Source organism: Niveispirillum sp. (assembly GCF_052437035.1).
Lineage (GTDB): Bacteria > Pseudomonadota > Alphaproteobacteria > Azospirillales > Azospirillaceae > Niveispirillum.
The window spans coordinates 114,275-229,069 of record NZ_JBQVOH010000002.1 but is presented as its reverse complement, the minus strand read 5'-3'; the positions used below and the strand labels follow the sequence as shown (position 1 = coordinate 229,069).

The following is a 114,795-nucleotide window of genomic DNA, read 5'->3' as shown; positions in this document are numbered from 1 at the left end:
CAGCGGGGCAAGGCCGCCCGCGAAGCCCTGGCCGACAGCCTTCATCTTCCATTCGCCGTGGCGACGGTAGAGTTCACCGATGATCAGCGCCGTCTCCGACATGCCGGCGGTCGCCGCATCGTATCGGGCAACGCCCGCCACCTCCATGAAGGCTGCGGTTGCCTTTCCAAAATTATGGCCCGTCCCCTCCGCCTCGTTAATCGTGATAGCGAAGGCGACCCGCTCCACACCGGCGGGCATGCGGGCAAGGTCGATCATGAACCGGCCATCAACCAGCTTCACGCAGCCATCGCCGGAAGCGGGCTGGTTGTAGAAGATCATGTCGTCGTCGGACCGGACCCTGCCGCTCGGACCCAATAGGAAGGCCGAAGCGTCGACGTCCAGATTGCCGATGCGCGTCGGCGCCCAGCCAATGCTGACATACGCCTGCGGCGCCGGAATGGCGACATTGCCGCCTTGGGTCAGGGCCTTCATGTGCTGCTTGATCTCTCGCCGGATGCGGAATGACGATCAGACGTGACGGCGGATACCGTCCATCATGTCATCGAAAGTGCGGCCCTGCCCCGGCTCGCCGATGGCGATCATCGACCAGCCGGAACCGTCCCGATAGACCTTTGCCATGATGATCCCGGTGGCGTTCTGCCCACCGGACAGATTGTACCGGGCCAGTTCCTTGCCAGTCCTGCGGTCGACCATGCGGCAGAAGGCGTTGGCAACCTCGGCGAAGGTCTGGCCGCGAAACGAGTTCACGATGAAGACCAGCGTCTGCACGTTCGCGGGCAGTCTGGTGAGGTCGACGGCGATGACCTCGTCATCGCCATCGCCGTCACCGGTCAGATTGTCGCCGGAATGGACGACTGACCCGTCACGCGACTGAAGCTGCCGAAACCAGACCACGTCCAGCCTTGAGCCCGAAGCATCGAACAGCACACAGGACGCATCCAGGTCGATGGAATTGGCGCCGCCACCAAAGCCGAAGAAGCCCTTCTTCTTCACGGCATCCCATCCCAGCCCCATCGCCACAAGCGCCAGCGAGCCGCCGGCCTGCTTTTCAAGGGATACCTTATCACCCTTTGCTAACGAAACCATAACCTCTCCAGTCAACACCATCTCAAGGGTTCATATTAGTATAATTTATCTCTTTATATGGAGTTTATGATATCAAAACTCTCCCTTCAATCAGAATCACATTAAATTGACGATATTTAATTCTATGACATATAGTGATAACAAATTTACTAATACACTAATAAACAGAATAATTATTTGAAGCAGCTCTACAGCAAGGAAGCGCCATGGATGTGTACCGCCCCCTTCAATGAATGGTGATGAACATGATCCCGGAAACTCACCGCGTCTGGCTCAGTCGCGGCCTGTCGAATGTGACCGATGTCGCCCGCACCACAGACCGGGCTGGCCGCTTCGAGATTCTGGTCAGTCATACCGAGCCGGACTTTCCCGGTTTTTCCTTCGCCGACCGCCACTGGGTCGAACCGGAAGGGCTGTACGGGCGGGAGGACATGTTCGCCGACTACGCCCTGCTCAGGTGCCAGGAGATGGATGTGCGCCTGCTCTGGCCCGGAAAGGGTGCGCCGCAGGTAATGGCGAGACGGTCGGCATTCGAAGCCGCGGGCATCCGTACGCTGCTTGCCGGCGATGCGGACACCTGCAAGCTGCTGGACGACAAGGCGGCCATCTACCGCGACCTGGAGGGCACTGGTCTGCCAGTTCCGGAGTGGATGGAGTTTTCCACGCTGGCGGCGTTCGACGATGCATGGTCGGCGATGCGGCCCTGCGTTCCCTCCCTGTGCATCAAGCCGACCGTTTCCATCTTCGCGCTGGGCTTCCGCAGGATCGTGGAAGATGATGACGAATGGGGCCGCTTCGTCTCCAACGATCAATATAGGATCGGCCTCAATGAGTTCCGGCGCATCCTGTGTGGCGTGCAGAAGCCCCGCGCCTTCATACTCATGCGTACGCTGGAGGGCGAAGAGCGGAGTGTGGATTGCATCGCACATAACGGCCGCCTCGTCGCCGCGGTCTCCCGCGTGAAACGTGGCCGGACCCAACATATCGAGACGGACCACCCGGCCATCGCGATCGCACGTGCGCTCGTGGAGCGCTACGCACTCAATGGCGTCATCAATGTGCAAACCAAGGACCACGAGGGCCGGACATACATCCTGGAAGTGAATCCGCGCATGTCGGGTGGAATGATCTATAGTTGCCAGACTGGCCTCCATCTTCCCTATTGGGCCATGATGCTGGCGCTTGGCAATGCATCGCCAGAGGATGTGCCCCAACCCTCCAATGGCGTGGTCGCTCCCATCCAGGGCGTTGTCCGGATGGGCTGACGCAAGGGTGACCCAGGTATGGCCCGAAGCCCGTCCTCGCATCGCGGCAATCCGGCGACGATGCCGTAGAGGCTGGCGCGTTCCAGAATTGCCTGCGCGACCTTGCGATGCGTGGCCGGTTCGCACATCGCGCCATGCATCCTGAAAACCGCCGGCGCATCCGGCCGTAATATCCGGGCGGCCATTTCCACCTCCTCGGGTTCAACCGCATACTGGTCCTCGATGACGCCGACCTGGGATGGGTGGATCGCCGTCTTGCCGAACAGCCCATGATCCAGGTCCTGCCGGACCTCGCGCCTCAGCACCTCGGGATGGTCGATCACCTCGCAAACCGGGGCGGTCAGGTTGAAGCCGTGCGGTTTGAAGGTCGAAGCCAACATGGCTATGGTATGGCCGATCCCCGTCTCATAGATGGTCCGGCTTGGCGAGCGGCGAACACCCAGCAGGTTGAAAAGATCGTTGCCACCGATGCGCAGCGCCAGGATACGCGACCGCACGGCGCTGTCCGACATGCAGTCGCGCAGGCGGCGCATCTCTGTCGCGTCGAATGCCTCAGCCGTCTCCAGCGTCGGCATGATGACGAACGGGCCGTCATGGCCGGAGATCAGGGCAAGATAGCCGCCCAGATTGGTCGCCGTGATCTTGGGCAGGACAAAGCCGTCGATCCTGCTGATACCGCGCATCTGGAGTACGCGGCCCATGATATGCGGGTTACGCACCCGAACGAAGCGGAGCAGCCCGGGCGAGGTCTGCATTCCTGGCAGGGCATTTTCGAGGTTGGCCAGTGCCTGGCCCACATCGTCGGTCCGCACCGCATCCTCGGTGCAGAAGATGACCGAGCGCACGGTTTCCAGCTTCTCGCGATTGGCGATCTGGAGAAGATCGTCGCGGGTCGCGGGGACATACAGGGATGCGCCAAGGCGGAGGTGGCGATTGTCCTGGGCTTCCACTATTGGCTTGCTCCTGTTCCTGCGGCCTTCGGGGCCTGTCAATTGTCGCTCGGCGCGGGAACTAGCCCTCACCCATGGTCTTGATGACTGCGGCGGCCCGATAAGGGGGCGCCAATGTTGGGTCCACGACCACGGGCACACCGCGGCTGCACGCAAGCTGCATCAGGTGCGCCACGTCGTGATGACCGGGGTCCCGGACGATCAGGGCCTCCGGTACACGGCGCAGCAGTGACCGCGTGGCCTCGCCAATATCTGGTTTGACGCGATTACGGTCCGTCACACGGTGGCGTTCCATGCAAGAGGTCATGAACAAGGCGCAGCCGGCCCGTCGTTCAGCCAGCCCGGCGGGGTCAAGAGCGGCCGGAAGGCACGTGGCATCGGTAAGCGCGTCCAGCATCGGTACCGTCACCTCGTCCACGAACCGGCGGGAGATGTCGTGCGGTGCCAGTTCGCCATGGTAGACGCAGGCATGGAAGTCGCCGGGACCGACATGCGAGGCGTTCAGCACCGTGCGGCTGACAAGGCCCGAGACGATGGCGTTCAGCACGGAAGAGGGGATCAGGTAATCCTCGGAGGTGGCCGACAGGCCCGCGACCCCGGCCAGGTCGGCGACGACCGCCAGCGACGCGTCCACGTCCGACCCGCGCGCGGCGTTGTAATCCCCGACGCGGCGGTTCAATTCCGCAGTGATGGCCCCCTTCCCCGTCCAGCCATCCACGAACACCACGGATCGGTCGCCATGCGCGGCCACGATATGGTCCAGGGCGACCTCGTCGATGCCGCGATCACGGATAATGGAGACGGAATAATGGAAGACCTCGCGACCCAATGCCCGCAGGGCGCGCCGCAGCAACACACCCACGGGCGTCCCAGCACGGGCCAGGCTGGCCAAGGCGATGACGCCACCCCTACGGGCCGAAATCTCCTTGGCCAGTGCCGCGACATCGCGGGCGAAACGGTCCCGGTTGCGCCGGAACGCGGCCCAGAACAGCCCCATATAGGACGGGTCCGGGGCCTTCTCCACACCAAGCATCTCCGAATAATGGCGCCGGCCCGACTGGATCAGGCGTTCCCTGGCTTCGGTCTCCGTCGGTTGCATATCGACCGCCTTCAGCAGGAAGATCACGTCCGCGGGAAGGTAGCTGCCGGAGAAATTCATCGGGCGTGCCCCTTCACCGCATCGAAAACCTGCGAATGGGCGGTCGGCATGATCGCATAGTCGCACAACGCCATGAAGGGCAGGTCGGTGAAGCTGTCCCCGACGCCCAGCGTCAGGGTCGCATCCATGCCCACATTCTCTAGGTACCAGCGCACGGCATTGGCCTTACCCAGGAAACCCGGCATGACGGCAAGGTTGTTGCCGTTCAGGTGCAGGTACCAGCCGTCCGGCAGACCGCGCCCGAGTTCATCCGCCACGCCGGCGAGGCTGTCATGCTCATGGGCGTTATGCTTGACGGAAACATAGAGGCCAAGGCCCGCATCGGACACGACGGAATGACGGACGTCCGCTCCAAGAGCTGCCGCGATGCGGGCCACCTCGGCGACGATCCCCTCCAGCGAGGAACGCTCGCGCCGGACGCCGTCCGAAATGACGGAATGCCAGCGCGGTTCGGGCCGCCCGTCGGGGCCGATCAGCAGGCCGCCAAAGGAACAGATGGCATGCTTGTACGCCAAGCCGAGGCTGACCCGCCGGAAAGCGGCCTCGTTGCGGCCCGTGGTCGGCACAGTCACGGCGCCGCTGCCCAGCACCTGCGACATGAACCGCTCCTGCCGCGCGCTCTGAAAGGAGAGCGGCGCTCCCTGGCGGTCCACGGCCGCCACCCGTGAGCGGTCCGGTCCAGCCTTGCGGTCACTGTTGAACAGCGTGTCGTCGAGGTCGACGAAAACATAGACGGTCATCGCGCCCTCAGTAGCAGACGATGTCGGCACCAAGCGCCGCCACCAGTTCGGGATCGGCGGAATGGGCCGGGGTCTCCAGACACAGCACAACCCGCTCGTACCTGCGGTCACGTACGTTGTAGAGATAGTTCGGGATGCCATCGCCGTAATTGTCCCGGAAGGTCAGGACGCTGCCGATGGCGTGGCCGAGCATGATGGGGGACCGTGTGGTGGCCTGGCACCATGCATCCATGCCCCGTGCCTCCAATTCCTCGGCAAGCCGGAACGGTGCCCAGACGAACTCGCCGCTGCCGAGGATCAGCGCGTTCTGCCCGGCCCGCAGGCCAAGCCGGTCGGCCAGTTCCGCCGGAGCGCACGGGTCGCGGCGAACGCCGAGACGACCGTGATTGGGAAGCAACATATCGGAACGGGAACGCCCGTCGCCCTCCAGGTCCGGCATGGGGATGGCGGGAGCGTCGGGGTTGGGCTTGAAACGGTACTCCCCCTCCAGGATGGATACGAAATCGGTGCGCATGCCGGCCTCATCCTCCAAGATCGCCTTTGCCCGACCGCCGCTCCAGTCCGTCAGGACAACACAGACCAGACGCTCGACCCCGGTGCAGAATCCACGTGCGGCGCGGATGAAGTTGGCGAAGGTCCTGCCCGTGCTGGCCTCGTCATCCACCAGCACCAGCGTGCGGGCCGCGCGCATCAGGCTGGCATCGGTAGGATCGACCGGGACATGGACATTGTGACCCGTGGCATGGCTGTGCTCTTCCCGGAACATGAAGGCGGGGGCGGCATCGAGCGCATAGCGCGTGGTGTGCACGAACAGCGCATCCCCACGACCGCTCCGGCGCACCCATTCGTCGAAGACCCCCGTACCGATGCAGATGGCCGTTTCCGCCATGCCGATGAACAGCACCGGACCCGGCAGGTCGTCGGCGATCGCGGCAGCGAGATCGCGATAGGTCTGGCGCATCACCGACGGTTTCACCGGGATATGGCGACCGAGCACCTTGGAGACGAACAGGAAGCCACGCTTCGGGTTGCGGCGGGCGGCGAAGCCGCACACCATCTCTAACGGCTCCAGCGATCTGTGGACGGAAACCTCCAGATCACCTGCCGCCAGGGGGATGGCGTAAACTTCGGCGTTCATATCGGACATGGGCGCCTTCCCAAAACAATAGGCGCCCGAGGATTGCAAGAAGTAGCCAATTTGCGAACAATTTTATCTCTCCATTATGGAGAATTTTTCTTTGTTTATATCCGTAAATTGTGATTTGACTGCAAATAATTCATCTTTTGATTAATCTTTTAATCAACAAACACCTAATGGAAACATCACAATAACATTATGATGGATGCCAGCCGCAAAGCCGGGGTGAGCCTGTTTTGCGGTCATCCGGAAACAGGTCCTAGGGTCCAGACTCAATCAGAGAGCTGGTCCCGCCAGCATCGATAAGGCGAACCTGGACGATGCCGCCTGGTATGCGCGCCGTCGCAGCGGCTGTCGCGCAACGCTACGCCCAGACCGCACACGTGACCATCATGGTCGAGGGGCTGGGCGATTGGCGGTGCCTATGTCGCCGCAATAGATGACCTGCATACCCTGTTGGGCAACATCAACGATGAGGCCGTCGGCGACAGGCTGGAACGCAGGCTTAAATCCCCTATGCCGACGGTTGGATTGGCGCATCTGCACCGCACGCATTCCGACAGGCTGAAGGCGGCATGGGTCCGCTTCGAAACGCTGTCGCCACCATGGGCCGCGCCTGACACCGCCCGAGCTGGGTAGTTTCCGATCCTATGATGCTGCGGTCTGCCACGCTCAGAATGAAGGCGTGCGTGCTCACCATCAGCAATGGCTGAGGCGTCAGATTTGTCCTCTGGATGTCGAAAGGCGAAAACCTTGGACAAGCGCCTGCTGGCCGGCCTGTCAATGGCGGGGCTCCTGATCCTGGGGGGATGTGTGGCGCTGGTATGGCGACCGGGCATCGAGCCAGTCCCTCCACCAACTGCCGCCAGCTTCGCCCCCGCTGAGGTTGCGCGGGGGCAGGTCTTGGCCGCTGCCGGAAACTGCGCTGTCTGCCATACATCTGATCCGGGCCATCCCTATGCCGGTGGTGTCGGTTTCGCATCATCGTTCGGCACGATCTATTCCACCAACATCACGCCAGATGCGGCGACCGGTATTGGTCGCTGGTCGCAGGCTGCGTTCACGCGGGCCATGCATGAAGGCGTGGCCCGCGACGGCAGCCATCTGTTCCCCGCCTTTCCTTATGATCATTTCACCAAAGTCTCGAACGGTGATCTGGAAGCGCTCTATGCCTTCCTGATGACACAGACGCCGGTCGTCGCAACAGACAGGAAGAATGACCTTCCGTTTCCGCTCAATATCCGTGCGCTGCAGGCCGGCTGGAAGCTTTTGTACTTCAGGCCAGGCCGCTACGTGCCAGATTCCGCCAGGTCACCAAGCTGGAACCGCGGTGCCTATCTTGGTGAGGGTCTGGCACATTGCGCAGCCTGCCACAGCCCACGCAATGCGCTTGGAGCCGAAGACCCCCGGCAGGCGTATGGAGGCGCCGTTGTCGATGGCTGGATCGCGCCTGCCCTGACCGACGCCAACCCCTCTTCCCAGATATGGAGCGAACAGGAGCTGTTCGCTTATCTGCGCAGCGGGGTCACCGACGCGCATGGATCAGCGGTGGGACCCATGTCATCCGTCGTCCATGAGGGACTGTCCGCACTGCCCGACGGGGATATCCATGCTATTGCGGCCTACTATGCCGATCTGAGCCAGGGGACGGCACGCCACGTCGGCAACTCAGCGGGCATCGACCGCAGCATAAAGACATCTGACGTGGGCGTCGGTCAGGTCAACGATGTCGATGCACGGCTCTACGTCGCTGCCTGCGCCGCCTGCCATTACAGCAGCGGTCCAGACCCAACCGCTCAGCGTCCTGACCTGGCGTTGAATTCGGCTCTCCGCCTCGACCAGCCCACCAACCTTATACAGGTCGTCCTGCATGGCGTAGGCGCGGCCGAAGGCGACCCCCTTGTGATGATGCCCGGCTTCGCAGGCGCGCTCAGCGACGCGGATATCACACGGCTGATCGCCTATCTGCGTCGCACACGAACTGGCCTTCCGCCCTGGGCCGATGTTGAACCGCAGGTGGCAATGATCCGTAAGGCCCGCACGCAAGCCCCATGACCTGCCGACAGGAACCGCCAACATGGTGTCTTTCCAACTGAATGGCCGCCCGGTCAATGTGAGCGCGCAGCCGGACACGCCCCTGCTCTGGGTGATCCGCGATGAGATCGGCCTGACGGGGACGAAGTTCGGCTGCGGCATCGGCCTGTGTGGTGCCTGCACCGTGCATGTCCAGGGCCGGGCCGTGCGTTCCTGCATCGTCTCCGTCGGATCGGTGTCCGGCGCGGCCGTGATCACCATCGAGGGGCTTCATCCGGACGGAAAACACCCTTTGCAGACGGCCTGGATTGATCGCCAGGTCCCGCAATGCGGCTATTGCCAGTCAGGGCAGATCATGCAGGCGGCCACCCTGCTCCAGGATTTCCCCGATCCCACACCAGACGACATCACGGCCGTGATGAATGGCAACCTGTGCCGCTGCATGGCCTACATCCGCATCCGCGCAGCGATCCTGCTGGCAGCCGACATGTTGCGCCGGGGGGAACGCTGATGAAAAGATTTGGGCCGGAACGGTCGGAACGCAGCGCGGGTTCCTGATTGCCGCATCCGGCGTCGGGATCATGCTGGGATTCATCCCCGCGCGTTTGGCGGTCGGCGCGGAAAGTCCCCTTTCCGAACCCCAAGCCCTGTTCGAGCCGACCATCTGGTACGCCATCGATCGCCAGGGCCGGGTCGCCGTCAACATCATCCGTGCGGAAATGGGCCAGCATGTCGGTACCGCCCTGGCGCGGATAATCGCTGAGGAGTTGGAGGTCGACTGGGACCAAGTAACCATCAACCATGTGGACAGCGATCCGAAATGGGGGCTGATGGTCACCGGCGGCAGTTGGTCCGTCTGGCAAAGTTTCCCGGCGATGAGCAGGGCTGGGGCGGCGGGGCGTCTGGCCCTGGTGGCGGAAGGGGCCAAGCTTCTGGATGTCGATCCGGCGACCTGCATAGCGCGATCCGGGGCCGTCCATGCCGGTACAAGGGCGATAACCTATGGCGAGATCGTCACCCGTGGCGACCTGCGCCGGACCTTTTCGGTGGAACAGCTTCAGGCCATGCCCATCAAACCAGCAGCCGACCGCCGGCTGATCGGCCAGGATGTGGCGGCGTTAGATATCCCATCGAAGACCGATGGCACCGCCGTTTATGGCATCGACGCCACGGTCCCTGGCTTGGTCCATGCCCGCCCCAAGCTGCCGCCGACACGCAATGACAGCAAGGTCGTGTCCATCGACGATAATGCGGCCAGGGCAGTGCCCGGCTATATCCGCAGCGTGGCGCTGGAGGATCCCTCCGGCACCGTTCCCGGCTGGGTGATGGTTTTTGCCGACAGCGTCACCGCCGCCGAGCGCGCCACCGATCTGGTCAAGGTCGTGTGGACCGTCGGTCCGTCGGCCAAGGTGTCGGAAAAAGATATCCAGGACCATGCAGCCCGACTGATCGCCGATCCGAAAGGGGGCGCGCTGGTCGTCGATGATCCCGGCCTGGATGCCGCTTTCCAGGCCGCCGGATCGACGCTGGAGCGCACCTATACCACCAGCAGCGCGATGCATTTCCAGATGGAGCCGGTCAATGCGCTGGCGTTCGAGAAGGACGGGCTGTTCGAAATTCACACCGGCAACCAATGGCAATCCCTGATCCTGCCGACCCTGGCCAAGGCTCTGGGGCGGCCGGAGGCGACGATCATCCTGCGCACCTATCTGCTGGGCGGCGGGTTCGGGCGGCGGCTGAACGGCGATTATGCGGTACCGGCAGCCCTGGCGGCCCAAACCATTGGCCAGCCGGTGAAGATGGTGCTGACCCGCGCTGATGATATGCGCTTTGATTCATTCCGGTCGCCATCAGTCCAGACCCTGCGCATGGCGTTCGATGGGGGAGGTCTGGTGACGGCGATGGACCATCATGCGGCGGCAGGCTGGCCAACGGAGGTCATGGTTCCAGGTTTCATGCCCAAGGCCAGCAATGGCGTCGCCTACGATCCCTTCGCCATTTCCGGTGCCGACCATTGGTACAATGTGGGGGCGCAGCGGGTTCGGGCCTTGTCGAACGATTTGGCCAACCGCTCGTTCCGACCGGGCTGGCTGCGATCCGTCGGGCCTGGATGGACCAACTGGGCGGTTGAGAGCTTCATGGACGAGGCGGCGTTGGCCGTGGGTGTCGATCCCCTGGTTTTCCGTCTTCGCATGCTGGACGGGACCGGCCGGAACGCCGGGTCACCCCCAAATGCGGTTGGCGGCGCAAAGCGGCAGGCCGCAGTCCTGGCAGCCGTGGCCCAACGCGCCGGATGGGGGACGGCCTTACCAGCGGGGTCGGGCCTCGGCATCGCCACCACCTTCGGCCAGGAACGTGACATGCCGACATGGGTTGCCTGCGTAGCGCGGGTCAGAGTTAATCGCACCACCGGCGACGTGGTTGTGGAGCGGCTGACCCTGGTCGCCGATGCTGGCACGGTCGTCCACCCCGATGGGGCCCTGGCCCAAATGGAAGGAGCCGCTTTGTGGGGATTGAGTCTGGCCCTGCATGAGGGGAGCGAATTCAGCAACGGCCAGATCCGCGATACCAATCTCAACAGCTATACGCCGCTGCGCATGGGTGATGTCCCTGACCTGGACATCGCCTTCATTCCCAGTGAAGAGGTACCGACGGGCCTGGGCGAACCCGCCACCACCGTTGTCGGCCCCGCCATCGGCAATGCCATTTTCGCCGCCACCGGCGCGCGGGTCCGCCATCTGCCGATCCGACCAGCCGCCATACTGGCCGCCCTGGCATCGGCATCCCCGCGATGAGCAGGCTGCGGCTGCATCGGGAAAGACATAACAGCGATGGCACAGGATGGCTGCGGGCAGCGGTACTGGGTGCCAATGACGGGCTGATCTCCACCGCCAGTCTTGTCCTGGGCGTGGCGGAGGCGGCGGCAGACCATCAATCCGTCCTGATCGCCGCCGTCGCCGCCCTGGTCGCCGGGGCCCTGTCAATGGCGGCGGGTGAATATGTTTCCGTCAGTTCCCAGGCGGATGCCGAACAGGCCGATCTGGCGCGGGAGGAAAGAGAACTGCGCGAAGACCCGGTCGGCGAACATGCGGAGCTTGCCTCCATTTATGAATCATGGGGCCTGCGCCGTGAGACGGCAGCGGAGGTTGCCGAACAGCTGATGACAGAGGATGCGCTGGCAACGCATGCCCGCGACGAGCTTGGTCTGTCGCCAACAGTCCGGGCGCGACCGATCCAGGCGGCTCTGGCTTCCGCCGCCGCGTTCATTGCCGGTGCCGCCGCACCGATCATCGTGGTGGCGGTCACCCCGCATGCGGTCCTGGTTCCTGCCCTCTGGGGCGCTTGCCTGTCCGCCCTGCTAATGCTGGGCGTTCTGGCAGCGCGTGTGGGCGGTGCCAGCCCGTGGCGCGCGGGCATCCGTGTGGTGTTCTGGGGTGCGGTGGCGATGGGGATCACGGCCACTATTGGCGATGTCGTCGGTCATGCGGTTTGACGGTCCTGTGAGGGGGAGGACCCAACCGATCACCATGCGTAGATTCCGCCCCTGCCGGACGTTGTTATGACGACATAGCCTTAACTGCCCGTTCGCTTTTGAAAGTCGACATCATGTCCCACCATTCTCCAGCCCCCGCATCCCCGCCATTGACCAATGCCTATGCCGCCACCACGGGGCAGAACCGACGGACCCTCGAAGCCATTTTCCGGCATCCGGTTGCGCATAATCTGGCCTGGAGGGATGTTGTCGCCTTGTTGACCGGGATCGGTGACATTGATCACCGACACAGCGGCGAATATTCACTGCATGCCGGTGGAGAGCATATTCGGATCGACCGTCAACATGACAAGGACGTGACGACCGACAATCTCATCAAGTTGCGGCATCTGCTGACCCGAACGGGCTGGGCACCCGATGCGCCACCCCTTCATCCGGCACATCCTTCACCCGCCACGATCATCGTCATTGATCATGTCGATGCCAAGGTGCTGACGCTTGCCGGGTCAGAGGATGATCTGCCCTCAACATCGGCCCAGGGTGAAGAACTTCACCATTTCGTTCATCATATCAAACGTATCGGATCAGACCGCGACCGCGAGGAGACCTTTCCCGGCGACACGGAGTTCTTCTCGCGCGTGGCCGACGCCATCGGTCACCAGGGGCGTATCGTGCTGATCGGCCACGGCAAGGGTCAGAGCAACGAGGCGCACCATCTGTGCAATTACCTTCAAGCGCACAATAAGGACGCCTATGCGCGGATTGCCACCACGCTGGTAGCGGACCTTTCGCATATGACGACGGCGGAGCTGCTGCAACTCGGGCGGAAGGCACTGATGTGACCCGGCATCGCCGGCAGATGCAACAGCATCGTAAACCGTGTTGTTCGCTCGACCAGCGCACCAATGGCGGAACTGTTCACAGACCTTTGTTAGGTTTAACTGGCCTGGATCAGCGTAAACGCTCTGCTGCCGGCCCAGGGGTTAAGGGTCAGGGGCGGCATGGTCCGTTCTAACGGCGCGTATAGCGCACCACGAAAGGATTGGCCTCGGGTGATTGCCCCGCACACGCCCTTCGCGCGCAAGCTGGGAGCCTTTGTCGCCCTCTCTGACATGGAATTGCGGCTACTTGTACTTGACCAGTTGCACAGCCGTAGCCGGTCCTTCCAGGCGCGGCGGGACATGATCCATGAGGGCCAGGTCGAACGGTCAGCCTATATCATATCCTCGCCTCGGGCTGGGTGTGCTCCTACAAGCTCCTTCCGGGTGGCACGCGCCAGGTCGTCGACGTCCAGATTCCGGGCGATTTTCTGGGTTTGCGCTCAGTTCTTTTCCGCACAGCCGGCCACAATATCGAGCCGATCAGCCGGGTGCAGGCCTCAGAGGTTCAGGTTCGTGATCTGCTGGAGGCCTTCCAAACGGCACCCCGGCTGGCCGCGACGTTGCTATGGGCTGCCTCTCGCGATGAAGCGATGGTTGTGGAACACCTCGTTGGCATCGGGCGGCGCGATGCCAAGCAGCGGATGGCGCATTTCCTGCTGGAACTCGGCGCGCGGCTGAAACTTGTGAGGCTTGCGTCAAACGATGGCTACAATTGTCAATTGACGCAATACCTGCTGGCCGACGCCCTTGGCCTCAGCGCGGTTCACGTCAACCGAGTTCTACGCGAACTGCGCGAGGATGGGCTGGTCACATTTCAGCAAGGCAAGGTCACCTTCGGGGATTTTGACGGCATGGTGGCGTTTTCCGAGTTCGACCGGCAGTACCTTGATCATGACGGTCCGTTGATGACGGGACCCGGTGGCAGCCCCTCCGCTGTCCAGGTGCTCACCGCCATGACAGGCCCGTAAAGACGGAGGGGAAGCGGAGCCTCGGCGGGGCCATCATCGCGTTCCTCTGGTCGGTTTTGCCGGCGCAACGTCCAGCCTGAACAGGACAGTCGGCGTTGATGCAGGTCAGTGCGGGTCAGGCCCGGGACATGCGAGCATGATGAGCGCGGCAGACCACGCCAACCAGGTGAAGGTAAGCATGACACACTCTGCCACGTCCTTTCCCGTCGGCCTGACCAAAGAGGAGGCGACGGCCCGGATTACCGCCGAGGGACCCAACGAGCTGCCAAGGGCGAGACGGCGGTCGCCCTTGCGGATCGTTTTCGATGTGCTGCGCGAGCCGATGCTGGCGCTGCTGCTGGCCGGGGGTGTGGTCTATCTCTTGCTGGGCAGCCGGGAGGAGGCGCTGATCCTGCTGGCCTTTGCCTGCCTGTCGGTCAGCATCACCGTGGTGCAGGAGGCCCGGACCGAGCGTGTGCTGGAAGCCTTGCGGGACCTTACCAGTCCGCGCGCTTTGGTCATACGCGACGGCCAACGCCAGCGGATCGCGGGACGCGACGTGGCACGCGGTGATGTGATCGTGCTGGCGGAGGGCGACCGGGTGCCCGCCGATGCGGCGCTGATCGAGGCGCAGGACCTTTCGGCGGACGAATCCCTGCTGACGGGCGAGGCTGTGCCGGTGCGCAAACTGGCAGGCACAGCGACGGAGGCCAGACCAGGGGGCGAGGATCAGCCGATGGTCTATTCCGGTAGCCTGATCGTGCGGGGCACCGGGATCGCTTGCGTGACCGCAACGGGCGCCGCCAGCGAGATCGGCCGTATCGGCACCTCACTCGGCTTGCTGGGGACGGAGACGCCGCACCTGCAACTCCAGATGCGCAAGCTGGTCGTTGTCTTTGCCGCCGTGGGGACGGCTGTCAGCATGGCTGTTGTGGCGCTTTATGGTCTTTTGCGTGGTGGGTGGCTGGATGGGATACTCGCCGGGATTGCCGTCGGCATGTCGATGCTGCCCGAAGAGTTTCCGATGGTGCTGGCTGTCTTCATGGCGATGGGGGCTTGGCGGATTTCCAAGGTGCGGGTGCTGACACGGCGGGCATCAGCCATCGAGACGCTGGGCGCGGCCTCGGTCCTGTGTACCGACAAGACCGGCACCCTGACTGAGAACCGCATGACGATTGCCGAATTGCGCTTGCCCGATGGCACGGTGGCCAAGGTCGGCACGGCCTTGCCCGATGCGTTCCGCGAACTGGCGGCGGCGGGGGTGATGGCGTCCGCCCCCGAACCTTATGACCCGATGGAAAAAGCCTTTCACGCCTTGGCCAAGGCCGACCTTCACCCCGGCGAAGCCCTGCCCGGTGCGGCGCGGCAGCTCGTTCGCAGTTATCCCCTGTCGCCCGGGCTGCTGGCCATGTCGCAGGCATGGGCGGCGGGTACAGGCTGGCAGATCGCAGCCAAAGGCGCACCCGAAGCGATGGCGGTGCTGTGCCGGTCGGACGATGCGACCGTCGCAAGACTGACAGCGCAGGTTGATCAGATGGCCCGATCGGGCCTGCGCGTGCTGGGCGTCGCCTCGGCGACGCATCAAGGCACCCTGCCCGACGATCACCGCGATTTCCGCTTTCGGTTTCTTGGACTTGTGGGCCTGGCCGACCCCCTGCGCGCCTCGGTCCCCGACGCTGTCGCCCAGTGCCGCAGCGCGGGCATCCGGGTCATCATGATCACCGGCGACTACCCTGCCACCGCTCAGGCCATCGCAACCCAGGCGGGCTTGCAAGGCGATCGCGTGATCACAGGGCCGGACCTTGCCGCCATGACGGATGCTGAACTGGCAATCGCGGTGAAGGACATCATGATCTTCGCCCGCATCCTGCCGGAACAGAAGTTGCGCATCGTGACGGCACTGAAATCCGCCGGCTGCGTGGTGGCGATGACCGGCGACGGCGTGAACGACGCGCCGTCGCTCAAAGCTGCGCATATCGGCATCGCCATGGGTGGACGGGGGACGGACGTAGCGCGAGAAGCCGCCTCCATCGTGCTTCTAGACGACGATTTCGGGTCCATCGTCACCACCGTGCGCCTCGGTCGCCGCATCTACGACAACCTGCGCAAGGCGATGAGCTTCATTCTGGCCGTTCACGTCCCTATCGCGGGGTTGGCATTGATGCCGCTGCTGTTCGGCCTGCCGATCCTGTTCGGGCCCATGCACATCGCCTTCCTGGAGATGGTGATCGACCCCGTCTGCTCCCTCGTCTTCGAGGCCGAGACGGAGGAGAAGGGTATCATGGCTCGGCCCCCGCGTCCGCCCGCCGAACCGCTGTTCTCCGGCCCCACCATCGTCTGGAGCCTGGTGCAAGGTCTGCTGGCCCTGGCCGTGACAGCGACGATCTTTGTCCTCGCCCCGGACTATGGGCTGACGACCGATCAGGTGCGGGGAATGACCTTTGCTGCCCTTGTCTTCGCCATAGTGGCGCTGATCCTGGTGGATCGGTCGCAGTCCACCTCGATTCTGACGGCGATCACACGCCCGAACCGGGCCTTGGCTGTGGTGCTGCCCATTGTGGTCGGCTTGCTGACCGTCACCCTGTTCTGGCCGACCGCCCGCGAGCTGTTCGGCTTTGCCGCACTCGATCCGATGCATCTGGCTGTGCCGCCGCTGGCGGGCCTGACGGTTCTTGTCGTGCTGGAGTTGATCAAGCCCATCTGGCGCTGGGCGGTTCAGCGCGGCAAGGCGGCGGCTTTGGCTCTGCCGCCCGGAAAACAGGCGACCCACTGATCTGGGGTAGCACGGCTCGCCCGGCATCGCCGCATCCTGTCGCAGGTTCGCCAGGGTCTATTCCGTGCCGACCGTGAACCACGCCACCATTCCCTGGCTATCGCAATCCTTTTCACAAGGGAGCGTACCATGCCGATGACAGTCCTCCTGCTGTTGTCCACCCTCACCCTCGCCCTCACCCTCGCCCGCGGGATTCTGGCCGTGCCCGCGTTCGCGGATACCAGCAGCCTGACCATCGCGAGCGAGCGCTATCTGGCAGGAGATTCGGTCAGTTTGTTTGAACCGCGCCGAGTTTGGCGGTGGCTTGAATTCAATATTTACGCGGCCACGGCTTTAGTTTCCAGAGCTGCGTAGAAGTTGGCCTCGGCTTCCGCGGGCGGAATGTTGCCAGTTGGCTCGAGCAGTCGGCGGTTGTTGAACCTGTTGACCCATTCCAGCGTGGCGTATTCGGCGGCCTCGACGCCGCGCCAGGGACCGCGACGGTGGACGACCTCAGCCTTGAATAGCCCGTTGATCGTCTCTGCCAGGGCATTGTCGTAGCTGTCTCCGACGCTGCCAACCGAGGGTTCGATACCGGCTTCCGCCAGCCGCTCGGTGTAGCGGATGGACAGATATTGAGACCCGCGGTCGCTATGATGAACCAGTCCCATGGCCTTGGCCGGGCGGCGGGCATGGACGGCCTGTTCCAAGGCGTCGAGCACGAACCCCGCCTGCGCTGAGGCGCTGACGCGCCAGCCCACGATTTTGCGGGCATAGGCATCGATGACGAAAGCCACATAGACGAACCCTTTCCAGGTGGCGACATAGGTGAAATCCGACACCCACAGCCTGTGGGGCGCGGGTGCACGGAACTGCCGGTTCACCTTGTCCAACGGGCATGGGAACTTCTTGTCGGTGATCGTCGTTCTGTGCGGCTTGCCACGGATGAGGCCCTGGATACCCACGCCCTTCATCAGCCGGGCGACCGTGCAGCGGGCAACATCGAACCCCTCGCGCCCCAGCTGCCGCCAGATCTTCCGCACGCCATAGACCCGCCAGTTCTCCTCGAACACGCGGCGGATCTCCGGTCGCAACGCCGCATTCCGGCGCGCCCGGTCTGACAGCTTTTCTGGAACGGACCGGCCGGCAAGATGATTGTAGTATGTGGACAGGCGATCGGCAGAACCCTGCAGATCGGCTCGCCCCTGTGCGCATCGCGATGCGCATCGATGAACGACACCATCACTTCGACTGGCAGTCGACCTCCGACATCGCAAAATATGCTGACGCCTTGCGCAGGATTTCGTTCGCCTGGCGCAGCTCACGGTTCTCCCGTTTCAGCGCCTTCATCTGCTCGGCCATCTCGGTCGGGATGCCAGCACCGCGCCCGCTGTCCACCTCGGCCTTCCTGACCCAATCGTTCAGGGTCAGCGCCTAACAGCCGATCTTTGCCGCGATCAATAGGATGGCCTGCCAACGCGAGCCATGCTGGCCCTCGTTGTCTAATACCAGCCGCACCGCGCGTTCGCGAACCTCAGGCGAAAACTCGTTCGTCGCCTTGCTCATGAGGCTCCATCCTACTCAAGAGTGGGCGCCTCCGGCAAACTCGCCGCGGTTCAGTTATTGATGCGTGCGAATTCTCGGAAGGTGACGGCGATCTTGTCTTCGACAATCGTCACCTCACCCCGTGCCACCATGCGGCCAGAGACAACGATATCGGAAAGGTCGTCAATCTTGCGGTCCAGTTCCACGATAGCGCCACGGCCCAGCTTCAAGAGATCGCGCACGCGGATATTGGACGTACCCAGCACGACACTCATCTCCACCTCCGTGTCATAGACGGCGGAGATTTCCTGCTGTTCGGGAAGCGCGCGAACGGAACCGCCGCTGGCCATTTCGCCGAACATGGCATCGATATCGTCCTGATCGGGCATGTTCATCTTCCCTGAAAACAGCTTGTTGAAAGGATTCTAGCACGCGGAAAAGGGTTCAGCCAATGCCCGTAGCAGCCAAACCGCGACGCGCCTCCACAAAAGCCGCCGCCTCCCGCCATGGCCCAAGGTCAAAGCTGGCCCGCGCCTGCCCTGATGGCGAGGGCAGAACGAAAAGCGCAATGCCTTCCCAATCTTCTGGCTGCCGCCCCCATGGGATCACCGCCCTGGGTCCAAGGAACAGGCGCGCGCCATTCTTGCTGGTGAAGGCGATGGCAGCGGGGCGATGGGCTCGCATCTTGACCATGAAGCCCGGAATGTCGAAGCCGTCCGGTGTCAGGTCCACATCATTGCCGATCTCCACCTTGTTCAGATCGGTCAGGCCCAGGCCCAACTCGTTCATGCGGATGAAGTCAGCAGCCCGCCAGCCATCCGGCACCAGACCGATACGGACCAGTGTGGGCCAGAACGCGTTGCCGGGATTGGCATAGTAGGCGCCCTTGGCGGCGGACACGCGCGACGGGGCCGTTCCGCAAAAGACGAGGTGAAGGCCTGAGGCCAGGATATCGGGCAGGATCATGATCCCGGCATTATTTGCCGCCCCCTTCCCCGGCGCAACCGAAAAGGGCGGATTTCCGCCACTTACCCTGACTTGGCACGCTGTTTGCTTTTAATCCTGGCAAGCAACGGCCCCTGGCCAGCATGAGGAATTCGAGCGATGGAAAATTCACTCTACATCACCCTGTCCCGCCAGGAAGCCCTGCGCCGGCAGTTGGACGTGGTGTCGAATAACATCGCGAACATGAACACCACCGGCTTCAAGTCGCAGCGCATGCTGTTCCTGGAATATCTGGAGCGTCCCGACCGTCAGGGCGACCGGATGAGCTTCGTTCAGGATTTCGGTCTGCAGCGCAATGTCGACGCCGGCCCCATCACCGTGACCAACAACGAACTGGATGTCGCCTTGCGCGGTGACGGTTATTTCGCTGTCGAAACGCTGACCGGCACCCGCTACACCCGTGGCGGCGCCTTCCAGCTGAACACCAACCGCGAGATCGTGGACCGCTCCGGCCTGCCGGTGCTGGATACCAACAACCAGCGTATCGTCATCCCCGCCGACGCCACCCAGATCCATATCGCCGGCAACGGCGCCGTCACCACGGAGCAGGGTCAGCTGGGTCAGTTGAAGGTTGTGACCTTCGCCGATGAGCAGCGGATGATGGAACTGGGCGGTGGTCTGTATGAAGCCAACCAGGAAGAAATTGCCGTCGATCAGCCCCAGATCAGCCAGGGCGCCATCGAAGGCAGCAATGTTCAGAGCGTGGTGGAGATGACGCAGATGATCGATGTCCTGCGCACCTACCAGAGCGTCCAGAAGATGATCGACACCGAACATGAACGCATCCGCGGCGCCATCGGCAAGCTCGCCCGCGTTCAGTAATCCAGCCAGCAAGAAGGATTGAAACCATGCGCAGCCTCTCCATTGGTTCCACCGGCATGCTGGCCCAGCAGCTGAATGTCGAAACCATCTCCAACAACATCGCCAACATGACGACGACCGGTTACAAGCGTCAGCGGGCCGAATTCCAGGACCTGCTGTACCAGAACCAGCGCCGTGTGGGCTCCACCTCGTCTGATGCCGGCACGATCGTCCCGTCGGGCATCCAGGTGGGTCTGGGCGTCAAGGCCGCCGCCATCTACCGCATCAACGAACAGGGCAATATCAACCCGACCGGCAACACGCTGGACGTGGCCATCAACGGCCAGGGTTACTTCCAGGTGCAGCTGCCCAACGGCGAAACGGCCTATACCCGCGCCGGTTCGTTCCAGCTGAACGCCGAAGGTACCCTGGTCACCGCCGACGGTTATCAGGTGCAGCCCGGCATCGTGGTGCCGCAGAACACCGTGGACATCACCATCAACCCGAATGGCGAAGTCCTGGCCAAGATCGACGGTCAGACCGTGCCGCAGAATGTGGGCCAGATCCAGCTGGCAGCCTTCCCCAACACCGCGGGTCTGGAAGCGATCGGCGACAACCTGCTGCTGGAAACCCCGGCTTCCGGTCAGGCCATCACCGGTAATCCCGGCGGCCCAGGCTTTGGCCGCGTGATGCAGGGCGCGCTGGAGACCTCCAACGTCAATATCGTTGCCGAGATCACCCAGCTGATCACCGCACAGCGCGCCTATGAAATGAACTCCCGCGTCATCTCCACCACGGATCAGATGATGCAGTCGGTCAGCCAGCTGCGCTGATTTGAGTTTAGTCACCGCCGCCGGAGCCTGACGGCTCAACTAGGTCATTTCTGCCCACCCCGTTTTCGGAGCCTTCGTCATGACCCGCTTCGCCGCCCTGATGCTCGCCGCTGTCCTGCTGTCCGGCACCGCCGCGCAGGCCGCCACGCTGAAGCCGGCTGCCAGTGTGGCCGATGGGCAAATTCTGCTGGGTGACCTGTTCGACGGGCTGGAACCCGATGTCGCGACCCGCACGGTCATGGTTGCCCCCGTTCCGGGCCGCCGCGCCAGCCTGGATGCCCCCACCCTTTCGCGCATCGCGGCCAGCAATGGCATCGACTGGCGTGCGTCGGGCGGGGCGGACCGGATCGTGGTGGAACGAGCCTCGGTACAGGTAACGAACGATGCCATCGTCGATGGGCTGCGTCTGGCCCTGCGCGATGCCGGGGTCGGCGGTCAGGCCGATGTGCTGCTGGATAACCGCACGCTTAGCCTGTTCCTGCCCACCGGCCACGATGCCTCGGTGCGCGTGGAAAATCTTGCCTATGACGCGGTGCGGGGCCGCGTTACCGCAGAAATCATTGCCCCGGCCACCGGGCCGGAGGTGGTGCGTCAGACCATTGGTGCCCGCGTCATGGATATGGTGGAACTACCCGTCCTGGCCCGCCGCATGGCGACGGGAGAGGTGATCGGGGATGGCGACATCACCTATCTGCGGCAGCCGCGCGACCGGGTGCAAGCCGGTGCTGTTGTCGAAGCCTCTGAAATGATTGGTAAAACCTTGCGGCGGGCCGTTGCACCGAACCAGGCAGTGAATGTCCGCGACGTGCGGGAACCGGTGGTGGTGGGCAAGGGGCAGGCCGTCACCATCCTTCTGCAAAGCACGACAATGAGCCTGACGGCATCGGGAAAAGCACTTTCTGATGGCGGCATGGGCGAGTTGGTACGGATTGTGAATACGTCCTCCAACAGAGTGATCGAGGCCGTGGTGGCCGGTCCCAATCTGGTGACCGTCAACCCGTCCAACCCGGTCATCGCCCCTGTCAGCCAAGTGTCGGGCCCGTCGAAGAAGGCGGCCCGGTAAGGAGAACCGAAATGTCCGCCCGTCCCCTGACCGCCCGCCGTTCCATCCGCACTGCCCTGCTGCTGTCACTCACCGTCCTGCCGCTGACCGGCTGTGTGACGGACAAGCTGGCGGCGGTCGGACAGACCCCGGCCCTGTCGGGTATTGACGACCCCTCGCGCGATCCCAACTACCGCCCCGTGCGCCTGCCGATGCCGGAAGCGCCGGTGCAAGAGCGTCAGGCCAATTCCCTGTGGCGGGCCGGTGCCCGCGCCTTCTTCAAGGATCAGCGGGCGGCGCGCGTGGGTGACATCATGACGGTCACGATCCAGATCAATGACCGGGCCCAGATGCAGAACAACACCACCCGCACCCGCGACGGCAGTGACACGATGGGCATCCCCAACCTGTTCGGTCTGGAATCCTCCACCAACAATATCCTGCCCAACGCCGTCGACCCCGGCAGCCTGATCAGCGCGTCTGGCACCTCCAACAGCACGGGCACCGGCCAGATCCAGCGTCAGGAGCAGATCAACCTGCAGGTGGCCGCCCTGATCGTGCAGGTTCTGCCCAATGGCAACATGGTGGTGAATGGCAAGCAGGAGGTGCGCGTCAATAACGAGGTGCGCGAACTGACCCTGACCGGCATCATCCGGCCCGAGGACATCACGTCGGCCAACACCATCTCTTATGAAAAGATCGCTGAGGCCCGTATCTCTTACGGCGGTCGCGGCCACATCACCGATGTGCAGGCCCCGCGCTGGGGTCAGCAGGTGCTGGAAGCCATCAGCCCGTTCTGATACGGCGGCGGCACCGGGTTTGACAGGGAAAGCCCCCGGATGGGAAACCGTCCGGGGGCTTTGCCATTCTCAGACGCGAAAGGTCGCATTGGCGTCCCCGACGCCCCCGGCGCATAGTAGCGCCCGGATCGTTCGGGAGGATAATGGTGAAGGCGACGCAGATCGAAGCCGCCTGGAGGGGAACCGCCGCCTGTCAAAGCTGCGGCGTGCGCCATCTGGTGCTGTTCGCCGATTTTCAGGCAGAGGATTTTGCCCATATCCACACGCCCATTGAGGAGGTCCATGTCGAGGCTGGCACCCAGCTTTATGGCATGGGCGATGATGCCGGTGCCATCCTGACCATCCGGCGCGGGCTGGTGAAACTGGTCACCCTGCTGCCAGACGGAACCCAGCGCATCGTGCGGCTGGTACGCGTGGGGGGCGTCGCGGGGTTGGAGGCATTGGTGAAGTCCAGTTACGACCATATCGCCGTTGCCCTACAGCCGGTGGAATATTGCCGCATCCCCGTCACCACCGTGAACCAGCTTCAGGCCCGCACCCCGCGTTTGCATCAGCGCCTGATGGAAAAATGGCATGAGGCGTTGAGCACAGCCGACGGCTTCCTGGCCAATCTTTCCACCGGCAATGCCCGGCAGCGCGTGGCCCGTCTGCTGCTTTTGCTGGCCGACGAAACGCCCTACGGCCCTGTGCGGCTTTTCACGCGGGAGGATATGGGCGCCATCCTGGCCATCACGCTGGAAACCGCCAGCCGCACCATCTCCGACTTCAAACGCACGGGCGCCATCCGTGACGTGGGGCACGGTCAGGTCGTCTGCGACACAGACGCTCTGACCTTGATCGCAGATGAGGGCTGATGGTCAGTCGCGGACGAGCAGACGGCGCAATGCCTGTTCCGTCTCCGCCGGCACCTCCTCGAACCCGATATGAAGCCCTGCGCCGCTGACGGCGCGGACACTGGCCCGGACGGGCCCCACCCCCTCCAGATGAAGGCGGCCAGCAGTGCCGGGGGAACAACCCGCTGTCACGCCATGCAGCAAGCAGCCTTCAACCGACAGGTCCAGGGTCCGACCCGCCAGACGGCTGTCGCCAAACTCCGCCTCGAACCCGATGGACAGGGGCAGGCGCACGCTGCGCCGCCGGTCGCCGGCTGTGGAGGCACGCAGCACCTCCGTCACGCGGCGACGCAGGCCGGATAGCATGTCATTCACGCCGGCAGCCATGGACCGCACCTCTGCCGCGGTATCCCCCGTCATCCGGGCATGATCCAGCATGCCGCCAGCACGGTCGGCCAGCCGCCGCGCCTGATCTGCGGCAGACAGTGCGCCACGGGAGATTTCAGCCGTCGCCTGACGCTGCTGATCCGTGGCATCGCGCACCTGACCGGATATGGCATCGACACGCCGGATATCGCGGACCATGCCATCCACCGACTTGCCGGTGGCATCTGTTGCCGCGCGGATATCAACCGCCTGCACATTAACAGTTCCAATCGCCTCCTCCGTCTGACGGGCAAGGCTTTTCACCTCCCCCGCAACCACGGCGAAGCCACGCCCGGCATCACCGGCCCGTGCAGCCTCGATATTGGCGTTCAGCGCCAGCAGCTTGGTCTGCGCCGCGATTGCCTGGACCAGTTTTGCGACATTGCTGATGCGGGACGTGGCCTCTGACAGGCCGGTTACAATGGCCGCGGCATCGCCAGCCTGCCGGGCCACAGTGTCAGTGACGGTCGCGCTCTGCGCCACCTGTTCGGCGATGGCGCGGCTGGCAGCCTCCAGCTGCTCCGTTGCGGTCGCTACAGCCTGCACATCCGACAGGGCGTTGGCTGCCGCCTGGGCCATGGCGGCGGCGGCATCATGCAGGTCACCGGCAATGACGCCAAGCCGGTCGGCACTTTCCGCCATGTGCCCCGCCTGTTCGGCCACGCCCGACACCGTCTCTTCGATGTCGCGTTCGATCCGGTCGGTCAGTTGCAGCAGTTCCTGCTTGATACGCGACGCCTCCCCGCTCTGGGCATAGGCGGAAATGGCCAGTTCCATATCCAGCAGCGTCGCCCGCATGACCGCCGACAGGGCATCACGGGTCCGTTCCTTCGGCCAGCGGCGTTCCAGAAGGGCCGCAAAGATATCGTCCAGGAAATGCGCATAGGCCCCGACATACCAGCGCGGTTCCAATCCGATCCGGTCATGGGCCAGACCGATGCGGCGGGCACGGGCGAAATAGGCCTCATCGAAGCGCCCATCGAAAAGGGCAGCCCAATGATCCACCTGCGACGATGTCAGGCGGGGTACCTTTCCCTTGGCCGCGATCATTGGTGCCAACCGGGGAATCGTGGCCAGGCGTGCGTAGAAGCCGGCGGCCATGTCGGGCAGTGTCGGCATCAGAACCTGGCGAGCGTCGCGAAGGGCGGCCCGCGCTACACCATCCAAGCGAAAGAAATCCAGACGCTCTTCGGCATTGGTTGTGTCGGGCGCGCAATCCTTGGGCATGTTGGTCGGGCTCTGGCACGGGGTCGCAGGATGGCGCGCACCATAGCCCGGCCTGCGGCAACGGCATTGACCCACCTCAATTGAGGAAATGCTGATGAAAACATGACATCGTTATCTGATGCTTGCCAAGCGGCTGGTTTCCGTGAAATTTGGGGGCCGGGGCGCCGACCTCTGGCCGCCTTTATGCACAGGTGTTCAATCGTGTCAGATCGCAAGCCGACGATCATTGATGTGGCCCGCGCCGCCGGCGCGTCGATCAAGACCGTTTCCCGCGTCATGAACAATGAACGCTATGTCAGCGCGGAAACCCGTGAGCGTGTTCAGCGGGTGATGGCGGAATTGCAGTTCCAGCCGAACAAGTCGGCGCAGAGCCTGAAGGGCGACAAATCCTACCTGATCGCCCATGTTTATGGTGACCCCGGTGGTCCCTATACCGGCCAAATCCAGATGGGCCTGCTGACCCGGTTCCGCGACCAGGGCTACCACTTGCTGATCGAGGAAATCGATTATCGCGGCGATGATGTCGAAGACCGTGTCAGCAAGCTGGTCAATCAGTTGAACCTGGATGCCGTCGTCCTGACCGCTCCTGTGACTGACAATGACACCGTCATAAGCGTCATCGAACGGGCCAACATCCCCTATGTCCGCGTCACGCCGCAGCATGAACGCGATGGTGGCTCCTCGGTACGGATTGATGAACGGGCGGCGGCCAATGACCTGACCATGCATCTGCTGGCCTTCGGTCACAGGCGCATCGGCTTCATTAAGGGGCCGGAACATCATGCCGGCACGCGTCTGCGCTATTCCGGCTATTGCGACGCGCTGCGCGAATATGGGCTGGAACCTGACCCGGAGATCATTGAACAGGGCGGCTTCACCTACCGCTCAGCCCTGCCCTGCACGCGCCGTCTCCTGTCGCTGGCCGAGCCGCCGACAGCCATTGTCGCATCAAACGACGAAATGGCCGCCGCCGTCCTGTCCGTGGCCCATGACCGGGGCCTGTCCCTGCCGGGCGACCTGTCGGTGGTCGGTTTCGACGATATCGAACTAGCCGAAATGGTCTGGCCGCCCCTGACAACGGTAAAGCAGCCCATCCAGGAACTGGCCGATGCGGCGGCGGAAATCCTGGTGAATATCCTGACACGGAAAAAACAGCCGGGTGAGCCTGCACCCCAGGCCCACCGCGTGCTGCCCCACCATGTCGTCATACGCCGGTCCACCGCCCCGCCTGCGCGGCGGTAATCAGAAATCCCGTTCGGCGCGGCAATGGTCGCGTAGGAACTGCGCATGATGCGGCAGGCCCGCGACCTGGGCCTTTAGCAGCGGGGCGGACCGGTCCAGCGTTTCGGTGATCACACTCATCGGTACCTTGTCCACAAACGGCTGATACCGCGCCGGGCGCACGCCCATGCCTTCATAGACCGACTGCCAGCTGGCCGCCCCAAACAGTTCCTCCAGCCCCTGGCGCAGGATACCGGTCGCCTTGAACAGGTCCATACGGGCACGAAGGCTGGCCGGGATCGGCGTACGCTGGGCCGCACGCCAGAACGGCGTGTCGTCGCGCTGGGTGGTGCAGTAATGCAGCACGATGAAATCCCGCACTTCCTCATACTCTGCCGCGATACGGCGGTTAAATTCGGCCTGAAGTGACGGGTCGATATCGCCATCGGGGAAGAAGCGGAACAGGTAATCAACAGCACGATAGACCAGATGGATGGCCGTTGATTCCAGCGGTTCGATGAAGCCGGCGGCCAGCCCCAGCGCCACGCAGTTCTTTTCCCACATCTTGGCCCGCATGCCGGTCTTGAAGGGGATGATATTCGGCTCGATCAGGGGGCGGCCCTTCACCTGACGCATCAGGGTGGCCACCGCCTCATCATCCGACAGGAAGCGGCTGGAATAGACATAGCCATTGCCGGCCCGGTGCTGCAGCGGGATACGCCAGCGCCAGCCGCAATCCTGTGCCTGGCTCAGCGTATAGGGATGCACATCGGCATCATCGTCGGTGTTCTCCGTCTGCACTGCCACGGCCCGGTCGCACAGCAGCTCGTCCGCCCAGCTGACATAGCCCACGCCCAGCGTCTGACCGATCAGCAGGGCGCGGAAGCCCGTGCAGTCGATGAAGAAATCGCCGTCCACAACCTTGCCATTGGCAAGGTCCAGCCCGGCGATGGCCCCATCGGGACGGGTGCGGACGCGATTGATCCGCCCCTCCGTCCGGGTCACGCCGCGTTCTTCGGCATAACGGCGCAGATACTGCGCCACCCGCTTGGCATCGACATGCAGGGCATAGGACGCGGACGCGATCATGGTGCGTGGTGCCTTGAAGGGCAGCAGGAACTTCATCTGGTCGGCCATCACCGTGGCCGCCGCGAAATCCTGCAATTCCGACGGATGACCCGCCGCCTTGGCCCGCAGCCAGCATTGGTAGAATTCGTGATTGTCGATCAGGCCACCCAGCGTGCCGAACGGGTGATAGTAATGCTGGTTCTTCTTGAACCAATCCTCGAACCGGATGGCCAGCTTGAAGCTGGCATTGGTCGATTTGATGAAATCCTGCTCATCAATCCCCAGACTGCGCAGCAGTACCACGAAGGGCGGGATCGTGCTCTCGCCCACGCCGATGGTACCGATTTCATCGGATTCAACCAACTCGACGGTGGTGCCCGTTCCCTTCGTCATGAAGGACAGCATGGCGGCGGTGATCCAGCCGGCTGTACCACCCCCAGCGATGACGATCTTGTTCAACGGCTTCATAACGTTCCCTCTTGTCCGATTTCTTGTTGGTTAAGGCGCGACCTTGGCATACCGGTCGATAAATTCCTGATGTGTGGGGCAATCCGCCACCGTATCGGCAATGGCCTTGCGCATGCCGGCCAGCCCGCGTGACAGGCTGGGCACATCGAACCCGTCCAGGGCCGGGTCATAGCCATCGGGCAGGAAATCAAACCCGGCATAGATGGCAAGCCAGCTGGCCGGCTGGAACATCTCCCAGCGGTAGCGGACCATGTGCCCCCGCCGCTTCCACATCTCCACTTTGCGGGTCAGCGTATCGGGCAGGTCGATGGCGCGGCAATCGCGCCAGAATTCGGTGTCCTCGCGCCGGTTCAGCCAGTAATGCAGGATGATGAAGTCGCGCACGCGCTCCATCTCCCGCCGGCTCCAGTCATTATACTCATCAACCAGCAGCGGATCGATATCCCGACCCGGGAAAAGCTGTTTCAGCTTATCAATACCCGTTTCGATCAAGGCGATGGAGGTGCTTTCCAGCGGTTCCAGGAAGCCTGACGACAGGCCGATGGCAACGCAGTTTCCCTTCCAGGCCTGTTTGCGGCGGCCCGGCGTGAAGGTGATGCGGCGCGGCGCCATCTTCAGATCACCACCCACGGCGGCCAGCAGTTCCGCCTCCGCGTCGCTGTCGCTGATATGCCGGCTGGAATAGACATAACCGTGACCGGTCCGGTGCTGAAGCGGGATGGTCCAGCGCCAGCCGGCATTGTGCGCCGTGACACGGGTAAAGGGTGGCGGCGGCGTGATGGCATAGCCCTGGGCCGCCAGCGCCCGGTCGCACAGCAGCCACTGGCCCCAATCCTCATACCCAGCACTCATCGCCCCTTCGATCAGCAACCCTTGAAAGCCGGAGCAATCGACAAACAGGTCGCCCGTGACCGTGGCGCCGCTATCCAGCAGCAGGCCCGAGATATGGCCATTCGCCGGGTTCAGTTCCACCTTCTCGATCTTCGCATCGATGCGCTGCACACCCAGCTTTTCCGCTGTCTGACGCATAAGCTGCGCGAAAAGACCGGCATCGAAATGCAGGGCCCAGTCAAAGACCGACAGGGTGGAGGGCGGGTTGGGCGACGGGGTCGTAAACCGCCCGCCGCGCGCCAGCGCGACCGCCAGCGAATAATCGCCCAGGTCCACCTTCTCACCAGCAGCGCGCAGACGCAGCCAATATTGGTGGAACGGAATATCGCGCAGATCCTGGCCATAAACGCCGAACGGATGAATGAAGCTGCTGTCCTTGTTCAGCCAGCCATCAAACCGGATGCCCAGCTTCACCGTACCATGCGTGGCCTTCAGCACATCCAGATCGCGCAAGCCCAAAGACTGGTAGAAGCGGCGGATGGTGGGGATCGTCGCCTCGCCCACCCCGATGGTGCCGATGGCGGAGCTTTCGATCAGGGTGATCTTCAACCCCGATCCCTGGAAATGGTTGGCCAGCGACGCCGCCGTCATCCAGCCAGCGGTCCCGCCGCCGACAATGACCAGTTCACGGATGCGGTTATCGCTGGGCATCTTCATTCTTCCAGGCAAATCTGTTGGGATTGTACAGGTGAATGGCAAAGAAAAAAGGGCGCTGCCTTGACGTGGATCACGTCCCGGCAGCGCCCCCTGCTCAGCCTACAGCGTGATTACCACTTGAAGCGGACACCGACGGTGTAGCGGCTTTCATACTCGTTCTGCCAGGCGTACTGGGTTGTGCCGGGCGCGAACTCAACGAAGTAATCCTCGATCTCGCCGGTGATGTTGGAACCGTTGGCGTAAACCGTGATCTTTTCGTTGACGTTGTAGCTCAGGTTCACGTCAACGAATTGCGTGGTGTCCTGATAGACGGGGAAGTCCTTGAAGGTATTTTCCAGACGCTTGCTGCGGAAGTTGTACGCAACGCGGGCTTGGAAGTTATCGTCCTGGTACCAGCCGATCAGGTTGTACTGATGCTTGGAATTGTCGGCGAAGGCCAGCTTCTTGCCCGACGACAGGGTCTGTTCGGAGGGCGAGTAGGTGTAGTTGGTATCGACACCGAAGTTGGAGATGAAGCTGTCATTATCCAGGAAGTCCTTGAAGGACAGCTTGGCACCGACTTCGACACCCTCAACGCGGCCGCCTTCACCCTGCTGCGGACGGGTCACGTTGACCGTGCGGCGGATGACGCCGTCCTGGTCAGGGTAGCGACCGTCGGCGGTGGTGCGGGTGACGACGTAGCTTTCGATATTCATACGGAACACAGCCAGATTCAGCATGCTGGCGTCGCCGATATAATATTCGATGGCCGCGTCCCAGTTATCCGCACGCCACGGATCCAGTTCAGGATTACCGTTGGCCTCGGCGCTGGTCACCACGCGGATGCCCAGACCCGGATCATCAGCGGTGTTGATCTTCAAGGCGCCGCCATACTTCAGCAGGTCCAGCGGCTGCATGGTCTTGCTGTAGCTAAAGCGCAGACGCAGATCGTCAGTGACGTCATACGAGGCGTTCACGGCCGGCAGATAGTCGTAGTAGCTGCGCTTGGAAACAACGTCACCGGCATCGATGTTCGTGTCGCCATAGTTCAGGGTGTCGCCGGTGATGTTCTGGCGGACCTGCAGCTCGGTACGGATGATCTTCAGGCCGGCGGTGCCGGACAGGCGACCATACTCGAACGTGGTGTTCAGGTAGCCGCTATCTTCCGTCAGGTCGACAGCATAGGACTGGCCGGGGATGATGGCGCGGTCGGCACCACCGAACACCTTCTTGTGGAAGGCCTCCGGATCATCGAAGTCGCGCGGATCAATGGCCCAGAAGCCGGGGATACCCTTGGTGATGGAGCCCATATTGTCCACCCAGATCACGTTGTTATACGTGTCGAGGCGGGTCGGGGCGTTCACCGTATAGCCCTGGAACACCTGTTGGCCCGTGACCGGGTCGCGAACGAATTCGCCGGCCTGGCACTGGTTCTGGTTCATGACGACGTCGATGGCCTTCCACTGGGCCGAGCAGCCCGAGGTGTTGGGCTGGCCGGCGGCGTTCACGCCCTTGCCCTGGTAGAAGGTGGAGAACAGGTGGAACTGTTCAATCGACACGGAACGATCGGCGCGGCGGATACCCACATCGATCTTGTTGAGGAAACCACCCAGCGGCTCCTCGAAATCATAATGCGTGTCGATGCGATAGACGTTCAGGTCCGACTTCGCCTCGTTATTGCCTTCCGACGAGAAGGCGCCGATGGCGTAGCTGTCCTTGTTGGCCATGTAGTCGGTCAGCGTCTTGCCAGCGCCCAGGCCACCGGAAATCACGCGATCAAAACCCGACCAAACCGGGCTGCTACCCGAGATGTCGTAATGTAGCTGCGGGTTCTGGCCGTAGCCCAGCGGGTTCGGATCGACATAGCGACCACCCAGGCTACCAACGACATTGTTGGTATAGCGCGAGGCGGGGAAGGTCGAGGCGATGGAGGCCGGATAGAAGGTGCCGCGGGTACGATCATTGGCGTCACGGAACAGCGTGAAGCGGCCCGGCGCGTATTTCCAGTTCGACAGATCGCCCTGGGCCTGACCATTCATCGACAGACGGTCAGCGTCCGAGCGCATGGCCCGGGCTTCCATCTTGAACGGCCCGCCATTGTCGTACTTCAGTTCGGCGTTGTAGTTCTTGGACTCGGACTTGTTGACGCGGTTGACCGAGAAGGAGTTCACCCACCAGGCGTCAATGTCATACTCATCCACGGCCAGCCAGTTGCTGCCGCTGACCGGCGTACTGTCGGTCGGCTTGGTCCAGACGCCGAAAGCGTCGCCCGACCAGCGGTTGGAGATGTTCAAACCGGCAGCGCGGTTATACTCGTCCATCTTGGTGTAGAAGCCTTCGGCCAGGAAGGTGAAGCCTTCCCCCAGATCGGCTTCAAACGCACCGGACACGGAAAGACGATCGCGCTCCGTTTCCTTCTTGAAGCTTTCAAAGCCGTGCGGCGAGATGAACTGGTTCGGCGCCGTACCACCCCAGTCATTGTTGCCGGACAGACCGCCGGTGCCGGGGCCAGGTGCCACACCGGAATAGTTGTTGCCCAGATTGGACTGGCTGCCAGCGGCAGAGACCAGCACGCCGATGCGGTCGCCACGATAGGCCAGCAGGCCGTTAGCCAGGTAATCCTTTTCCTTCGTGTCCTTGCCCGTCTGGCCTTCCACAGCGCCAGAGGCGGAGAAGCCGTAGGGCATGTCGGAGGGACGGCGGGTACGCAGATCGATGGTGCCGGAAATGCCGGACAGGGCGTTCTTGGTCTCGGTGCTCTTATAGACCACGACCGCGTTCATCAGCTGGGCCGGAACGTCGGTCAGGTTCGGCTTGGCTTCACCCTGGTTACCGGCGGACAGGTACTGTTCGCCGTTCAGCATGGTGATGACCTGCGGCAGACCGCGAACATTCACCGTGGAGCCTTCACCGGCGTCGCGACGGATCTGAATGCCGGGAACGCGCTGCAAGCTGTCCGCGATGGTCACGTCCGGCAGCTTGCCGATATCTTCGGACGAGATGGCATCGACGATGGCCGTCTGGTTGCGCTTGACATCGACCGAGCGCTGCTGCGAAGCGCGCACGCCGGTAACAATGATTTCATCAAGCGTATCGGTGGCTGCCGGTGCGGCCTGGGCCATGGCGGTCGACGCCAGCGCGAACGGCGACGCGCTTGCCAGCAGGGCCACGGCCACGCCGCGACCAAGCATTGAATGCATCCCTGTCAAGAGATCCTCCCTCAGAGCAAAGTTTTACGTGTGATTTTTTGGCGCCAGAATGCGCGGGATCATTCGCAAAACACCGGTTCAGGTGTGCCATGCGCCTGATATTTTCCTTCGGGCTATTTATTTAGCCGCTCGGTTTGTTTCCCCACCCATCCGGCGTGTTTCGTCACACGCTCCCATCCTTAGTGGTTCTGAATTTACGACAGGCCGGTTTGATGTCAAGCGCTATATGTCATCGTTGTCATACAAAGTGACAGCGCGAACATGGCTTGTCTGGGATATAAACGCATAATCCATGGTTGATTGGCTTATTAAAAGTTTCCGCGACTGCGAGACGCAAGCGCCGAAATCACGGAATTTCAAGCGTTTCCCTAACACAACCTCGCCCCACAAGCACCCCAATCCATTGATTGTTGCCAGGATGTCACGGTTAAGAGAGGATTTACGAATGTTGAGGCAGACAGAAATCAGACAACGTTGTCTGATTTCACTGGTACGGCGCGACGCCGGTGCTACTATGGAGAATGAACCACCCGCCGCCAATGCCGGGGGAACACCTTTGGGAGGAGCAGGAAAGGCCATCATTTCGGTGGCTTGAAACCTGTCCTCTTTAAAGGATGAAAATTGATGCGGGAGGACGCTGGATCATCCGATCCTCGGCCTGTGCCATAAACGACGAAAGAGAAACGGCAATGAATAACAGGAAGATGCGGGCCTTCATGTCCACCCTGCTGCTGGCCACGGCTCTGTCCGCTGGCACGGCGCGGGCCGCCGAAAGTGCGGCACCGGCCACCGCCACCACGGCCACGGCCGCCCGTCCCTGGATGGACAGCTCTCTTTCCGCCGATGCGCGCGCCGATCTGCTGCTGCGCGAAATGACGGTGGAAGAGAAGAAGCTGCTGGTCTTCGGCTATTTCGGATCGCCGTTCAAGGAACGCAATTACGTGCCGCCCACCGGCATCCGCATGGGTTCGGCTGGCTATATCCCTGGCATCGACCGTCTGGGCATTCCGGCACAGTGGCAGACCGATGCCGGCGTCGGCGTGGCAACCCAGCGGGACTCGAGCGAGCCGATGCGCGAGCGCACCTCCCTGCCCGCCGGCATCGCGACCGTCGCCACCTGGAACCCAGCGCTGGCCCGGCAGGGTGGCGCCATGATCGGCAAAGAAGCCCGACTGTCGGGCTTCAACATCATGCTGGCCGGTGGCATCAATCTGGTGCGCGAACCCCGCAATGGCCGCAATTTCGAATATGGGACGGAAGACCCGCTGCTGGCCGGCATCATGGTCGGCGCACAGATCAGCGGCATTCAGTCCAACAACATCGTTTCCACCATCAAGCATTACGCCCTGAATGCACAGGAGACGGGCCGTTTCGTCCTGTCAGCCAATATTGATGAGGCGGGTGCGCGGGTGTCGGACCTGCTGGCCTTTGAGATCGCCATGGAACGGTCCAACCCCGGCTCCGTCATGTGCGCGTATAACCGCTACAATGGCGACTATGCCTGCGAAAACGACTTCCTCCTGAACAAGGTGCTGAAGGGCGATTGGGGCTATAAGGGCTATGTCATGTCCGACTGGGGGGCCGTCCACAGCACCGCCAAGGCCGCCAACAACGGTCTGGATCAGGAATCGGGCTATATCTTCGACAAGGAGATGTTCTTCGGCGCCGACCTGCTGGGCAAGGCGCTGGCCGATGGCTCCGTGCCCATGGCCCGTCTGGACGATATGAATCGCCGTATCCTGCGTGCCCTGTTCGACCATGGCGTCATGGACAACCCCGTCGCGGTTGAAGACCACAAGATCGACTATGACGCCCATGCCAAGATCACGCGCGCCGACGCGGAGGAAGGCATTGTCCTGCTGAAGAATCAGGGTGATCTGCTGCCCCTGGCGGCAGGTGCAAAAAAGATCGCCGTCATCGGCGGTCACGCCGACAAGGGCGTAATGTCGGGCGGTGGTTCTTCCACTGTGTTCGGGCGTGGCGGCAATCCCGTACCGGGCACGGGGCCGAAGAATTTCCCCGGCCCCATCGTCTATCACGCCAACCCGCCCCTGGCCGCGATCCAGTCGCGCGCCGGCGGTGATGTCGCGTTCGATGCCGGCACCGACCCGGCGGCAGCGGCCAAACTGGCCGCCGACAGCGATCTGGCCATCGTCTTCGTAAACCAGTGGACGGGCGAGGCGATGGATTTCGCGCTGACCCTGCCCGACAATCAGGACGCGCTGGTCGCCGCCGTCGCCAAGGCCAACAAGCGCACCATCGTGGTGGTACAGTCCGGTGGCCCCGTCTTCATGCCCTGGCTGAAGGATGTCGGCGCGGTCCTGGCCGCTTGGTATCCCGGCACCGCCGGCGGAGAGGCGATTGCCCGCGTGCTCTATGGCGAAGTGGATGCCAGCGGACGCCTGCCGGTCACCTTCCCCGCCAGCCTGGATCAGTTGCCGCGTCCCAAGCTGGACGGCGAAGGCCTGCCTGACGGGACCAAGTTTGACGTCTCTTATATCGAGGGGGCCGCCGTCGGCTATAAATGGTTCGACCAGAAGGGCCACAAGCCGCTGTTCCCCTTCGGCTATGGCCTGTCCTACACCAGTTTCAGCTATGGCGGGCTGAAGGCGGAGGTCGGGTCGGACGGCACCCTGGTCCTGTCCGGCACCGTCACCAACAAGGGCGACCGGGCCGGCAAGGCCGTGCCGCAGCTCTATATCGGTCCCGTTGGCGGCGGCTGGGAAGCGCCGAAGCGTCTGGCCGGCTGGCAGAAGCTGGAACTGGCCCCCGGCGCCAGCAGCCGCTTCTCCGTCCCCGTCGATGCTCGCCTGCTGGCCACGTTTGACGTGACCAGAAAGGAATGGGTGGTGAAGTCTGGTCGCTACAAGGTCTGGCTGGGCACGTCGGCCGCCGAACTGCCCGTGACCACGGAGATCACGCTGAAAGGCGGCAGTTTCAGTGCCGTGAAGGGCAAGTAACCCCGATAAAGGGCTGCTCCACCGGGCGGCCCTTTTTCTTTTCCTTATTACGCCACAGGTAATCGCACCGCTGCGACACCCGCGCCATGATCCGCCCATCACAACGCCAAATGATGGAGATGATCATGGGTATCGGTCCCCTCACCCGCCAGCTTCTACTGATCGACGCCGCCACCTGTCTCGCCTCGGGCTTGCTGCTGACATTGGGGGCGGGCCTGCTGGAGCCGCTGCTGGGTTTGCCATCCTGGCTGCTACTGGAAGCGGGCATCATCCTGTTCCCCTGCACCCTGTTCGCGGCCTGGGCCGGGCGTCGGGTGGGCGTGCCGGCGGGTCCCGCCAAGGTGATGATCGCGCTGAATCTGTGCTGGGTCGCAGGCAGCCTTGCCCTGCTTTCGCTGGGCTGGACCACGCCGCTGGGCACCGGCTTCATTCTGGTACAGGCCTTGGCCGTCGCCGGGATCAGTGCCGCGCAGATAATCAGTCTGCGGGGTCGGGCAACACTGGCACCCGCGTGACCGAACCGGTTAAATGGGGCGGCATCGCCTGCCCCATTTAACCGGAGTTTCCATGCCCACCCTCGCCTGCCTGCTGCGCGGCATCAATGTCGGCGGCAACAAGATCGTGAAGATGGCGCTGTGGAGGCAGCTTTACGAGGAAATGGGCTTCACCAACGTCCGCACTCTGCTGCAATCCGGCAACCTGCTGTTCGACCCAGCCAGCGACGAGCCGCTTGAGAGCTTACAACCCCGGCTGGAGACCGCATTCGCCACGCGATTCGGCTTCACCGCCGACCATATCATCCGCGACACCACACAGGTACAGGCCGCGATCGCCAACAACCCATTCCCCGATGCTGCCACCAACGCCCCCAACCATTTGTTGGTCTTCTTCCTGTCCAAGGCCCCCGATGCGGCGAGCGCGGCGAAGCTTGCCGCCCTCGATACCGGCCCCGACCGACTGCATCTGTCCAGCGACGTGCTGTACATGCATTTCATCCACGGCGCCGGCAAAGCCGCCACCGACCCGGTGAAGCTGCTGCGCCTGGCCGGCGTCACCGGCACGTCCCGCAATTGGACGACCTTGAATAAGCTGGCCGTGCTGATGGCGGGGTGAGGCCTATGCCTCAAACGCCGCCTTGTGCTGCTCCCGCAGGGCAGCCTTCTGCACCTTGCCCATCTGGTTGCGCGGCAGTTCATCCACGAACCAGACGCGCTTGGGTACCTTGAAATTGGCCAGTTCGCCCTTCACATGCGCGATGATCGACGCCTCCGTCACATCCCCGCGCCCCGGCTTCCTCTGGATGATAGCGGCTACCGCCTCACCGAAATCCGGGTGCGGCAAACCGATGACGGCGCTTTCCACGACGCCATCAATGGCGTCCAGAACCGTCTCGATCTCCTTGGGATAGACATTGAACCCGCCGCAGATCACCAGATCCTTGGCCCGCCCTACAATATGGACATACCCGCGCGCATCCACCTTCCCCACATCGCCCGTGATGAAGAAGCCATCGGCGCGCATATCCTCCGCCGTCTTCTCCGGCTTGTTCCAATAGCCTTTGAACAGATTAGGGCCTTTGATCTCGATCTGCCCGATCTCGTCCGTACCCAGCAACGCCCCCTTTTCATCGGCAACGCGTAGCGACACGCCGGGCAGCGGAAAGCCCACCGTCCCCGGCACACGATCACCGATCAGCGGGTTGGACGTGATCATTCCCGCCTCTGTCATGCCATAACGCTCCAGAATGGCGTGACCGGTCCTGGCGGAGAACTCCGTATGCGTATCGGCCAGCAGGGGTGCGGATCCGCTGATGAACAGCCGCATATGCGCCACCAGATCGCGCGTGAAGCCGGGATGGGTCAGCAGGCGGGTATAGAAGGTGGGCACACCCATCAAGACACTGGCCTGCCCCAACAGTTCCACCACCCGGTCCGCATCGAATTTCGACAGGAACAGCATTTGCCCGCCATTCAGCAGGGTGGTGTTGGTGGCCACAAACAACCCATGCACATGGAAAATCGGCAGGGCATGCAGCAGCACGTCGCCCGTCACAAAGCCCCATAGCTGATGCAAGGTGAGGGCATTGCTGGCCAGATTGCCATGGCTGGTCATCGCCCCCTTCGACCGCCCCGTGGTGCCCGACGTGTAGAGGATGGCCGCCAGTTCATCCTCGCCTACCGCCACCGTCTCAAACTGCGGGCTGAGGTTCAGGGCCATATCGGGCAGGCTGCCATCGGCCGCCACGCCCAAAGTCGCCACCGCCGGCACACCACACCGCGCCGCCAGTTCTTTCATGCCCGCCTCATCCTCGGGCCGGCAAACGAACAAGGCGGGGGCAGCATCTTCCAGGAAGTAACTGACCTCGCCCCGTTGATAGGCGGTGTTCAGCGGCAGATAGACAGCCCCCATTCGCAGAGTGGCGAGATAGAGGAACAGGTTTTCCGCACTCTTCTCCACCTGCACCGCCACGCGGTCACCGCGCTTCACACCCAGTGCCGCCATGGCATGAGCAAAGCGGGCGGAAATGGAGGCAACGTCGGCGTAAGTGTACCACACACCCTGACGCGGCCCGTCCATCAGGGTGATGAAACGGGCCGTAGGGTCGGCGGGAAAACGGCTTTCAAACAGATGGTAGAGATTGCCGCTTGTCCCGCCGCTCATGTCATTTCCCCTGCAACATCTTCACAATGGCGGAGAAATCGAGACCGCCGTTCCCCGCCGCTGAGAATAGCTGATACAGGGATGCGGCCTGCGCGCCAAGGGGGGTGCTGGCCCCGCTGCTGGCTGCTGCCTGCTGCGCCAGCTTCAGGTCCTTCAACATCATGTCCACGGCAAAGCCCGGTGCATAGTCGCGGTTGGCGGGCGATGTCGGCACCGGGCCCGGCACCGGGCAATAGCTGGTCAGCGACCAGCACTGCCCCGACGAGGTGCTGGAAATATCAAACAGCTTCTGCCGCTCCAGCCCCAGCTTGTCGGCCAGGGCAAACGCCTCCGACACGGCGATCATGGAGATGCCCAGCACCATGTTGTTGCAGATCTTTGCCGCCTGCCCCGTGCCAGGGCCCCCGGCATGCACGATGTTCTTGCCCATCAGGGCCAGGAACGGCTGTGCCACCGCAAAAGCTGCCTCAGCCCCGCCCACCATAAAGGTGAGTGTGCCCGCCGCCGCCCCGCCGGTGCCGCCCGACACGGGCGCATCCACCATCAGGTGTCCGGCCTTCTCCGCCTGGGCGATCACGGCGCGGGCACTGTCCACATCGATGGTGGAACTGTCGATCAAGATCGTGCCGGGCCGGGCCCGCTCAATCACCCCGCCCGCGTTGCTATAGACGGCGCGGACATGACCGCCGGCGGGCAGCATCGAAACAACGACATCTGCCACCGCCGCCGCATCGCCGGCGGACTTGGACGTGTCGATTCCCGCCTCATTGGCGGCGGCAATATTGGCGGGCGCCAGATCGACGCCCAGCACATTGTGCCCACCCTTCAGAAGGTTCTTGGCCATGGGTAGCCCCATATTGCCCAGCCCGATGAACGCAATGGTCGCCATGGTCATTTCCTCCGTGAGTTATCTTTTAGAATGTCAGATCCCCGCCCGCCGGCACCGCGAAGTACCGCGCGACATCCGCCGCCGACACATCGGCCAGCTTTGCGGGGTTCCATTTCGGGCTCTTATCCTTGTCCACCAGGACGGCGCGGATGCCCTCAAAGAAGTCGTTGCCGTCCATCACCGCCTGGGTCATGCGGAATTCCAGCCGCATGCAATCGTCAAAGTCCAGTTCCGCCCCGCGCCGCAACTGCTCGAACGTCACTTTCAGGCTGGTGGGCGACATGGACAGGATGGTCTCCGCCACCTTATCGGCCCAAGGCATACCCTGGGAGATCAGGCCCGCTACAGCCCCTTCGACATCCTCAGCCTCAAACGCCGCATCAATCGCCTCGCGCAGCGCCGCCAGCGGCGCCTCCCCCACCGGAGCGGCGTGTGCCGCCAGCACGGCATCCACATCCTGCCCCTCGGCCAGGGCCACCTCGATGGCATCCAGCGAAGCGGATGGCACATGATGCGTGCCGATCCCGGTATAGATCAGGTCCGCCGCATGCACCCGCGCGCCAGTCATGCCCAGATAAACGCCCAGCTTGCCCGGCAGGCGCGGCAGGAAATACGTCCCGCCCACATCGGGGAACAGGCCGATACCCGTTTCCGGCATGGCAAGCAGGGTCTTTTCCGTCACCACCCGGTGACTGCCATGGACCGACAGGCCGACGCCGCCGCCCATGGTGATGCCATCCATCAGGGCGACATAGGGCTTGGGAAAGCACTTGATCTGCCGGTTCAGGCGATATTCCCCGGCAAAGAAGGCGGCGGTCAGGGCGCCCGTGCCCTCCCCTCGTTTTCGCTCCCACCCAGCGTCCCAGACGGCGCGGACATCACCCCCGGCACAGAAGGCGCGGTCGCCGGCCCCCCGGATCACCACGGCCTTGATGGCGGGATCCTGGCCCCAAGCATCAAGCGCCGGTGCGATCACCTCCACCATGCCCAGCGTCAAGGCGTTCAGCGCCTTGGGCCGGTTCAGCAGAATATGGCCGATGGCACCGCGCACGGTGCAGATGACATCCTCGCTCAAAACCCATCCTCCCTTTCAATCGCCCTGACCGGGGCGGTAAGCCGCCCTCTTATACATCGCCACGGCGACGAATTCCGCATTTCAACCAGTACCATTGCGGCCACACGCACATCCATGCGAAGTTCCTCGCCATTATTGTGCGCAAACTCGCATGGGGTGGGCATGGCCAGCCGGTTCGACTGGGACGATCTGCAATCCTTCCTAGCGGTGGCGCGGTCGGGTCGGCTGACCCTGGCCGCCAAGCGCATGGGGGTGGATCACACCACCCTGGGCCGCCGCCTGACAGGCCTGGAACAGGCGCTGGGCACCACCCTGTTCGAACGTCATGCCACGGGATACAGCCTGACCCAGGCGGGGGAGACCCTGCTGCAAAGTGCTGAGGTTATGGAGGGCATGGCGCTGACCATCCAGGAGGATCTATCGGGTGCCGGGGCCAAGCTGTCGGGCGCCGTGCGGATCGGCACCCCCGATGGGTTCGGCAGCTTCTTCCTGGCCGCGCGTATTGGCCGACTGGGTACGATGCATCCCGATCTGGAGGTGCAGTTGGTGGCCATGCCGCGCCTGTTCAGCCTGTCGAAGCGGGAGGCAGATATCGCCGTGACCCTAGCGCAGCCGGAGGCGGGCCGCCTTCATGCGCGCAAGCTGACCGATTACGAACTGGGCCTATATGCGGCGCGGTCATATCTGGAGACGGCACCGCCCATCGACGGGCCGGGCGACCTCGCGGCCCACCGCTTCATCTCCTACATCGATGATCTGCTGTATACGCCGGAGTTGGATTATGTCCCGCTCGTCTCCCGCGATATCCGCCCCTATCTGAAAAGTGCCAGTTTGGTGGCGCAGTTCCGGGCGGTGCAGGCCGGCAGCGGCATTGCCGTTCTGCCCTGTTTCATGGCGGCGGGGGAGAAAGACCTGGTCCGGCTGCTGCCGGACGAGGTGAAGCTGATCCGAAGCTTCTGGCTGGTCATGCATTCGGACGTTCGCCACCTCTCCCGCATCCGCGTGGCCGCGGAATTCATCGCGGAAGAGGTAAAGCGCAACGCACGGCTGTTCCAGGGATAGGTTTGTCGCATGCGGCTTAAACAGCCTTATGCGACCTACGAAAAAACATGCCGTAGGTCGCATAAGCGTCAGCGCATGCGACAAAACCGCAATTAAAACGGCATCTTGAAGCCCGGCGGCAGCTTCAGACCGCCCATCATGGCGTTGGTCTGTTCCGCCGTGAAGGCCTCGATCTTGCCCTTGGCGTCATTATACGCGGCGGTGATCAGGTCTTCCAGAACCTCGACATCCTCGGGATCGACGATAGACTTGTCGATCTTCAGGCCGCGCAGATCGCCCTTGCCGTTCAGGGTCAGCTTGACCATGCCGCCGCCGGACACGCCCGTGGCTTCATGTTCCTGCATCTTGGCCTGCATCTCAGCCATCTTGGACTGCATCTGCTGGGCCTGCTTCATCATCTGGCCGATATTCTTCATGGCTCAGAAGTCTCCTTCATAATCGCCCTCATCCATGGGCGGTGGTGCATCGAAATAAGGGCTGTCGGCCATCTCGTCACCCCCAAAAGCGTCCATCGCCTCGGGAATTTCAGGTTCGGCCATCGGCGGCGGGGCCAGGGTTACCTGGCTCTGGTCGATGATCTTGTCAATCTTGGCCCCTGGAAACGCCTCAAGCACGGCCTTGACCAGCGGATGTTCTGCGGCCTCGGCCCGCTGGCGCAGTTCGGCTTCGCGTTCCTGTTCGGCAATGGTCGGCTCACCGGCGGCACCGGATACGGACACGACCCAGCGTTTGCCCGTCCATTCGGTCAGCAACTGCCCGACCTTACCGGGCAGGTTCTGCGGGCAGGCTGGCAGCAAGCGCAGCTCAATCATTCCGTTTTCAAAACGAACGAGATGGACCGATGCACGCAGCATGCCAGCCAGCACGCCCTCGCGCTTGTCCAAGAACAGGTCGGCGACCTCACGGAAGCTGGTTGGTTCCGGCACCGTATCAATCTTGCCGACCGGTTGCGGCGTCGCCATCGGTGCAGGCGCCGGTGCCCCCGCAAAGGCCCTTCCGCCCGCCACCATGGCCATGGGCGCCCCCTGGGTCGGGGCTGAATGCACCACCGGCCCCGGACCGCCACCACCGGCAAATCCGCCGCCACCGCCGGGGCTACCCCCGTGCAGGGCGCGCGCCGCCGCCTCTACCCCACCCGCCTCATTGATCTTCTTGATCAGTTCAGCGGGGCTGGGCAGATCGGAGGCATAGGACAGGCGGATCAGCACCATTTCCAGCGCCTGCATCGGCACCGGCGCATGCTGGATTTCGGCCAAACCCTTCAACAAAATCTGCCAGGCGCGCGACAGTGACGCCATGCCCAGCTTCTGTGCCAAGGCGACACCACGCGTGCGCTCATCCTCCGGGATCGACACATCCTCGGCAGTGGCCGGAATGACACGGGCACGGGTCAGGAAATGGGCAAAATCCAGCAGGTCCTGGGTGATGACAATCGGATCGGCCCCGCAACGATGCAGGTCGGTCAGGATGTCCAGCGCATCCGCCGGCTTGCCCGTCATGGTCGCTTCGAACAGGTCGATGACGCGGGTCCGGTCAGCCAGACCCAGCATATCACGCACCTGCGCCAGGGTGACATTACCGCCGCCCAGCGCAATGGCCTGATCCAGCAGCGAAAGACCGTCACGCACCGACCCATCGGCAGCCCGCGCAATCTGGGCGATGGCGTCAGGCTCCACCGGCACGCCTTCCTTGGCCGAGACACGCGTGAAATGGCCCACCAGGGTGGGGTGATCCACACGGCGCAGGTCGAATCGCTGACACCGCGACAACACCGTCACCGGCACCTTGCGAATCTCGGTAGTGGCGAAGACGAACTTCACATGCGGCGGCGGTTCTTCCAGTGTCTTCAGCAGCGCGTTGAAAGCGCTTTTCGACAGCATGTGCACTTCGTCGATGATGTAGAGCTTGTAGCGCGCGGCAGACGGGGCATAGCGCACCCCCTCAATGATCTCGCGCACGTTATCAACGCCGGTATTCGACGCCGCGTCCATCTCGATCACATCGACATTGCGGTCGGCGGCGATGGACACGCACATCTCGCAGACGCCGCAGGGGCTGATGGTCGGCCCGCCCTGCCCGTCCGGCCCGATGCAGTTCAGCGCACGCGCAATGATGCGCGCCGTCGTCGTCTTGCCCACCCCGCGCACACCGGTCAGCATATACGCCTGATGGATGCGGCCCGACTGGATGGCGTTGCGCAGCGTCCGGACCAGCGCATCCTGACCCACCAGCTCATCAAAATTCTGCGGCCGGTATTTACGCGCCAGCACGCGATAGGCGGCACCGGCGGCGGAATGGCTGTTCGTCTCGTCGGTCACGGGGCGTCTCGGGTCTACGGCAAGGACGCGACAGTTTAGTGATGCAAGCGCGCCAACGCCACGGTTTTGCGATACCGCTTTTGACGGAGCGGCGCAACGATGGCGAATTTTGCGTAGGGTGGGAGGCTGGACGAACGACCCGAGCCGAAACTCGTTACGGCTGCTTCCTTCCGGACCTGACCGGGTTGGCGAGGGACTCGCCCGTTGCCAACCTCCCGACGCCTATATCGGCGAGTGTCAGCAGAAAAACAAGGGAGAAATCCGCCGGGGCCGCTCTGACGCCTGTGCATTGGCGGCTTGCCCGCGCACATGTCACCGTCGCCAAACCATGATGAGACTGAACTTTTATGCCGGCTCCGGCCTGGATCGGGCCGCCCACCGGCGCAAGGATGAGGACTGGCTTACCGCCCGTCTGCGCCACCCACAGGCTGCCCGGATCATCCCCTGGTGGCGGGGCCGGCATCTGATTACGGGGGCCGATGATGCGCCCCTGCCTGCTTACCTGCCAGTCACCGCCGACTGGTGGGGGTGGCATCTGGCCATGCCACCCATCTATCTGGGTGATGATGGCGGCCATTCATATTTCGCCGTCGATATCTCGCCTTTGGAAGATGTCGACACCCATGCCGAGGTGGCGAAGCTGGGCCGGTTCGTGGAACTGCGCTCGCTGGGCACCCGCATCGGGCAGCGCGCAGGTGGCATGTATGCCTATATCCGTGCCTTGATGCTGTGGCACGGCAAGCATAAATTCTGCGGCACCTGCGGATCGCCCACGGCGGCGGCGGAGGGCGGGCACAGCCGGCGCTGCACCAATCCCGACTGCGCCGCCCAGCATTTCCCACGCCATGACCCGGCGGTCATCATGCTGGTCCATGATGGCGGCGACCGCTGCCTTCTGGGTCGGCAATCGCGCTTCCCACCCGGCATGTATTCCACGCTCGCCGGATTCGTGGAACCTGGCGAAAGCCTGGAAGAGACGGTGATGCGCGAATGTTTCGAAGAGGCGGGCGTGCGCGTCACGGATGTGAAATACCATTCCAGCCAGCCCTGGCCCTTCCCATCCTCCCTGATGCTGGGCTTCCACGCACGTGCCACCACGCTGGACGTGAAGGCGGATGAGGATGAGCTGGAGGATGTGCGCTGGTTCAGCCGCGATTTCGTGCGAAAGAATCAAAATGGTGAGAACTTCCGCTTGCCACCGTTCGACAGTATTTCCAGACAGCTGATCGAGGCGTGGCTGCGCGGATAAGCGGGCGATCCTTGCCCGTTTATCCGCGCCCTGCCATCCTGACCACCCAAACCCGTTCCAGCCGGAGTGTGTGCCCAAATGTCTGATCTGTCCCTGCCCGCCACCAATGTCGTGGCGGCGGAACTGTCCACGGTGCGTGATTTCATCCGCTATGCCGTCAGCCGCTTCAATCGCGCCGGGCTGGTGCATGGGCACGGGGCCGTCACCGCCTATGACGAAGCGGCCTTCATCGTGCTGGAAACGCTGAAGCTGCCAGTGGATCAGCTGGAACCTTATTTCGATGCGAAGCTGATCCCCGCTGAACGGCTGGCGCTGGCGGAGATTATCCATAGCCGTGTGACCACCCGCAAACCCGCCGCCTATCTAACCAAGCGCACCTATATCCAGGGCGTTCCCTTCTATGTCGATGATCGCGTCATCGTGCCCCGCTCCTTCATTGGTGAGTTGCTGTTTGGCGAACTGTTTGGCGGCGAGCAGGATTTCACCCTGGTCGATGACGTGACCGATGTGGAAAAGGTGCTGGACCTCTGCACCGGTTCAGGTTGCTTGGCCATCCTGGCGGCCAGCATTTTCCCGCTGGCCGATGTCGATGCCGTCGACCTCTCGCCCGACGCGCTGGAGGTGGCGAAGATCAACGTGGCCGACCACGGTCTGGAAGAACGCGTGAAGCTGTTCCATGGCGACCTGTTCAAGCCGCTGAAGGGCAAGAAATACGATCTGATCATCTCCAACCCGCCCTATGTCGATAAGGAGGCGATGGACAATCTGCCACCCGAATATCAGGCGGAACCACGCATGGCCCTGGTCGGCGGCGATGATGATGGCATGGCCATCGTCCACCGGATCCTGAAGGAAGCGCCCAAGTACCTGAACCCGGAGGGTGGCCTTCTGGTGGAGGTCGGCACCGGTCGTGCCGCACTTGAAGAAACCTACCCGGACGCCGAATTCCTGTGGCTGGAAACCGAACATTCCTTCGGCGAAGTCTTCTGGATCACGCGCGAACAACTGTTGGAGCTTTAAAAGCCGCCGATTCCGGCGCCGTTGATATTTCCCATCACCGGCGTCGGAATTTGAACCGGTTATGGTTGAACGGTCCCCGCCAATCCTTATATTGCCCCTAACCATCGGAGCGGAAAGGCGGATTGCCGCGTGATATTGACAGCCATCCTTGCCATCATCCTGGCTGCGGCCATCGCCCCCACTCTCAATCGGGTGTTGCCCGCACTGTCGCACTGGTTTCTGGCCTTGGTGCCGCTGTCAGCCGCGCTCTGGTTCGCGACACAGGTTCCGGGTGTGACGGCAGGTACGCCCGTTCTGGAAACCACCAGTTGGGCGCCATCGCTGGGCGTCGCGCTGTCATTTCGGCTTGACGGGCTATCGCTGCTGTTCGCCCTGCTGATCTGCGGAATTGGCGCCTTCATTGTCATCTATTCCGGCGGTTATCTGCGCGGTCATCCGCGTGAGGGGCGGTTCCATCTGTTCATCCTGGCCTTCATGGCCGCGATGCTGGGACTGGTCACGGCGGACGATCTGATCAGCCTGTTTGTGTTCTGGGAACTGACCAGCATCACCAGCTTCATGCTGATCGGCTTCAATCACGAGGATGCCCGATCGCGGCGGTCGGCCATCCAGGCGCTGTTGGTGACGGGCGGCGGCGGCATGGCCTTGCTGGCGGGACTTGTCCTGATGGGCTCGGGCTCGGGGGAATGGACCCTGTCGGCCATCGCCGCCTCAGGCGCCGATCTGCGCACACATGCGCTCTATCCCGCCATGCTGATCCTGCTGCTGCTGGCCGCCTTTACCAAATCGGCGCAGGTGCCATTCCATTTCTGGCTGCCCAATGCCATGGATGCGCCAACACCGGTAAGCGCCTATCTGCATTCGGCCACCATGGTGAAGGCCGGCGTCTATCTGCTGGCCCGGCTGAACCCGACGCTGGGCGGGACAGAGGCCTGGTTCTGGGCCTTGACCATTGCCGGTGGCGTCACGGCCCTGTGGGGCTCGGCCATGGCCCTGCGCTCCACCGATCTGAAGAAGATCCTGGCCTATACCACGCTGATGGCGCTGGGCGTGCTGGTGTTGCTGATCGGTATCGGCAGTGACGGCGCCCTGAAGGCCTTCGCCGGGTTCCTACTAGCCCATTCCCTTTACAAGGGGGCGCTGTTCATGGGCGCCGGCTCCGTGGACCATGGCAGCGGCACGCGCGAGGTGGGTGAATTAGGGGGGCTTTGGGGAAAGATGCCGGCCACGGGCCTGTTCATCGCCGTGGCGGCCCTGTCGATGGCGGGGCTGCCGCCCCTGCTGGGTTTTGTCGCCAAGGAACTGATCTACGACAATATTTTCCGCAACGGTCACTATCTGGCACTGGCAGCCCTGCTGCTGGCCAATGCCGCGATGGTGGCAGCGGCAGCCACGATTTTCCTGAAGCCGTTCCTGGGAGCACCCACAAAGGCCGCTGCGCATGCGCATGAAGGGGGGGCGGCACTTCTGGCGGGGCCCGGCATTCTGGCAAGCCTGTCGCTGCTTTTCGGCCTGTGGGTCGGACTGCCGCAGGGGTTGCTGGGTGCTGCCGCCGATGCGGTGCGGGGTGCCCCGCTGGGGCTGGAACTGCATCTCTGGCACGGGTTCACGCCTGCATTGGGCCTGTCCGCCCTGACGGTCGCGCTGGGCGTGGGGATTTACACTGGTCAGCCGGCCGTGAAGAACGCCTTGGCCAAGATACAGCTGGCCACCCGTATCGATCATGACCGGGCCTGGGACTGCCTGCTTGCCCTGCTGGACCGGCTGGCACGGCGGGTGACCGGCTGGTTGCAAGATGGGATGCTGCACCGCTACCTCGCCTGGATATTCACCGGTATCCTGGTTCTGCTGGGTGCCACCCTGGCTGTTCGCGGCGGGTTGGTCTGGCCGGGCATCAGCCTGGAGATTGAGGATGCGTTGGGCGGATCGCTGGCCCTGCTGATGCTGGGCGGCACCGTCGGGGCCATCCGTGCACGGTCGCGTATGGAGGCGATCCTGTCGCTGGCCATCACGGGCATGTCGGTGGCCTTGTTCTTTCTGCTGTTCGGGGCGCCCGATGTCGGCATCACCCAGCTGATGGTGGAAACCTTGTCGGCCATCATCCTGGTGCTGATCATGGCAAAGCTGCCGATGCTGCCGCCGGGATCGGACCGGACAAGGGCGGCCAAACTATTCCATGCCATACTGGCCCTAGGCCTGGGCGGGGTGGTCAGCGCCATCATGCTGGCCGTGCTGGATCAACCGCTGGCGCTGGATCTGTCGCACTTCTTCGGAGACACCTCGCTGCTGGAGGCGCATGGCCGCAACATCGTCAATGTGATCCTGGTCGATTTCCGCGGGTTCGACACGCTGGGTGAGATCACCGTGGTCGCCAGCGCGGGTCTGGGAGTGTTCGCCCTGCTGCGCGCCCGGATGGGAAAGAGGGGCCGGTCATGATGGACAGCCTGATCCTGCGCACCGGCGTTCGGTTGCTGCTGCCCCTGATGCTGCTGTTCAGTGTCTTTATCCTGTGGCGGGGCCATAATGAACCGGGCGGTGGCTTTGTCGGGGGCCTGATCTGTGCCGTGGGCTTCGCCCTGCATGCCCTGGCCTTCGGAGTGAAGGCCATGCGCGACATGTTGAAGGTCGATCCGCGCAGCATCCTGGGCACGGGCCTGCTGGTCGGCATTCTGCCCGGCTTCCTGGGGGCGTTTTCGGGCGAACCCTATATGACGGCGCAGTGGCTGGGCGCACTGGGCACGCCCGTCCTGTTCGATATCGGGGTTTATCTGGTGGTGGTGGGCGCGATCCTGGCCATGGTCCAGACCCTCATGGCAGAGGGGGACGATTGATGGAAGTGATCATGGCCCTGACCGTGGGCGGCATGGTTGCGGGCGCGGTCTATCTGTTCCTGTCACGGCAATATCTGCGCGTTATGTTTGGCGTCATCCTGCTGTCGAACGCCATTAACGTCGCCATCCTGACAGTCGGTCGCCTTACTACCGGGAATGCTCCATTGATCGCGCAAGGGGCGGAGGTGATGGATCGGGCCGCCGCCAACCCCCTGCCCCAGGCTTTGATCCTGACGGCCATCGTCATCGGGTTCGGCCTGCTGGCCTTCGCCCTTGTCCTGGGTTACCGCGCCTATCAGGAGATGGGGACGCTGGATACTGGGGCCATGCGCGTGGCAGAGCCGGAGGACATGCCATGAATGCCTGGCTGACCGCCGCACCCATCCTGATCCCGATGTTCACCGCCGCCCTGTGCATGGTGGCCTGGAAATATCCGGTGGCACAGCGGGTTCTGTCGCTAATGGGCAGTCTCGCGCTAGTCATTGTCGGCGGATCATTGCTGTCCATCGTCCTCGATCAAGGCATCCAGGTGGTGCAGATGGGGTCCTGGGCTGCCCCCTTCGGTATCACCCTTGTGGCCGACCCGCTGTCCGCCCTGATGATCTTGATCGCGGCCCTGATGGGGTTCTGCGTAGCACTGCATGCGCTGGGGGATATCGATGCGGTGCGTGAACACGGCGGGCATCACCCCATCTTCCAGGTGCTGATGACCGGTGTCTGCGGCGCCTTTGTCACGGGCGACCTGTTCAATCTCTATGTCTGGTTTGAGGTGATGTTGATCAGCAGCTTCGTGCTGCTGTCACTGGGTGGCCTTCGCGAACAGATTGATGCCGCTATCAAATATGTCTGTATCAACATGGTGGCGACCGCTTGTCTGCTGCTGGCGGTTGCTTTGCTCTATGGCGTCACGGGCACGCTGAACATGGCCGACCTGTCGGTGCGCGTACCTGCGGTACCCAGCCAGCCGGTGATAAGCGCCATTGCGGTGCTGTTCATCATCGCCTTTGGCATGAAGGCGGCGCTGTTCCCCTTTTTTTTCTGGCTGCCTGCCACCTATCACACCCCATCCGTGTCGGTGCAGGCCATTTTCGCCGGCTTGCTGACCAAGGTCGGCGTCTATGCCCTGATCCGGGTTTTCACCCTGATCTTTACCGGCGATAGGGAATGGACCCACGGCATCCTGATGGTGATGGCCGGCATCACCATGATCGTGGGCGTACTGGGGTCGCTGGCCGCGCGCGACCTGAACCGCGCCTGGTCCTGGCAGGTGGTGGCCCATATCGGCAGCATGGTTATGGGTCTGGCCATCGCCACCCCGCTGGCCCTGGCGGCGGCGGCCTTCTACATGGTGCATGACATCGTGGTGAAGACGAACCTGTTCCTGGGTGCCGGTCTGGTCCGCCGCATGGCGGGTGGCAGCACTGATTATGCGCGCCTGGGCGGTCTGTTCAAATCGGCACCCTGGCTGTGCCTGCTACTGTTCGTGCCGCTGGGATCGCTGGCCGGGTTCCCGCCCCTGTCGGGGTTCTGGGGCAAGCTGCTGTTGGTGCGGGCCGGGCTGGATGCGCAACATTATGTGATGGTCGGGCTGCTGCTGCTGACGGGCCTGCTGACCATATGGCTGGTGGGCCGTGTCTGGGCGGAGATGGTGTGGAAGGCGCCGGCGGAACCGCCCGCTGATACCCTGTCCACCCTGCCCTTTGCCCGATCCTACGCCCTGGTTATGCCGCTGCTGTTGCTATCCCTGATCACCGTCTCCATCGGGCTGCAACCGGAACGGCTGCTGAACGTGGCGGGTCAGGTGGGCGAAAGCCTGTATGACACCAGCGCCTATGTCCAGGCCGTGCTGGGCACCACGCCGGCGCCGCAACCGACGCAACTGGGGGCACTGGAGACGGGAGCCGCACCATGAGCCTGATGGTCGTCAATATCCTGCTGGCGCTGGCCTGGATGGGCATCATGTCCAATTTCAGCCTGGGCAGCTTCATCGCGGGCATCACCCTGTCCCACATCATCCTGTGGATCGCCCGTCCGCTTTATCCCGAACAGACCTATTTCCTGCGCCTGTGGGGTGGTCTGGCCTTCACCGGCTGGATGGTTAAGGAGATCGTGGTATCGGCCTGGAAGGTGGCGGGCGGCGTGCTGGGCCTGGGCGAGAAGGTCTGCCCTGCCGTGATCGCCATACCACTGGATGTGAAGTCCGATTGGGAGATTGAGCTGTTCGCCTGCTGCGTAACCCTGACGCCGGGCACCCTGTCGCTGGACGTCGCACCCGACCGCAAGACCCTTTATGTCCACGCCATGTTCGGTTCCGATCCCGATGCCCTGCGTCATGAGATTAAATCGACCATGGAGCGGCGCATTATTGAGGTGCTGGAATGACCCCGTTCCTTTCCACCTGCATCGTCATCGCCATGTCCATCATGCTGGTGGCGCTGCTGCTGTCGCTGGCCCGTGTGGTGCTGGGACCCATGGCCGGCGACCGTATCGTGGCCGTCGATCTGTTCGGTGTGCAGGCCGTGGCCTTCATCGCGCTGTTGTCGATCTATGTCGGGCAGGTCGTGTTCCTGGACGCGGCCATTGCCCTGGCTCTGGTCGCGTTTTTCAGCACCATCGCCTATGCCCGCTTTATTGAGCACAAGGCCGCGACATACAAAAAATCCAAGGCCGCCACGGAGGAGAAAACAGCATGATGCTGAACGATTTCTGGCAGGCCTTCATCGGACTGGTCGTGCTGGGTGGTGCCATTTTCTGCCTGATCGCCGCCATCGGCGTGCTGCGCCTGCCTGATGTGCTGACCCGCATGCATGCCAGCAGCAAGGCCGGTACCCTGGGATGCGGCCTGATCCTGCTGTCAGTCGCGCTGTTTTTCCCCGGCATTGATGTCGTGGCGCGGGCGGCGGCTGCCATCCTGTTCCTGCTGCTGACCACCCCTGTCGCGGCCCACATGATCGGTCGCGCCATCTACGCCACGGGAGAGCCCTTGTGGAAGGGTGCGAGCGTCGATGAATTGAAAGGAACCAAGGACGATCCGGCCCTGCGGCTTGGCGAATAACCGTAATTGGGGTGCTTTCCTTCCATCCTGCAAAAAAACGACAGACCTTCCGTAACGTCACCGCGAATAATCGCTTGAGGTTGCGTTTTGGCTCCCGATATAGGTCAATCAAAGGCGCGACGCTGGAGTGCGCCAAGAGCATATCGGGAGGACCGGACATGGCCGAAGCCGCCATCAAGATGACCACACGCGAACCCTTCCTGTGGGAAAAGAGCTATCCTGCCGGTGTTTCGTGGGACATCGATCTGCCGGCCCAATCCCTGCCCGCCATGCTGGACGCGTCCATCGCACGCTTCCCCAACAATCCCTGCGTCGACTTCCTGGACAAGAAATACACCTATGCCCAGATCGGCTCTCTGGTGGACCGGTTCGCCGCCGGTCTGCAGAAGATGGGCCTGAAGAAAGGGCAGAAGGTTGGGCTGTTCCTGCCCAACACCCCTTATTCGGTGATCTGCTTCTTCGGCATCCTGAAGGCCGGGGGCACTGTTGTGAATTTCAACCCGCTCTATGCCGAGCGGGAAATTATTCACATGATCAATGACAGCGAAACCGACTTCATGGTCAGCCTGGATCTGAAGGTCACCTATGACAAGCTGTCCAAGATGTTCGGACAGACACGGCTGCAGAAGATCATTGTCGTGCCCATGGCCGACATCCTGCCCTTCCCCAAGAACTGGCTGTTCCCGCTGGCCAAGCGCAAGGAGGTGGCCGATATCCCCCGCGACGACCGCCATGTCTGGTTCAAGACGCTGACCGCCAATGACGGGCGTCCGACGCCCGTCACCATCGACGCCCAGAACGATATCGCCGTGTTGCAGTATACGGGCGGCACCACGGGCGTGCCCAAGGGCGCGATGTTGACCCATTTCAACATCACGGCCAACACCCGTCAGGCCACCGCCTGGTTCTACGAAGCGGTGGACGGGGAAGAGCGCATGCTGGGCGTACTGCCCTTCTTCCATGTCTTCGCCATGACCTGTGTGATGAACCTGACCCTGATGAAGGGTGGGGAGATGATCCTGCTGCCCCGGTTCGAACTGGACCAGGTGATGGAGACCATCGACAAGAAGAAGCCGACGCAGTTCCCCGCCGTCCCCACCATCTACACCGCCATCAATAATCACAAGGACGTGGCCCGATACGACCTGTCCTCCATCAAGCTTTGCAATTCCGGTGGCGCGCCGCTGCCGGTTGAGGTGAAGGCGCAGTTTGAGAAACTGTCGGGCTGCAAGCTGGTCGAAGGCTACGGCCTGTCCGAAAGCTCCCCCATCGCCACCATCAACCCGCCACATGCCAGCCGCGCCGGCTCCATCGGCCTGCCGGTACCCGGTACGATCATCAAGATCATCAGCCTGGAAGACCGCAAGACCGAGGTGCCGCAGGGTGAACGGGGCGAGATCTGCATCATCGGCCCGCAGGTGATGAAGGGATATTGGAACAAGGCCGAGGCCACGGCGGAGACGCTGGATGGCGACATGCTGCATACCGGCGACGTCGGTTACTTCGATGAGGATGGCTATATCTTCATCGTCGACCGCATCAAGGACATGATCCTGGCCGGCGGGTACAATGTCTATCCGCGCAACGTGGAAGAAGCGATCTATCAGCACCCCAACGTGGCCGAATGCATCGTCCTGGGCGTGCCCGACCCGTATCGGGGCCAGACGGTCAAGGCCTATATCAAAAAGCGTGAAGGCTGTGATCTGTCCAAGGAAGACATGAAGGCCTTCCTGGAGGATAAGCTGTCCACCATCGAACAGCCCAAGCTGTATGAATTCCGTGACGAGTTGCCTAAGACCATGATCGGCAAGCTGTCACGCAAGGCGCTGCTGGACGAGTTGGAAGCCAAGAAGAAGGCGGGATAAGTCAGGAACAATGGTGGCGACGCCTCTCTCTCCTTCCGACCGGAAGAGTTGAGGCATTACGAGATGATTTGACCTCATCCCAGGGAATGTTGCAGGGGGCGGCGCGACGGAACGCATCGCCCCCTTTGTATTGTCTGGACTGATTATACATCTGCCCAATCCAGGATGATACGCTTTGAATCCTCCACGCCCTCCGCTTCCTTGCAAAGGATTGCGTTCATTGGAAACGGTGAACAGGGCCATCTGACCGTGACACAGCCGTTGACTAAGGCTCAGCCGCGCCATATGGTACCGCTATCAGCATAAATAACGAATAATGTTTCGGGGAGATGAAGTAGCACCAATCGGCGCTCAAGATGCCCTCAACCATCTCTGCACGTTGATTGTGATGTTCGCCGGCATGGCGACCTTCTGTGCGACCAAGCGATTGGTCGCTTTAAAAATATCGCAATGACACCGGTATCAATTCGTTGATCCATCTACAGCTCCCGCCTGGATCATCGGCCCGCTTCGGCTCCCCCTGTCGCGCAGTTGGACCCGCACCACAAGAACGAGAGCAAAATGACAGCTTGGACCCGCAGACAGGCCCTGAAGGGCATCGGTGCCACAACCTTGGCCTGCCCCATTCTGGCAAATGCGCAAACGGCAATGTCAACGACGACACCGCCCTCCCCCCTGACACTCTGGTACCGCAAACCAGCGAGCGTATGGACCGAGGCCCTTGCCATCGGCAACGGGCGTCTGGGGGCCATGGTTTTCGGCGGGATTGCCAAGGACCAGTTACAGCTCAATGAAGATACATTGTGGTCGGGCGGGCCCTATAACCCGGTCAACCCGGATGCCCGCGCCGCGCTGCCGGAGGTGCGGTCCCTGATCGCCCAGGGAAAATATGCCGAGGCGGAAGCCCTGGTGAATGCAAAGATGATGGGCAAGCCGGTCCGGCAGATGTCCTATCAGACATTGGGCGACCTCTGGCTGGAATTTCCGGGCCTCGCGGGCGCGGCAGAGTATCGCCGCGACCTGGACCTGGACCGGGCCGTTGCCACAACGCGTTTCCGCGTTGGCGACACTCTCTATACGCGGGAAGTCTTCGCATCGCCCGTTGATCAGGTCCTTGTGGTGCGTCTGTCGACGCAAGGGTCGGGCCGGGTTGATGTGGATGTAAAGCTTTCCAGCCCTCATAAGGGCGTGGAAGTGAAGGCGGATGCGTCCGATCTGCTGTCCCTGCGCGGTCGCAATGGGGAACAGCATGGCGTGGCCGGTGCCCTGCGCTTCACCTGCCAGGTGCGTGCCCTGGCATCGGGCGGCACGGTTCAGTCCGGCGGCGACCATCTGACGGTCCGCGGCGCGGAAAATGTGGTCCTGTTGCTGGCTGCTGCCACGTCGTTCCGCCGTTATGATGATGTCTCGGGCGATCCTGACGCCATCACGGCGGGGCAGATTCTAGCCGTAGCTGATAAGCCGTTCGCACAGATCCTGGACACCCATTTGAGTGCGCACCGCGCCCTGTTCAGGCGGGTTTCCATTGATCTGGGCACCAGTGCCGCAGCCGACCTGCCCACCGACGAACGGGTAAGCAACAGCGCGGAATTGAATGACCCTGCCCTGGCAGCGCTCTATCACCAGTTCGGTCGTTACCTGCTGATCTGCTCTTCCCGTCCCGGGACCCAGCCAGCCAACCTGCAGGGCATTTGGAACGACAGTCTGAAGCCTAGTTGGGGCAGCAAATATACCATCAATATCAATACGGAGATGAATTACTGGCCGGCGGAGCCCACCTCTCTGCCGGAACTGTTGGAACCGCTGGTATCGCTGATCCGCGACATTGCCGAAACCGGCGCGCGCACGGCACGCGACATGTATGGCGCACGCGGCTGGATGGCCCACCATAATACCGATCTTTGGAGGGCGACCGCCCCGATCGATGGTGCGAAGTTCGGCATGTGGCCCGTCGGCGGCGCCTGGCTCTGCCTGCATCTGTGGGATCACTATGACTATGGCCGGGATTTGGACTTCCTGGCCAAGGTCTATCCCTTGATGAAGGGCTCGGCCGAGTTCTTTCTGGACACGCTGGTCGAGGACGCGAAGAGCGGCTATCTGATGACCAGCCCGTCACTGTCGCCTGAAAACCGGCATCCGCACGGCTCCTCATTGGTTGCCGGTCCCGCGATGGATCAACAGATCCTTCGCGACCTGTTCGACAATTGCATCAAAGCGGCTGAAATCCTGGGCGTCGATGCAGAGTTCCGCGAACAGGCGGCAAAAACCCGCGCACGTCTCGCACCTGACAAGATCGGCAAGGTCGGACAGCTTCAGGAATGGGTGGAGGATTGGGACATGCTGGCCCCGGAAATCCATCACCGCCATGTTTCCCACCTCTATGCCGTCTATCCCAGCGGCCAGATCGATGTGTTCGATACGCCGGAGCTGGCGGCAGCGGCCCGCAAATCCCTGGAAATCCGGGGCGATGAAGCCACCGGCTGGGGTATCGGCTGGCGGTTGAACCTGTGGGCACGGTTGGGGGATGCGGAACGGGCACATCTGGTGCTGCGCATGCTGCTGCGTCCCACGCGCACCTATCCCAATCTGTTCGACAGCCATCCGCCCTTCCAGATCGATGGTAATTTCGGCGGCACGGCAGGCATCACGGAGATGCTGTTGCGCAGCCGCAAGAACGAGATCCACCTCCTGCCGGCCCTGCCGTCGGCCTGGCCCAAGGGGGCGATCAGCGGCCTGCGCGCAAGGGGCGCTGTGCGGGTCGATCTGTCCTGGTCCGGTGGCCGCCTGGATCAGGCCCTGCTGGAAGCGCGGGTTGCGGGCCGGCATCGCATCCGCCTTGGGAAACAGGTCGTGGAGATTGATCTGGAACCCCGCAAACCTGTGCGCGTGACCCATAACGGGGCCGCCCTTGCGGTCACCCTCCTGTGAGGATAGCGCCAGCCATGAAGAAACTTGCAATCTGTTTGGCATCCCTGGTGCTGGCGGGCCCAGTTCTGGCCGCCGACCCGGCCCCGGACACCCCTCGCCCCCGCATGGCCAAAATCGTGCTGATCGGCGACAGCACCGTTGCCGTGCAGGGCGGCTGGGGCCCCAGCTTCTGCGGGTACCACGTCACATCCGCTGTCGCCTGTGTCAATCTGGCCAAGGGCGGGCGCAGTTCCGGCAATTATCGGGCCGAACGCTCCTGGGAAATCGCCATGGAGGAGGTGAAGGGCGGCGGGTTTGACAAAACCTACGTCCTGATCCAGTTCGGCCATAATGACCAGCCGGGCAAGCCCGGCCGGTCAACCGATCTGGCGACGGAGTTCCCCGCCAACCTGAAACGTTATGTGGAGGAGATAAGGGCCGCCGGTGCGGAACCGATCCTTGTCACCCCCCTGACACGACGGCAGTTCAAGGAGGGCGTTTTGCAGGACGATCTCGGCCCCTGGGCGGAGACAACGCGCAGGGTTGCTGCCGAACTGAAGGTGCCGCTGATCGATCTGCATGCACGTTCACGGCAGGCGGTGCAGGAGATGGGCCCGACCCAGGCCAACCGCTTCGCCCAGATGCCGCCCCCGCCGGAGGTGGCCGCCGCCGCCCTGACCGGCACCACCATTCCGGCCAGCAAGCCCAGCGATGCCGCCGCCGCCCAAACACCGGCACAGAATAATGCCGCGGTGGAACCGATGGGCCAGGCCAAACTGTCCTTCGATTACACCCATCTGGGCCGCGAAGGGGCGGATTACTTCGCCACCATCGTCACAAAGGAACTGGCGGATGCCGTGCCCGCCCTTCGCCGTTTCCTGATCCCCTGACCCGACCGACGAGAGAGAACACAACATGACCGATATCTCCCGCCGCAACGCGCTGAGTCTCGCCCTGATGGGCGGTGCAGGCCTTGCCGCCGGCCCCGCCGCCACCGCCGGGGCTGCTGCGCCCGCTTCCGCACCCACGGCCTGCATTCCGCCCGGCAAGCCTGGCGGTCCGCAATGGGCGCGCGGCCTGGACAACCAACGCAAACCCGATCTGGGCGATGGCCGTTTCCTAAACCCGCTTTTTTCCGGTGACCATCCCGATCCCACGATCCTGAAGGACGGGAAGGATTATTACATAACCTTCTCCACCTTCGACAGCTATCCGGGTCTGGTCATCTGGCATTCGCAGGATTTGCTGAACTGGAAGCCGGTGACGGCGGCGCTGACCAAGAATCTGGGGTCCGTGTGGGCACCGGAACTGACCAAGCATAATGGCCGCTTTTTCCTCTACATCCCTGTGAAGGGTACGCCGACCGGCACCTATGTCATCTGGGCCGACAACATCGAAGGCCCGTGGAGCGAGCCGAAATATCTGGGTCTTTCCGGCTTCATCGACCCCGGCCATGCCGTGGGCGAGGATGGGTCGCGCTGGCTGTTCCTGTCGGGCGGCAGCCGTATCCGTCTGACCGATGATGGTCTGTCAACCGTGGGGGAACCGGAGAAGGTTTATAACCCCTGGCGTTACCCGTCCGACTGGATCGTCGAAGGTTTCTCGCCGGAAGGACCGAAGATCACGCAGCATGGTGAATATTTCTACATGATCACAGCCGTGGGCGGCACGGCGGGCCCGCCGACCGGCCATATGGTCATCGCCGCGCGGTCGAAATCCATCAATGGCCCCTGGGAAGATTGCCCCCACAATCCCATCGTGCGTACCGTCAGCAATGACGAATATTGGTGGTCGCGTGGCCACGCCACCCTGGTGGAGGGGCCGGCAGGCGACTGGTGGTCCGTCTATCACGGGTTCGAAAACGGGTTCTGGACGCTGGGCCGGCAGACGCTGCTGGACCCGGTGGAATGGACGGCGGATGGCTGGTTCCGCATGACGGGCGGTGACCTGTCACAGCCGCTGCCCGCGCCGAAGGGCGGGCGCAAGGGGCCGCATGGCATGGCCCTGTCGGACGATTTCAAGACCCTGCAAATCGGCCCGAAATGGAACTTCTTCAAACCCGGCCCGACCGAGGATGCGCGCGCCAGCGTGGCCAACGGCACCTTGCGCCTAGTGGCCAGCGGTACCGCGCCCAAGGACAGTTCACCCCTGCTGCTGGTGGCCGGTGACACCTCGTACCAGTTCGAATGCGATATCGAGATCGAGGCGGGCGGCGTGGCCGGTATGGTGCTTTTCTATGATGAAAAGCTCTATTGCGGCATCGGGTTCGATGAGAAGCGGTTCGTGACGCATCAGTACGGCATCGAACGCGGCAGGCCCGCCAATCCGCATGGGCGCAAGATGCGCCTGCGCACCACCAATGACCGCCACATCGTCTATTACGATTTCAGCGGCGATGGCGGCAAAACCTGGAACCGGTTCGATCGGGGCATGGAAGTGTCGGGCTATCACCACAATGTGCGTGGCGGCTTCCTGATGCTGCGGCCAGGGATTTACTCCGCCGGTACCGGCACCGCCAAATTCTCCAACCTCACTTTCAAGGCGCTGTAACCATGCCGGCCCTGCTGCTTGCCGCCGCCCTTGTCACGACCATTCCCGCCTTTCCCGGTGCGGAGGGGGCGGGTGCCACCTCCCTGGGCGGGCGCGGCGGCGCTGTCCTGCGGGTCACAAACCTGGAGGATGGTGGCCCCGGATCGCTGCGGGCGGCGGTGGAGACGGCGGGGCCGCGCACCATCATCTTTGACATTGGCGGCACCATCATCTTGAAAAGCCCGCTGAATGTCCGTCAGGGGCGCGTCACCATCGCCGGGCAGACAGCGCCCGGCGATGGCATCACCCTGCGCGGGCAGCCGTTCCGCATCCATGCTGACGATGTTGTCGTCCGCTACCTGCGGGTCCGTCTGGGCGATGAACAGGGGGTGGAAAGCGATGCGTTCGAAATCACGGGCGGGCGGCGGATCATGGTCGATCATGTTTCCGCCAGTTGGTCAGTGGATGAAAGCCTGTCCATCGGCTCAACCTACAAACAGGTCGCGGACGGCCCTTATGACATCACCGTGCAATGGTCGATCATTGCGCAGTCACTGAACAAATCCCTGCATGCCAAGGGACAGCATGGTTATGGCACCTTGTTGCGCTGTTCCCATGGCGCAAAGATCAGCTTTCACCATAATCTCTGGGCTCACCATATCGCCCGTATGCCGCGCCCCGGCAATACGCAGATGCCACCGGTGGACAATATCGGCCCGTTCTATCAATTCCATTCCAATGTCTTTTACAATTGGGGTGGAAAGGCATCGGGTTATAACGCCGATCAGGGGGTCAAGGCCTCCATCGTCAGCTATGATTTCATCGACAATACCTACATTCCAGGCCCGAATTCACAGGGGAAGCTCGCCTTTGAAGAGGCGAACCCCAATGCGCGTCTCTATTTCGCTGGCAACAGCATGAATGGCACCATCCCGACCGATCCATGGTCGCTGGTCGGTGCCAGGGTCGGCATCCGCCGCGATGCGCCGCTGGTGGACATGGCCCCAATGACACCGGACCCTGCCCCCAGCGCCTTTCAGCGGGTCCTGGCCCATGCCGGTGCGTCTCTTTCCCGCGATGCCATCGACCGGAATGTGGTGGCCAGTGTGAAGGACCGCGCCGGCTCGCTGATCGATAGCCAGACACAGGTCGGCGGCTGGCCCACCCTGATGCCCGGCCAGCCCTGGACCGACAGCGATCTCGATGGCATGCCCAACGCCTGGGAGATCGCCAATCATCTGAATCCAAACGATCCTTCAGATGGCTCCAGGGTCGGTGCCAACGGCTACACCAACCTGGAACAGTGGCTGAATTCTCTCGCGCCGAGTTATCAGTGAAAATAGATTATCACTCATGAAATTTACATTGACACCGGTGGTCAGTGGCCATAGCTTGCTGGGAGATCAGTCAAGGAATAACGGGCAATAATCTACCTCCGACTTTGGTCGGGGGCCGCTCGCACTCTTTGGAATCTTAATGGTTACAGATGTTATCGCTAACGCAAAACAGCGTTGACACCGGTGACAGTAGAATTTAACTTTCCGTTCGTAATATCAATCCGACCAGCCTATGGATCGTGATTGAAACAAGGCGACAACGCCTGAGCGCCGGTAACGGCGTCGAACAGACCAGGGGAGGCAGATGATGAACCAGACATATCGACGATCCAGGGCAAAGACCGCCGCCGTTTAGCGTGGGCGCGATCCGCCTTTAAAACTGGAACTTGATCATGTTGACGCCCTGCCCCATGGCGGATGGCGGACGGGATCGCTTTGACATGACACGCCGGCTGTTCCTGGCCGGTGGTACTCTGTCTGCGTCTCTGCCCCTTCCTGTGATCGCCGCTGACACGCCCCATGCGCGTGTGGCGAAGAACGGTCGTAACGGTGCCTTTCGCAGCGTTGCCGACGCGCTGGCCGCTGCGCCTGACGACCCGGCAAAGCCTTGGCATATCGAGATTGGCCCCGGCGTTTGGGAGGAGAAGCTGCGGATCACTCGGCCGCGTGTCACCCTGACGGGGTCTGGCCGCGACCGGACAATCCTGACCTATTCCATCGCCGCCGGCATGAAACGGCCGGACAATGGCAACTGGGGAACCTATGGATCCTCCGCTGTGACGGTTGAGGCGCCTGATTTTGCCGCTGCCCATCTGTCCATCCGCAATGATTTCGATTATGTCGCGAACACGCTGCGCGCCGACGGCATCAATGGGGCACAGGCGGTCGCCCTGGCCCTAGGCCCTGGGGCGGACCGGTCAGTGCTGCGCGACCTGGCCATTATCGGCCATCAGGACAGCTTTTATCTGCGGTCTGGTCGCGCCCTGGTGGAAGACAGCCTGATCGCCGGCAGCGTGGATTTCATCTTCGGCGGGGCCGCAGCACTGATCCGCAACTGCGAAATCCGCTCCCGCCTTCGTCCCGGCGACGGGATACAAGGCTTCGTGGCCGCCCCCAGCACGCATCAGGCGCAACCTGTGGGCTTCGTCTTCCGGCAATGCCGCCTGACGCGGGAGGAGGCTCTGCCTGACGGTTCCGTGTATCTGGGCCGTCCATGGCGGGCGGGCGGCAACATGGAACTGCTGGGGGCCAGTGCTTTCATCGATTGCTGGATGGACGCGCATATCCATCCCGATGGCTGGACCTCCATGGGCTACACGCGCGACGGCACCCGTACGGAGCTGACACCCGGCGAGGCGCGACTTTTCGAGTATGGCAGCCAGGGACCGGGCAGCGGCAGTGCCAGCCGTAGCCGGCGCCTGTTGTCGACAGCCGATCTGGTGACATTCGACAGATCAAACATGTGGGGCGACTGGCAACCGGCATGACAGACCGGGAACACCAGCGTCGGACAAGGGGAGGTAGAGGAAGATGAGTGTGAAGCAGAACCTGACACGCGGCCTGGGCGGCTGCTCCATCCTAGCCCTGGCTGTTGCCGGGCTGATCATGCCCGGTATTGCGTCGGCGCAATCGGCCCCCGCCGCTTCGGGGTCCGCCGGTGGTGCGCTAGAGGAAATCATTGTCACCGGTTTCCGCGCCTCGCTGCGGTCCGCCTTGAACGAGAAGCGCAACTCCACTGAGCAGGTGGACGCGATCAACGCCGAGGATATTGCCGACTTCCCCGATAACAATCTGGCGGAAAGCTTACAGCGCCTGCCCGGCGTATCCATCGACCGCGACAATGGTGAAGGCCGGTCAATCACCGTCCGTGGTCTTGGTGGCGATTTCAACCGTACCCGTCTGAACGGCCTTGAGGCACTGTCGACCGCCGGTTCCAACGATTCCGGCTCCACGCCGAACCGGTCGCGTTCGTTCGACTATTCAACCTTTGCTTCCGAGCTGTTTTCGTCGCTGAAGGTGCAGAAGTCACCGTCGGCCGAAACGGATGAAGGCTCGCTGGGCGCCACCATCGACCTGCAGACGGGCCGTCCTTTCGACTACAAGAAGGACACCTACGCGCTGTCGACGGAAGGCAGCTACAATCAGAACTCCAAGAAGATCAACCCGCGCACGGCGGGCCTTCTGTCCCACCTGTTCAACGACAATACGATGGGCATCCTGATTTCCGGGGCCTACTCCAAATCGGTGAACGAAATCGACCAGTTCCGCCGCAGCCCGGGCCAGTCCGACTATCTTTATCGCGGCTCACAATGGGCGGGTGATGAAAATCCCCAGCGGGCCGGCTTCTCCGCTCCGGTGGGCACCAGCTTCGGCAGCGCGATTACCAATCCCGATGCCATCGCCTATCAGACGGGGTCGGACCCCGCGGCCTACGCCAAGCTGTATCCCGGCGCGCCCTACAACACGCCGGGCCGTTTCAATGACAGTCTGGTCCGCATTCCGGCTCTGGCCTCCATCGAACAACAGGATGTGAAGCAGGAACGGCTGGGCCTGACCGCAGCATATCAGTGGCAGGTGAATGACGACACCAAGCTGTCGATTGACGGCGCCTATTCCCGGCTGGAGAACCTGTCCACCTACAATCAGGTGTCCAGCGTCGGCCTGAACCGCAACAACACCAACGCCACCTACAACACGGCCAGCAACTCGCTGACCCCTGTTGCGGCCCGCGCGCTGTATCCTGGTCTGTGCGTGCCCAATGCCGGCAGTGATCTGGTCCCGGGGCAGGATTGCGGCCAGCAGCTTTACGGCTCCACGCCGGCCTTTACCACGGCCTTCAACGCATCGGGTCAGCGGGTGACGTCGATCCTGGGTTCGGCCGCCGTGGTGCCGGGCACCACCACCCCGACTAATGCCAACATCTTCTCGACCAACCCCTATAATCTCGACCCCTACGACTATTACAACAACCCCAGTTCGGTGGGTTACATCCCGTCCAGCAATCGACTGGCCTTTCGTGGCGCGTTGATCGGTCGGCCTGCGGTGGACGTTCTGGATGCCAACGTAACCAACGGCTTGGCTGATTATCTGGTTCTGCGGAATGTGGATTTCCGTTCCGCTGCGGACCAGAGCCACTATGTGACCAAGTTCCACCAGGGTTCATTGCAGCTGGATCATGATTTCAGCGAAGATTTCACTATGCGGATCATTACCGGCATGTCGAAATCGACCAATGTCAGCCAGGGTTTACTGGTGGAATTCAACCGCATGGATAGCCAGGGCCTGTTCGTCTATGACGAACGCGGCGGCGGTTCCATGCCGGTGATCGATTTCGGGTTCGACGCTGCTGATCCGGCCAACTGGGAAACCGTGAAGGGTTTCTCCGGCATCCGCAATTATCAGCGCTTCGTGAAGAACACCTACAAGCAGGGCAAGATCGACTTCGACTGGCAGATCGTGGATGAATTCAGCCTGGGCTTTGGCGCGAACTATAAGGAGTTCACGTTCAATACCGACCAGTATGAACGCAACAACGACCTGCTGAATCCGACCCTGAAAGAAGCCGGCGTCACCACCGCCAGCGTCAGCCGCGTTATCGACTTCGGCCAGGGGCTGAAGGTACCGGACGGCACGATGACCAGCTTTGTGGTGCCCTCGATCCAGGCCTTCGACGATCTGTTCGACTTCACCTGCAACTGCGTCAACAAATGGGGCGACTGGCGCATCACCAACAAGCGCAATGGCGGGCGCGAGCGTTATAGCGTAACCGAGCGCGATACCGGCTACTATGTGCAGGGCGACTGGGACCTGGAACTGTTCGGCAACCCGTTCCGTGGCAATGTCGGCACCCGCATCGCTGTGACGGAGGTCGACAGCCTTGGCAACAGCAATGCCGGGCGCCCGCTGAAAGGCTCCAACAAATATACCGACATCCTGCCCTCGCTGAACATGGTGTATGAGCCCATCGACGATGTGCTGCTGCGCTTCGGTGCGTCCAAGGTGATGGCACGCCCGCTGCTGGGCAACCTCTCTCCGACCATTACGGCCCTGTCGATCCCCAACACCGGCGCCACGACGGGTGCCACGCTGACCATCGGCAATCCCAAGCTGAAGCCTTTCCGCTCGGATAATTTCGATGCCAGCGTCGAATGGTATTTCCAGCCGGGTGGCCTGATCTCCATCGCCGGTTTCAGCAAGGATATCAGCAGCTTCCCGCAGACCGTGCTCTATTCGGCCAAGCTGTCCGACTTCCTGGACGACGAAGGTATCCAGGCGATCCGCGCCGGCTTCACCAATGCCCAACAACTGGCCTATCTGGATGCCGGATATGAGTTCACAGCCCGTCAGTATCGCGACGCACCCGGCGGCTGGCTGCGCGGCTTTGAGGCCAGCTTCCAGATGGACTTCACCTTCCTGCCGGAATTCTGGTCCGATTTCGGCACACAGTTCAACTACACCCATATCAAGAGCAAGCTGAAATACATCTTGGACCCCGGCACGGCTACCGTGGCCCCGACCATCGCGACGGGACCCTTCCTGAACGTGTCGCCGGACGCCTTCAACGCCACGCTCTACTATGAAACGGACGATTTCCGCGCCCGTGTCTCGGTGGCGCAGCGCAAGGGCTACAGCACATCCTATCCCATCGCCGCCGGTGCCTGTGCTCCCGGCCTGCAAACACCGGTGCCGACCAGCCCGGCCACGCAGGGCACGGCGTGCGACAGCCCGCTGATCAACGATTTCGTCTTTAGCCGTTCGACCACCAATATCGATGCATCGATCAGCTACAAGCTGACCGACCTGATCACGGTGACGGCGGAAGGCCTTAATCTGACCAACCAGACCAGCGACCGCTACGCCTATGAAGGCCAGGAGGCTGTTACGCAGTATGGCAGCTCCGGGCGTATCTTCCGCGTCGGTACCCGCGTCCGGTTCTAATCTCCCTCCCGCGGGCTGAATTCCTTCCCCGCGAGATCACTGGCCCCGTCCCTGGGAACAGGGACGGGGCCAATTTTTTGGTGGACACCACCCGGCTTCAAAAACCGGTTCGCCCGGTGTATGGCTTTGTCCCGACAGAGAACTGGCATTCGCGATGGCCGGTTGGTGAAAGGATCATCCATGTCCCGTCCCGGATTGAAAGGCACCTACGCGGCCCCCGCCCTGGAAAAGGCCTTTGAAATTCTGGAACTGCTGGCCGACCGACCGGCGGGCATGCAGATCAGCGAGATGTCAGCCATCCTGGGCCGGTCGGTGGGCGAACTGTTCCGCATCGTCATCGTCATGGAGATGCACGGCTATCTCCAAAAATCGGAAACGACCGACCGCTACACCGTGGCCTACAAGCTGCTGGATGTGGCCTTGCGCGCCACCCCGTCGCAGAACCTGATTGCCGCTGCCCTGATGCCGATGGAGCGGCTGGCATCGGCGGTGGGACAATCCTGCCATCTGGTGGTGGTGAATGGCGGCCAGGGTCTGGTGATCGCCCGCCAGGAAAGCCCCGGCACACGCGGCTTCGCACTGAAGGTGGGGGCCGCCGTCGATCTGCTGCGCAGTTGTTCCGGCCATGTCCTACTGGCCTTCTCTCCCCCTGCCCGCACATCCCGTCTGATCGAACTGGCAGAGGCGGCAAAGGGGACGGCTTGCGACCGGGCCGCCCTGGAAAAGGCGCTGGCCCAGGTCCGGACCCAGGGCTTTGACAGCCGCAAAAGCCCCGTAACCTTTGGCGTCACCGATATCAGCCTACCGATTTTCGGCTTCAACGGCGATGTCATGGCGGCCCTGACCATCCCCTTCATGGAGATGATCGACGGGTCACAGAAGGTGGATACCGAGGCGGCGCGCCAGGAACTGCGCGCCGCAACCCAGGCAATCTCCGCGGTTCTGGGCCATAAGGGCTGATCGCCCCCGATCATCCGTATTTTCTTATTTGAGATTATGATTTCACAAGCGATAATGACACCTCAGAAATTGGGGGAGGTCGTGTCCATGCTTTGGAGCCATATCGGGGGCGGGAAATGACCCGCCGTCTGGTTCTGGCGCTCGACCTTGTGTCGGATGCCGCACTGATTGCCGACTATGAAAATTTGCATCGGCCTGGCGGCGTCTGGCCAGAGGTTCTGGACCATATCCGGGCGTCCGGTGTGGTGGAGATGCAGATTTGGCGGGTGGATGACCGGATGGTCATGGTAGCAGAGGTCACGGATGACTATCCCCGCCCCACCCCAGCCGCCCAGGACGAAGCCGTATCCCGTTGGGAAACGCTAATGTGGCGTTTCCAGAAGGCGCTGCCGGCAGCGCAAGCGGGGGAGAAATGGCGCCCGATGCAGCCCATCTTCGATCTTTCACAGCATGAACCATTAGCCGGGGGGATGGAATGACATTGCCCCGCCGCCGCGTCGGGCGCACCGCGCTAACGGTGCCGGAAATCGGTTTCGGCGCCGCCCCTATGGGTAATCTGTACCACCCCGTGGGGGACGAACAGGCCCGCGCCACCCTGTCCACAGCCCTGGATTCAGGACTGACGCATATTGATACGGCACCCTATTATGGTTTTGGCCTGTCGGAACGGCGGGTGGGGGACGCGGTGCGTGGGCGCACCAACGTGGTTCTGTCCACGAAGGTGGGGCGGCGGCTGGTTGCCGACACCGGTGTCATAGACGATCGGGAACGGTGCGGCTTCCGCTCCGCCCTGCCCTTCCGCCCGGTTTACGATTACAGCCATGATGGCATTCTGCGCTCGCACGAGGCGTCGTTGCAGCGGCTGGGGCTGGCGCGGGTGGACATCCTTTATGTCCATGATATCGGTGCGGTGACCCATGGCGATGCGAACAGCGCCATGATGGCGCAATTGACGACAGGCGGCGGTTTCCACGCACTGGAACGGTTGCGGGCGGAGGGGTCGATCACGGCCTTCGGCATCGGCGTGAATGAGGTGCAGGCCTGTCTGGATTGTCTGGATCGGGCCGATCTGGACGTGATCCTGCTGGCCGGGCGTTACACGCTGCTGGAACAGGGCGCGTTGGATGACCTGATCCCCGTCTGTGCCCGTCACGGTGTCAGCCTGACCCTGGGCGGGATCTTCAATTCCGGCATCCTGGCGACCGGCACGCGCGGTGACAGTGCGGGATACTACAATTATGCGCCCGCCCCGCCGGACATCCTGGAACGGGTGGGCCGGATTGAGGATGTATGCGAGCGGTATGGTGTCACCCTTCCGGCCGCTGCCCTGCAATTCGTGCTTTCCCATCCGGTTGTGGCCAGCGTCATTCCCGGCCTGGACACACCTGACCGGGTGCGGGCAATCCGGCAGTTGTATGAGGCACCGATACCAGCGGATTTCTGGTCGGAGCTGCGGCTTCTGGGCCTGCTGCGGCCCGATGCTCCCATCCCATCGGTGATGGGGTCCGTCAGATGATCATCGACGCGCATCAGCATTTCTGGGACCCAGCGCGCGGCGATTATGGCTGGCTGACCCCGGCCCTGCCCAGACTGTACCGTCCGATCTTGCCGGCGGACCTGCGTTCCCTGCTGGATGGTGCCGGCATTGACGCCACCATCCTGGTCCAGGCGGCACCCACGGTTGCGGAAACGGATTTCCTGATGGGACTGGCGACGGCCACACCCTGGATCAATGGGGTGGTCGGCTGGGTCAATCTGGATGCGCCAGACATTGCCGACCAGATCGCGCGGCGACGGGCACAGGCGAAATTTATCGGCATCCGGCCCATGCTGCAGGTTATTGACGATCCCGCCTGGATACTCGGCTCCCAACGGGCCGCAGGGCTTGAGGCCTTGCAGGTATCGGGCCTGACCTTCGATGCGCTGGTAATGCCGCCGCAACTGACCTGTGTCGCTGAACTGGCCCGGTGCTACCCTGGTCTGCGCATCATCATCGACCACGGGGCCAAGGGCCCGATCGGCAAAGGCCCCCTCCCGGGCTGGCGCCGGGACATGGCCGCCGCCGCCCGATGTGGCAATGTCACCTGCAAACTGTCGGGCCTGCTGACGGAAATGGTGCCCGGCACGGATGATGCAGCCATTCTGGACAGGATGGCGGAACTGCTGGACCTGTTCGGGCCGGATCGGCTGATCTGGGGCAGTGACTGGCCGGTGCTGGACTTGGCCGGGTCCTATCACCGCTGGCACGCGCTGACCCAGGCGTTCCTGGCCCGGCTGGATGCCGGCGCGGCGACCGCGATCATGGGCGGCAATGCCGCACGTACTTACAGGCTGGAGGGGGCGTGATGGCACCGGCGGTAATCCTGCTGCATGGCGACGATAATGTCGTTGTCTGCTGCCGGACGGTGGAGGCGGGTGAACATATCCGCGTGGAGGGGGCGGACATCGTCGCAGCGCAGCGTGTGGCCCTGGGTCACAAACTGGCACGCCGCGACCTTTCCACCGGTGACAAGGTCATAAAATACGGCGCGTCCATCGGCTCGATGACCGCCGATATCAGGGCAGGCGGCTGGGTCCATATGCACAACATGAAAAGCGACTATATCGGCGCGCATCTGCGCGACGCGGTCTCCGGTTGAAGGGGGCGCCATGAACGCGCAAGGCTATCTGCGGCCCGATGGGCGCAAGGGCATCCGCGATGTGCTGATCGTGGCCTATCTGGTGGAATGCGCCCACCATGCGGCCCGGCGGATCGTGGATCTGGCCGATGACCCACAGGTGCATCTGGTGGGCTTTCCCGGCTGTTACCCCAATGATTACGCGCGGCGGATGATGAAGGCGCTGGTCGCCCATCCCAATGTCGGCGGCGTCATCCTGGTGTCACTGGGATGCGAAAGCTTTGACCGCGAGGGGGTGGCCGCCCATACCGCCGCCCATGACCGCCCCGTTGAAACCATCGTGATCCAGCAGGTGGGCGGCACCCGTGCCGCCATCGAACAGGGGCGCGCTGCCGTTAAGCGGGTTCAGGCACAGATGGCGGCCAACCGGGTGCGCGTTCCCCTGGCCCTGTCCGATCTGGTTGTGGGCACCATCTGCGGCGGGTCGGACGGGACCAGCGGCATCACGGCCAATCCCGCCGTGGGCCGTGCCTTTGATCGTCTGGTCGATGCCGGCGCCACCTGCATCTTTGAGGAAACCGGGGAGATGATCGGATGCGAGGGGCCGATGGCCCACCGCGCCGCCAACCCATCGGTGGCCAACGCCATCGTGGCGTCCATCGCCAAGGCCGAAACCTATTACCGCACCATGGGTTTTGGCAGTTTTGCCCCAGGCAATGCCGAAGGCGGGCTGTCCTCGCAGGAGGAGAAATCAGCCGGCGCTTATGTCAAATCCGGCAGCCGTCCCATTGTCGGCGTGATCAAGCCGCCAGAACGGCCCACCACCCCTGGTCTGTACCTGATGGATGTGGTGCCGGACGGCGAACCGCGTTTCGGCTTTCCCAACATTTCCGACAATGCGGAGATTGTGGAGATGATTGCCAGCGGCGCGCATCTCACCCTGTTCACCACAGGGCGCGGGTCGGTGGTAGGATCGGCCATCGCCCCCGTCATCAAGATTACCGGCAATCCCGAAACCTGGCAGCGCCTGGGGGAGGATATGGACATCAATGCCGGCGCCATCTTCGACGGGTCCGCGACATTGGACAGTGTCGGTGAACAGATTGTGGATATGATCCAGGCGGTGGCCGGTGGGGCGGAAACCAAATCCGAAGCCATGGGCCACCGGGAATTCATCCTGACCTATAAGGCGTTCGAGCCCTCGGGGCCCGGCTGCTTTCCCCGTTGAACCGGAACCATGACAGGTATCATGAGCCATAAGGGCAGACTGGCGGGAAAGACCGCCCTGATCACCGCTGCCGGCCAGGGGATCGGTCGCGCCACCGCCGAACTGTTCGTGGCAGAGGGTGCCACTGTCTGGGCCACCGACATCAACGCCGCCGCCCTGGAAAGCCTGTCGGGTTGCAAGACGCGCCGCCTGGATGTGCGCGACCCGGCGGATATCGCGGCGGCCAGTGCAGAGATCGGTGGAATCGATGTGCTGTTCAACTGTGCCGGCATCGTCACCGGCGGCAATATCCTGGAATGCACAGAGGATGAATGGGACCTGTCCTTTGACATCAATGTCAAAGCCATGTTCCGCATGATCCGCACCTTCCTGCCCGGCATGATCGAACGGGGCGGCGGATCGATCATCAACATGTCCTCGGTTGCCAGTTCCATCAAGGGCGTGCCGAACCGCTTCATCTATGGTGCGTCAAAGGCTGCCGTCCTGGGCCTGACCCGCGCCGTCGCCGCCGATTTCGTGACCAAGGGCATCCGCGTCAACGCCATCTGCCCCGGCACCGTCGACACCCCGTCCCTGCATGAACGCTTGCGCGCCACCGGCGATTATGAGGGAGCCTGGGCCAGCTTCACCGCCCGTCAGCCGATGGGCCGCGTGGGTGCCCCGCAGGAAATTGCGGCGCTGGCCCTTTATCTGGCGTCGGATGAAAGTACCTTCACCACGGGCCAAGCTCATGTCGTCGATGGCGGCTGGACCAACTGACCCAAGCTGCCGCATTTTCAGGAAACCACAATGAAACTGCTTCGATACGGCGCCGCCGGCGCTGAAAAGCCGGGCCTTCTGGCCGCCGACGGTACCATCCGCGACCTGTCAGGCGTGGTGGCCGATATTGACGGTTCCGCCGTCACGCCCGACACCCTGTCCCGCATCGCCGCCATCGACCCCATCAGCCTGCCCGTAGTGGAGAATGTGGAACGGTATGGCGCCTGTGTGGCGCGTCCGGGCAAGTTCCTGTGCATCGGCCTGAACTATGCCGACCATGCCGCGGAAAGCGGCCTGCCCGTGCCAGCGGAACCGGTGGTGTTCATGAAGGCCACCAGCGCCCTGTCCGGCCCCAACGATCCCGTCATTCAGCCGCGCAATTCCACCAAACTGGATTGGGAGGTGGAGTTGGCCTTCGTCATCGGCACCGAATGCCGTTATGCGGACGAGGCGGCGGGTCAGGCGGCCATTGCCGGCTATTTCGTCTGCAATGACGTCTCCGAACGCGCCTTCCAGTTGGACCGTGGCGGCACCTGGGACAAGGGCAAGGGCTGCGACAGTTTCGGCCCCATCGGACCGTGGCTGGTGACGGCGGACGAGGTGGGTGATCCCGGTGATCTATCCATGTGGCTGGAGGTGAATGGCCAGCGCTATCAGGATGGCTCCACCCGCACCATGATCTTCAAGCCGGGCTTCATTGTCTCCTACCTCAGCCAGTTCATGAGCCTGCAGCCCGGCGACATCGTCACCACGGGCACCCCACCCGGCGTCGGCATGGGCCAGAAGCCGCCGAAATACCTTGTCCCCGGCGACCGTATCCGCCTGGGCATCCAGGGTCTGGGCGAGCAGGAACAACTGGTTGTAGCGGCGAGGTAGGTAGGTCAGGTCGGGGCGATAAGCCCCGCCCCGACCTGAGGGCATTACCGCTTCGGCAGGGCGTACAGCGCCACCACGGCGAAACAGATCAGCGGACGCAAGAATGCCAGCTGCATGGTACCGGTAGCGACTGCGACCATGCCCATAAGTGGCGGACAGATGGCCCCACCGATGATGGCCATGATGATGAAGGACGACCCCAGCGGCACCAGGGTGCCCAGCTTGTCGATCCCCAGCGCGAAGATGGTGGGGAACATCACCGACATGAAAAAGCTGGTCAGCATCAGGGCACCGACGGCCACCTGTCCCGGCGCGAAGGCCGCCACCGCGCAGAGCAGCGCATTGGTAACGGCGTAAATGCCCAGCAACCGGGCCGGCGCTACCCGTGTCATCAGGGCCGTGCCGACAAACCGGCCCACCATGAACAGGATCAGGCTGGCCGACAGCATGAAGGCGGCCTGCTTTTCCGGAACTTCCGGCATCGCATCCTTCACGAAATCCACAAAGTAGCTCCAGATCCCCACCTGGGCCGCGACATAGAAGAACTGGGCGATGACGGCCATCACCAGGGTGCGGTGGGATAGAAGGCGGCGAACCTGACTACCGAATGCTTCGTCAGAGCCCTGTTCGATATCGCCCTTGGGCAGCGTGGTGAAGATCACGGCCAGGGCAATGAACCCCGCTACCGCCGCCAGCAGCGCATATGGCAGGCGTACCGTCGACGCCTCCATGGCGCGGTAGGCATCCAAATCCACCGGGGACATGGCGGCCAGCGCTTCTGGCGAATGTTCAACGCCGGAGAAGATCAGCACGCCGCCAATGATGGGGGCGACGAACGCCCCGAAACCATTGAAGGACTGCGCCAGGTTCAGGCGCTGTGGCGCACGGCTGGGATCACCGAAGGCGGTGATGTAGGGATTGGCGGCTGTTTCCAGAAATGCCGCCCCCGCCGCGATGACGAACAGGGCCGTCAGGAACAGGCTGTAGGTCTGCACATAAGAGGCGGGCAGGAACAACAGGGCCCCGCCGGCGTAAAAGCATAGGCCGGTAATGATGGCTGCCTTATACCCGAACCGGCGCATCACCTGACCGGCGGGCAGAGCCACCACGAAATAGCCGATATAGAACACGAACTGGATGAAACCCGCCTGCATCCGGTCCAGGCCCAGGGCCTTCTGAAAATGGCGGATCAGGATGTCATTGAAATTATTGGCAATGGCCCACAGAAAAAACAGGCTCGCGATCAGGGCGAAACCCCAGCGGTAGCCATGGGCGATAAAGGGGGCGGGCGATGCCCCCCTGCTCCCGGACAGTTCCTCTCCTGACATATCGGCCTTCTCCTGGCTCTTTTCAGATTGGTGATATCAGAAACGCGCGATGGCCTTCAGAACATGATCCGCCTCAGCGATCAGCCGGGGCAGCCGGGTCGGCATCTCCACCGCATTGAAACCATGGGTGTAAAGGGCGGCATCAGGAACGTCGCCGGACCGGATGGCGGCAATGACCCGGTCGAAATCCGCCTTCAGGGCGTTGCGGCTGGCCAGCAGGGTGGTTTCCCGCTTATGGAATTCCGGATCGGCAAAGACCAGATCGCCCTTGGCCACGCCCACCAGCACATAGGTCCCAGCATGGGCGACATAAGCCAGATTGGCCGACATGGCCCCGATATGGCCGGTCGCGTCAAAGACGATGTCGAACATTTCGCCGCCGTTGCGCTCGCGCAGCCTTTGTGCCGCCCCTTCCCCACCCTGCACGGTGTCACCAAAACCCAGACGGCTGGCGGCGTACGCCAATCGCGCCGCGCGCAGGTCCATCAGGGTGACAGCCGCACCGTTCATGCGCGCGAACAGGGCCGTGGCGATACCGATGGGGCCGGCGCCGGCCACCAGGACCCGATCCCCCTGCCCCACCCCTGACCGCGCCACCGCATGGGCACCGATGGACAGGAACTCTACCATCGCTGCCTGTTCCAGGCTCAACCCCGTCGCATCAATGACCGCATGGGCCGGCACCGCCAGGTATTCACACATACCGCCATCACGGTGGACACCCAGCACCTGGATACCGGAGCAGCAGTTGGGACGCCCCCGTCGACAGGCGCGGCAGGTTCCGCATGGCAGATAGGGATTGATGGTGACAGTCTGTCCGGGCCAAAGGGCCGAACCGGCAGGGGTCTCCACCACTTCCCCCGCAAGTTCATGGCCCATGATCCGTGGATAGGCCAGATACGGCTGGTTACCTTCATAGATATGGTAGTCGGTGCCACATAATCCGACACAACGGATACGGACAAGCACCTCATCCGTCTGCCGCACCGGCGGGGGCCGGGTCACCAGCGACAAGGTCCCTGGTTGCTCACAGACAACTGCCTTCATCACCGGCTCCGCATTCAAACGACGGGCATCCATCTTATATATGGAAATTAATTCTCATATACACAATTGGAAGCGCCGCTGCCAGCGTGAAGTGCCGACTGCAATGACGGGGCAGTCCCGAACCGATAATCTCTCAAATGGCCTGGGCCGTTTCCCAAATGGCACTGATGCCCCGCTCACCCTCCCGCCGATCCAGCTGCACGATCACATCCACGACAGATCGAGCATAGGCGATGGTCTCCTGGACCGATAGGTTGAAGCCGGTCTGCATCACCATCAGGGCCAGTTGCTGCAACGCGCCCTGGGGGCTGTTGGCGTGAATGGTGCTGACGGAGCCGGGATGACCGGTATTGACGGCGCGCAGGAAACTGACCGCCTCCTCCCCGCGCAATTCACCCAGCACGATCCGGTCGGGACGCAGCCGCAGAGAGGCTTGCAACAGGTCGTTGGCGGTCACCCGCGCCTCCCCCATCTCCCCTTTTACGGCCACAAGGCCCAAGGCATTGGGGGCCGATAGGTTGATTTCCGGTGTATCCTCCACCACCACCAACCGTTCCTGTTCCGGCATCTGCCGCAGCAGGGCGTTCAGGAAGGTTGTCTTGCCAGTGGAGGTGCCGCCACTGACCAGGATGGTGCGTCGTGCCCGGATGGCCGCAGCCAGATAGGCGGCGGGGTCCTGCATCGGGTCACGCCCGCGCCAGCCATCATCAGGCACCGGCGGCAGGGCACCATAGGCGGATAGCGGCACATCAACCAGCCGGTGGCGGCGGATAGCCATGGCCCAGTGGCCGCGCGTCGCGGATGGGGCCACGAACTGCACCCGCGCCCCGTCAGGCAAACGACCGGACAGAAGCGGCTGGTTGCGGTTGACGCCCTGGTTCGATAGGCGCGCCACCTGTTCGGCCAGCCGGCGCAGCAACTGATCGTCGATGCGCGGTTCCTGGTGACAGTCCATGCCGCTGCCCGCGCGTTCCGCCCAGATTTCACCGGGCCGGTTCACCATGATCTCGGTGACCCGCTCATCTTCCAGCAGGGGCTGAAATGGGGTAAGATATTCCGATAGATAGACGGCATCATTCAGGACGGCGACACTGGCATTCATGACCGGCCTCCGCTGGTGGCAACAAGGGAGAAATCCAGATCGCGGGCCACGAAGACGCGGATCGGCTGCCCCTGATCGATACGGATGGTGGGCGGGATCTGGCTGTCACGCTGGGCCGCAACGCCCGCCGCCGACTGTGATCCCGACAGGATCAGGGCGGCATTACCGATGGCCGACAGGGCACCGACAACCGACAGCATGGTCGCCGACCCAAACCGTTCGACAAAATGCGTGTCGACATCACCCGACAGGCCCGATTTGCCATCCTGGCTGATGGCGGGTGATGCCAGGGCCACCGACACACCATCAGGCCGGATCAGGCGGGTCCACAGCACATAAACCCGTTTCTGCCCCGCCTGCAGCCCGGACTTGTATTGTCCGATCAGGCGGGAGGTACGAGGAACCAGCACGCGGCTGCCATCGAACGACCGCACATCCTGGCTGACCAATGCCCGGACATAGCCGGGCAGGTCACTGTCGATGGCGGTTTCCAGAACGGCGGGAATAAAGGCGCCCTGCGCCACCGTCGTGGCGGGCGCGATGGCGTGGACGGCACTGGCCGTATCCACGCCGCCATTGCCGACGCGCACCGCAAACGCTTCATTGTCCGACAGGGCCGTCGGCGGAACCGGAGCAGCCGGGTTCGCGGGCGCCATGGTGCCTGCCGTCGGTGCCAAGGGTGCCGTGGCCGGTGCCGGCACCGACATGTCAAAGACCATAACTGGGGCGGCCAGACGCTGCGGATCGGGTACGCGCGCGGGCTGCGGCGCTGGTGTCACCGCCGCCGGTACCGGGGCCGGGGTTGGGACCGGCAAGGCGGCCACCGGGGCCGGCGGCGGGACGGGCGGGGGGGTGGGTTCCGCCACCGGCTGCCGGGCCTGGTTCAAACCCCAGAAGGTGAGGCCGCCCAGCGCCAGGACACAGGCCACACCGGCGACCATTCCCAGATTGCCCCCGCTGCGGCGGTCCGCCACCACGGGATAATGGGTGCGGCCCGCCAGAACCAATGCACCGGCGGACATCGACAGGCGGGGATCGTCACTGACAGGGACGGGGTCGGTGGTGACACTCATCACTGGGTCCTTTCCGCAGTCTGGGTGGTCTGGATCAGGCTGGCCGTACGCTTGCCATTGCGCAGGGTGATGCGGCGCGGCACGCCATCCAGCACGATCAGATCATTGCGCATGGCGTAATTGGCGGGACCTTCGGCCCCATCCGGCCCGTCCACCATGATGGCCGGCACTTCGGCCCCTGCTTCCCAGCGCAGATACGTGGAATGACCATCATCAAACACCTGCGCCGGCAGCATCTTTTCCGGCCCCTCCTTCTCCCACGCAAAATTCAGGTCGCTGGGCTGGGGGACCGCCACCTCTTCCGCCACCTTCGGGGCCGGGTCGGACGTGATGTCGGGCGGCGGTGCCTCCGCTACGGTGGGGGTCGGTGGGGTGAACGGCTTGGGATAGCTGAAGCGCATGACATAAAGCGGCCCGCCCTTGCCCCCTGTCGTCAGGTCGAACAGATAGGTGCGGCGGTCGGTGACGACCGTCATGTTGGTGCGGCTGTCGGACAGGATCGGCTTCAGGAACAGAAGGTCGGCGCGGCGGTTAGGCGTGACCTGCCACCCGGCGCTGTCACCGATGGCCACATTCTCGATCCGCTCCCCCTGTTCGAACTGGATGGTCGTCTGGATACCGGCGCGACCGGGCACGGTTACGACGGCTGCCTCGTCATAGTCCTTCCAGATGATGCGATTGTCAGCACGGCAGGGGGTGCTGCACAGCAGGGCCGCCAGCAGCGGCAGGGTCAGCAGACGCGTGGTCATGATCGGGTTCCTTTCACAGCCGGGCTGCGGAAACGCTGGCCCAGACCTGCGGCTTGGCGGTTAGGCTGGGGGGCATTGGTGGGGTTCTGGCGGGCGGCATCGCCCGGACTGGTCAGGCCGACCGGGATCGCCATGCCGGCGGCGCGCGGTGCGGTCTGCTGCGAATTCAAGGTCAGCATCGTGGTACCGGACAGGGCGGCGGCAGCGTTGCTCTGGGCGGTGGCACTAGCCCTGACAGCGGCCTGGGTCAGGGCCGGGTTGGCCGCATGCGTGGTGACACTGGTGTGGGCAGAACCGCCCTGGCCGCGCGGCGCATCCAATCGGCCATGCAGGTTAAGACGCCATCCCCCCGTCAATGTCGATGCCACCCGCAGGACCAGCAGCATCAGCAGGCTGAACACCCCCGCCCCCAGCAGAACCGACACGGCCAGTTCCGGCGTCGGCATGCCGCCGGCCATGGAAAGGTCCAACAGCATGGGTGCGATCAACGCCAGCGCACCTGTACCAACCAGCACCGTCAGCAGCGGCACGAGGGCGAACAGGATGGATGCGCGCAGCCACCCCTCGAACAACCCGCTGGTCGCCCGGAACAGGGCCAGAAGGATGAAGACCGGCCCCAGCGCCAGCAGCGCCGCCAGCGCAATCTTGGACGCCACCAGCACCCCCACCGTCCCGAACAGAAGCAGCAGAGAGGCGATCCACAGCAGGTCCGCCGGGCGCATGCCCGCAAGCATGGTTGGCTTCTCCCCACCCGCCACCGCCGATTGGCGTGCGGCGTCCAGAACCAGCTGGAACAGTTGATCCAGCCGGTCGGCGAACAGCGACGGGGCCGATCCACGCGTCCCGGCCAGCAGCGAGGCCAGATGGTCGGGCGCGCCAACCAGCAGGTTCCACACCACCTGATGATAGGCGGCCCAGGAGGTGGCGAAGCACAGGACAAGGCCCAGCCCCATCATGCGCGGGGTCAGGCTGGACAGGCCGACGCCCGTGCGCCCCGTCAGCATGCGGATGGCCATCAGCGCGACATACAGCGTCAGCAGCAGGGTCAGCGCCTGACCCAGCGCACCATCCGGGCCAAGCAGCGTGGAAAAGGCCTTTTCCGTGGTCTGCGCAGCCAGACAGTCGACGGCCCGCAACGCGCCGGCAACACCGCCGGCACCATCCAGGTTGGAAAATCCGGGGCAAGCCTGGGTCGTCATTCTGCGGCCAACCTTTCCACCCCCGGCAGGTCCGCCACACCGGGCCAGGGCGTGCCCGTCAGGCGCGGATACCAGCGGGCGGGGTCATCGCCGGTGCCGGCGCGGATCATGTCCAGGCGGCGGACATTCGCCTCCCGCCCCGACAGAACCATCAGCATGTCGTTCATGCCGCCCAGGTCAAGGCGCGGGACGATGGAATGGTTGGCATGGCGGACCAGGAAGCAGCGCCCATGTGCCGGCAGGCCACGGATCAACTCCAGTTCATGCGCCGATAGGCCAAACCCGGCACAGTAATCATCCTCTCGCGCCTTGGGATTGGGCATAAAGATCATGGTGGAGGTTTGTTCGACAATGGCACTGGCGATACGGCTGTCCAACGCATCTCGCGCCGATTGCGTGGCAAAGCCGACAATGGCGTTGCGTTTGCGCAGGGTCTTCAGCCAGTCGCGGATGCGGGCCGCAAAGACGGGATCGTCCAGCGCCTTCCAACCTTCATCAATCAGGATCATGGACGGATCACCATCCAGCCGTTCATCAATGCGGTGGAACAGATACATCATGGCCGGCGTGCGCAGGGCAGGCACATCCAGCAGCGCCGTCATGTCAAAGCCCAGCACGCGCGCATCCAGATCCAGCCGGTCCAACTCATTGTCGAACAGCCAGGCATGTTCGCCCGCCCCGATCCAGGGCGACAGACGGCTGGCCAGATCGCCCGGCGTGGGCCGGGTGGCGCCCGACAGCAGTTCGCGGAAATGGCGCAGGCGGCGCAGATGCGGGGCATGGTCGAAACAGGCATCGACGGCATCGGCGATGGCCGCCTCTTCCTCCGGCCCGTCCGCCTTCAACAGGCAGGCCAGCCACAGGCGCAGGAAGGCGCGGTTGACGGCACTGTCGGACAGTTGCAGCGGGTTCATGCCCGACGGTTCGCCGGGTAGCAGCCGGCTGTAATGCCCGCCGATCCCGCGCAGGAAAATCTCCGCCCCCCGGTCCTTGTCAAAGAAGATGGTACGGGGCTTGTATTTCTGCGCCTGCGCGGCCAGGAAGTTCAGCACCACCGTCTTGCCCGACCCGGACGGGCCGATGATGGTGAAATTGCCCAGATCGCCTTCATGGAAGTTGAAGAAGTACGGCGTGGCGCTGGTTGTCTCGAACATCGTGACGGCATCGCCCCAATGGTTGCCGCCGGCACTACCCAGGGGAAAACCGTGCAGGGACAGGAAACCGGCGGCATTGGCCGTGGAAATCAGGGCGCGGCGGACCAGAAAGCGCTCATTGCCGGGGAACTGTCCCCAGAATAGCGGCTCCAGATTAACATCCTCGCGAACCGCAATCGCGCCGATATCGGCCAGGGCGGCACCGGCCATAGCCGCGGCATCATCAAGCCCGGCCATGTCGGATGCCCTTACCAACAGTCCCAGATGATGATCACCGAACCCCACCTGCCCCGCCGACAACGCATCACGCGCCGTCAGCATCTCTGCCCGTTCGGTCACCGTCTCCTCATCCGTGGCGCGGTGGCGACGCAGCGCCAGATCCATGCGTTCCCGTGCCGTCTGCCGGTCCACCGGGGCGAAGCTCTCCGTCAGGGTCAGTTCGACCGGCAGGCGAAGAATATTGTCTAGAAGGCCGGCGCGCGTCGCGTCTGGATATTCCTTCACCGACAGGCCGGCGGCCACCTGCCGAGCCTGCGGCCCGGCCAGTTCCAGCGCATCGACACCAAAACTGACGCGGGAATAGGGGATATGGCGACCGATATCGGTGCCCCTGGGCGGCAGCAGCACAGGCCGCATCTCCCCATTATACAGGGCCGACAGCAGCTCCAGCACCTCTGAACAGGGACCATGGGCGGTATCATAGGTGCCCAGCGCGCGGGCGCCATAGGGTTCAAGCCCCGCCAGCAGGGCCGTGACGGCGGCATCCAGGGCGCGGCGTTCGCTGTCCAGACGCTGGGCTGACCAGCCCCGCGACAGGATGCGATCCACCAGCCCAGCCTTGCCCCGCGCCGGACGGCGCAGGATGGTCAGGAACTGTTCATTGATGAACAGCCGCCGGTCGGCCAACCGCTCCTGCCAGCGCCGGTCGATCAGCCCGGCCAGCGGGCTGTCGAAATTGGCCGACAGTTCCGGCTGTATCCGGCGGCGGATGACATGGTGATAGACCACATGCCGTGCGTCCAAGGCGGAACGCAACATCACCTCCCGCACGGCCAGCCGGTGGTTCAGCGCCTCTGAATCCTCCGTTTCGAACGCCAGACCCGCGACATGGATGGTGCGCAGCAACGACCCGTCGCGTAGCAGCAAGCTGCCATCGTCCAGCAGTGCCTGATAAGGCAGCCGGTCCCCGGCGTTGGCTTCGCGACCGGCCCAGGAAGCAGGACCTTTCCATGTCGGCATGGGACTTCTCCACAAAGCAGGTGGGGCTTCACGCCCTGTAGGAGTTACTGCGCCAGCGCTTCCAGTTGCGGACGCGCGGGCAGGTCGTGACCTTGGTCAGCCACAGGTCAAAGATGCGAGGTTCGCGCAGGCAGGCCAGATAGCCGGCGGCATGCACCAGAAGTGCGACCGGCAGGGCCAGAAAGGACCGCGTGACCAGAAAAGCCTCGGTCGTCACCAACAGGTTGATGACGAAGAAATTATAGGTCACGCCCGCAAACATCTGGGGCCGGGTTAGGGCGCGGAAGACGGGGGCGCGGGCCAGCATCAGCGGGACACCGACGTCGTTGCCTGGATGCCGGACACAATCGCCCCCGCACCAAACAGGATGAAGCAGCCCAGGACCACGGTCGCCCCGAAGCGCCAGTTCATCCGGCCCGTCAGCATAAGGAAACCTACCGCCGCCACCGCCATCACGGCGACCGTGGTGGCGACATTGCCCATCAGGGTGCCCTGCATCCATGAAAGGGCCGCCACGATGGGGCCAGCCCCCTTTGGATCACCGCCGGCATTCTGCGCCACGGCCGCATGGGCCGACAGCAGCAGGGGCGCCAGCGCCGCCAGGGTTCGTTTCAGGATACGCATGCTTTTCTCCCTTGGTATCGCTCAGGACTGGAACCAAGGGATAGGGGACGGGCTTTGCCGGCATATGTCGGGACGATGGAAACCCACGCCATGTTGTGTCAGGCGCGTTGCAGCCCGGGGGCAAAACCGTTCGTCCACTGCAACATGCTGAAACAATCCGACATGGAGAGGCGATTTTCGGCTCGTACAGAGAAGGTCACGACGCCATAATCGGGATATGGATTTGATGACCCGCATATTGATCGTGGATGATGATCCGGGCCTGCGCGGCCTGATCTCCACATTCCTGGACCGGCACGGCTACCGCACCGACACCGCCGGCAATCCACCTGAAATGCGGGCGAAACTGGCTTCCGGCGGCTACGATCTGATCGTCCTGGATGTGATGATGCCGCAGGAGGACGGGCTGACCGCGCTGAAGGGGCTGGTGGCCGGCGGCGGCCCGCCCGTCATCATGCTGTCTGCCGTGGGCGGGGATGTCGACCGTATTGTCGGCCTGGAGATGGGGGCGGAGGATTATATGGAAAAGCCATGTAATCCGCGCGAACTGCTGGCCCGCATCCGCACCGTCCTGCGCCGCAACCGGGGTGCTGCCGCCACGACGGAACCGGCGCTCACCGCCGCCCCGCCACCCGTGGCGGAACACTGGATCGGCTTTGCCGGATGGCGCATGCAGCCCGATAGCCGCATGGTGGCGGCCCCGTCGGGCCAGGACGTTACCCTTTCGGATGCAGAATTCCGCCTGCTGCGTGCCCTGGTCGATCATCCGCGCCGCGTGCTGACCCGTGATCAGCTGCTAGATTTCGCCCACGGCGAAAGCACCGATCATTTCGACCGCGCCATCGACGTCCAGATCAGCCGTCTGCGCCGCAAACTGGCCGCTGCCGATGACAGCGCGGAACTGATCCGTACGGTGCGCAACGAAGGCTATATGTTCGTCCCTACTGTCACGCGATAGGGCACGCGATAGGGATTGCGGCATTCCCGTCACACTCCTTCAGGAACCCGCCAGCGGGCCACCGATATAATTTTTCAGGCGACATAATATGACGATGCCGGATGGACCCTTGAAATACGTCTGACATTCCAGGGCAACATCCACTCGCCATCCCTTGAACCGCGAACGGCGGTGCCCCCGTCGGACACCCCCGAAACGGAGATAAGAGATGAGCGAACATCACATCGAAGATCATGACCGTGGTCTGCTCTTCGACCTTGAAACCCTGAACACCAAGATCCTGGAACGCCGCCGCGCCCTGTCGCTGCTGGGCGGCGCCGGTCTGGCGGCCCTGCTGACGGGCTGCGGCGGGGGCGGCGGGTCGGACAGCACAACGACCAGCAGCGGAACCACCACGGGAAGCACGACGGGCGGCACCACCACTGGCGGTTCCTGCGTCGATTATGCCAGCGAAACCAACGGCCCCTACCCAGCCGACGGCACCAACACCTCCAGCGGCGCCACCTCCAATGTGCTGACCTCCTCCGGTGTTATCCGGTCGGACATCCGATCCAGTTTCATCAGTTCCACGACCCAGGCGACGGGCGTGCCGATGACCCTGACCATCACCTTGCAGAATTCCACAGGCTGTACGCCGCTGTCGGGCTACGCCATCTATATTTGGCACTGTGATGCGGCGGGCAAATACTCGCTCTATGACCTGCCGACCGAAAGCTATCTGCGCGGGATGCAGATTTCCGACAGCAATGGCCAGGTGACGTTCCAGACCATTGTCCCCGGCTGCTACATGGGGCGGTATCCGCATATCCATTTCGAGGTGTTCACCAGCCAGGGTGCCGCGACCAGCGGCACGGGCCGTACCGCCACCCTGATTTCGCAGATGGCGGTGCCGGGCAGTGTCTGCGCCACCGTCTATGCCGCCGGCGGCTATAGCAACAGCACTGCGGCCCTGAACGCTGTTACCCTGTCCAGCGATAATGTCTTCGGCGACAACACCGCCGCCCAGATCGCCGCCCAGACCCTGACCATGTTGGGCAGCGTGTCGGCTGGCTATACCGCCAGCGTGACGGTCGGCGTCTGATCCTGTGGCCGGTGGCTTGCCCCTTTCGCGGGGCCGGGCCACCGGCCTATGCTGTTACTGTTTTCCCGGCGCATGGTGGCTGCCCTGTTGAAGTTACCCAACCTTCTGGCCCGCTGGCCCCTGTTCGTCCGCATCTTTGTGCTGATGCTAGCAGGCGTGCTGCTGGCCCAGGCCTTGAACTTCCTGCTGCTGCTGGCAGCCCCCATGCCGCCACCCAGCCAGCATATGTTGGCCGGTGTGGCGGCAAGTTTGCGGTCGGGCATTGCGGCACCGGGTTTTGAAGTCACCACCTCTGGCAAGCCGCCCCCCAATGCCGGCCCGTCGGATCGGCTGCGCGCCAACCGGCAATGGCTGGTCAGTGCGCTGGGGGAGGATGAAAGCTTCGTACGACTGGAACTGCGGGGGCCCGGTGATCCGGGTGGTCGCGGCCCCGGCCCACGTGGCTTCCCTGACGACCCTGATGGGGATCGCCCACCGCCGCCGCACGGTGACCGCCCGCCACCGCCTGACAAGGGCTTTTCCGGCCCCCCACCGGGAGCTGAACCGGGACCGGGATCGGGGCCGCGTTTCGGCGACATGGTCCATCGTGACGACGCCATCATCGGTGATTTCTCCGCCGCCTTGAAATTGCCCAGCGGGGAATGGCGGATTGTGCAACCCGCAGGCGGGGGCCTGCGCGGCTGGTATCTGCGGATGTTCTACTGGCTGATCGCAGGGTTGGGCGTGGTTGTGCCACTTGCCTGGTGGCTGGCACGGTGGCTGGCGGGGCCGATTGCCATGTTTGCCCAGGCGGCAGAGCGGCTGGGCCGCGATCCCGCCGCCCCGGCTGTCCCGACCAGTGCGGGCCCGCCGGAGGTGCGCGCCGCTGCCACCGCCTTCAACCAGATGCAGGAAAGGCTGCGCCGGTACGTGGACGACCGAACCCTCTTGGTGGCCGCCATTGCGCATGACCTGCGCACCCCCCTGGCCCGGCTTGCCTTCCGGCTGGAAGAGGCGCCGGACGCCGTGCGCGAGGCGGCGGCGGGCGATATCGAAGAGATGCGGGAGATGATCGCGGCGACATTGTCGTTCGTGAAGGATCTGTCCCAGCCTGTCGCACGCAGCACCATCGACCTTCAGGCCCTGATCCTGCGCCAGACCCAGGCCAGTCGTCAGATGGGAGAGCCGGTTGCCGACGGGGTCATGCAGCCGGCCTGGATCGAGGGTGACGCATCCGGCATCGCCCGTATGCTGGACAATCTGATCGGCAACGCCGTCACCTATGGCAGTTCCGCCCTGGTGAGTTTGACGACGGAGAAAGACAGCGCGGTGATTAAGGTTCAGGACGAAGGACCGGGCCTTCCCGACACCCTTCTGGAGCGTGTGTTCGAGCCTTTCTTCCGCGTCGAACCCTCACGCAACCGGCATACCGGCGGGGCGGGTCTGGGTCTGGCCAGCGCGCGCGCCGTGGCACGGGCCCATGGGGGAGATATTCTGCTGACCAACCGCCCGCAAGGGGGATTGGTGGCGCATGTCACCCTCCCCCTGAAGCCCATGTAGCGGAAAATCTTGATAAGGATTCATTATAAATAATTTTGGATGCAAATTCTCGTCTGATCGCTAGAATTCAGGCTCCGGCAGCCATTCAGCGAGCAGCGAAATCCAATGACATCCGCAGCCAACCGTAAAGTCGTCGTTACGCAACGTTTCTTCGATGACCGTTCCGTCGCTTATCTGCGTGACCATGGCTGCGAGGTCGCATTGTCACTGCCGCCGCCCGGCACGGGTGACGGCGATCTGGCGGTGGATACGCTCCGCCGCATGTTGGACGGCGCGGCCGGCTGGATTGTGGGGCATGCGCACGTCACCCGCCCGTTGTTGGAGGCATTACCCGGTCTGCGGGTCATTGCCCGGCGCGGTGTCGGTTATGACCGCGTCGATGTGGCAGCGGCCCGCGACCTTGGACGTGTTGTCACCATCGCGGCAGGTGGCAATGAAGGGGCGGTTGCCGATCACACGATCGGGCTGATGATTGCGGTGGGGCGCCGTTTTCGCGAAAGCCAGATGGCGATGCTGGCGGGCGACTGGTCCATCCTGAACGGCCATGACCTGTCCGGCAAAACCGTCGGCCTGATTGGATTGGGCCGGATCGGCAAAAGCGTGGTGCGCCGCCTGTCCGGTTTCGCGGCAACGGTGCTGGTCCATACGCGCACACCCGACCCCGCCTACGCGGTTGAGGCGGGCGTCGACTATGTTGACCTGCCGGACCTTCTGCGGCGAAGCGACTATGTCAGCCTGCATGCACCGCTGACACCCGCCACCCGTTTCATGATCGATGCCTCCACCCTGGCCGCCATGAAGAAAGGGGCGTTTCTGATCAATACGGCACGCGGCGGGCTGGTCGATGATGGCGCATTGCTGGCGGCATTGCGGTCGGGCCATCTGGGAGGTGCAGGCCTGGATGTGTTTGTCAGCGAAGGCGATCCCGCGTACCGCCCCATCTCGGATGCGCTGCTGGACCTGCCCAATGTCGTGGCAACACCCCATGCGGGTGCGTCATCCCATGAAGGGTTGGCCTTGACCAACCTGATCGCAGCACGGTCGGTGGTGGCCGTCCTGGATGGAACGGAGCCGCCACCCGGTTGCATCGTCGCCGACGGGCGGCCATGATCGGGGTTGCGCGATAATCGTCCGGTTGCTTTAAGGATGACAGCCGGACGGGTGGTTTGAACAGGTGAAGATTATGGCGGACACGGAAGTTACGGAACGGGAAGACGCGCTGGCCGAACCCCAGCAGACGGAACCCGCCACGCATTCCGTGCTTATGGAACTGCGTGAAATGATTGTCACCGGTCGGATTGCGCCGGACACGAAGCTGCGCGCCGAGGCGCTGGCCACGCTTCTGGACGTATCCCGCACCCCGATCCGCAGCGCCCTTGCTGTATTGTCCGCCGAGGGGCTGGTGAATTACAGCGTCAACCGCGGTTATACGGTACGCACCGTCACCGTGCGGGATGTCTTTGACAGCATTGAGGTCCGGGCCTCGCTGGAAGGGATCGCGGCCCGGACCGCCGCCGACTTGGGGTGGGAGGCACAGACGCTGTCACAACTGACCGATCTGGTCAGCCAGGGCCGTGCCATCCTGTCCCGGGGCGAATGGTCGGAAACCATCGAACGGGAATGGTACCAGCTCAACTGGCTGTTCCATCGCGGCATCATGTTGGCGTCGCGGAATGAGGTTCTGCGCAACGCCACCCGCATGACGCTGATCTATCCGGTGCTGGGTGACGTTGCGCGTCTGTGCCCGACCATTGCAGCCTGTGTTCCTCCCCGCCACCGGCAGATGCCTGCAACCCCGCCAGCCCATGTGCTGGAATCCCAGGAAGAGCATGAGGCCCTGCTGAACGCCTTCCAGCGGGAGGATAGCCAGGCGGCCCAGCGCCTGATGACCGAGCATGTGCTGGCCACCAGGCACCGGCTTCATGCCATCGTCATGCCACGCTGACGGCTTGCATCGTCAGAAACGGTATCCGATGGCCAACGCACCGGAAAGCTGCCCGGCGCGCCCGTCCTGCTTCACGATAGGACTGTCCTTGAAATCGCCCAGCAGTTGCTTGTAGCTGCCCAGCAACTGGATGTTCCAATTGTCGGTCAGGGCATAGGACAGCTTGGCACTGAGGCCCACGTCGCGAACCCCGCCCCCGGCCCGGAAGGCCGGCATGCCACTGGCGGCAGCCATAGCCGGCGTAATACCGAAATAGGTACCGGCGTAACTGTCATCGACATAGGTCAGACGGACGCCGCCACCAAACGACCAGCGATCGCCCAGTTTTCGGCCATAGGCCAGCCCCAGTGACCCGACTACCCCGTCGTGGGTATCGGACACATCGGAAAGCCATGTAACGTCCATGGTCAGTTCATCCCGCCGGTCAAGGACACCACGCCACGCATAGCGGGCAAAGGCACCCAACTGCATCGCATCATCGATTTTGGGCAGCCGGGACACGCGATCATTTTTGACACTGTCATCCCGTCCACTTTCGACATCAAACAGGACGCCCAAAGACATGGACGGTGTCAACCAAGTGCCAAGGCTGACCTCCTTGCCCTGAGCTTCAAGGAAATAGCGGTCATAGTTCAGTTCGCCGGCTACATATGGAACCGGTTCCTGATCCTTGGACCCCATATATTCCGGTCTCGTGCCGATGCCGGCAGCGATGCTGCCGGACCATCGGGTTTCCTGCGCGGCGGCAGGGCTGAAGGCGCTTGCCGTCAGGATGGCCAGCAAAAGCTGGAGGCGGAAGCCTCGCATCTCCAATCTCCTCGTCAGATGACGAGCGCTCCTCCCGGAGACGGGCGGCTGCGGCGATCTTGGTTTCGCTGCTGCGCCGCCCTTGTTGATTGCTCATGATGCGCGGGGACAAGCCCCGCAGCTCCCTATCCCAGTTCGACATCCAGCAGCCGCACGAACTGCTGACCGCAATGCATGTCACGTTCGACGACGCCGCCCTGCGGGCTGGTGCGGGCGTGCGAGATTTTCACCATGTGCAGGCTGGGCACCGGGTAATGGCGCACCAGCGCCGGGTCGGCCCCGAACAGGCGCTGGAACAGGTCCGGCCCAAGCGCAGGGTGATCGTGATAGGCCTGGAAGTTCTCCGGCCCATCGAAGAACAGATCGAAGGTGACCCAGAAGGGCCCCGCATTTTTCGACCGCACGTGCCGGCAGACATCTTTTACACTGGGCATCACGCCTTCCCCCCTTCGCTCAGATCGATCCATTTTGTGCGGGCCAGCGCCATCGGATCTTCCAGTTCAACCACATGGTTCAGCAGGAATTCATAAACCGGGCCCCGGTCGATATCGGCTGGCGTGAAGGCGAAACCGTAGCTGGGCAATTCCTCGTCCAGCGCGATGGGGAAATGGAAGAAGTACGGATTGCAGGCCTTGGCGATCTGCGATGCCATTTCCTGGCTGTCGGCGGTTGCCACAAACAGCACTCCGATCTCCCGTGGGGCCGGCGTGCCGGGTGGCGGGCGCTCGCCGGACACGGCGTTCCAGCCATACATGCGAAGGGAGATATGGAAATCCCCCGCCGCCGCCCCGATGGTCTTGTGAACCCGGTCATACAGGGCGGCCAGCATCCGGTCGTGGAAGACATCCACCTTGTCCAGCACCAGCGGGTCCTGAATGCCGATCAGCATGATGGTCTGGAACCTGCGGCTGCCCGCTCCTTCCAGCTTCACCGTATAGGGCTGTGGCCGCCAGATGGAGCCGGTAACATTCACGCTGCGGTCGCTGACTTGCCGATAGACGGCATCGGTGACATCCAGGATGCCGCCCGGTTCGGTCAGCAGGAACGGATTGCTGTTCTCGTACAGCATATGGGCCGACACACTGTCGGGCGAGCAGCGGTTGGACAGGGCCAGCGGCTCCACCTCGAACCCGTTTTCACCGATGCTGATCAGGACACCCGCCCCTTCCAGGCGGTTGACGGCGCACTGCCCGCCGCATTCCGCAACCTTGGCGGCGTGCCAGGCAGGACCGGCGGGCGCCCCTTTCCACAGGGCATAGGAAGCAAGCACCGCCGTATCTGTGGTGCGCCCACCCAGGATGATGTCGGCCCCCGCCGCCAGCGCCGCGATGTACGGCTCTGCGCCCATGACGGCGACGATATGGTCGCAGGCATCAATGGTCGCATCCTCCAGCGCACCCAGCGGCGGCAGGGGCCGGACCTTGCCATCGGCGTTGAAGGTCTTCAGCGTCGCCTTCTCCATCTCGCAATAGATCAAGGCGATCCGGGGCCTGATGCCCAGTTCGGCCGCAACTTCCACCACGATGTCGCGGGTCCAGTCGACATTCCGGTCACCGCCGGCCTGACCGCTTGACCCGACGATCAACGGAATGCGTGCGGCGGCGGCTTCGCGCATCAGCAGGGTCAGGTCGCGCTTCACGGAACCGCGGTTATTCTTCGACATACCCAGCGCCAGATAGGCGGCGCCGCTGTCGGTGGAGCCGGCATCGGTGGCGATGGCATGCGCGCCCTGCGCGATGCCATAGCGGACCTCCGCTTCCGACGCGCCGGCGCCCAGTGACCCGGTCGGCACCAGGATTTTGATCGGACCGTCCAACATGATTGCTCAATCCAGATGATTGTGGAGGCCTGCAAAGAAGCCAATGAGGTGAAGATGATTTATTGGATTCAAATAGTCAAGTTTTTGCATCCATTTTTGAGTGACCAATGTGACCAGCGTTTCAGGGCGCCCTTGTCAGCCGTTGCAAACCCGTGAAAGCCACGCAGCAACCACTCTCGGTCGGCCCTGGTCACCCCAGGCGGCGGGCAAGATGGGCCGCCAGCGCCGGGCCGATCAGCAGCACCAGCAGGACACGCACTACCTGCGCCGACAGGATGAATGGCAGATCCACGGGCGTCGTGGTTGCGATGATGAGGATGGCGTCGATGCCGCCGGGGGTTGTCGCCAGATAGCCCGTCAGCCAATCCACATCGCAGATCACGCTGACCAGGACACCCAGCAGGGCGCAGAGGCCGATCAGGCCAAATGTTGCGGCCAGGATGCGGGGCAGCGACCGGGCGCAACCGGCCAATGTCTCACGGGTGAAGGACAGGCCGATATTCCAGCCGATAACGGCATAGGCGGCGGCGGCCAGCAATGGCGGCACTGAAGGCCTGACCAGCCCCGTGGCCATCAATGCCGCCCCCACCAGACCGGGGAACAGAAACGCGCCGGAGGGAAACCGCAGCCATCGGGCAATCAGACCACCCGCCAGTGCCAGGCCCAGCGTCTCCAGCAGCCCCGGCGGATCCAGGGCGGGAAACCACCCGGCGGGGTGGAACGGGGTCGCATATCCGGTCATCAGGTGCGACAGCGCGATAGCGGAGCCCGTGACAGTCAGGATGCGCAGATACTGCATCACCGCCACCATGCGGCCATCGCCACCCTGTTCCTGGGCCATGGCCACCATGCCCGCCGCCCCGCCGGGGGCAAGGCCCCAGATGGCCGTTGTTCCCTTGAACCACCCGCCCCTCGCCAGCACCCAGCCCAGGCCAGCACTGATCAGCAAGGTGATCGCAGCCATGGTCACGAAGGCCGGGAGATGCCACAGCAGGTCAGGCCCCAGGGCCTTTCCCATCGCCACGGCCACCAGACAGCCGATAATTGTGTAGCTGGCCAGAAGCATCATCTTGGGCGGCTTCATTGCCCCGCCGGTCAGTGCGAAGCCAACACCCGCCAGCATTGGGCCCAGCAGCGGGGCCGCCGGAACGGCCACTGCCTTCAACCCTGCCACCAGGATGGCGGTCATGGCCGCCAGCAGCAGCCACCGCCCCATGTTACGGCCCATGGTTCAGCCGGCCCGCAGCGGAATGGCGCCCGTTGCGATGGCTGCCACCAGCACCACCAGCGAGATCAGCACCGCCCATTTAAGGGCAAAGCGCTGCGCATCCGCCACATCCACGCCCAACAGCCCGCAGGCCAGATAGATGGGTGCCAGCAGCGGGCTGAGCGTGTGAACCGGCTGACCGATCAGGGAGGCGCGGGCGATGGCTTCCGCATCAATGCCGTAGGCGGCGGCCGTGGTGGCGATGACGGGAACCACCCCGAAATAGTAGGCGTCGTTGGACATGACAAAGGTCAGCGGCATGCTGGCCAGGGCCGTGATGGGCGCCAGATAGGACCCGATGGAGGGTGGGATCACGGTCAAGGCGGCATTCGCCATCGCATCGGCCATGCCCGTCCCGTTCAGGATGCCCGTAAACGACCCGGCGGCAAAGATCAGCACGACCACATTGACGACATTGTCGGCATGAGCGGTAATCCGCGCCTTCTGATCGCGCAGACGGGGATAGTTAAGCGTGATGGCAACGGCGAAGGCACCCATCATCATGACCGGCAGCGGCGCCAGACCCAGGATCATGCCCAGCACCAACCCAACCGTCAGGGCCAGATTGGCCCAGAACAGCCGGGGCCGGCGAATTGCAGGATCAATATCCAGGCCCGGTACCGAGGTGACGGTCGCCCCGCTTCCTGCACCGACGCCAAGACGCAGTCGCTCTGCGCGGCCAAGCCACCAGGCCAGTACGAAAACCGCGGCCAGCCCGATCAGCATCGCGGGGATCAGGGGACCGAACACCTGCCCAAGGTCAGCGCCGACCGCAGCGGCGGCACGGGCCGACGGGCCACCCCAAGGTACATAGTTCATCAGCGCATTGCACAGGCCCAGCAGCAGGGCCAGGATCAGCGGGTTCATCCCGACCCGTTTATAGACAGGCAGGAACGCCGTGATGATGATCAGCGCCGTGGTGGTGCCATCGCCGTCCAGCGACACCAGCGTCGCCAGCGCGGCAGTGCCAAGGGCGATGCGGACAGGATCGTCACCAACCATGGCCAAGACCCGCCGCACCAGCGGATCAAACAGGCCGGCATCCATCATCACCGCGAAATAAAGTACGGCGAAAGTCAGCATCAGGGCTGTCGGCGCGACCTGCAACACACCTTGCAGGATCATGTCGCCCAAGGCGGAACCCGCCCCGGACGCCAACCCGAACAGGATGGGAATGGCCAGCAGCGCGGCGATGGCCGACATCCGCTTGGTCATGATCAGCACCATGAAGGTGGTAACCATCGCCGTTCCCAGCAGGGCCGGCGAAAGCAATTGTTCGAACAAGGCACTGTCTCCCACGGCCATGGCCGACGCCGCCCCACCCGATCCTGGGTGACCCTGGGGGCGGGCACCGCGGCACCTTCTTGTTGGATAAGAGGACTATGTATCTCTTCCCTCACCCTGTGGTCATGGCTTCATTTTGTCAATCTAAACATCCATACTTTACTTTTTTGCATCCAATATGTTGACCTGTCGCATCCACCCTGCGTAAGCTGTACCCATACCCGGCGAATGACGACCGGGGAGGAAACCCCCAGGGAGGAATAAAGGAATGCGTGCGATCAATCGCCGGCTCTTGGCCTATGGAACGACCGCCATGCTTGTGCTGCCATCGGGCGGGGCGCTGGCGCAGGAGGCTGCACCGGCAGAAGCCCTGGAGGAGATCATCGTCACGGCCCAGCGGCGCAGCGAGCGTCTTCAGGATGTCCCCGTGACGGTCACCGCGTTCAGCGCGGAGGAGATCGAACAGGCCCGCCTGCGTCAGATCGACGATATCGCCAGCCGCACACCGGGACTCAATTTCGATGCCTTCCCCGCATCACAGCCACGCATCACCATCCGTGGCATCGGATCCAGCGACCGTGGGGCCGCCGGCGACCCCAGTTCCGCCGTATTCCTGGATGATGTATATTTGGGCCGCCCCGCGGCGGTCGCGTTCGATGCGTTCGATGTCTCCCGCGTCGAGGTGCTGAAAGGCCCCCAGGGCACGCTCTATGGCCGCAATGTGGTGGGCGGCGCCATCAATGTCGTCAGCAACCGCCCCGAACTGGACCGTACCGATGCCGGGCTGGAAGCGACGGTCGGCAATTACCAGCGGCTGGAAGGGGCCGCCTTCGCCAACATTCCCCTGGCGGACGGCAAATGGGCCGCCCGCGCCAGCGGGGCCTGGCGCAACCATGACGGCTATGTGAAGAACACCTTCACCGGTGGCCGGGTGGAGGATCAGGACACAAGAAGCGGTCGGCTGCACGTCTATGGCGAGCCGGCGGATACCGTGCGGGTGCTGCTGACCCTGGACGGTACCCGCGACCGTGCGGACGGGCCGGCACAACATGTACTGGATCGCGATGCATCCGATCCGCGCGCGGCCCTGTGGACCGTCGATCGCAACCGCAAGGTCACCGCCGGCTCCGACGAAGGCTACCAGAACCGCGATACCTGGGGGGTTCGCGGGCAATTGGATTGGGACCTGTCCTTCGCCACGTTCACCTATCTGGGTTCCTATCGTGATCTGGACTATCACGTCGCCTATGATTTCGACGGCGGCCACGCCCCCACCAACCGCATCAACATCAGTGGCGGGAATGACGAGAAAAGCGACTTCTCAAGCCATGAATTGCGGCTGAACTCGCTTCCCGAAAGTCCGATCCAGTGGGTGGCCGGGCTTTATAATTTCAATAACAAGACCGACCGCATCGATACGCTGGTGATCGATACCGGTCGTCCGGGCACGGAAATCTATGATCAGTCGGCAAAGCTGAACAGCTACGCCGCGTTCGGCGACGCGACCATCCCGCTGGACGACAGTTTCTCGCTGATCGCGGGTCTGCGCTATTCCCAGGACGAGAAGGATTACCGCGTCGCCAATACTGCCGGCACAGCGGTTCTGCGCGGTTCACAGCGTTTCGATGTCTCGGTTTCCGACAAATATGACGCCTGGACCTGGCGGGCCGGCGGTCAGTACAAGCTGGACCGCGACCATCAGTTTTACGGCATGGTGTCGCGCGGGTTCAAAAGCGGCGGCTTCCAGGATACGCCGGGCTCCGCTGCCGACGCGCGCGACGGGTTCGAGCCGGAATACGCGACGCAGTATGAGCTGGGTCAGAAAAGCGGCTTCCTTAACGGACGGCTGATCTGGAACAACACCCTCTATCTGATGAAATACACTGACCTGCAGACGCGCCGCACCCTGCCCAACCTGTCCATCGTGACGGAGAATGCGGGCAAGGCGACGATCAAAGGGTATGAAACCTCGCTGAACTGGCGGGTTTTCGCCGGGGCGCGTCTGGCGGCCAGCTATGGCTACACGGATGCCACCTTCGACGTCTTCGAACCCGAACCGGGCGAGGATTATGCCGGCAATCGGCTGTCGCGCACACCGAAGCACAAGTTCGCCGTCACTCCATCCTATGAGGCCACCCTGCCCGATGGCGGCAGCCTGCTGTTCGCCGCCGATTATCGGTATGAAAGCATGATCTTCGACGACAATGCCAATGAAGGGCCAGAACGCCGCCCGGCCACGCATTTCGTCGATGGCCGCATCGTCTTTACCGATGCTTCCGGCAAATGGTCGGTGTCGCTGTGGGGCAAGAACCTGACCAATGAAGTGACGCGTACTTTCCAGGCGGTGTTCCTGGGCGCTAATTTCGGCGCTTACAATCCACCCCGCACCATTGGTGCGACAGTGACCTGGAGAATGTGATTTGACGCGTCCGGCCCCACAGGATTTGCTGCGCCTGTTGATGGAGGCGGCGGTCAACGCCGCCTCCCCTGCCACCTGCGTACCGCCCCATCTGCCGCCGCCCCCGAAGGGACGCACGGTGGTGATCGGGGCCGGCAAGGCGGCCGCCGCCATGGCTGCGGCTGTGGAACAGCGCTGGCAGGGGCCGATTTCGGGGCTGGTCATCACGCGCTATGGCCACGGCGTCGAATGCAGCCGGATCGAGGTGGTGGAAGCGGCCCATCCGGTACCCGACGAAGCCGGCATCCAGGCCACGGCCAGAATGTTGGACCTGTTAAAGGGACTGACCGCCGACGACCTTGTCCTGTGCCTGATATCGGGGGGTGGGTCGGCCCTGCTGGCGTCGCCGGCACCGGGGCTGACACTGTCCGACAAGCAGTTGGTGGCCCGCGCCCTGCTGAAAAGCGGGGCGACCATCACGGAGATGAATTGCGTGCGCAAGCACCTGTCGGCGGTGAAAGGCGGGCGTCTGGCACACATGGCCGCGCCGGCCCCGGTTCACACGTTGATGATCTCTGACGTGCCGGGTGATGATCCGGCCACCATCGCATCCGGCCCGACCCTGCCCGATCCCAGCACCCGGACAGAGGCGCTGGCCATCCTGTCGCGATATGGGATCGACGCACCGGCCGCCGTCACAGGCTGGCTTTCCAACCCGCAAAGCGAGACGCCGAAATCCCTGGATGACCTGCCCCCCGGTCGCGCCATCCTTGTGGCAAGGCCCGCCGATGCCATTGCGGCGGCGGCGGATCTCGCCCGGCGCATGGGTGTGGCCCCGATCTTCCTGGGCAGCGCAATTGAGGGCGAGGCCCGCGATGTCGCCGTGCAGCATGCCGATTTCGTGAAGGCGGTTCTGGCTGGTGATATCCCCACCCCACGCCCCTGCGTTCTTCTGTCGGGTGGCGAAACAAGCGTGACCGTGCGGGGACAGGGCCGGGGCGGACGCAATGCCGAGTTCCTGCTGGCACTTGCCATCGCACTGAACGGGCTGCCGGGCGTACATGCGCTGGCGGCTGATACAGACGGCATTGACGGGTCGGAGGATAATGCCGGCGCCTGGATCGGCCCCGACATTCTGGCACGCGCCGCGAACGCAGGCGTTTCTGCCCCTGAACGGCTGGCCGACAATGACGGCTACAGCTTCTTCCAGGCCCTGGGGACCTTGCTGTTCACAGGGCCGACACGAACCAATGTAAATGATTTCAGGGCCATCCTGATCGAATGAGGATTGATTGAATGAGCAAGGAACGCCCCTACCGCATCGCCGTCATCCCTGGTGACGGCATCGGCAAGGAAGTGGTGCCCGAAGGATTGCGGGTGCTGGAAGCAGTGTCGGCGCGTTTCGGCATTCGTTTCCAGTTTGATCATTTCGACTTTGCGAGCTGCGATTACTATCTCCAGCACGGCAAGATGATGCCCGATGATTGGAAGTCGCAGATCGGCGGGCATGACGCGATCTTTTTCGGTGCCGTGGGCTGGCCCGCAACCGTGCCGGACCATGTTTCGCTTTGGGGTTCGCTGATCCAGTTCCGCCGCGAATTTGACCAGTATGTGAACCTGCGCCCCGTCCGCCTGATGCCGGGCGTGGAAAGCCCGCTGGCTGGCCGAAAGCCGGGCGACATCGATTTCTATGTCGTGCGCGAGAATACGGAAGGGGAATATTCCTCCATCGGCGGGCGCATCTTCCCCGGCACCGACCGCGAAGTCGTGATGCAGGAGACGGTGATGACCCGGATCGGCACCGACCGCATCCTGAAATACGCCTTCGATCTGGCCCGGCGGCGGGACAGGAAGCACCTGACCTCGGCCACCAAATCCAACGGTATCGCCATCACCATGCCCTATTGGGATGAACGAGTGGAGGCGATGGCCGCGCATTATCCCGATGTGCGCTGGGACAAGTACCATATCGACATCCTGGCCGCCCATTTCGTGCAGCATCCGGACTGGTTCGACGTGGTCGTCGCCTCCAACCTGTTCGGCGACATCCTTTCCGACCTGGGACCCGCCTGCACCGGCACCATTGGCATCGCGCCTGCCGGCAACATCAATCCCGATGGCCGCTTCCCGTCGCTGTTCGAGCCGGTCCACGGCTCCGCCCCCGACATCGCCGATCAATGGATCGCCAACCCGGTGGGCCAGATATGGTCCGCCGCCCTGATGCTGGACCATCTGGGTGAATATGCGGCGGGGGCCGCCATCGTGACTGCCATTGAGACGGTTCTGGCCCAAAAACATCTGCGCACCCGTGATCTGGGTGGACCGGCAGATACCGTGACCTGTGGCAAGGCCATCGCCGATGCCCTGCGCTGACCAGCCACACCATCTCCTGTCATAAGTAAAATTGGGTACCTGCGCATTTATCATCATTGGACAATGATGCTGCCGACGGGCACTTCCTTCCCAAAACCATTGTCGGTCCGGCCCAACGCCGCCCGGTCAAGTTGATGTGAAGGGAGGAAGAGAATGACTTTCCAGCCGAACTGGCGCCACGGCCTGATGGCCACCACCATGCTGGCCGCTGCAATGATGCCGGCGCAGGCACAACAGGCCGATGACAGCCTGGTGCTTGAAGAGATCGTGGTGACGGCGCAGAAGCGGGCGGAGCGCCTGCAGGACGTGCCGCTGGCCGTCAGCGCGCTTTCCGCCGACGCCCTGGCCAATTCCCAGGTCAGCAGCACGGCGGGCGTTGCCGCCCTGGTGCCCTCGCTGACCTATACACAGTCGACCAGCGATCTGAACAATAATGTCCGCATTCGCGGCGTCGGTACGGCCCTCTTCAATGCCGGTCTGGAATCCGCCGTGTCCTTCGTGGTGGATGGCGTCGTCATGTCGCGTCAGGGCCAGGGTTTCCAGGACCTGATCGATGTGGAGCGGGTGGAAGTGCTGCGCGGACCGCAGGGCACGCTGTTCGGCAAGAACGCCACCGCCGGTGTGATCAACATCGTCACCAAGCGCCCGTCGCGCGACTTTGAAGGTGTCGCGGAAATCGGCATCGCCGAACAGGGGGAATACCGTGCCCGTGCCTCCGTCTCCGGCCCGATCAGCGAGACGGTAGGCGCCCGGCTGACCGGCTATTACACCGACAATCGCGGTTATGTTTACGATTATGGCCGTGGTGAGCATGTCTATGGCGGTCGCGATGTCGGCGTGCGCGGCAAGGTCGAGTGGCAGGCCACGGAAAACCTGAACTTCCTGTTCACCGCCGACCTACGCGACAGCGAAAGCGACTGCTGCCAGCCGATCCCCTACCTGACCACCAACAGCGTTCTGGCCGCGATCCGGGGGCCGGTCGTCGCTTCATCCGAAAACCGTACCGTCAGCAGCGGCGATACCCGGACCTTCGCCAATTCCGATCAGGCCGGCGGATCGGTGGAGGCCAATCTGGACCTGGGGGACCATGTCCTGACCTCCGTCACCGCCGTCCGCAACTGGAAGATCGAGAATAATGTCGATGTGGACGGGTTCAATTCGGCCACGCCACTCTACCTGCCGTTCGGCAACGGCTATTTCGGCGTCAATGGCGGCACCGCCGATATCAGCCAGTTCACACAGGAACTGCGTCTGGCCTCCGCCGCAAACCAGCCCCTGACCTACACGTTCGGCCTGTTCTATTTCAACCTGGACCTGGACCGCGCCTTTACCCGTCGGGTGGGGGGCTGCGTGACACCGGGCACCGCCTTCGGACAGCCCTGCGCCACCTCCTTCTTCTCCTCCTCCAATCACGCGGCGAATACCAAGACGGATAATTACGCCGCCTTCGGTCAGGTGGAATATGAGCTGACAGACGCGCTTTCGGCCTTTGCTGGCTTCCGTCTGCAACGGGAAAAGGTATCCTACAGCGGCACCCGTTTCGGTACCGCGCCCTATGCCGGTGACCGGTTGCTGTTTGCCGCCTCTACCGGGTCGGGCAGCGTTTCCGACACCGACCTGTCGGGCAAAGCCGGCCTGAAATATGAGATCGACCGCGATGCCCAGACCTATTTCACCTGGTCACGCGGCTATAAGGGTCAGGGCTATGACGTTGAACTGACCGCGAATTTCGCCAACCAGACGCCCGTGCGCCCGGAAACGGTGAATTCCTATGAACTGGGCTGGAAGCAGCAGGCCCTGAATGGTCGCCTGATCCTGAACAGCGCCCTGTTCTATGCCAAGTATCAGGACCTACAGGTTCAGTCGACCATCGCACCGAATGTCTCGGTGCCGACCAATGCCGGCTCCTCGGTGTCGAAGGGTGCGGAGATCGAGTTCCAGGCCCGCGCCACCTCAGCTCTCAGCATCAATGGCGGCGTTACCTATCTGGATGCCAAGTTTGATGCCGACCGCATCGCCTGCGCCCTGCCGGCCCAGGCGACGGCCCTCACCCTGGCAACGGGAGCGGCGGAACCGGCCAATAGCTGCTTCCGTCTGGGCAATGGCACCGTCCAGAATGTTCGTGGCGGCGACCTGCCCAACGCCCCGCGCTGGCGCGGCAATATCAATGTCCGGTACGAGGATGAAATCGCCACCGACTGGAACGGTTTCGCCCAAGTCGGGTTCAACACGCAGAGCGGCACCACCTTCTCCCTGGAGCAGGATGCCGGCCTGACCCAAGGCGGGTACAGCACTGTCGACCTGTCGGTGGGCGTGCTGTCGCAGGATGACCGCTATCAACTGACCCTTTATGTCCGCAACCTGACCGACAAGCATTTCGCGACGGGCATGCAGCGCGACAACATCCTGACCAACGCCGCCAACCCCGGCAACATCCTGTATTTCACGTCCAAGGAAGCGGCCCGGTACATGGGTGGCACCATGCGCGTGAAGTTCTGATCCCAACCGGCCGGCGGCGCCTGACAGGGATCGCCGCCGGCCCCTTTCTTCACGAAAACCTCTTAGGCCGCCATGATCCATGACGTCGCCATCGTCGGCTGCGGTCCCGTCGGCGCCACCGCCGCCCATCTGTTGGGCAAGGCCGGGCTGTCGGTTCTGGTGCTGGAACGCGAACCGGACCCGCACCCCCTGCCCCGTGCCGTGCATATCGACCACGAGATGATGCGCATCTTTCAGGGTATCGGCCTGATCGACCGGCTGCTGCCCCTGATGCGCGAAACCGACGGGCACCTGCATATCGGTGCCGATGGCGGGGTGATCCGCTATCTGGGTTCCGCCGGACAGGCACGGCCCTTCGGCTGGGCCAACGATTACTTCTTTTATCAACCGGAACTGGAGGGCGTGCTGCGCGGTGGCCTGTCCACCTACCCGGCGCTTGACCTGCGCCTGGGCGCAGAGCTGGTGGGGCTGGATCAGGGGGACGATCATGTGACCCTGCATCTGGCTGACGGTGACCGGGCCAGCGCCCGCTATGTCATTGCCTGCGACGGCGCGCGCAGCTTGGTGCGCAAGGCGCTGGACATCCGCCTGGACGACCTGCGGTTCGAAGAACCCTGGCTGGTCGTGGATGCGGAACTGGATGGCCCGGTGCGGTTTCCCGATTTCACCGGCCTGCCGCCGGCGGCCAACCTGCAGAAACTGTCGGTGATGCTGTGCGATCCGCGGCGTCCCGCCACCATCGTGCCCGGGCGCGGCAATCATCGCCGCTGGGAATTTATGCTGCTGCCCGGAGAGGATGACCGGGAGATGATGCAGCCGGAAAAGGTGGCCGAACTGCTGGCCCCCTGGGTCGAGGGGGTTCCGCACCGTTTGGTGCGCGCGGCCACCTATCGGTTCCATGGTCTGGTGGCGCTGGAATGGCAGCGGGGCCGGGTGTTCCTGGCCGGTGATGCCGCCCACCAGACGCCGCCCTTCTTCGGCCAGGGCATGTGCCATGGTTTGCGCGATGTCTCCAATCTGGCCTGGAAACTGGAACTGGTCCTGTCGGGCCGTGCGGATGCCGCCCTGCTGACAACTTATCAGCCGGAACGCGACCCGCATGTACGGGCGGTGATCGGCGCCGCCGTTGCCGCCGGTCGCTATATCTGTGAACTGGACCCGGCAAAGGCGGCGGCCCGCGATGCGGAAATGCGCCAGCGCGCGGCTACACCCGGTGCCACCGCTGCCGACCTGATCCCACCTTATCGGCAGGGCGTGGTCGGCGATGGTGGCGGCCTCCGTTTCATACAGCCGCGCGTCACCGATGCCGCCGGAACAGCTCGGCTGCTGGATGATGTGACGGGCGGCGGCTTTGTGCTGCTGCGCGGACCTGGGGCGGGTGACATGTCCCTCCCCCCCGTTCTCGCCGGCCTTCGCGTGAAGGTCTGCCACATCGGGCGGGATCTGCTGGATGAAAGTGGCATGCTGGCCGCGTGGTTCGACCGGCAGGGGCTCAGCCCCGCCGCGTCGGTGCTGCTGCGCCCCGATGCTTATATATTCGGCCTTGCTGCGGATGACACAGACCTGCCCGATCTTGCAGCCCAACTGGCCACCACCCTGCACATGATGAAGGAGGGGATCACATGTCCAGCCTGACCCTGGCCGCTGCGGCCAATATCGTGGATGAGGCACTGGCCGAGGCCCGCCGCCGCGATTACGCCCCGCTCTGCGTCGCCGTACTGGATGCCGGCGCACATCTTGTGGCGCTGAAGCGGGAAGATGGGGCTAGCCTGATGCGGCCACAGATCGCCATCGCCAAGGCCACGGGCGCGCTGGGCATGGGTTATGGCAGCCGGGAACTGGCCCGCCGAGCCAATGCCTCTCCCACCTTCTATAATGCCCTGTTCGCGATCAGCGGCGGGGCCATGGCGCCGTCACCCGGCGGTGTCCTTATCCGGGATGCGGCAGGCACCGTAATCGGTGCCGTCGGGATCAGCGGCGATACCGGCGACGCGGATGAGGCCTGTGCCCTGGCCGGCATCGCCGCCACGGGCCTGACCGCCGATCCCGGCCTTCCCACCACCTGAAGGAGGCGGACCATGCGCCTGCGCAGCATTGAACTGAATTTGCCGGGGGCCGCAGAGGCTGCGGACTTCCTGACCAGTATCTGGGGTTTGGCGCATGCTGAAACCGGGCCGGACGGTACGCGCTATCTACGCGGGTCCGGTCCCTTCCCCTATCTGGTCGCCCTGGCGGAGGCGGATGGCCCCTCCATCCGCTGCACCAGCTTCGTGGCCGATGAGGCCGTGATTGCCGGTATCGCCGCGCGCGCACGCGCTGCCGGCTGGCCTGTTAAGGACACTGTCTCTGCCGATCCCGGTGGTGGAGCCGGCATTCTGGTACAGTTGCCGGAGGGCGAGGTTTTCCGCTTCCTGCATGGCACCAGCGATGTGGCGCCCATCGAAGGCCGTGACCTGCCCGTGAAACTGACCCATGTGGTCATGAACGCCACCGATGCCGAGGCAACGGCCAGCGCTGCGGAAAAGGTTCTGGGCTTCCGCGTATCGGACCGGACCAAGGGCATGGTCTTTGTCCGCTGCAACAATTCCCACCATTCGGTGGCCTTTGCGCGGGCGGGCCACAGCTCCCTAAACCATATCGCGTTCGAGATGCACGATCTGGACGCGGTGATGCGCGGCATCGGTCGCCTGCGCGACAGCGGCATGGCCCCCGCCTGGGGACCGGGCCGGCACGGGCCGGGCGACAATGCGTTTGCCTATTTCGTGGCACCCTTCGGTGCCGTGGTGGAGTTTTCCACCGCCGTGGAGATCGTGCCCGACGATTACCGCGTCGGCGCGCCCGACGATTGGACCTGGCCCCAGAACCGTATCGACCAATGGGGCATTTCCGACAAGGACGTGGCGGCCCTGGCTGCCGCCGAACGCAATTTCCGCTACCGCCCACTTAGCCTTTAAGGACCCGCAAGCCTATGAAACTGTTAAGCTTCCGCCACGGCACCGTTGAGAGTTACGGTCTGGTCGAGGATGGGCAGGTGCATGACCTGGGTGCCATCGCCGGTGCCCAGGCGCCCGACCTGAAAACGGCGCTGGCCAAGGACCTGCTGATCGATCTGGCGGCGCGGACGGCCCCCACCCTGCCGCTGTCATCGGTGACCCTGCTGCCGGTACTGCCCAATCCGGGCAAGATCTTCTGCGTCGGCCATAATTATGAAACGCATCGGCAGGAGACGGGCCGGGCCAAGGTGGGGCATCCGTCCATCTTCACCCGCTTTGCCGATACCCTGACCGCCCATGGTGCCCCCATCGTACGGCCACGCGTGTCCACCAGCCTGGATTTCGAGGGCGAACTGGCCATCGTCATCGGCAAGGGCGGGCGCTATATCCCCGAAAATGAGGCGATGGCGCATATTGCCGGCTTCACCTGCGCCAATGATGCCTCTGTGCGCGATTGGCAATGGCATACGCAGCAATTCACGCCGGGGAAGAATTTCCCGTCCACCGGTGCGCTTGGACCCTGGTTGGTCACGCCGGACGAGATTACGGACCTGCCCGCCGTCACAGTGACCACGCGCCTGAATGGACAGGTGGTGCAGCATGCGCCGATGGCCGATCTGATCTTCCCGCTGCCGGTGATCGTGTCCTATCTGTCCAGCTTCTCCCCCCTGTCGCCGGGCGATGTGATCCTGACCGGCACGCCGGGTGGGGTGGGTGCCAAGCGGGAACCCCCGCTATGGATGAAGCCGGGCGACGTGGTGGAGGTGGATATCTCCGGCGTCGGGCTTCTGCGGAACGAAATCGTTGATGAAACGTAACAAAAAAGGGGGGCGGAAATTCCGCCCTCCTTTTTCTGATCCGTTTTCGTAATGATCAACCGTCCCGGCCAAAACCGGATGGGTATAGCGGCTTCTCACTGTCCGCAGACACGTCCGGCAACTGCTTTTCCACCGCCTGCATAGACGAGGGCAGTTCAAACGGTAACCGCCCCTGGAACCGGGCCTTCCCGGTCAACAGGTCCAGCAGTGCGTCATCAGAGGCGCCGAAATCGCCGATCAGGACACTGGCCTTATCCTTGACGGGGCCAAGGATGGCAGGCCGGTCCAGATAGGTGCTGACGATTACAGGCAGATCCGCCGCCGCCGCACGCTCCACGGCCAGACGGTCGGGATTATCCGATGCAAAGGCCAGCGATCCCTCATGATGGCGGGAACCGAAGAAAAAGGCGGGCCGCGTGGTGAAGGGCGTCGCAATGCGCAGCAGGGCGATATCAGCCTGTTCGGGGCTGTCCACCACGGTGAAGCCGCGCGCGGCAACGCTGGCCGCATCCATCTTCCAAAGCCAGACACGCGGCTTCGCCTTCGGGTCCAGGGGTAATGTACCGGATGCCGCCTCCAGCAGGACCAGCGACCGGCGCTGTGCCTCCATGGCCTTTTCCCGGTCTGTCGGGGCACCGACGATGGCTTCCGCCGCATCGGCATCGACATAAGGGTTTTCGAACAGTCCCAATTGGAACATCACCACCAGCATGCGGCGCACCGACAGGTCGATCCGGTCAGTCGTGATGCGTCCGCTTTCCACCAGCCGGACCAGGATATCCGGGTCCATAACCCCGCCAAACTGATCCACCCCGGCATCCAAGGCCTTGGCGAACCGCTCCGCCTTGCTCAGGTCTTCAACGCCCCAGGGCATGCCGACCTCGTCATGCTTCAAAGTGCCTTGCAGGCAGGGCGTCAGGCAATCATCGGTGATCTTCCAGTCAGTCAGCACGAACCCGTCGAAACGGTAGGTATCGCGCAACAGCTCGGTCAGCATCTGCCGGCTGAACCCGGCGGCCACAGGCTCGGCGGGGCGGCCATTAATGGTGACATCGGTCGGCAGCTTGCCATAGGTGGGCATGACACCGGTCGTCCGGGCGCGGAAGGCCCCCTTGAACGGGGCCACATGCCGGTCGAACCAACCACCAGGAAAGGCGATGTCGCGGCCGTAGGGGTTATGTGCGTCGTAGCCTTCGGGCTGCGCGCCATAGCCGGCCCAATGTTTCACGACCGTGGCCACACCGCCCGGCGCCAGCCCATCCGCCGCCCCTTGGAACCCTTCCACATAGGCCTGAACGAAACGTTCAACCTTTGCCGGATCATCGCCGAAAGTGCCATTGGTGCGCGGCCAGCGCGGCTCGCTGGCCAGATCGGCCATGGGCGACAGGGCCATGGTGATACCCATGGCGCGATATTCCCGCGCCGCGATGCGTCCGAATTCGCGCACCAGATCGGGATCGCCCGTGGCGGCCATGCCCGGCGGTTCCGGCCATTGCGTGGATTTTCCGGCACTGACCGTCAGCCCGAACGTGGCCTGGAAATGGTTGCGCGGGTCGGAACTGATGACCAGCGGGATGCCCAGCTTGCTTTCCTCCGCCAGTTTCTGCGCGGCATTGGCCATGCTGGCCATGGAACGTGGGGCAACGGATACCCGATTGATGTAGAAGCGGATATGCCGATCCCGGATCTGCGGCGCGATGGCCGCCATGTCCCAGGGATTGCGCAAGCCCCCATCCAGACCCGGCGGATTGCCATGCATCAGCAATCCCGCCTTCTCCGCCAGCCCCATGCGGCCCGTCAGATCGGCGGCGCGGGCGCCAGGCGTCTGCCGCCAATCCTCGTAAAGGTCCAGGCGGCCATTGCGGTTCAGGTCCTTGAAGGACAGGCCGTCGACCCGGATCACCGGCGTGGTGCGGTAACCCAGTGCGGGTTGGGCCGGGGTGCCGGCATGGGCGGCGGCGGCCACCGCCAGGATGGCGGCGACAGAAAGGCTCAGATGCTTTTTCATTATAACCCTCAAACGCCCCTGGGCGCGTCGGTCAGCGCCGGTTGTAGGGAATGGCGGCGGGAAAGGAAGATCAGGGCGGCACAAAGCTGCGCCAGGGCCAGCATGGACAGGGTGATCCACAGCGCTCCCGATTGCTGCTGCGCCACACCGATAAGCAGGGGACCCATGACACCGCCGACGCGGTTGACGCCGACCGCAACGCCCACGGCGGTGCTGCGCAGGCCGGTTTCATAGCTCATGGCGATGAAATTGTTCATCACGGCCTGCGCGCCGAAGACACAGGCGCCGACCAGCGCCACCGCAACCCAGGCGGCGTTGGTGCCGATGGCAGGGATCAACAGCAGCAGGGTGAGCATGCCACCAATGAAGCCGGTGGCCATGGCATTGATCTGCCCATGCCGGTCGGCCAGCCATCCGGACAGCCCACCGCCCACGATCTGCATCGCCATCAGCAGTGAGCCATAGGCAAAGGCGGCCTGCACCGGCGCTCCCTGTTCCAGGATGATGCTGGGCAACCAGCCCGTCAGGCCATGGATGCAAAACAGGCTGAGGGCGCCCCCCACCCAGATGGTCAGCGTCACGCCACGATACCGGGGTCCCAGCAGATCGGCCACTCGCGCCTTTCCCGATGCATTTTCCCCCGACAGGAACGTCGTGGCTTGGGCATAGGCGTCGGCCCGTTCGGGCCGGGCGCGCGACAGGATGGCGGCAACATCGGCATGGCGCCCGCGCGCCACCAAGAACCGCACGGATTCCGGCAGCAACCGATGCCCGATCAGGGCCATCGGCAGGGCCAGCGCCCCGATGGCGTAAAGCCCGTGCCAGCCCCAGGTCGGCGCGATGGCGATGCCGGCCAGACCCGCGGCAATCCCGCCCAGGGAGAAGGGCAGAACAAAGGCCAGCGTGGCGTAGCGGTTCGCACAACGCGCCGGTGCCCATTCATTGATATAGACGAAGGCCAGGGGCGAGATCATGCCCAGGCACACGCCCAGAACGGCACGCAGCGCGCAGAAGATCACAAAGCTGGGCGCCCACAGCCAAAGCGCCAGACTGGTCAGCCCCAACCCCGCGACAGCAGCCAGCAGCACGCGGCGCCGGCCCCAGCGGTCGGCCAGAGGCCCCTGCAAAAGCGCACCAGACGCCAGACCTGCCAGACCGATGGACAGCATCAGACCGATCTGAAACGGGCTGAGCGCCCATTGCGCCTTCACATAGGGCGCGACATAGGCGGCATTGAACAGGTCGTACCCGTCGATGAACAGGATGGCGCCCATCAGTAGCGCGAACCGGATATGGAAGGGCCCAAGGCGCATATCGCCCAGTTCCTGGGCCACGTTGATCGCACGATCAGACATTCTTTCCCTCCCGGTGCCGGACTTCGCCAGCTTCACGGTTCAGCGTTGACACCGTTCAGTACCCCCTGTCAAATAATGATAAAGGGCATTGTCATAGGTTTGGGTTATGGCTGTCGAAGCAAGTCAGATCGCCAATCTGCTGGCCATCGCGAAATACGGCTCCTTCACCCGCGCGGCGGAGGAGAAGGGGATATCGCAGCCGGCGCTGTCCAACAGCATCGCGCTGCTGGAGCAGCGGCTGGGCGTTCGTGTGCTGGAACGCACGCGGCGCGGATCGACCCTGACACCCTATGGTGAAATCCTGGTGCGCCGGGCGGAGGGCGTTCTGTCGCTGCTCACCGACGCAGAAACAGAGGTGAAACGCCGCGCCGATGGGATCGATGGACCCCTGCGCATCGGTGCGACACCCAGCGTGCTGTCAACACTGCTTCCCAGGGCACTTCGATTACTGCTGGCAGATGTTGGCCCGGTCGATATCGAGATCGTGGACGGCCTTGACGATACGCTGGTGCCGATGCTGCGGTCGGGCGCCATTGATATCATCATCGGGCCGGTGGCGGAGATGTTCGGCAGTCCCCCGGACATTCTTGAACATGTCCTGATGCGGGACCCGTTTGCCATCGCGGTGGGACCAGGCAGCGCATTCTTCGACCGGGACAAAGTGTCACTGGCCGAACTGGCCGATGCCAAATGGGTGCTGCCCCGTCCCGGCAGCACCTATCGCCGTCATGTGGAAGCGCTGTTCATGACGGCGGGTATCGCATGGCCACAGAACTGTATCCTGGCCAATTCCTTGCCCGTCCTGGAAAGTCTGGTGCGGTTTTCCGGCTGCGTCACCGTGGTGTCGCAGGTGCAGATAACCGAGCAGAAGAGCGACTTCAAGGTCGTCGCCCTTGAAGGGGCGGGGTTCCGCTGCATCGGTTACAAGCTAAGAAAGAACATGAAGGCGAGTCCCCTGCTGAATCGGTTGCGGACGATCATGGAGTCCGCTGTTTGACGCCGCCCGCGCAACTGAACTGCTCCGGATTTGCGCTGACCGGGGGCGCGATGTGGAGCGCAATATCCCAAGTCCCCTCCCCCGACACCCTCTGTGCCTGATCTTACGCCGCCCCTGTCTGAGGATGACTTCCTGAAGGGAGGGCAAAACCTATGCTGACGGCAAGGTGACGGTGACACCCGCGACCCTGACCATCACCGCCGGCTCACTGAACAAGACCTATGGCACAACAGCGACCGTTCCAGGCTATAGCGTGGCCGGCCTAGTCAATGGTGACACCATCTCGGCGGTGAGCTTGGCTGCTGGTGAGTTGGGCGCATCGGAATCGGCGGGCAGTTATACGGTCGCCGCCTCGGGTGCGACGGGTTCGGGCCTGTCGCACTATGCCGTAACCTATGTCGGCGGCGCTGAGCATCACAGCCGCCAATGCCACAAAGGTGGGCGGCACTGAACTTTCATTGACAGGCTTCAGCGCCAACGGTCTGGTAAATGGTGACAGCGTCGGCTTGGTCACACTGGCCAGCAGCGGCACGCCGGCCAGCGCGACCGCCGGCACCTATGCGATCAGCGCCAGTAATGCCAGCCGGCAAGGGGCTGGGTAACTACACCATCCGTTACGAGCAAGGTCAGCTCACCGTCACGCCGGCTCCGTCCACGCTGAACACCAGCGCCATTCAGTGCATCGTAGTAGCCGCCGTGATACCCACCGTCTCCATCACCACCAACGTGGCGCCGACCACCATTGCTGCTCCCGCCGCCGCGTCGACGGCCATCACCACCACAACAACGCCATCTGCGTCGGCATCGACAGGCCGTTCGGGTGATTGTGGCACGGCCTCCACCGGCTCTTCCACTTCCACCACCTCCTCCTGCAGCACCGACAGCAATGGCGGTGGTGGCAGCGCGGGTGGATCCACCACGACCACGGATAGTACCAAGACATCCGGTGGCACTGAGGGAGGCAGCGTGTCCGGAGAGGCACAGCCGATCCTTGTCAGCGGCGCGGGCGGGGACGAGCATGATGACGCGATCCCGCTTTATCGCCGCATTCTGCATCTGTCGCCGCTGAATTACTCGGCCTGGGTCAATATGGGCACGCGCCTTGCTTGGATGAAAACCGTTCCCGTGAAGCCATTGTGCCGCTGATCATCGGCGTCATCCTGTTTGGCCGCTTCCTGCCCGAAGCGCGGGAACTGGGCGAACAGTTGTTGAGCGACATCGGGGATCGCCTGCCGGAACTGACGGCGGCCCTGGCCATTCTGCCCGACGGGCACCGGATGGGCGGCTGGAAGAGGTGCTGTAAACGCTGGACAAGGCATTGCGGACGGTGGGCTTTATCGACGCCGCCGCCGCCTCCCTGACCGTTGCCCTGAAACTGGCGCCGGGCAATGCGCTGGCCCGCTGGAACCATTCGCTGTCCTGCCTGGCGCGGGGGGATTACGCCCAGGGTTGGGCCGATTATGAATGGCGCTGGGTCTGGGATCAGTTCCCGGAGCCGCGCCGCATGCCGGGTGCTCCGCAATGGCGTGGGGAGGATCTGGTCGGTAAGCGGATTTATGTCTGGGGGGAACAGGGTTTCGGCGACATCCTGCAATTCACGCCCCTGGCACAGATCCTGGCGGATCGTCACGGCCCGGCGGAAATTGTGCTGGAACTGTCAAGCCCGCTGGTCCGACTTCTGTCCGCTGTTCTGGACCGTCCGGGGATGCGGGTGATTTCACGCACCGACAACCCGCACCGGTTCGGCGTGGATGAAGGTTTCGACTATCACATTCCATTGCTGAGCCCGCCGCACTTCCTGTCGCTGCGGGTGCCGGACCTGCCGCTGCTGCCCGGCTGGCTGAAGATATCAGCGGAGGAAGTGGCGCGTGGTGCCACCCTTCTGCCCCGCGCAGAACCGGGCAAGCGGCGCATCGGCGTGGTTTGGGCCGGACGGCCGCAGCATTCCGAGGATGCCCACCGCTCCACGCCGCTCGCCCTGATGGGTTCCATGCTGGACGCCGTTCCCGACGCGCAGTGGATATCGCTGCAGGTCGGTAACCGAGCGGGCGATGCGCTGACTTTCCGTGGGCGGCTGCATGATATCAGCGACAAGCTGCTGGATCATATTGTGGCGGTGGATACCGGCGTCGCCCATCTGGCCGGGTCAATGGGCAAGCCGGTCTCACTGCTGCTGGCCCACTCTGTTGATTGGCGGTGGGAGATTGGCTCCACCAGTTTCCCCTGGTACCCCAATCACAGCATTCATCGGCAACCCGACCTTGGCGACTGGGGCAGCGTTATTAAGAACCTGCGCGAGGAATATTCTGTAATAGACTGATTTTATTTTAATAATATGGTCCGTAGGCGGGTGAAGAACGGGTGAGGCCGCGCCAATTTACTCGGCACCCCGTGTAATGCGGATGCCCAGCTTCTTGACCCGGTGCCAGAGGCTGCGTTCGGTAATCCCCAGGCGTTCAGCCGCCCGCGCCTGGATACCACCGCAGTCACGCAGCGCATGGGTGACGATCTCCTGTTCAATGCGCTCCAACTCCTCGTTCAGGTTGCCGGTGAAGACCTGTTCGGGGGCCAGCGTACGGGGACGCGCGTAATCCAGCAGCTCATGCAGCAGATGGTCGATGCGCCCCACCTCATCCGGCACGAAATTCACCATCTCCTCCCCTTCCGGGGAGACGGTGGATTTCATGCGCAGGACCTCGGTAGAGGTCTTAATGATGCCCAGCGGGTTGCGGATTTCATGTGCCATTACCGCCGCCGCCTCGCCCAGCGTCGCCAGTTGCTCGCGCTGCCGCATCTCCGTTTCACGTGCGCGCATAGCCTCCAGACGCGTTGCCATCTCGTTGAAGCCGACAGCCAGCTCCGTCAACTCACCACCGCCCATCTCTGGGATACACGTCTTGAAATCGCCCTCACGCACACGCTGCAACCCCGGCTCAGGCCTGTCAACGGGCGAGAGATCAATTTGGAAAGTGACAAGGCGACGGCAAGCGAGAACAGGCCGGCCAAAGCCGATAGCATCAAGAACAGTTCCAGCGTACGTACATGCGACAACAGAGACAGGTTATTGGTCAGCCGGCAGGTGACGATACCCACCAGATGACCATCAAGATCGCGGAGGGCGGCAAAACCAGCCGCGAGATTCCCAGGCCCAACCGTATGCGCGATCAAGCTGGGCATCCCGCCGGCCAGCGCCTCCACCACACCCGGTGGCAGACTGACAGCAGTACCGTCAAGCGAGGCCGCCTTGCCCTCCGTCACGACATAGGCCTCCACCACCAGGCCCGGCATGCTGTCGGCCATGTTGACCATGATCCCGTCCCAGCGGTTGGCGACGAAGGCGTACAAGCTCCTTCCCTTGCTTTCGAACCGTTTGGCAGCCCACATCACCGATGGGGCCGTTGGCGAACAGCGTCGCCGCCTCCTGCAGCCACCGTTCCATGTTGGACGCAAAGGCACCGGAGATGATGTCGGCGGCGATATAGCTTGCCGTCAGTACGGGCAGGACGCTGACCGACAGGAATGCGATGACCAGCCGCCAGCGCAGCCGCATGCCGGACAATATCGGTGGGACAGGGCCGCTCCACCGTTTCATCACCATCAGACCTCCTGTTCGGGACGGGTCCGACTGTTCGTAACCCAGTGATTGCATCATGCGAATGATCCCGACTGAGACAGGGGCCGGTCTGGGGCGTGAAACAATTTATTCACCGACCAGAGATGGAGTTCGACAAAGGCAAACGGTATGCCAGCGGGACAGACACAGACGAAGATCGGAGAACCGGCCCGAAAACCCGATCTGCATCAACACCGCGGTCCAAAGATAGTCAGTCGAGCTACAAAATTTGTAGCTTCCAACAAAATGCAGGGTCAGCGCGCAGATGGATAAGGGCTGGAATCCCTGAAAATTCCAGGAGATCGCAGGCCCAGCACCGAACACGGCCCTTGGCATGGCGGGTGCAAATTACCCAGGGAGGCTGTCCGTGGATCGGTATCCGGCATTCAAGATATGGGCATTCAAATGGCTTTATTTACAACCGAAGGTGCAGGATCATGATTAAGCCATCGCGGGAACCGGGCGGATACAATCCACGATCAGTAGCGCGGGGTCCCATGCGCATCGGCTTTCTTTTCAACCATGATCAGATCCATCAGGTCGCACACAGCCTGCCCATCGCACTGGCCCTGGCCAAGGGCGGCTTTGCGGGCGAGATTTTTGTCGCCACGACGAACGAGCGCACCCGCCGGGAGGTGCTGCGGCTGGGCGGTGATGAGATTGGCCGACATATAACCCATATCGACCTGGGTCTGCGTGCCCGGTCATTGGTGTTATCACGCCCCCTGGAAGGCCTGGTTCCCTCGCGCAAGCTGCTGGTCTATGGCGACAATCTGGATTTCTTCCGCAGCCTGGACATGCTGGTCGTGGCGGAAAAGACCTCCCTGGTCCTGAAAACGCTCTACGGACTAAAGAACCTCAAGATCGTTCACACACGGCATGGGGCCGGGGACCGGGCCATCGGCTTTGATAAGGCTTCGGCGGGTTTCGATCATGTATTCTGCTCCGGCCCGAAGGTGCGCGAACGGCTGATCGCCGAAGCCAAGGTGCCGCAGGAGAAGATCAGCATGGTGGGCTATCCGAAGTTCGATATGCTCGACCCATCTGTGACCATGTTTCCGGTAAGGTCGCGGGCTCCCATCGTGCTGTACAATCCCCATTGCTCGGCCCACCTGTCATCCTGGTTCAAACAGGGCCGGCAGGTGCTAGATTTCTTCCTGGACAATCCCAACTATCAACTGATCTTCGCCCCGCATGTCATGCTGTTCGAACGCAAATTCGTGCTGACCATTGACAAGCTGCGTATCGACCGGCCGGGCCATATCGAAGAGCGCTATCTGCGCGCACCCAATATCCATATCGACCTTGGCAGCCGTGCCTCCACGGACATGAGCTACACGATGATGGCCGATCTCTATCTGGGCGACGTCAGCAGCCAGATTTACGAATTTCTCCTGCATCCCCGCCCCTGCCTGTTCCTGAACAGTCACAAGGCCAACTGGCGCGAGGATCCCAACTATGGACATTGGCGCGCAGGCCCCGTCATCGATACACCCGCCGAACTGGCCGATGGGCTGAAACGCGCCTTGGCCAGCCATGAGGAAGCCTATCGACCGGTGCAGCAGCAGATGTTCGCCAGCAGCTTCGATCTGACGGACAAGCCATCGTCACAGCGTGCTGCCGAGGTGCTGGCCGCGCTGCTGGGCGACACAGGCTGGAACCAGCGGGCCAGTCTGTCCGCATGAGCGCACTGATCACAATCCTGCTGCCCTTTTTCAACGAAGAAGGATGGATCGGCGCCACACTGGACAGCCTGGCCGCGCAGAGCGACCGGCGCTTCTGTCTGCTGCTGCTGGATAACGGCTCCACCGATCGGGGCCGGGACGAGGCGCGCCGCCACCTCGCCGCATTGCCGGATATCATGGCTGACATCCGGTCCGTGCCCACGCCGGGCAAGGTGAACGCGCTGGTCGCCGGTCTGGACATGGTCCGCACACCCTTTGTTGCCATCTGCGACGCCGACACGACGTACCCGCCCAACTATTTCGCGAACTGCCTTGCCTTGTTCACCGCCCACCCGGAAGCGGCGGCGGTGATGGCTATCGATCTTTATCACCCGGTGCACTCACAGGCCGCCACGCGCCGCATCAACTGCATCATGCGCAAGGTGCGCCGGTTCCGTAACCAATGCCATGCGGGCGGCTATGCCCAGTCTTACCGCACCGAGGCGCTGGTGGCTGCCGGCGGCTTCGACCTGCGGCGATGGCCCTTCGTGCTGGAGGATCACGAGATCGTCCATCGGGTGATGCGGTTCGGCACGGTCATCTATGATCACGGCCATCATTGCTTCCCTTCGCAACGCCGCAGCGACCGCCGCCGCGTCAGTTGGACATGGTGGGAAAGATTGCTGTACCGTCATATGCCGCGTAAGCGGATGGACTGGTTCTTCTATGATTTCCTGGGCCACCGTCTGGCGCGCCGCAATGCCTATTCCACCGCCTTGAGAGCCAAGGATTGGACATGTCCCTGAGCATGGTGCCACCGGGCGCACCGGCGGGCGCTCTGCGCCGTATCTTCGGCGGACTGGGACTGGTGCTGGGCGGCAAGGCCGGGGCCGGGCTGATCAGCCTCGCCTATCTGGTGATCGCTACACGCGCGCTGGGACCGCATGATTATGGCGTGCTGGTGCTGATCCACACCTATGTGACAACCGTCTGCGGCATCGTGGAATTCCCCGCCTGGCAGGCCGTCGTCCGCTATGGCGCGGAGGCGCAGCGCGCGGGTGACCGTCATCGCCTGTCGCGCCTGCTGCGCTTTGGAGCGCGGGTGGAATTGCTGGGCGGGCTGGCGGCCATCCTGGCGGCGGCGCTGTGTGCGCCACTAGTGGGGCCGCATCTGGGCTGGCCGGAAACGGCCATGGTTCTGGCCCTGCCCTACAGTCTGGCTGTGCTAGGTTCCGTCCGCTCCACGCCAGCGGGATATCTGCAGCTGGTCAACCGCTTCGACCTGCTGGGCCTGCACAATCTGGTGGCACCGATGGTGCGGCTGGCAGGCGCCGGCATCGCGACCCTGGCCGGGTGGGGACTGAAGGGCTTCCTGGTCGCCTGGCTGCTGGCGGCGCTGTGTGAGTTCATCAGCCTGTGGGCCATGGGCCTGTGGCTGGCCCGCCGCCATCTGGGGCCGGACCTGCGCCGACCGGAACCCGGCGACCCGGCTGCCGACAATCCCGGCATCTGGCGGTTCCTTCTGGCCAGCAATGCCGACGTGACCTTGACCGAACTGGCCGGGCGCGTGGCACCGCTGGTGGTGGGCTGGATGCTGGGGCCGGCGGCGGCAGGCCTGTTCTCTGTGGCGCAGCGTGCGACCGTGCTGATCGCGCAACCGGCACAGATCCTGGGCAACACCGCCTATCCGGAACTGGCACGCCTGACAGCCAGTGGCCATGGCGGGTGGGCCCTGCGCCAGACCGTGGGCCGGGTGGCGGCCATCGCGCTGGGCGCCTGCATCCCCATCGTCGCCATTGTCTGGCTGTTCAACGCGCAGATCGTGGAATTGATCGCCGGTCCTGCCTTCGCCGATGCGGCACAGTTGATGGTGGTGCTGGTCCTGGCCCGTGCCCTGGCGATGGCGGGACCGCCTTGTACCGCCGCCTTGACCGCGCTGGGCCGGCCCGGCTGGTCGATGGGCGCCAACCTGACCGCCAGCCTGCTGTTCCTGCCGGCCCTGCCCATCTTGCTGGATCAGTTCGGGCTGGCAGGGGCCGGCATTCAGGCCGTGGGACAGGCGCTGACCGCCAGCCTGCTGCTGCTGGTCCTCACCTGGAACAGGAGTAGGACGGCGTGAAGCCCATGCGCATCGCCTATGTCATCAATTCCGTGGAGGGTGGCGGGGCCGCACTGCCCGTGCCTGCCGTCACCCGTGTCATGCGCGATGCCGGGGCCGTTGTCCGGGTCTTTGCCCTGACCCGCCGGGATGGCCGTGCCCTGCCCCCAATGG

The 114,795-nt window shown here is 63.2% G+C and carries 103 protein-coding genes, 1 other RNA gene, 1 pseudogene and 1 other annotated feature (2 of these 106 only partly in view); of the genes and pseudogenes, 66 read left to right on the top strand and 39 right to left on the bottom strand.

What is annotated here, in order from left to right; all coding sequences use genetic code 11:
• Together ACT6Q8_RS06270 and ACT6Q8_RS06265 are read right to left on the bottom strand one after the other, a co-directional pair.
• Window positions 1–474: the beginning of a VWA domain-containing protein gene (locus tag ACT6Q8_RS06270; RefSeq protein ID WP_054167873.1), read on the bottom strand. It extends 858 nt beyond the left edge of the window; the window shows 474 of its 1,332 coding nt (coding positions 1–474); its start codon is at window positions 472–474; its stop codon lies off the left edge, out of view.
• A 36-nt stretch (window positions 475–510) separates the two neighbouring features.
• Window positions 511–1,089 (bottom strand): TerD family protein, encoded by a 579-nt coding sequence (locus ACT6Q8_RS06265; protein WP_054167874.1) that lies wholly within the window; start codon window positions 1,087–1,089, stop codon window positions 511–513.
• A gap of 239 nt (window positions 1,090–1,328) precedes the next feature.
• Between ACT6Q8_RS06265 and ACT6Q8_RS06260 the strand changes: the two genes are divergently transcribed.
• Window positions 1,329–2,354 carry an ATP-grasp domain-containing protein gene (locus ACT6Q8_RS06260; RefSeq protein ID WP_444734900.1) on the top strand — a complete coding sequence of 342 codons (1,026 nt, stop codon included), beginning with the start codon at window positions 1,329–1,331 and terminating at the stop codon, window positions 2,352–2,354.
• Here ACT6Q8_RS06260 and ACT6Q8_RS06255 read toward each other — a convergent pair.
• The 4 genes from ACT6Q8_RS06255 to ACT6Q8_RS06240 all read right to left on the bottom strand — a co-directional run bounded on the left by ACT6Q8_RS06255 (window position 2,249) and on the right by ACT6Q8_RS06240 (window position 6,350).
• Entirely contained in the window at window positions 2,249–3,304 is a 1,056-nt protein-coding gene (locus tag ACT6Q8_RS06255) for an HpcH/HpaI aldolase/citrate lyase family protein (RefSeq protein ID WP_444734899.1), read from the bottom strand. The two genes, ACT6Q8_RS06260 and ACT6Q8_RS06255, sit on opposite strands and share 106 nt — an antisense overlap.
• Before the next feature lie 61 nt (window positions 3,305–3,365).
• Window positions 3,366–4,463 carry a cysteine protease StiP family protein gene (locus ACT6Q8_RS06250; RefSeq protein ID WP_444734898.1) on the bottom strand — a complete coding sequence of 366 codons (1,098 nt, stop codon included), beginning with the start codon at window positions 4,461–4,463 and terminating at the stop codon, window positions 3,366–3,368.
• Entirely contained in the window at window positions 4,460–5,203 is a 744-nt protein-coding gene (locus ACT6Q8_RS06245; protein ID WP_444734897.1) for a hypothetical protein, read from the bottom strand. The genes ACT6Q8_RS06250 and ACT6Q8_RS06245 overlap by 4 nt, the downstream gene beginning before the upstream one ends.
• Window positions 5,204–5,210: 7 nt before the next feature.
• Window positions 5,211–6,350 carry a phosphoribosyltransferase domain-containing protein gene (locus tag ACT6Q8_RS06240; RefSeq protein WP_444734896.1) on the bottom strand — a complete coding sequence of 380 codons (1,140 nt, stop codon included), beginning with the start codon at window positions 6,348–6,350 and terminating at the stop codon, window positions 5,211–5,213.
• A 744-nt stretch (window positions 6,351–7,094) separates the two neighbouring features.
• Between ACT6Q8_RS06240 and ACT6Q8_RS06235 the strand changes: the two genes are divergently transcribed.
• The 8 genes from ACT6Q8_RS06235 to ACT6Q8_RS06200 all read left to right on the top strand — a co-directional run bounded on the left by ACT6Q8_RS06235 (window position 7,095) and on the right by ACT6Q8_RS06200 (window position 16,823).
• Window positions 7,095–8,396, top strand: coding sequence for a cytochrome c (locus ACT6Q8_RS06235; protein WP_156344574.1), 1,302 nt, complete (start codon window positions 7,095–7,097; stop codon window positions 8,394–8,396).
• A gap of 22 nt (window positions 8,397–8,418) precedes the next feature.
• Window positions 8,419–8,886: a (2Fe-2S)-binding protein gene (locus tag ACT6Q8_RS06230; protein WP_444734895.1), complete on the top strand. Its 468-nt coding sequence runs from the start codon at window positions 8,419–8,421 to the stop codon at window positions 8,884–8,886.
• Between the two features lie 70 nt (window positions 8,887–8,956).
• The gene (locus tag ACT6Q8_RS06225) at window positions 8,957–11,170 is read left to right on the top strand and encodes a molybdopterin cofactor-binding domain-containing protein (RefSeq protein ID WP_444734894.1); all 2,214 of its coding nucleotides are present in this window, start codon (window positions 8,957–8,959) and stop codon (window positions 11,168–11,170) included.
• The gene (locus ACT6Q8_RS06220; RefSeq protein WP_444734893.1) at window positions 11,167–11,868 is read left to right on the top strand and encodes a VIT1/CCC1 transporter family protein; all 702 of its coding nucleotides are present in this window, start codon (window positions 11,167–11,169) and stop codon (window positions 11,866–11,868) included. Before ACT6Q8_RS06225 ends, ACT6Q8_RS06220 begins: the two co-directional genes overlap by 4 nt.
• Before the next feature lie 149 nt (window positions 11,869–12,017).
• The gene (locus ACT6Q8_RS06215) at window positions 12,018–12,710 is read left to right on the top strand and encodes a hypothetical protein (protein WP_054167883.1); all 693 of its coding nucleotides are present in this window, start codon (window positions 12,018–12,020) and stop codon (window positions 12,708–12,710) included.
• A 398-nt stretch (window positions 12,711–13,108) separates the two neighbouring features.
• Window positions 13,109–13,717, top strand: a complete 609-nt coding sequence (locus ACT6Q8_RS06210; RefSeq protein ID WP_444734891.1) for a Crp/Fnr family transcriptional regulator — start codon at window positions 13,109–13,111, stop codon at window positions 13,715–13,717.
• A gap of 136 nt (window positions 13,718–13,853) precedes the next feature.
• Window positions 13,854–16,469: a cation-translocating P-type ATPase gene (locus ACT6Q8_RS06205; RefSeq protein ID WP_444734890.1), complete on the top strand. Its 2,616-nt coding sequence runs from the start codon at window positions 13,854–13,856 to the stop codon at window positions 16,467–16,469.
• A 129-nt stretch (window positions 16,470–16,598) separates the two neighbouring features.
• Window positions 16,599–16,823 (top strand): hypothetical protein, encoded by a 225-nt coding sequence (locus tag ACT6Q8_RS06200; RefSeq protein WP_444734963.1) that lies wholly within the window; start codon window positions 16,599–16,601, stop codon window positions 16,821–16,823.
• Here ACT6Q8_RS06200 and ACT6Q8_RS06195 read toward each other — a convergent pair.
• From ACT6Q8_RS06195 to ACT6Q8_RS06180, 4 genes and pseudogenes are all read right to left on the bottom strand, one after another.
• Window positions 16,787–17,873 (bottom strand): annotated as a pseudogene (locus ACT6Q8_RS06195) (IS3 family transposase). The gene ACT6Q8_RS06200 and the pseudogene ACT6Q8_RS06195 overlap by 37 nt on opposite strands.
• Window positions 17,618–17,733 (bottom strand) — a sequence feature (AL1L pseudoknot). (Overlaps the previous pseudogene by 116 nt.)
• Window positions 17,874–17,882: 9 nt before the next feature.
• Window positions 17,883–18,014, bottom strand: coding sequence for a hypothetical protein (locus tag ACT6Q8_RS06190; protein ID WP_444734133.1), 132 nt, complete (start codon window positions 18,012–18,014; stop codon window positions 17,883–17,885).
• Window positions 18,015–18,064: 50 nt separating this feature from the next.
• Window positions 18,065–18,382, bottom strand: a complete 318-nt coding sequence (gene fliN, locus ACT6Q8_RS06185) for a flagellar motor switch protein FliN (protein WP_245924247.1) — start codon at window positions 18,380–18,382, stop codon at window positions 18,065–18,067.
• Window positions 18,383–18,437: 55 nt separating this feature from the next.
• Window positions 18,438–18,959 (bottom strand): mismatch-specific DNA-glycosylase, encoded by a 522-nt coding sequence (locus ACT6Q8_RS06180; protein WP_054169301.1) that lies wholly within the window; start codon window positions 18,957–18,959, stop codon window positions 18,438–18,440.
• Window positions 18,960–19,097: 138 nt separating this feature from the next.
• On the opposite strand from ACT6Q8_RS06180, the gene flgF reads away from it, so the two are divergent.
• The 5 genes from flgF (at window position 19,098) to ACT6Q8_RS06155 (ending at window position 23,328) form a co-directional block, all read left to right on the top strand.
• On the top strand, window positions 19,098–19,820 hold the full coding sequence (gene flgF / locus ACT6Q8_RS06175; RefSeq protein ID WP_054169300.1) for a flagellar basal-body rod protein FlgF: 723 nt from the start codon (window positions 19,098–19,100) through the stop codon (window positions 19,818–19,820).
• A gap of 26 nt (window positions 19,821–19,846) precedes the next feature.
• Window positions 19,847–20,632, top strand: coding sequence for a flagellar basal-body rod protein FlgG (gene flgG / locus ACT6Q8_RS06170; protein WP_054169299.1), 786 nt, complete (start codon window positions 19,847–19,849; stop codon window positions 20,630–20,632).
• Between the two features lie 79 nt (window positions 20,633–20,711).
• On the top strand, window positions 20,712–21,695 hold the full coding sequence (flgA, locus tag ACT6Q8_RS06165; protein WP_444734134.1) for a flagellar basal body P-ring formation chaperone FlgA: 984 nt from the start codon (window positions 20,712–20,714) through the stop codon (window positions 21,693–21,695).
• A gap of 11 nt (window positions 21,696–21,706) precedes the next feature.
• The gene (gene flgH / locus ACT6Q8_RS06160; RefSeq protein WP_444734135.1) at window positions 21,707–22,474 is read left to right on the top strand and encodes a flagellar basal body L-ring protein FlgH; all 768 of its coding nucleotides are present in this window, start codon (window positions 21,707–21,709) and stop codon (window positions 22,472–22,474) included.
• A gap of 143 nt (window positions 22,475–22,617) precedes the next feature.
• Entirely contained in the window at window positions 22,618–23,328 is a 711-nt protein-coding gene (locus tag ACT6Q8_RS06155) for a Crp/Fnr family transcriptional regulator (protein WP_444734136.1), read from the top strand.
• A gap of 3 nt (window positions 23,329–23,331) precedes the next feature.
• Here the strand turns inward: ACT6Q8_RS06155 and ACT6Q8_RS06150 are convergent, their stop codons facing one another.
• A complete protein-coding gene (locus ACT6Q8_RS06150) occupies window positions 23,332–24,960 on the bottom strand; it encodes a protoglobin domain-containing protein (protein WP_444734137.1) in 1,629 nt (542 codons plus the stop codon).
• 201 nt (window positions 24,961–25,161) lie between these two features.
• Between ACT6Q8_RS06150 and ACT6Q8_RS06145 the strand changes: the two genes are divergently transcribed.
• On the top strand, window positions 25,162–26,202 hold the full coding sequence (locus ACT6Q8_RS06145) for a LacI family DNA-binding transcriptional regulator (RefSeq protein ID WP_444734138.1): 1,041 nt from the start codon (window positions 25,162–25,164) through the stop codon (window positions 26,200–26,202).
• Here the strand turns inward: ACT6Q8_RS06145 and ACT6Q8_RS06140 are convergent, their stop codons facing one another.
• The 3 genes from ACT6Q8_RS06140 to ACT6Q8_RS06130 all read right to left on the bottom strand — a co-directional run bounded on the left by ACT6Q8_RS06140 (window position 26,203) and on the right by ACT6Q8_RS06130 (window position 32,435).
• Complete coding sequence (locus ACT6Q8_RS06140; protein ID WP_444734139.1) at window positions 26,203–27,717, bottom strand: tryptophan halogenase family protein; 1,515 nt, start codon at window positions 27,715–27,717, stop codon at window positions 26,203–26,205.
• Window positions 27,718–27,747: 30 nt separating this feature from the next.
• Complete coding sequence (locus tag ACT6Q8_RS06135; protein ID WP_054169322.1) at window positions 27,748–29,259, bottom strand: tryptophan halogenase family protein; 1,512 nt, start codon at window positions 29,257–29,259, stop codon at window positions 27,748–27,750.
• 116 nt (window positions 29,260–29,375) lie between these two features.
• Window positions 29,376–32,435 carry a TonB-dependent receptor gene (locus tag ACT6Q8_RS06130; protein ID WP_054169293.1) on the bottom strand — a complete coding sequence of 1,020 codons (3,060 nt, stop codon included), beginning with the start codon at window positions 32,433–32,435 and terminating at the stop codon, window positions 29,376–29,378.
• Window positions 32,436–33,142: 707 nt separating this feature from the next.
• Here ACT6Q8_RS06130 and ACT6Q8_RS06125 point away from each other — a divergent pair.
• The 3 genes from ACT6Q8_RS06125 (at window position 33,143) to ACT6Q8_RS06115 (ending at window position 36,526) form a co-directional block, all read left to right on the top strand.
• Window positions 33,143–35,413 carry a beta-glucosidase gene (locus ACT6Q8_RS06125; RefSeq protein WP_444734140.1) on the top strand — a complete coding sequence of 757 codons (2,271 nt, stop codon included), beginning with the start codon at window positions 33,143–33,145 and terminating at the stop codon, window positions 35,411–35,413.
• A 125-nt stretch (window positions 35,414–35,538) separates the two neighbouring features.
• Window positions 35,539–35,928, top strand: coding sequence for a hypothetical protein (locus ACT6Q8_RS06120; RefSeq protein WP_156344743.1), 390 nt, complete (start codon window positions 35,539–35,541; stop codon window positions 35,926–35,928).
• A 52-nt stretch (window positions 35,929–35,980) separates the two neighbouring features.
• Complete coding sequence (locus ACT6Q8_RS06115; RefSeq protein ID WP_054169290.1) at window positions 35,981–36,526, top strand: DUF1697 domain-containing protein; 546 nt, start codon at window positions 35,981–35,983, stop codon at window positions 36,524–36,526.
• Window positions 36,527–36,529: 3 nt separating this feature from the next.
• Here the strand turns inward: ACT6Q8_RS06115 and ACT6Q8_RS06110 are convergent, their stop codons facing one another.
• The 3 genes from ACT6Q8_RS06110 to ACT6Q8_RS06100 are packed head-to-tail and all read right to left on the bottom strand — an operon-like array spanning window position 36,530 to window position 40,038.
• On the bottom strand, window positions 36,530–38,074 hold the full coding sequence (locus ACT6Q8_RS06110; protein ID WP_444734141.1) for a malonate--CoA ligase: 1,545 nt from the start codon (window positions 38,072–38,074) through the stop codon (window positions 36,530–36,532).
• A gap of 1 nt (window position 38,075) precedes the next feature.
• Window positions 38,076–38,963, bottom strand: coding sequence for a 3-hydroxyisobutyrate dehydrogenase (gene mmsB, locus ACT6Q8_RS06105; protein ID WP_444734142.1), 888 nt, complete (start codon window positions 38,961–38,963; stop codon window positions 38,076–38,078).
• A 25-nt stretch (window positions 38,964–38,988) separates the two neighbouring features.
• Window positions 38,989–40,038, bottom strand: coding sequence for an enoyl-CoA hydratase/isomerase family protein (locus tag ACT6Q8_RS06100; RefSeq protein WP_444734143.1), 1,050 nt, complete (start codon window positions 40,036–40,038; stop codon window positions 38,989–38,991).
• Between the two features lie 162 nt (window positions 40,039–40,200).
• On the opposite strand from ACT6Q8_RS06100, the gene ACT6Q8_RS06095 reads away from it, so the two are divergent.
• Window positions 40,201–41,100: a LysR family transcriptional regulator gene (locus ACT6Q8_RS06095; protein ID WP_054169287.1), complete on the top strand. Its 900-nt coding sequence runs from the start codon at window positions 40,201–40,203 to the stop codon at window positions 41,098–41,100.
• A 92-nt stretch (window positions 41,101–41,192) separates the two neighbouring features.
• Here ACT6Q8_RS06095 and ACT6Q8_RS06090 read toward each other — a convergent pair whose 3' ends face one another.
• From ACT6Q8_RS06090 to ffs, 3 genes are all read right to left on the bottom strand, one after another.
• A complete protein-coding gene (locus tag ACT6Q8_RS06090; protein WP_054169286.1) occupies window positions 41,193–41,516 on the bottom strand; it encodes a YbaB/EbfC family nucleoid-associated protein in 324 nt (107 codons plus the stop codon).
• Between the two features lie 3 nt (window positions 41,517–41,519).
• Window positions 41,520–43,418 (bottom strand): DNA polymerase III subunit gamma/tau, encoded by a 1,899-nt coding sequence (locus tag ACT6Q8_RS06085; protein WP_444734144.1) that lies wholly within the window; start codon window positions 43,416–43,418, stop codon window positions 41,520–41,522.
• Between the two features lie 118 nt (window positions 43,419–43,536).
• Window positions 43,537–43,634: signal recognition particle sRNA small type (ffs, locus tag ACT6Q8_RS06080), an RNA gene on the bottom strand.
• Between the two features lie 112 nt (window positions 43,635–43,746).
• Here ffs and nudC point away from each other — a divergent pair.
• From nudC to ACT6Q8_RS05960, 24 genes are all read left to right on the top strand, one after another.
• The gene (gene nudC, locus ACT6Q8_RS06075) at window positions 43,747–44,667 is read left to right on the top strand and encodes an NAD(+) diphosphatase (RefSeq protein WP_444734145.1); all 921 of its coding nucleotides are present in this window, start codon (window positions 43,747–43,749) and stop codon (window positions 44,665–44,667) included.
• A gap of 78 nt (window positions 44,668–44,745) precedes the next feature.
• Complete coding sequence (gene prmB, locus ACT6Q8_RS06070; RefSeq protein WP_444734146.1) at window positions 44,746–45,687, top strand: 50S ribosomal protein L3 N(5)-glutamine methyltransferase; 942 nt, start codon at window positions 44,746–44,748, stop codon at window positions 45,685–45,687.
• A gap of 129 nt (window positions 45,688–45,816) precedes the next feature.
• Window positions 45,817–48,123, top strand: coding sequence for a putative monovalent cation/H+ antiporter subunit A (locus ACT6Q8_RS06065; protein WP_444734147.1), 2,307 nt, complete (start codon window positions 45,817–45,819; stop codon window positions 48,121–48,123).
• Window positions 48,120–48,518, top strand: a complete 399-nt coding sequence (locus tag ACT6Q8_RS06060; RefSeq protein ID WP_444734148.1) for a Na+/H+ antiporter subunit B — start codon at window positions 48,120–48,122, stop codon at window positions 48,516–48,518. The genes ACT6Q8_RS06065 and ACT6Q8_RS06060 overlap by 4 nt, the downstream gene beginning before the upstream one ends.
• Window positions 48,518–48,877, top strand: coding sequence for a Na+/H+ antiporter subunit C (locus ACT6Q8_RS06055; protein WP_054169281.1), 360 nt, complete (start codon window positions 48,518–48,520; stop codon window positions 48,875–48,877). The genes ACT6Q8_RS06060 and ACT6Q8_RS06055 overlap by 1 nt, the downstream gene beginning before the upstream one ends.
• Window positions 48,874–50,430, top strand: coding sequence for a Na+/H+ antiporter subunit D (locus tag ACT6Q8_RS06050; protein ID WP_444734149.1), 1,557 nt, complete (start codon window positions 48,874–48,876; stop codon window positions 50,428–50,430). The genes ACT6Q8_RS06055 and ACT6Q8_RS06050 overlap by 4 nt, the downstream gene beginning before the upstream one ends.
• Complete coding sequence (locus ACT6Q8_RS06045; protein WP_082372506.1) at window positions 50,427–50,900, top strand: Na+/H+ antiporter subunit E; 474 nt, start codon at window positions 50,427–50,429, stop codon at window positions 50,898–50,900. The genes ACT6Q8_RS06050 and ACT6Q8_RS06045 overlap by 4 nt, the downstream gene beginning before the upstream one ends.
• On the top strand, window positions 50,897–51,211 hold the full coding sequence (locus ACT6Q8_RS06040; protein WP_054169278.1) for a monovalent cation/H+ antiporter complex subunit F: 315 nt from the start codon (window positions 50,897–50,899) through the stop codon (window positions 51,209–51,211). Before ACT6Q8_RS06045 ends, ACT6Q8_RS06040 begins: the two co-directional genes overlap by 4 nt.
• The gene (gene mnhG, locus ACT6Q8_RS06035; RefSeq protein WP_444734150.1) at window positions 51,208–51,573 is read left to right on the top strand and encodes a monovalent cation/H(+) antiporter subunit G; all 366 of its coding nucleotides are present in this window, start codon (window positions 51,208–51,210) and stop codon (window positions 51,571–51,573) included. The genes ACT6Q8_RS06040 and mnhG overlap by 4 nt, the downstream gene beginning before the upstream one ends.
• 158 nt (window positions 51,574–51,731) lie before the next feature.
• Window positions 51,732–53,438 (top strand): long-chain-fatty-acid--CoA ligase, encoded by a 1,707-nt coding sequence (locus ACT6Q8_RS06030; protein WP_444734151.1) that lies wholly within the window; start codon window positions 51,732–51,734, stop codon window positions 53,436–53,438.
• Window positions 53,439–54,086: 648 nt separating this feature from the next.
• Window positions 54,087–56,366 carry a glycoside hydrolase family 95 protein gene (locus ACT6Q8_RS06025; protein WP_444734152.1) on the top strand — a complete coding sequence of 760 codons (2,280 nt, stop codon included), beginning with the start codon at window positions 54,087–54,089 and terminating at the stop codon, window positions 56,364–56,366.
• Window positions 56,367–56,380: 14 nt separating this feature from the next.
• On the top strand, window positions 56,381–57,235 hold the full coding sequence (locus ACT6Q8_RS06020; RefSeq protein ID WP_444734153.1) for a rhamnogalacturonan acetylesterase: 855 nt from the start codon (window positions 56,381–56,383) through the stop codon (window positions 57,233–57,235).
• Window positions 57,236–57,260: 25 nt separating this feature from the next.
• A complete protein-coding gene (locus ACT6Q8_RS06015; RefSeq protein WP_444734154.1) occupies window positions 57,261–58,895 on the top strand; it encodes a family 43 glycosylhydrolase in 1,635 nt (544 codons plus the stop codon).
• 2 nt (window positions 58,896–58,897) lie between these two features.
• Window positions 58,898–60,211: a pectate lyase family protein gene (locus ACT6Q8_RS06010; protein ID WP_444734155.1), complete on the top strand. Its 1,314-nt coding sequence runs from the start codon at window positions 58,898–58,900 to the stop codon at window positions 60,209–60,211.
• 392 nt (window positions 60,212–60,603) lie between these two features.
• Window positions 60,604–61,698: a pectinesterase family protein gene (locus ACT6Q8_RS06005; RefSeq protein WP_444734156.1), complete on the top strand. Its 1,095-nt coding sequence runs from the start codon at window positions 60,604–60,606 to the stop codon at window positions 61,696–61,698.
• 43 nt (window positions 61,699–61,741) lie between these two features.
• Window positions 61,742–65,149, top strand: coding sequence for a TonB-dependent receptor (locus tag ACT6Q8_RS06000; protein WP_444734157.1), 3,408 nt, complete (start codon window positions 61,742–61,744; stop codon window positions 65,147–65,149).
• A gap of 180 nt (window positions 65,150–65,329) precedes the next feature.
• A complete protein-coding gene (locus ACT6Q8_RS05995) occupies window positions 65,330–66,109 on the top strand; it encodes an IclR family transcriptional regulator (RefSeq protein ID WP_444734158.1) in 780 nt (259 codons plus the stop codon).
• 116 nt (window positions 66,110–66,225) lie between these two features.
• Window positions 66,226–66,588: an L-rhamnose mutarotase gene (locus ACT6Q8_RS05990; protein ID WP_054169269.1), complete on the top strand. Its 363-nt coding sequence runs from the start codon at window positions 66,226–66,228 to the stop codon at window positions 66,586–66,588.
• On the top strand, window positions 66,585–67,625 hold the full coding sequence (locus ACT6Q8_RS05985; protein WP_444734159.1) for an aldo/keto reductase: 1,041 nt from the start codon (window positions 66,585–66,587) through the stop codon (window positions 67,623–67,625). Before ACT6Q8_RS05990 ends, ACT6Q8_RS05985 begins: the two co-directional genes overlap by 4 nt.
• Entirely contained in the window at window positions 67,622–68,455 is an 834-nt protein-coding gene (locus ACT6Q8_RS05980) for an amidohydrolase family protein (protein ID WP_444734160.1), read from the top strand. The genes ACT6Q8_RS05985 and ACT6Q8_RS05980 overlap by 4 nt, the downstream gene beginning before the upstream one ends.
• On the top strand, window positions 68,455–68,748 hold the full coding sequence (locus ACT6Q8_RS05975; protein ID WP_444734161.1) for a UxaA family hydrolase: 294 nt from the start codon (window positions 68,455–68,457) through the stop codon (window positions 68,746–68,748). Before ACT6Q8_RS05980 ends, ACT6Q8_RS05975 begins: the two co-directional genes overlap by 1 nt.
• Window positions 68,749–68,758: 10 nt before the next feature.
• On the top strand, window positions 68,759–69,955 hold the full coding sequence (locus tag ACT6Q8_RS05970; protein WP_444734162.1) for a UxaA family hydrolase: 1,197 nt from the start codon (window positions 68,759–68,761) through the stop codon (window positions 69,953–69,955).
• A gap of 21 nt (window positions 69,956–69,976) precedes the next feature.
• Complete coding sequence (locus ACT6Q8_RS05965; protein WP_444734163.1) at window positions 69,977–70,714, top strand: SDR family oxidoreductase; 738 nt, start codon at window positions 69,977–69,979, stop codon at window positions 70,712–70,714.
• Between the two features lie 30 nt (window positions 70,715–70,744).
• Window positions 70,745–71,590 carry a fumarylacetoacetate hydrolase family protein gene (locus ACT6Q8_RS05960; protein ID WP_444734164.1) on the top strand — a complete coding sequence of 282 codons (846 nt, stop codon included), beginning with the start codon at window positions 70,745–70,747 and terminating at the stop codon, window positions 71,588–71,590.
• A 44-nt stretch (window positions 71,591–71,634) separates the two neighbouring features.
• Here the strand turns inward: ACT6Q8_RS05960 and fucP are convergent, their stop codons facing one another.
• The 9 genes from fucP to ACT6Q8_RS05915 form a co-directional block, all read right to left on the bottom strand.
• Window positions 71,635–72,918 carry an L-fucose:H+ symporter permease gene (fucP, locus tag ACT6Q8_RS05955; RefSeq protein ID WP_444734165.1) on the bottom strand — a complete coding sequence of 428 codons (1,284 nt, stop codon included), beginning with the start codon at window positions 72,916–72,918 and terminating at the stop codon, window positions 71,635–71,637.
• A gap of 36 nt (window positions 72,919–72,954) precedes the next feature.
• Complete coding sequence (locus ACT6Q8_RS05950; protein WP_444734166.1) at window positions 72,955–73,965, bottom strand: zinc-binding alcohol dehydrogenase family protein; 1,011 nt, start codon at window positions 73,963–73,965, stop codon at window positions 72,955–72,957.
• 133 nt (window positions 73,966–74,098) lie between these two features.
• A complete protein-coding gene (locus ACT6Q8_RS05945) occupies window positions 74,099–75,067 on the bottom strand; it encodes an ATPase, T2SS/T4P/T4SS family (protein ID WP_444734167.1) in 969 nt (322 codons plus the stop codon).
• Complete coding sequence (locus ACT6Q8_RS05940; protein WP_444734168.1) at window positions 75,064–76,140, bottom strand: TrbI/VirB10 family protein; 1,077 nt, start codon at window positions 76,138–76,140, stop codon at window positions 75,064–75,066. The genes ACT6Q8_RS05945 and ACT6Q8_RS05940 overlap by 4 nt, the downstream gene beginning before the upstream one ends.
• Window positions 76,140–76,889 carry a TrbG/VirB9 family P-type conjugative transfer protein gene (locus ACT6Q8_RS05935; RefSeq protein WP_444734169.1) on the bottom strand — a complete coding sequence of 250 codons (750 nt, stop codon included), beginning with the start codon at window positions 76,887–76,889 and terminating at the stop codon, window positions 76,140–76,142. Before ACT6Q8_RS05935 ends, ACT6Q8_RS05940 begins: the two co-directional genes overlap by 1 nt.
• Entirely contained in the window at window positions 76,886–78,088 is a 1,203-nt protein-coding gene (locus ACT6Q8_RS05930; RefSeq protein WP_444734170.1) for a type IV secretion system protein, read from the bottom strand. The genes ACT6Q8_RS05935 and ACT6Q8_RS05930 overlap by 4 nt, the downstream gene beginning before the upstream one ends.
• Complete coding sequence (locus tag ACT6Q8_RS05925) at window positions 78,085–80,481, bottom strand: VirB4 family type IV secretion/conjugal transfer ATPase (RefSeq protein ID WP_444734171.1); 2,397 nt, start codon at window positions 80,479–80,481, stop codon at window positions 78,085–78,087. The genes ACT6Q8_RS05930 and ACT6Q8_RS05925 overlap by 4 nt, the downstream gene beginning before the upstream one ends.
• Before the next feature lie 28 nt (window positions 80,482–80,509).
• Window positions 80,510–80,788: a type IV secretion system protein VirB3 gene (locus ACT6Q8_RS05920; protein WP_444734172.1), complete on the bottom strand. Its 279-nt coding sequence runs from the start codon at window positions 80,786–80,788 to the stop codon at window positions 80,510–80,512.
• Entirely contained in the window at window positions 80,788–81,105 is a 318-nt protein-coding gene (locus ACT6Q8_RS05915; RefSeq protein WP_054169257.1) for a TrbC/VirB2 family protein, read from the bottom strand. The genes ACT6Q8_RS05920 and ACT6Q8_RS05915 overlap by 1 nt, the downstream gene beginning before the upstream one ends.
• A gap of 226 nt (window positions 81,106–81,331) precedes the next feature.
• Here ACT6Q8_RS05915 and ACT6Q8_RS05910 point away from each other — a divergent pair, with 226 nt between their 5' ends.
• The 5 genes from ACT6Q8_RS05910 (at window position 81,332) to ACT6Q8_RS05890 (ending at window position 86,628) form a co-directional block, all read left to right on the top strand.
• Complete coding sequence (locus ACT6Q8_RS05910) at window positions 81,332–82,063, top strand: response regulator (protein WP_444734173.1); 732 nt, start codon at window positions 81,332–81,334, stop codon at window positions 82,061–82,063.
• 208 nt (window positions 82,064–82,271) lie between these two features.
• A complete protein-coding gene (locus ACT6Q8_RS05905) occupies window positions 82,272–83,144 on the top strand; it encodes a dioxygenase family protein (protein ID WP_444734174.1) in 873 nt (290 codons plus the stop codon).
• 87 nt (window positions 83,145–83,231) lie between these two features.
• Entirely contained in the window at window positions 83,232–84,683 is a 1,452-nt protein-coding gene (locus ACT6Q8_RS05900; protein WP_444734175.1) for an ATP-binding protein, read from the top strand.
• Between the two features lie 105 nt (window positions 84,684–84,788).
• On the top strand, window positions 84,789–85,793 hold the full coding sequence (locus ACT6Q8_RS05895; RefSeq protein WP_444734176.1) for a phosphoglycerate dehydrogenase: 1,005 nt from the start codon (window positions 84,789–84,791) through the stop codon (window positions 85,791–85,793).
• A 73-nt stretch (window positions 85,794–85,866) separates the two neighbouring features.
• Window positions 85,867–86,628: a GntR family transcriptional regulator gene (locus ACT6Q8_RS05890; RefSeq protein WP_444734177.1), complete on the top strand. Its 762-nt coding sequence runs from the start codon at window positions 85,867–85,869 to the stop codon at window positions 86,626–86,628.
• 12 nt (window positions 86,629–86,640) lie between these two features.
• Here ACT6Q8_RS05890 and ACT6Q8_RS05885 read toward each other — a convergent pair whose 3' ends face one another.
• The 5 genes from ACT6Q8_RS05885 to ACT6Q8_RS05865 form a co-directional block, all read right to left on the bottom strand.
• Window positions 86,641–87,435: a MipA/OmpV family protein gene (locus ACT6Q8_RS05885; protein WP_444734178.1), complete on the bottom strand. Its 795-nt coding sequence runs from the start codon at window positions 87,433–87,435 to the stop codon at window positions 86,641–86,643.
• A gap of 125 nt (window positions 87,436–87,560) precedes the next feature.
• Entirely contained in the window at window positions 87,561–87,869 is a 309-nt protein-coding gene (locus tag ACT6Q8_RS05880) for a DUF4387 domain-containing protein (protein WP_054169250.1), read from the bottom strand.
• A complete protein-coding gene (locus ACT6Q8_RS05875; RefSeq protein WP_444734179.1) occupies window positions 87,869–89,254 on the bottom strand; it encodes an acyclic terpene utilization AtuA family protein in 1,386 nt (461 codons plus the stop codon). Before ACT6Q8_RS05875 ends, ACT6Q8_RS05880 begins: the two co-directional genes overlap by 1 nt.
• Before the next feature lie 190 nt (window positions 89,255–89,444).
• Window positions 89,445–90,482, bottom strand: coding sequence for an AbrB family transcriptional regulator (locus ACT6Q8_RS05870; RefSeq protein ID WP_444734180.1), 1,038 nt, complete (start codon window positions 90,480–90,482; stop codon window positions 89,445–89,447).
• A gap of 3 nt (window positions 90,483–90,485) precedes the next feature.
• Window positions 90,486–91,826, bottom strand: coding sequence for a CitMHS family transporter (locus ACT6Q8_RS05865; RefSeq protein ID WP_444734181.1), 1,341 nt, complete (start codon window positions 91,824–91,826; stop codon window positions 90,486–90,488).
• A gap of 247 nt (window positions 91,827–92,073) precedes the next feature.
• Between ACT6Q8_RS05865 and ACT6Q8_RS05860 the strand changes: the two genes are divergently transcribed.
• The 8 genes from ACT6Q8_RS05860 to ACT6Q8_RS05825 all read left to right on the top strand — a co-directional run bounded on the left by ACT6Q8_RS05860 (window position 92,074) and on the right by ACT6Q8_RS05825 (window position 102,886).
• Window positions 92,074–94,224, top strand: coding sequence for a TonB-dependent receptor (locus ACT6Q8_RS05860; protein ID WP_444734182.1), 2,151 nt, complete (start codon window positions 92,074–92,076; stop codon window positions 94,222–94,224).
• 1 nt (window position 94,225) lies between these two features.
• The gene (locus ACT6Q8_RS05855; protein WP_444734183.1) at window positions 94,226–95,488 is read left to right on the top strand and encodes a glycerate kinase type-2 family protein; all 1,263 of its coding nucleotides are present in this window, start codon (window positions 94,226–94,228) and stop codon (window positions 95,486–95,488) included.
• An 11-nt stretch (window positions 95,489–95,499) separates the two neighbouring features.
• On the top strand, window positions 95,500–96,576 hold the full coding sequence (locus ACT6Q8_RS05850; RefSeq protein WP_444734184.1) for a tartrate dehydrogenase: 1,077 nt from the start codon (window positions 95,500–95,502) through the stop codon (window positions 96,574–96,576).
• A 153-nt stretch (window positions 96,577–96,729) separates the two neighbouring features.
• Window positions 96,730–99,075, top strand: coding sequence for a TonB-dependent receptor (locus ACT6Q8_RS05845; RefSeq protein ID WP_444734185.1), 2,346 nt, complete (start codon window positions 96,730–96,732; stop codon window positions 99,073–99,075).
• A gap of 72 nt (window positions 99,076–99,147) precedes the next feature.
• Entirely contained in the window at window positions 99,148–100,710 is a 1,563-nt protein-coding gene (gene mhpA, locus ACT6Q8_RS05840) for a bifunctional 3-(3-hydroxy-phenyl)propionate/3-hydroxycinnamic acid hydroxylase MhpA (protein ID WP_444734186.1), read from the top strand.
• Complete coding sequence (locus ACT6Q8_RS05835) at window positions 100,698–101,141, top strand: GlcG/HbpS family heme-binding protein (RefSeq protein ID WP_444734187.1); 444 nt, start codon at window positions 100,698–100,700, stop codon at window positions 101,139–101,141. The genes mhpA and ACT6Q8_RS05835 overlap by 13 nt, the downstream gene beginning before the upstream one ends.
• 12 nt (window positions 101,142–101,153) lie before the next feature.
• Window positions 101,154–102,029 (top strand): VOC family protein, encoded by an 876-nt coding sequence (locus ACT6Q8_RS05830; RefSeq protein ID WP_054169240.1) that lies wholly within the window; start codon window positions 101,154–101,156, stop codon window positions 102,027–102,029.
• A 14-nt stretch (window positions 102,030–102,043) separates the two neighbouring features.
• Window positions 102,044–102,886 carry a fumarylacetoacetate hydrolase family protein gene (locus ACT6Q8_RS05825; protein WP_054169239.1) on the top strand — a complete coding sequence of 281 codons (843 nt, stop codon included), beginning with the start codon at window positions 102,044–102,046 and terminating at the stop codon, window positions 102,884–102,886.
• A 55-nt stretch (window positions 102,887–102,941) separates the two neighbouring features.
• Here ACT6Q8_RS05825 and ACT6Q8_RS05820 read toward each other — a convergent pair whose 3' ends face one another.
• Complete coding sequence (locus tag ACT6Q8_RS05820; RefSeq protein WP_444734188.1) at window positions 102,942–104,894, bottom strand: glycoside hydrolase family 3 protein; 1,953 nt, start codon at window positions 104,892–104,894, stop codon at window positions 102,942–102,944.
• Between the two features lie 8 nt (window positions 104,895–104,902).
• Window positions 104,903–106,249, bottom strand: coding sequence for an MFS transporter (locus ACT6Q8_RS05815; protein WP_444734189.1), 1,347 nt, complete (start codon window positions 106,247–106,249; stop codon window positions 104,903–104,905).
• Between the two features lie 106 nt (window positions 106,250–106,355).
• On the opposite strand from ACT6Q8_RS05815, the gene ACT6Q8_RS05810 reads away from it, so the two are divergent.
• The 3 genes from ACT6Q8_RS05810 to ACT6Q8_RS05800 all read left to right on the top strand — a co-directional run bounded on the left by ACT6Q8_RS05810 (window position 106,356) and on the right by ACT6Q8_RS05800 (window position 107,848).
• A complete protein-coding gene (locus ACT6Q8_RS05810; protein ID WP_444734190.1) occupies window positions 106,356–107,246 on the top strand; it encodes a LysR family transcriptional regulator in 891 nt (296 codons plus the stop codon).
• Window positions 107,247–107,412: 166 nt separating this feature from the next.
• The gene (locus tag ACT6Q8_RS05805) at window positions 107,413–107,697 is read left to right on the top strand and encodes an MBG domain-containing protein (protein WP_444739355.1); all 285 of its coding nucleotides are present in this window, start codon (window positions 107,413–107,415) and stop codon (window positions 107,695–107,697) included.
• Window positions 107,698–107,704: 7 nt separating this feature from the next.
• Window positions 107,705–107,848: an MBG domain-containing protein gene (locus ACT6Q8_RS05800; RefSeq protein ID WP_156344741.1), complete on the top strand. Its 144-nt coding sequence runs from the start codon at window positions 107,705–107,707 to the stop codon at window positions 107,846–107,848.
• A 72-nt stretch (window positions 107,849–107,920) separates the two neighbouring features.
• Here ACT6Q8_RS05800 and ACT6Q8_RS05795 read toward each other — a convergent pair whose 3' ends face one another.
• Entirely contained in the window at window positions 107,921–108,184 is a 264-nt protein-coding gene (locus ACT6Q8_RS05795; RefSeq protein ID WP_444734192.1) for a hypothetical protein, read from the bottom strand.
• A 28-nt stretch (window positions 108,185–108,212) separates the two neighbouring features.
• Between ACT6Q8_RS05795 and ACT6Q8_RS05790 the strand changes: the two genes are divergently transcribed.
• Genes ACT6Q8_RS05790 through ACT6Q8_RS05780 form a run of 3 tightly spaced genes read left to right on the top strand, consistent with a single transcriptional unit; the run spans window position 108,213 to window position 109,566 of the window.
• The gene (locus ACT6Q8_RS05790) at window positions 108,213–108,392 is read left to right on the top strand and encodes a hypothetical protein (RefSeq protein WP_444734193.1); all 180 of its coding nucleotides are present in this window, start codon (window positions 108,213–108,215) and stop codon (window positions 108,390–108,392) included.
• Window positions 108,383–108,607, top strand: coding sequence for a hypothetical protein (locus tag ACT6Q8_RS05785; protein WP_444734194.1), 225 nt, complete (start codon window positions 108,383–108,385; stop codon window positions 108,605–108,607). The genes ACT6Q8_RS05790 and ACT6Q8_RS05785 overlap by 10 nt, the downstream gene beginning before the upstream one ends.
• Window positions 108,565–109,566 carry a hypothetical protein gene (locus ACT6Q8_RS05780; protein ID WP_444739354.1) on the top strand — a complete coding sequence of 334 codons (1,002 nt, stop codon included), beginning with the start codon at window positions 108,565–108,567 and terminating at the stop codon, window positions 109,564–109,566. Before ACT6Q8_RS05785 ends, ACT6Q8_RS05780 begins: the two co-directional genes overlap by 43 nt.
• Window positions 109,567–109,623: 57 nt before the next feature.
• Here ACT6Q8_RS05780 and ACT6Q8_RS05775 read toward each other — a convergent pair whose 3' ends face one another.
• Window positions 109,624–110,163 (bottom strand): histidine kinase dimerization/phospho-acceptor domain-containing protein, encoded by a 540-nt coding sequence (locus ACT6Q8_RS05775; protein WP_444739369.1) that lies wholly within the window; start codon window positions 110,161–110,163, stop codon window positions 109,624–109,626.
• A complete protein-coding gene (locus ACT6Q8_RS05770; RefSeq protein ID WP_444734197.1) occupies window positions 110,109–110,591 on the bottom strand; it encodes a hypothetical protein in 483 nt (160 codons plus the stop codon). Before ACT6Q8_RS05770 ends, ACT6Q8_RS05775 begins: the two co-directional genes overlap by 55 nt.
• A gap of 765 nt (window positions 110,592–111,356) precedes the next feature.
• Between ACT6Q8_RS05770 and ACT6Q8_RS05765 the strand changes: the two genes are divergently transcribed.
• The 4 genes in view from ACT6Q8_RS05765 to ACT6Q8_RS05750 are tightly spaced (at most 5 nt apart) and all read left to right on the top strand, a layout consistent with a single transcriptional unit that may run on beyond the window.
• Window positions 111,357–112,544 carry a CDP-glycerol glycerophosphotransferase family protein gene (locus ACT6Q8_RS05765; protein WP_054169227.1) on the top strand — a complete coding sequence of 396 codons (1,188 nt, stop codon included), beginning with the start codon at window positions 111,357–111,359 and terminating at the stop codon, window positions 112,542–112,544.
• Window positions 112,541–113,329 (top strand): glycosyltransferase family 2 protein, encoded by a 789-nt coding sequence (locus tag ACT6Q8_RS05760; protein WP_444734198.1) that lies wholly within the window; start codon window positions 112,541–112,543, stop codon window positions 113,327–113,329. The genes ACT6Q8_RS05765 and ACT6Q8_RS05760 overlap by 4 nt, the downstream gene beginning before the upstream one ends.
• Window positions 113,320–114,642: a lipopolysaccharide biosynthesis protein gene (locus ACT6Q8_RS05755; RefSeq protein WP_444734199.1), complete on the top strand. Its 1,323-nt coding sequence runs from the start codon at window positions 113,320–113,322 to the stop codon at window positions 114,640–114,642. The genes ACT6Q8_RS05760 and ACT6Q8_RS05755 overlap by 10 nt, the downstream gene beginning before the upstream one ends.
• Window positions 114,643–114,647: 5 nt before the next feature.
• On the top strand, window positions 114,648–114,795 hold the beginning of the coding sequence (locus ACT6Q8_RS05750; RefSeq protein ID WP_444734278.1) for a glycosyltransferase family 4 protein. The gene runs 941 nt beyond the window's last position; only the first 148 of its 1,089 coding nucleotides appear in the window; the start codon lies at window positions 114,648–114,650; its stop codon lies off the right edge, out of view.

What these genes read in the sequence shown, in the direction of transcription:
- ACT6Q8_RS06265 (WP_054167874.1), bottom strand. Translation starts at nt 1,089, where the DNA reads ATGGTTTCGTTAGCAAAGGGTGATAAGGTATCCCTTGAAAAGCAGGCC.
- ACT6Q8_RS06260 (WP_444734900.1), top strand. Translation starts at nt 1,329, where the DNA reads ATGAACATGATCCCGGAAACTCACCGCGTCTGGCTCAGTCGCGGCCTG.
- ACT6Q8_RS06250 (WP_444734898.1), bottom strand. Translation starts at nt 4,463, where the DNA reads ATGAATTTCTCCGGCAGCTACCTTCCCGCGGACGTGATCTTCCTGCTG.
- ACT6Q8_RS06245 (WP_444734897.1), bottom strand. Translation starts at nt 5,203, where the DNA reads ATGACCGTCTATGTTTTCGTCGACCTCGACGACACGCTGTTCAACAGT.
- ACT6Q8_RS06240 (WP_444734896.1), bottom strand. Translation starts at nt 6,350, where the DNA reads ATGTCCGATATGAACGCCGAAGTTTACGCCATCCCCCTGGCGGCAGGT.
- ACT6Q8_RS06230 (WP_444734895.1), top strand. Translation starts at nt 8,419, where the DNA reads ATGGTGTCTTTCCAACTGAATGGCCGCCCGGTCAATGTGAGCGCGCAG.
- ACT6Q8_RS06225 (WP_444734894.1), top strand. Translation starts at nt 8,957, where the DNA reads ATGCTGGGATTCATCCCCGCGCGTTTGGCGGTCGGCGCGGAAAGTCCC.
- ACT6Q8_RS06220 (WP_444734893.1), top strand. Translation starts at nt 11,167, where the DNA reads ATGAGCAGGCTGCGGCTGCATCGGGAAAGACATAACAGCGATGGCACA.
- ACT6Q8_RS06205 (WP_444734890.1), top strand. Translation starts at nt 13,854, where the DNA reads ATGATGAGCGCGGCAGACCACGCCAACCAGGTGAAGGTAAGCATGACA.
- ACT6Q8_RS06200 (WP_444734963.1), top strand. Translation starts at nt 16,599, where the DNA reads ATGCCGATGACAGTCCTCCTGCTGTTGTCCACCCTCACCCTCGCCCTC.
- ACT6Q8_RS06190 (WP_444734133.1), bottom strand. Translation starts at nt 18,014, where the DNA reads ATGAGCAAGGCGACGAACGAGTTTTCGCCTGAGGTTCGCGAACGCGCG.
- fliN (WP_245924247.1), bottom strand. Translation starts at nt 18,382, where the DNA reads ATGCCCGATCAGGACGATATCGATGCCATGTTCGGCGAAATGGCCAGC.
- ACT6Q8_RS06180 (WP_054169301.1), bottom strand. Translation starts at nt 18,959, where the DNA reads ATGATCCTGCCCGATATCCTGGCCTCAGGCCTTCACCTCGTCTTTTGC.
- flgF (WP_054169300.1), top strand. Translation starts at nt 19,098, where the DNA reads ATGGAAAATTCACTCTACATCACCCTGTCCCGCCAGGAAGCCCTGCGC.
- flgG (WP_054169299.1), top strand. Translation starts at nt 19,847, where the DNA reads ATGCGCAGCCTCTCCATTGGTTCCACCGGCATGCTGGCCCAGCAGCTG.
- flgA (WP_444734134.1), top strand. Translation starts at nt 20,712, where the DNA reads ATGACCCGCTTCGCCGCCCTGATGCTCGCCGCTGTCCTGCTGTCCGGC.
- flgH (WP_444734135.1), top strand. Translation starts at nt 21,707, where the DNA reads ATGTCCGCCCGTCCCCTGACCGCCCGCCGTTCCATCCGCACTGCCCTG.
- ACT6Q8_RS06155 (WP_444734136.1), top strand. Translation starts at nt 22,618, where the DNA reads ATGGTGAAGGCGACGCAGATCGAAGCCGCCTGGAGGGGAACCGCCGCC.
- ACT6Q8_RS06150 (WP_444734137.1), bottom strand. Translation starts at nt 24,960, where the DNA reads ATGCCCAAGGATTGCGCGCCCGACACAACCAATGCCGAAGAGCGTCTG.
- ACT6Q8_RS06140 (WP_444734139.1), bottom strand. Translation starts at nt 27,717, where the DNA reads ATGAAGCCGTTGAACAAGATCGTCATCGCTGGGGGTGGTACAGCCGGC.
- ACT6Q8_RS06135 (WP_054169322.1), bottom strand. Translation starts at nt 29,259, where the DNA reads ATGCCCAGCGATAACCGCATCCGTGAACTGGTCATTGTCGGCGGCGGG.
- ACT6Q8_RS06130 (WP_054169293.1), bottom strand. Translation starts at nt 32,435, where the DNA reads ATGCTTGGTCGCGGCGTGGCCGTGGCCCTGCTGGCAAGCGCGTCGCCG.
- ACT6Q8_RS06125 (WP_444734140.1), top strand. Translation starts at nt 33,143, where the DNA reads ATGAATAACAGGAAGATGCGGGCCTTCATGTCCACCCTGCTGCTGGCC.
- ACT6Q8_RS06120 (WP_156344743.1), top strand. Translation starts at nt 35,539, where the DNA reads ATGGGTATCGGTCCCCTCACCCGCCAGCTTCTACTGATCGACGCCGCC.
- ACT6Q8_RS06115 (WP_054169290.1), top strand. Translation starts at nt 35,981, where the DNA reads ATGCCCACCCTCGCCTGCCTGCTGCGCGGCATCAATGTCGGCGGCAAC.
- ACT6Q8_RS06110 (WP_444734141.1), bottom strand. Translation starts at nt 38,074, where the DNA reads ATGAGCGGCGGGACAAGCGGCAATCTCTACCATCTGTTTGAAAGCCGT.
- mmsB (WP_444734142.1), bottom strand. Translation starts at nt 38,963, where the DNA reads ATGGCGACCATTGCGTTCATCGGGCTGGGCAATATGGGGCTACCCATG.
- ACT6Q8_RS06095 (WP_054169287.1), top strand. Translation starts at nt 40,201, where the DNA reads ATGGCCAGCCGGTTCGACTGGGACGATCTGCAATCCTTCCTAGCGGTG.
- ACT6Q8_RS06090 (WP_054169286.1), bottom strand. Translation starts at nt 41,516, where the DNA reads ATGAAGAATATCGGCCAGATGATGAAGCAGGCCCAGCAGATGCAGTCC.
- nudC (WP_444734145.1), top strand. Translation starts at nt 43,747, where the DNA reads ATGATGAGACTGAACTTTTATGCCGGCTCCGGCCTGGATCGGGCCGCC.
- prmB (WP_444734146.1), top strand. Translation starts at nt 44,746, where the DNA reads ATGTCTGATCTGTCCCTGCCCGCCACCAATGTCGTGGCGGCGGAACTG.
- ACT6Q8_RS06060 (WP_444734148.1), top strand. Translation starts at nt 48,120, where the DNA reads ATGATGGACAGCCTGATCCTGCGCACCGGCGTTCGGTTGCTGCTGCCC.
- ACT6Q8_RS06055 (WP_054169281.1), top strand. Translation starts at nt 48,518, where the DNA reads ATGGAAGTGATCATGGCCCTGACCGTGGGCGGCATGGTTGCGGGCGCG.
- ACT6Q8_RS06050 (WP_444734149.1), top strand. Translation starts at nt 48,874, where the DNA reads ATGAATGCCTGGCTGACCGCCGCACCCATCCTGATCCCGATGTTCACC.
- ACT6Q8_RS06045 (WP_082372506.1), top strand. Translation starts at nt 50,427, where the DNA reads ATGAGCCTGATGGTCGTCAATATCCTGCTGGCGCTGGCCTGGATGGGC.
- ACT6Q8_RS06040 (WP_054169278.1), top strand. Translation starts at nt 50,897, where the DNA reads ATGACCCCGTTCCTTTCCACCTGCATCGTCATCGCCATGTCCATCATG.
- mnhG (WP_444734150.1), top strand. Translation starts at nt 51,208, where the DNA reads ATGATGCTGAACGATTTCTGGCAGGCCTTCATCGGACTGGTCGTGCTG.
- ACT6Q8_RS06030 (WP_444734151.1), top strand. Translation starts at nt 51,732, where the DNA reads ATGGCCGAAGCCGCCATCAAGATGACCACACGCGAACCCTTCCTGTGG.
- ACT6Q8_RS06025 (WP_444734152.1), top strand. Translation starts at nt 54,087, where the DNA reads ATGTCAACGACGACACCGCCCTCCCCCCTGACACTCTGGTACCGCAAA.
- ACT6Q8_RS06020 (WP_444734153.1), top strand. Translation starts at nt 56,381, where the DNA reads ATGAAGAAACTTGCAATCTGTTTGGCATCCCTGGTGCTGGCGGGCCCA.
- ACT6Q8_RS06015 (WP_444734154.1), top strand. Translation starts at nt 57,261, where the DNA reads ATGACCGATATCTCCCGCCGCAACGCGCTGAGTCTCGCCCTGATGGGC.
- ACT6Q8_RS06010 (WP_444734155.1), top strand. Translation starts at nt 58,898, where the DNA reads ATGCCGGCCCTGCTGCTTGCCGCCGCCCTTGTCACGACCATTCCCGCC.
- ACT6Q8_RS06005 (WP_444734156.1), top strand. Translation starts at nt 60,604, where the DNA reads ATGTTGACGCCCTGCCCCATGGCGGATGGCGGACGGGATCGCTTTGAC.
- ACT6Q8_RS06000 (WP_444734157.1), top strand. Translation starts at nt 61,742, where the DNA reads ATGAGTGTGAAGCAGAACCTGACACGCGGCCTGGGCGGCTGCTCCATC.
- ACT6Q8_RS05995 (WP_444734158.1), top strand. Translation starts at nt 65,330, where the DNA reads ATGTCCCGTCCCGGATTGAAAGGCACCTACGCGGCCCCCGCCCTGGAA.
- ACT6Q8_RS05990 (WP_054169269.1), top strand. Translation starts at nt 66,226, where the DNA reads ATGACCCGCCGTCTGGTTCTGGCGCTCGACCTTGTGTCGGATGCCGCA.
- ACT6Q8_RS05985 (WP_444734159.1), top strand. Translation starts at nt 66,585, where the DNA reads ATGACATTGCCCCGCCGCCGCGTCGGGCGCACCGCGCTAACGGTGCCG.
- ACT6Q8_RS05980 (WP_444734160.1), top strand. Translation starts at nt 67,622, where the DNA reads ATGATCATCGACGCGCATCAGCATTTCTGGGACCCAGCGCGCGGCGAT.
- ACT6Q8_RS05975 (WP_444734161.1), top strand. Translation starts at nt 68,455, where the DNA reads ATGGCACCGGCGGTAATCCTGCTGCATGGCGACGATAATGTCGTTGTC.
- ACT6Q8_RS05970 (WP_444734162.1), top strand. Translation starts at nt 68,759, where the DNA reads ATGAACGCGCAAGGCTATCTGCGGCCCGATGGGCGCAAGGGCATCCGC.
- ACT6Q8_RS05965 (WP_444734163.1), top strand. Translation starts at nt 69,977, where the DNA reads ATGAGCCATAAGGGCAGACTGGCGGGAAAGACCGCCCTGATCACCGCT.
- ACT6Q8_RS05960 (WP_444734164.1), top strand. Translation starts at nt 70,745, where the DNA reads ATGAAACTGCTTCGATACGGCGCCGCCGGCGCTGAAAAGCCGGGCCTT.
- fucP (WP_444734165.1), bottom strand. Translation starts at nt 72,918, where the DNA reads ATGTCAGGAGAGGAACTGTCCGGGAGCAGGGGGGCATCGCCCGCCCCC.
- ACT6Q8_RS05950 (WP_444734166.1), bottom strand. Translation starts at nt 73,965, where the DNA reads ATGAAGGCAGTTGTCTGTGAGCAACCAGGGACCTTGTCGCTGGTGACC.
- ACT6Q8_RS05945 (WP_444734167.1), bottom strand. Translation starts at nt 75,067, where the DNA reads ATGAATGCCAGTGTCGCCGTCCTGAATGATGCCGTCTATCTATCGGAA.
- ACT6Q8_RS05940 (WP_444734168.1), bottom strand. Translation starts at nt 76,140, where the DNA reads ATGAGTGTCACCACCGACCCCGTCCCTGTCAGTGACGATCCCCGCCTG.
- ACT6Q8_RS05935 (WP_444734169.1), bottom strand. Translation starts at nt 76,889, where the DNA reads ATGACCACGCGTCTGCTGACCCTGCCGCTGCTGGCGGCCCTGCTGTGC.
- ACT6Q8_RS05930 (WP_444734170.1), bottom strand. Translation starts at nt 78,088, where the DNA reads ATGACGACCCAGGCTTGCCCCGGATTTTCCAACCTGGATGGTGCCGGC.
- ACT6Q8_RS05925 (WP_444734171.1), bottom strand. Translation starts at nt 80,481, where the DNA reads ATGCCGACATGGAAAGGTCCTGCTTCCTGGGCCGGTCGCGAAGCCAAC.
- ACT6Q8_RS05920 (WP_444734172.1), bottom strand. Translation starts at nt 80,788, where the DNA reads ATGCTGGCCCGCGCCCCCGTCTTCCGCGCCCTAACCCGGCCCCAGATG.
- ACT6Q8_RS05915 (WP_054169257.1), bottom strand. Translation starts at nt 81,105, where the DNA reads ATGCGTATCCTGAAACGAACCCTGGCGGCGCTGGCGCCCCTGCTGCTG.
- ACT6Q8_RS05910 (WP_444734173.1), top strand. Translation starts at nt 81,332, where the DNA reads ATGACCCGCATATTGATCGTGGATGATGATCCGGGCCTGCGCGGCCTG.
- ACT6Q8_RS05905 (WP_444734174.1), top strand. Translation starts at nt 82,272, where the DNA reads ATGAGCGAACATCACATCGAAGATCATGACCGTGGTCTGCTCTTCGAC.
- ACT6Q8_RS05895 (WP_444734176.1), top strand. Translation starts at nt 84,789, where the DNA reads ATGACATCCGCAGCCAACCGTAAAGTCGTCGTTACGCAACGTTTCTTC.
- ACT6Q8_RS05890 (WP_444734177.1), top strand. Translation starts at nt 85,867, where the DNA reads ATGGCGGACACGGAAGTTACGGAACGGGAAGACGCGCTGGCCGAACCC.
- ACT6Q8_RS05885 (WP_444734178.1), bottom strand. Translation starts at nt 87,435, where the DNA reads ATGCGAGGCTTCCGCCTCCAGCTTTTGCTGGCCATCCTGACGGCAAGC.
- ACT6Q8_RS05880 (WP_054169250.1), bottom strand. Translation starts at nt 87,869, where the DNA reads ATGCCCAGTGTAAAAGATGTCTGCCGGCACGTGCGGTCGAAAAATGCG.
- ACT6Q8_RS05875 (WP_444734179.1), bottom strand. Translation starts at nt 89,254, where the DNA reads ATGTTGGACGGTCCGATCAAAATCCTGGTGCCGACCGGGTCACTGGGC.
- ACT6Q8_RS05870 (WP_444734180.1), bottom strand. Translation starts at nt 90,482, where the DNA reads ATGGGCCGTAACATGGGGCGGTGGCTGCTGCTGGCGGCCATGACCGCC.
- ACT6Q8_RS05865 (WP_444734181.1), bottom strand. Translation starts at nt 91,826, where the DNA reads ATGGCCGTGGGAGACAGTGCCTTGTTCGAACAATTGCTTTCGCCGGCC.
- ACT6Q8_RS05860 (WP_444734182.1), top strand. Translation starts at nt 92,074, where the DNA reads ATGCGTGCGATCAATCGCCGGCTCTTGGCCTATGGAACGACCGCCATG.
- ACT6Q8_RS05850 (WP_444734184.1), top strand. Translation starts at nt 95,500, where the DNA reads ATGAGCAAGGAACGCCCCTACCGCATCGCCGTCATCCCTGGTGACGGC.
- ACT6Q8_RS05845 (WP_444734185.1), top strand. Translation starts at nt 96,730, where the DNA reads ATGACTTTCCAGCCGAACTGGCGCCACGGCCTGATGGCCACCACCATG.
- mhpA (WP_444734186.1), top strand. Translation starts at nt 99,148, where the DNA reads ATGATCCATGACGTCGCCATCGTCGGCTGCGGTCCCGTCGGCGCCACC.
- ACT6Q8_RS05835 (WP_444734187.1), top strand. Translation starts at nt 100,698, where the DNA reads ATGTCCAGCCTGACCCTGGCCGCTGCGGCCAATATCGTGGATGAGGCA.
- ACT6Q8_RS05830 (WP_054169240.1), top strand. Translation starts at nt 101,154, where the DNA reads ATGCGCCTGCGCAGCATTGAACTGAATTTGCCGGGGGCCGCAGAGGCT.
- ACT6Q8_RS05825 (WP_054169239.1), top strand. Translation starts at nt 102,044, where the DNA reads ATGAAACTGTTAAGCTTCCGCCACGGCACCGTTGAGAGTTACGGTCTG.
- ACT6Q8_RS05820 (WP_444734188.1), bottom strand. Translation starts at nt 104,894, where the DNA reads ATGAAAAAGCATCTGAGCCTTTCTGTCGCCGCCATCCTGGCGGTGGCC.
- ACT6Q8_RS05815 (WP_444734189.1), bottom strand. Translation starts at nt 106,249, where the DNA reads ATGTCTGATCGTGCGATCAACGTGGCCCAGGAACTGGGCGATATGCGC.
- ACT6Q8_RS05810 (WP_444734190.1), top strand. Translation starts at nt 106,356, where the DNA reads ATGGCTGTCGAAGCAAGTCAGATCGCCAATCTGCTGGCCATCGCGAAA.
- ACT6Q8_RS05765 (WP_054169227.1), top strand. Translation starts at nt 111,357, where the DNA reads ATGCGCATCGGCTTTCTTTTCAACCATGATCAGATCCATCAGGTCGCA.
- ACT6Q8_RS05760 (WP_444734198.1), top strand. Translation starts at nt 112,541, where the DNA reads ATGAGCGCACTGATCACAATCCTGCTGCCCTTTTTCAACGAAGAAGGA.
- ACT6Q8_RS05755 (WP_444734199.1), top strand. Translation starts at nt 113,320, where the DNA reads ATGTCCCTGAGCATGGTGCCACCGGGCGCACCGGCGGGCGCTCTGCGC.